Here is a 113,188-nt window from a genome sequence, read left to right on the forward strand (position 1 = left end):
AGGCCGGCGCTGCGCACGTCGTGGTGCGCGCCGGCTCACCTAGAGCAACGGCGCTACTTCAGCTTCGCAACCGGGCCCAGCACTTGATCAATCGGGCCAGCGAAGACGACAGCCAGCAGGCCGAGCAGCGCGAGAATACCGGCGATTGCGCCGAAAATCGTGCCCACGTCGGCGGAGCTCCCCTGCGCCTTCTGCTGATCCTCACCCGGCTGTGGGGTCTCCGTCGGGGCTTCCGCCTCGCCTGCAGCAACCGTGACCGGCAAGGAAACCTCGGTACCTGCGTCGGTGGTGATCGTCAGCGTCTGTTCGCCGCTCAACTCTGCCGGAATGTCCAGCGTAAGCTCCGCGCGGCCCTGCTCGCCGTACCCAGCATCCGCTTCGCCGGTCGCAGAATCGATGTCTGCGGTAGCGGTGGCCTCGCCGAGCTTCACGGTCGCCTGCTTCGCCATCGGCTCGCCCTCGGAAGAGTAGTTCAGGGAGCTGAGCTTGATCGTCGCCGTCGTCCCGGCCTTCAGCCCCTCAGCGGGAAGGACGACGCCGACGTCCTTCTGCCCCTCGCGCACGCCGATCCCATCGGTCTTGAGGTAGTCGACGAACGCCGCCAAATCGTTGTACCCAACGTTGAGCACGTCACGCACCTCTGCGGGGTCAACGAAGCCATCGCCGCCGCCGAAGAGGAAGGAGGAACCAGCCACCCGGTAGTCCTTGTCTTCCTCGAGCGTTTCACCGTTGATACTCACCGAGGTGATGCGCTCGCCGCGCGCAGCCTCCGGGTTGTAGGTGTACGACACGTTGTCAGACAGGCCCATGTCCAGGCGCGGGCGGCCGGACTTCGCGGCGTCCTCTTCGGTCTGCCACTGGTTTTCCAGCGCATGCTTAATTGCATTGCCGGAAAGGGTTGCCACGGAAATGTCGTTGCCGAAGGGCTGCACGTCGAAAGCCTGCTGGTAGGTCACCTCACCTGCGGGCAAGTCGGCGCGCACGCCACCTGCGTTCATGATGCCGAGGTCAATCTTTTCCTCCAGCGCAGCGTCCAGGGCGACAAGTGCGGACTGCGCGAGCATGTTGTTTGCGGTCGACTCGGTGCCACGGTTAGAGCCGGTCTTCTCCCCGGGGTTGGAGCCGCGCAGGTACGTCTGTTCCACCTTCGCCACGACCTGCTTGCCCAGTTCCCCGGCCTTTTCCTGCGCCTTACCCACGAGCTCTTCCACCGCGGCATCCGGGGTGATGTCGAGGGTGACCAGCGACTCGGCATCGTACTGGTCGACCTTGAGCTCTTCGATTTCGCCCGTCGCCTTGTTATAGGTAAAGCCCAGGTCAGAGACGACCTTGCCGTACTCCCACGACTGGGCATTCGGCACGTCCGCCTCAGTATTAACCACATTGACGTGGCTGTCACCGCCGAACATGAAGTCCACGTACTCAGGATCAAGCTTCGGCGCGCCGGTTTCCACCGGATCGTGGATCAACGCGATGACCACATCGGCCTCGCCTGCCTCCTTGAGCTTCTTCGCCTCCTTGTTCACTTCCTCCGAGGAGTCCGTGATGTCGAGGCCCTTCACGTGCTCCGGGCTGGACTTACTCTTGGTCAGGTTAGAGGTGGTGCCGACAAGTGCCACCTTGACGCCGTCGATCTCCACGATGCGGTACGGCTGGACCTCGCGCGTACCATCTGCCTTGTAGATGTTCGCGCCAAGCTGCACGTTCTTGGTGCCCGGTACAATGCGGCCCACCAGATCCTCATAGCCCTTGTCAAACTCGTGGTTGCCCACCGCGGAACCGCTGGTTCCGATGGCGTTGAGGAACTCCATCGTGTACTCGTCGTCAGAAATCGCCGAGACGAAGGCGGAGCCACCCTGATTGTCACCTGACGAGGTGACCAGCTGATGTTCATTCTCGCTGCGCAGGTAGTTGATGATGCCCGCGATATTCGCCGCACCCATCTCATCGCCAGCCTGCGGAGTGACCTCGCCGGTGTCGCGATCGGTAGTCAAGTTCGCTTCCAGACGCCCGTGGAAGTCGGTGATGTTGGCAATGTTGATCTGCACCTTCTCCTCATCCGCTGCCAGCGCGGGCACGGCGGTAACGACGAGGGCGGTGGAGGTGGTAGCAGCCACCAAGGCACCGAGGCGACGGTAAGAAAACACGGGAAACTCCTCTACTCAAGACATACGAATCTTTACGTGTTTTCTAGCCCAAAATCACCAAGCACGCAGCGCAACGTTCACAGGGTGCGCAGACTTTCCTTGGCATTCAAGACGGTGGTTGCCAAAAGTTCATCCCCAGTTCACCGGCGGCAGGGCCCTCGCCCGCTTTACGACGTCACGCGGTAGATATCAAAGACGCCTTCCACGTTGCGCAACTGGTTCATCAAGGCACCGAGTTGCTTCGTGTCAGAAACCTCGATGGTGAAACGCACGTTCGCTATCTGGTCATCGGAAGCCTGGGATGAGAGCGCCAGGATCGGCAGCTTCTGATCCGTCAACACGCCGGTCAGCTCAGCGAGCAGACCGTGCCGGTCGAGCGCTTCGGCTTGCAGGGTGGCAAGCGAGGCACCGCCGGCGCTGGTGTTGTCGGCCCACGCGACGTCGATAAGCCGCTCCGGCTCCTCGCCGAGCTTGGCCGCATTGGTGCAGTCGGCGCGGTGCACGGAGACTCCGCCGCCACGGGTAACGAAGCCGAAGATCTCATCTCCCGGCACCGGCTGGCAGCACTTTGCGAGTTTGGCCATCACATCGGGGCTCCCCTGCACCAGCACCCCGCTCGCCGAGGAGCGAGACTCCTTGCGCACCAACTCCGACATGGGCGCGCGGTCCGTGAGCGCATCGACCGCGTCTTCCTCGTCCCCGAACAGGTCGACCAGCATCTTGCCTACGTGCTGGGCAGAGACATGCCCCGCTCCGATCGCTGTGTAGAGCGCGTCGACGTCCGGGTAGTGCAAACGCTGCGCAACCTGGCGCATCGACTGCGCGGTAAACAGCCGGTGCATCGGCAGTCCACCGCGCTGCACCTCTGCAGCCAGCGCATCGCGCCCCGCCTCCAGATGCTCCTCGCGGCGCTCCTTGGCAAACCATTGCCGGATCTTCGCCTTTGCACGCGGAGAAACCACGAACTCCTGCCAATCGCGCGAAGGCCCGGCGTTTTGATCCTTCGAGGTGAAAATCTCGACCCGATCGCCGGACTTCAGCTCGGACTCCAGCGCGACAAGTTTTCCGTTCACCTTGGCCCCGATGCAGCGGTGGCCCACCTCAGTGTGGACGGAGTAGGCAAAATCTACCGGCGTGGAGCCTGCCGGCAGATTGATCACGTCGCCTTTCGGCGTAAAGGCGAAGATTTGCTGGCTCGTAAGGTCGTAGCGCAGCGAATCCAAGAACTCGTCCGGGTCGGCGGCTTCCTTCTGCCAGTCCAGAAGCTGGCGCATCCACGCCATCTCGTCGACCTCGTTTTGGTTGCCCTTGTGCGAGCCCTTGGTCTCCTTGTAGCGCCAGTGCGCCGCCACCCCGAACTCGGCGTTGTAGTGCATGTCGTGCGTGCGCACCTGCACCTCGAGCGGGCGGCCGGTGTCCGTCATCACGGTGGTGTGCAGCGACTGATACACCCCGAAACGCGGATTCGAGATGTAGTCCTTGAAACGCCCCGGCATCGCCGAGTACAACGCGTGAACCACGCCGACCGCCGCGTAGCAGTCGTGGACGTTGTCCACCAACACGCGGATGCCCACCAGATCGAAGATCTCGTTGAACTCGTGGCCGCGCACCACCATTTTCTGGTAAATCGACCAGTAGTGCTTTGGCCGCCCCATCACCTCGGCCTCAATGCCGTTCGCTTTGAGCTCTGCGCCGATCTCTTTGGTCAGCTCTTTCAGGGCCCGGTCGCGGGAGGGGGCGCGGTCGGCGACCAGTCGTACGATCTCCTCGTACTTCTTCGGGTACAAAATGGCGAAAGCGAGATCCTCCAGCTCCCACTTCACCGATGCCATGCCCAGCCGGTGCGCCAGCGGCGCAATGACCTCAAGCGTCTCCCGTGCCTTCTTCGCCTGCTTCTCCGGCGGGAGGAAGCGCATGGTGCGCATGTTGTGCAGCCGATCCCCGACCTTGATCACCAGCACGCGGGGATCCTTTGCCATCGCCACAATCATCTTGCGGATGGTTTCCGCCTCTGCGGCGTGCCCCATTTCGACCTTGTCCAGCTTGGTCACCCCGTCAACCAACCTGGCAACTTCCGGGCCGAAATCGTGCGTCAGCTGCTCCAGGGAATAGTCGGTGTCTTCTACGGTGTCGTGCAACAACGCCGCGACCACCGTGGTGGTGTCCATACCAATTTCCGCACAGATCGTGGCCACGGCCAGCGGGTGCGTAATGTAGGGATCCCCCGACTTACGCATGACCCCCTCGTGCAGACCTTCCGCCTTCTCATAGGCGCGGTTGAGCAGCTCTACGCTCGCCTTCGGATGGTACTGCCGGTGAATCGACAGCAGCGGATCCAGCACCGGGTTGATCTTTGGCTTGCCGCCACCTGTCAGTGAACGTGCAAGGCGTGCTGACACGCTGCGCACGGTCTGCCCCGATCGTTTGGGTGATTTCTCGTGCGTCAACGCGATCCTCCATCAGAGAGCGGATGGGAACTTATTGCAACGATACTAGCTGTTGACCCGGTGACCGTCATCCAGCACGACGAGTGGCGCACCGCTGAGCTTCTCGCGGCCGCCCAGGCCGTCCACCTCAAGCACGACCACGTATCCCACGACCTCGCCGCCAGCGTGCTCGATCAGATTCGTGGCAGCGACGAGCGTGCCGCCAGTAGCCAACACGTCGTCGACAAGCACGACCTTCTTGCCCGCTAGGTCGACACCGTCTGCGGGAATCTGCAACGCTGCGGTGCTGTACTCGGTCTCGTATTCCTGCGTAATCACCGGCGGTGGCAGCTTGCCTTGCTTGCGAATTGCCAAGATGCCGAGTCCCATGTCGAACGCGACGGCGGAACCGAGCAGGAAACCACGCGCGTCGAGGCCGCCGATCAGGTCAGCTCCGAGATCCTGGCTCGCCTCAGCCATCTCGCGGATGACCACGTGAAGCGCGTCCGGGTCGGCGAGCACCGGCGTGAGATCCTCAAAAAGGACGCCTTCGGAGGGGAAATCCGGCACGCGACGGACCTTGTGTGCCAACGCTTCCTGCGCGGAAGAATACGGGGATTGATGTGTAGCCATGTAAACGAAACCTTCTCGTAAGTTCAACGTTCCTGCGTTCGGTGAGCGATCACTTCGTCTCGCCCGCCTCCGGCGCGGTCGAGGCATCCGGAATTGCATCCTTAGACAACATACGCCAGCGGTCCATGTTCCAGCTGATACCGTTCATCCCAGCATATGGCACAACATTGGCCACGCCGCGGTGCACGGCGTACGTGCGCGGCTGCGTTGCCAGAGGAAGAGACGGCAGCTGCTCCCAAAGCGCCTTTTCCTGCGCGCGTAGGCTGCCCACGTCCGCTCCCCTGTTTGCCGCGGCTGGGTATTCCTTCATCGGGTCTATGGGGCGCAGCAGCACGTCGACGCTGCCCTCGGTGACCGAAGGAACGCCTTGCTCGTCAAGCACTTCGCGCGGCAGATCTTCAAGGGTCTTGCCGGATTCCGTCGCGTCGACGATGGTGATGCCGGCAGGTTCGCAGGACCTTCGCATCGACTCCACCATCGCAGCATGCCGTGCGTTTGGATAAGGGTAGGCCACGCGCACCTCCGTCCCGGCGAGCGCCGAGGCCGCTGCGATGTCGACGTCCAGGTACGGGGACGCCACGTCAACGACGCGGCCGTACAGCGGATCGTCTTGCTGCAGCACGTGCACCGGCGCGACTGGGACTTCTACCCCCGCGTGTTCGCTGGAAACCTGCGCCACGGCACGCGGATCCACGCATCGCGACAAGGCACGGCGCTGCTCGGGTAAAGCCCATAGTCCCGCGTCGGGGAAGGTAAGCGACTCAGTCAGCTCGCCCGCGACCGTGGTGACATCAATCCGGTTATTCTCTGCATTGACGTCAAACCATTCGGGGTGCGGATCATCCAACTCCGCGACCTTGAGTGCATCGTGGCGGTAAAGCTCCCCGCTGTCAGTCGAGCCCGGCCACACCACCAGATGGTCTACCTGCGGCTGATCGCCGTAGTAGTGCTCGTTGGCGACGAGGTTGACCTCCCCGTCCTCGCCGAAGCTTTCGATAACGTAGGGGCCGAAGGACACCTGCAGCTCCGGGTCGAACTCGGCGAAGTCGAAGCCCTCGCGCCAGATCTTCGCGATCGGTGCCATCCGGGTGGGATCCAAGGAATGCAGCGCGTCTACGAGCTCCTCCTCGCTCATGCCAGCCTTCTTCGCCACGGCGTGCGCGGGAAGGACCGTGCCGGCGTCGAAAAGCCCGCGCCACCGGTCGCCGCGGCCTTCTTTGAACACCACGGTGAACGTCTTTGCGCCGGGGTTGCACTGCATCGACTCGGTGTCGTCGAAAAGCGGCAGGTGGGCGCCAAATAGTTCAGGTAGCTGGCCCGCGCTGAAGGTGAGCAGGTAATCCGCGCAGGTGACCGGGGTGCCATCGGAGAAGACGGCCTCGTCGGACAGCGTGTAGGTGACCCGCCGCTGCGCCCCCGGCAGCGCCTGCGCCTTCACCAGGTCAACGTTGGGGATCATCTCGCCGCCCGGGCCCGGTACAAACACGCCCGGGTACAGGCGCCCCGACAGGCGCTGGGCCTGGGATGACGCTCCCTCGAGCGTAGCGGCATTCGTGGTCAACAGCGGTCCGGTGACCTGGTATCCGAAGTGCTCCTCGTCAAGCTTGCCGTCCTCATCGCCCAAGGAGCTACACCCGGCCAAGGTGAGCGCGCCCGTTGCCAGCACTGCCGCGAATGCGCGTCGATTCCGCACAGCCATCTGCTCTTCTCCGTCTCTCGCAGAAACCGAACCCCGCAATTAGCGCCCCGGCCTCCACGTCGCAGCGCTGGAAGACTCCCCACGCGGCTGTTCCGGTGCCGCGCTCTGGGCGGGTGCCCGTCCAGTCTGCTGGCTGACAGAAGCCACGGTGCGCTTGCCCTCGACTGCCTCCGAGTCCTCTTCCGGCGCGGTGTTCTCGCCGCTGCGGAAGGCGGCAACCGCGTCGTTGTGACGGCGGATCGACGGCTTGCGCTCCACGAAGGTCACGAGCAGAGAGGTAGCGAGGAAGAGCGAGGAAACCACGCCCTCGATCACACCAATGAGCTGAATGACCGCCAGGTCACGCAGCGTACCGACGCCGAGCATCCACACCGCGACCACCATCAACGCGATGATCGGCAGGGCAGAAATCACCGAGGTAGAAATCGAGCGCATCACCGTTTGGTTCACGGCCAGGTTGGCCTGCTCCGCGTACGTGGAGCGGCGCGAGTCCAGAATCCCGGCCGTGTTCTCCTTCACCTTGTCAAACACGATTACTGTGTCGTAGAGGGAGAAGGTCAGCACGGTCAGCAGGCCGATAATCATTGCCGGCGTGATCTCCAGCCCGAACAGGGCGTAGAAGCCCATGATCAGAATCGCGTCGACCACTAGCGCCAGCAGTGCAGCGGCGGCCATTTGACGCTGCAGACGCAGTGCCACGTACACCGCAGCCGCAAGAATGAAGACGAGCATTGCCAGCAGCATGCGCTGCGTAATGGTGTCGCCCCAAGACTCGGAAACCGTCGAGTCGCCGATGGCATCCGCAGAGACTTCACCGTCAGCGTCCTTCGGGTGGTGCTGCTCGAAGATGGCCTGTCGCGCCTGGTCGATCTGTTCCTGCGAGAGGTGTTCAGAGTTGATTTCCAGCGTGCGCGCGTCACCCGCGCCCACGATCTGCGTCAGCTCAGGGGTCACGCCGGTAGCGTCGACGAAGGTCTCTTCGACCTCTTCGGCAACGAGCTCGCCGGCAGGCATCGACATTTTCGTGCCGCCCTCGAAGTCGATACCGAGGTTGAAGCCGCGGCCCAGCATCGCGACCACAGCAATCGCGATCAGGCCTGCGGTGATGGAGTACCAAAGCTTGCGGCGGCCGACGAAATCGATCACGCCGTAGCCAGTGTGGAGCCGCTCCGAGCGGTGCTCAGAAGTGCCTGTGAGCGTAGTGTCCGTCATGATTTACTTCTCCTCAGCTTCGACAGTGCTTGCGGGCAATTGCTTCTCGACGTCTGCGGCCTCGGCCCGCACCGTCGCCCCGGTTGCGAAGGCCTTGGTCATCCCGTTCACGCCGGGCTTGGCCCAGAACTTGCTCCGCGAGGCCAGCACCATCAGCGGTGCCGTGACCAGGAAAGTGACAAGCAAGTCGAAGATCGTGGTCAGCCCCATCGTAAACGCGAAGCCCTTCACGTCGCCCACCGCAAGGAAGTAGATAATCACCGCGCCGATGAGCGTGACCATGTTGCCGGTCACGACCGTCTCCTTCGCGCGGTCCCAGCCGGAAGCCGTAGCAGAACGGAAGGTTTTGCCCTTCCGCACCTCGTCCTTGATGCGCTCGTAGATCACCACGAAGGAGTCGGCCGTGGTACCGATACCGATGATCAGACCAGCCACGCCCGACAGGTCGAGCGAGTAGCCGATCCAGCGACCCAGCAGCACAAGCGCGCCGTAGACCAAGATCCCCGCTACGGCCAGCGTGGTGAGCGAGATCAGGCCGTAGAGGCGGTAGTAGGCAAAGACGAACAGGGCGACCAGCGCAAGTCCCACCAGGCCGGCGTACAGGCCGGCCTGCAGTGAGGCCAGGCCCAGTGACGGCGGCACGGTCAATGCCGTACCACCAGGCTCGCCGTTTTCGCCGGCGAAGGACAGCGGCAGCGCGCCGTACCGCAGGTTGTTCGCCAAGCCCTCGGCCTCTTCCTGGGTGAAGTCGCCGGTGATGGCCGTGGCCGAACCCACCGGGGTTGCGCCTTGGATCACAGGGGCAGAAATGACCTGGGAGTCAAGCGTGATGGCGATCTGCTTGCCAATCATTTCGCTGGTCAGCGCAGCCCACGTAGAGGACCCGTTCACGTCGCCGTTCTGGTTGAAGGCGAAACTGATCTCCATCTGCGAGGACTGCGGGTTGTAACCGCCGGAAATCGGACGCGCCGTGTCGATCTGCTCACCGGTCAGGCGCGGGCCCGACTCATCAGTCACGCCTTGCAGCAGCGGCACTGCATCGAGCAGCAGCGGCTGACCCGAGTTTGCATCGCACGCCACCAGCGGGCGGTCCTCTTGATCCGTACCAGCCAGGGGATCGACGTCCTGGCTCCCACAGACTCCCGAAAGCATGATCATCGACGCGAACTGCTGCGTCGGATCCTCCGACTGGCGAGATTCGCGCAGTACCTCAGTCGCCGCTTGCCGACGCTCTGCTGCCTCCACCGGGCCTTCCGGCTCCGGCAGCGGCTCGGCGTCGACCTTCGGTCCCTTGGGGTTCGGCTTCGGCTCCTCGCCCTCTTGCCCGGGCTGGTTTGCCTGCGTGGCCTGGTCGAGCACGCCCTGCGCCTCATCCTTGGTCATCACACCGTACTTAACCCAGTCGTTGGCCGTGCCCAGAAGCGTTGTGGTCAGCGCGGCAGCATCCGGCTGCGGCGGGTCCATCACCGGGCGGAACAGCAGCTGCGAGGTCTGCCCGATATTGCGAACCTCGGAGGTGTCGTCGCCGGCGGCGGTAATCACGATCGTGTTGCCGTCCACCACGACGGTCGCGCCCGAGACACCCATACCGTTGACGCGGTTTTCCAGGATACGACGGGCGTCGTCCAGCTGCTCGCGAGTCGGCTCCTCACCCTGCGGCACCAGCGTCACACGGGTGCCGCCCTGCAGATCGATGCCGAGCTTCGGTGTCGCTGACTTATCGCCGGTGAAAAAGACTAATGCGTATACGCCAATGACGATGAGGAGGAACAACGCCAGCGCCTTGCCTGGCCACGTTCGCTTCGACCTCAGATCGCCGGAACGCCGAGTGTGTGACGACACTTAAGCTGACTCCTTATGCATCCGAAAAATGGTTCTCTGCCCCGCACGCCTGGTACCCACCTGCGGGGTCTAATTGCGCGACAACCGACGCCAAAGGGGGCACGGCGCGTGCACAACGCATCCATGTTACGGCATGGTGCGCGCATTTTCGTTCTTGCCCACCGTAACGCCTGAAAAATCAGGAAGACCGATTAGCGCTCGGGCTCGCCTTCAGCCGAGGTCGGTTCCGCAGCGGTTGCCTGGGTGGAAGGTGCGTCAAGGCGCTTCATCACACCGGCAGTCTCCATGGTGACCACAACGCCGGGAGCAAGCTCAACGCGGAGGTTCTCGCCGTTGTGCTCCACCACTGTGGCGTGGAAGCCGGCAACGTTGACCACCTTGTCGCCAGGGACAATCGAGGCTTGCATCTCTTGCACCTGGCGCTGACGCTTCTTCTGTCCACGCATCATCAGCATGGAAGGCAGCAAGAAAATGAGCAGGACAACAATGATCATCAGGAAATCCATGGGCACCATTGTTGCACAGCGCTCGAAGCGTGCCCCGATTCCCTACATCAGGTTCAGCTGCCCTGGGGCCTCCGGCGGCGGCGTCATGCCAAGGTGCTGCCACGCCGCGGCGGTGGCTACGCGCCCGCGGCCCGTACGCGCCATCAACCCAGCCCGTACCAGATACGGCTCGCAGACCTCCTCCACCGTGGAGGGTTCCTCCCCTACCGCGATGGCGAGCGTGTTGACCCCGACGGGCCCGCCGCCGTGCCCGCGAATAAGCGAATCCAGCACCGCCCGATCGAGCCGGTCGAGACCCCGCTCATCAACGTCAAACACGGACAGCGCGGACTGCGCAGCAGCGAGGTCGACGTGTCCGTCACCGTTCACGTCGGCCCAGTCGCGCACCCTGCGCAAGAGGCGGTTGGCGATACGCGGTGTGCCGCGAGAACGCGAGGCGATCTCGACGGCCGCATCATCATCAATGTCCACGTTGAGGATCGTGGCTGCGCGGCTCACCACCCGCGTGAGGTCCTCGACCTCGTAAAACTCCATTTGCGCGGTAAAACCAAAGCGGTCACGCAGAGGACCGGTGAGCATGCCTGCGCGCGTGGTCGCGCCGACCAAGGTAAAAGGTGGGATCTCCAAAGGAATCGAGGTCGCCCCCGGTCCTTTGCCCACGATCACATCGATGCGGAAGTCCTCCATCGCCATGTACAGCATTTCTTCCGCAGGGCGCGCAATGCGGTGAATCTCGTCAATAAAGAGGACGTCGCCCTCCATCAAATTCGACAACATCGCCGCCAAGTCGCCGGCGCGCTCCAGCGCCGGGCCCGAGGTCATCCGCAACGACGTGCCCAATTCCTGCGCAATGATCATTGCCATCGTGGTCTTGCCCAGGCCGGGAGGACCAGACAGCAAGATGTGGTCGGGTGTGACCTCGCGTTGGCGCGCCCCGGCGAGCACCAGGCTCAGCTGCTGCCTGACTTTCGGCTGTCCGATGAATTCCTCAATCGACTTCGGGCGCAGCGACTTCTCGGCATCGCGCTCCTCGGGCTGCGAGGTGGCGTCGATAAGCGAATTGCTCGGGCGCGACATGCCCTCCGGGAGGCTGAATTCAGTCTTTTCCACATCCGACATAGGCGTTTACTTCTTCCCCAGCTCGGTGAGCGCGGCGCGCAACAGGGCCGACGTTTGCGCCTCCGGATGAGCCTCAACCACCCGATCCACAGTGGGCCGCGCGCTGCGCTCCGGGAATCCAAGGCCGATCAGCGCTTCGACCACCTGCTCAGTGGCCAGCGAGGACTTCGCTGCAGGGGCCGGTGCCTCCTCCGCCGTCGTGGTAAAGCCTGCCATCTTGTCCTTGAGCTCAAGCACGATGCGCTCGGCCATCTTCTTGCCCACCCCGGGGATTGTTTGAATCCGCTTCGCATCCTGCTCAGTGATCAGGCCCGCGAGCTCGCTCGCGCCAAACACGGACAACGCGGCAAGGGCGAGCTTTGGGCCGAGCCCGGTGACGCTTTGCAGGCGGTGGAACATCTCCCGGGCCTCGTCGTCGGAAAAACCGTAGAGCGTCACACCGTCATCTTTGACGACCATCGAAGTCAGTACGCGGCGCTGCTCACCGCGAGTCAGCGTGGCCAGCGTCGGCGGGCTGGCCAGGAAGCGGTACCCCACACCCGCACACTCAATAACCGCGTGGTCGAGGCCGATCGCGATGACCTCGCCGTTGAGTGAATCAATCATGCCTTCTCCTTCACTTCCCTACCTGCGCACCCTGCGTCTGCCGCTGGAGCTCCGCTGCGCGCTGTGCCTGCGCACTGCGTGCAAGGAGTGGCGCACGCCAGCAGTGACACACCGCAATGGCCAAAGCATCCGCTGCATCGGCCGGTTTCGGCGGCTCCGAAAGACCAAGAATACGTGTGATCATGGCCGTCATCTGCTTCTTGTCAGCCCGCCCATTGCCGGAAATCGCCTTCTTCACCTCCGAAGGGGTGTACATATGTACCGCAATATCGCGCTCGGCGGCAGCGAGGACCAATACCCCGACGGCGTGCGCGGTATGCATCACCGTGGACACATTACCGCGCTCAAAAATACGTTCCATCGCGACAACATCTGGACGATACTCGTCCATCCAGTCCCCCACGGCGCGCGACAGCCGCACTAACCGCTCGCCCAGTTCCACATCCGAAGGCGTGCGCACCACCCCGACCGAGATAGGAAAGATCTGCCTACCGCGCCCGGCCTGCACCACGGACAGGCCGCACCGGGTTAGCCCCGGGTCGATCCCCATCACGCGCAGCCCCTCAAGGTGCATGCCTACCTCCTGAACACCAACAACCTACTAACACACATGTTCTACCACAGCTCGCACCCAAGCGCGAAGCCCCGCCGTACGTACCGCGATATCCACGCGGCCTACGGCGGGGCTTAAAGTGCGAAGCGCTATTCGTCGTCCAGCTGTGCCGCGACCTCGTCGGAGATGCTCATATTGGAGTAGACATTCTGCACGTCGTCCGAGTCCTCGAGCGCGTCGATGAGGTTGAGCGTCTTCTTCGCTGCGCTGAGATCTGCGTCGACCTCAATGTCGGCACGGAAGTCCTGCTCGGCACCTTCGACCTCGATGTCGGCCTCCTTGAGCGCGTCGCGTACGGCCTGCACATCGGTGGGCTCGCAAACGACCTCGAACTCCTCGCCCAAGTCGTTGACTTCTTCGGCGCCAGCCTCGAGCACGGCCATGAGGATGTCGTCTTCGGTCAGCTCCCCCTTCTTCACAGTGACGATGCCGGTGCGCTTGAACATGTAGGACACCGAACCAGAGTCGCCCATGTTGCCGCCGTTTTTGGTCATCGCGGTGCGGACCTCGGTGGCCGCGCGGTTGCGGTTGTCGGTCAAGCACTCAATCAGCAGTGCAATGCCGTTGGGACCGTAGCCCTCGTACATGACGGTCTCCCAGTTCGCGCCGCCAGCCTCTTCGCCAGAGCCGCGCTTGCGAGCACGCTCGATGTTGTCGCCCGGCACGGAGGCCTTCTTGGCCTTCTTAATCATGTCGTCGAGCGTTGGATTACCCGCAGGGTCACCGCCGCCGGTGCGGGCAGCGACCTCAATATCCTTAATCAGCTTCGCCCACAGCTTTGAACGCTTTGCATCGTTCGCAGCCTTCTTGTGCTTGGTTGTAGCCCACTTTGAGTGGCCCGACATATGGCACCCCTTTTCGTCGCTGGAGGATGAACTCGGTCGATTATACGTGCCCCCTCCCTTGCGCCGTGCTTTGGCCGGGGACGAGCGCCTACTTTTCTGGCACTGCAGTCGCGCCCTCGCGCAGGTTACGCGTCAGACCTTCCTGCACCACCATCGCGACGAGGTTGCCAGCGCGGTCAAAAATACGGCCGTGCGTCAGTGCGCGCCCTGCGTGGGCCGAGGGCGAAATCTGGTCGTAGAGCAACCAGTCGTCCGCACGGAAGGGGCGCAGGAACCAGACCGCGTGGTCGAGCGAGGCCAGCTGCACCTTGTGCCCCGGGTGCGCCGCGAGCGAAGAGTGCAAGAGCGTCATGTCGGACATATAGGTCAGCGTGCAGGCGTGGAAGGTGTCCTCGTCCGGCAGCCGCCGCTTTGAGCGAAACCAGACCACTTGCTGGCTCTTGGTGTACTGATTCGGCGCGTAGCGCTCCTGCGGGACGACACGAATGTCCCATTCGTTGAAATCGTGCTTCGATCCGGGGCCGAGCTTCAGCGGGCTCGATTCTTCCCCCAGCTCCTCGGGTGCGGGAACGGTGCGCATCTCATCGGAGTGCTCCAGACCCTCGTCGTCGGTGCGGTGGAAACTCGCCTGCATGGAGAAGATGACTTCTCCCTCTTGGACGGCTTCGACGGTGCGGGTGGCGAAGCTGCGGCCGTCCCGCGGTCGGCCGACCCGGTAGATCGTATCCGCATTCGCATCCCCGGGACGCAAGAAGTAGCCGTGCAGCGAGTGCACATGCTTGTCATCGGCGATCGTGCGCGTCGCCGCTACGAGCGCCTGCCCGGCGACGTGTCCACCAAAGGTGCGGACAAAGTTCTCTGAGTGCATAGCCGCGCCGCGGTAGATGTTCTTATCAATGCGCTCCAGATCCAGAATCCGCTGAATATAGGTCGGCTGGGACGCAGAGGTAGGCAAATCGTGGTGCATGCCACCTCACCCTACGCGGTAGTGCCACCCGTGTTCACTTCAACTCCAACTCTTCCAGGGCCGCATACTCTGGCAGCGCCGCCGTCCCACCAAGTCGCAGCAGGCGCACCAGCGGCCGCAAGCGCAGATCCCGCGTATCGGAAACGGCCTCGTTATAGAAGCGCAGCGCCAAAAACACTCGTGTCTGCGCATCCTGCAGCTCCCTTCGCACCTCCGGCGCAGACAGCTCCTGCAACTGGGATGACAGCTCGGCGGCAAAGGCACGTTCCAGGTCAAGACGGGTACCTATATCTCGGGCAGTAAGTCGAACCTCCTCGAGTGCCCGCGCGCGCTCGCGCAGTTGCGGCACAACGGCGGCCACGACCGCCGCGCGCCGATCGAGTGATGCCTGCAGCGCTTCACGGGAGCGGTCCAAGCGCATATGCAAACGATCGAGCCGTTGCGCAGTGAAATATGCCCACGCGGCGACAACCGTCATCGCAACTGCAAGGAGTACCCAGACCAGTGTCATCGTGCGTCTGCCCCCACGACCGTCTCGTAGACCGTGACAATCTGGTCGGCCACCCGCTCCCAATCAAACTCGAGGGCACGCGCACTGCCCCGCGAAACCAACGACTCACGCGCTTTGGCGTCCGCAACGAGTCGACGCAAGGTGTGCGCAAGCGCGACGTGGTTTCCCACCGGTACGAGGACACCAGCCGGCTCAGCTGCATCGGCGTCGCAGACTCGCGCGAAAGCCTCGAGGTCACTGGCGACGACCGCGCACCCTGCAGCCATAGCTTCGACCAACACGATGCCGAAGGATTCGCCCGCGGTATTCGGCGCGACATAGATGTCTGCCCTTCCCAAGATCCGGGCCTTTTCCTCGTCGCTCACCGCACCGACAACGTCCACTCCCTCGGGTGTGGTGCGGTGGTGACCCGAGCCGATGACCGTGAACCGCACGTCGGCGTCGAGAAGCTGCACCGCGCGCAAGAAGATATCGAAGCCCTTGCGGGGCTCATCAAGACGGCCGAGGAAAACAATCTCGACGGGTGCTCCCGGGCTTCGCGGGACCCGCGCGCGCCAAAACTGCGCGGTGTCGACGCCGTTGGGGATCACAATCGGGTCGGTGCCGACTTGTTCCACCTGCCAGCGGCGCGCAAGCTCGCTGACGGCAATGCCCGCATGGATCTTCTCCAGGTTCGCGCGCAGCAGCGGCAAGGCCGCGCGCAATGCATACGAGTGAGTCGCCGAGGTGTGGTACGTCGCCACGACCGGAACGCTCGCCAGCGCGGTCGCCACCATGGAGTAGCTTGGCGAGTTCGGCTCATGCACGTGCAGCACATCAAACGAACCCTCAGCGAGAAACGCCCGGGTCGTGCGTCGCACCTGCGGCCCGAATGCCACGCGCGCGACGGAGCCGTTGTAGCGCACCGGGACAGCAGGCCCACCGCGGGTCACCCACTCTGGCAGGGCCGTGCTTGCCGACGCCGGGCCGAGCACCCTCACCTCGTGACCCCGGGCCCGCAACACCCGGGCAAGATCAAGCACGTGCGCCTGCACCCCGCCTGGCCGGTCGAATGAATACGGGCAGACCATGCCGATGCGCATCTAGTCGGTGCCTCCTTGCGCCTCTGCTCTCGCCCCGCGCCTGCGTGGGTGCGCGGCCGCTTGCCACCGCGCATCGGCGGGCCAGATGGGCTGGAGCGCGTGCCAGTCCTGAGGATGTCTTGAAATGCCCGCGGCGAAGCCATCGGCAACGCGTTGCGCGGTTGCTGCAAGCGTGGTGACCTGCACCGGTTCGGACACCGAAAAACCCCAGCGCGGCCCCCGCGATGTGGGAGACGGAAACCAGGAGTGCGCCACCGTAAGCTGCGCACCTGTTTCCAGCGCCAACTTGGCGGGCCCGGCCGGCATCGTGGTCGTCTCGCCGAAGAAGCGGACCTTCACCCCGCGGCCGGCAAGGTCGCGCTCTCCCATCAGGCAGACAATGCCGCCGGCTGTAAGTACCTCTTTCAGCCGCGTGAAGGGTGGCGTCGGGGCGCCGGTGAGTGGGAGGACTTCGAAGCCGAGCCCTTCGCGAAATTCCACGAAGGCGTCATACAAGGCCTCGGGCTTGACCCGCTCAGCAACGGTGGTAAACCCGCCGTAGTGGTGTGCAAGCCACATTCCCGCCATATCCCAGTTGCCACTGTGCGGGAGGGTGAGAATCAAGCCTCTCCCCTTGTCTAAGGCGGCGTCGATATGCGCACGGCCCTCCACCCCGGCATCGAGCTCACGCAAGAGGCCTGGCGCACCGGCAAGCTGAGGCAGTCGAAACACCTCGTGCCAATAGCGCGCGTAGGATCGTGTCGCCTCGCGCACGAGCGCGCGAGTCACACCGGCTGGGCCGACGACGCGGGTGAGGTTGCGGCGCAGCATTTCCATCCCTGCACCCTCTCGGGACAGCCTATCCGCGCCACGTGCGAACACGGACGCGGTCCACGCTTCGGGCATGGTGCCCACGAGCTTCCAACCCGCCAAGTAACCCGCGGTAGCGAGGTCGATGCGCGCCATTTACGCCCCCGGCGGCGGCGCAAGTCGTTCGTCGGACTGGGGGTCGCGTGCCGCGAACACGAGCCGCTGCACCACGGTGATCACCGACCCGACAAGCAGGAGCCAAATCGACACCACGATGGCGCCGCCGACACCGCAACCTTCGAGCACGAGCCCGACGACCGCGAGGATGAGGCGTTCTGGGCGCTCAATCAGCCCGCCGACAATGCGTAGACCGCCAGCCTCACCGCGAGCCTTGACGTAACTGATCACCTGCGACAGCACAAGCACGGCGAGACACGCGGCGACGTGTGCTGGACGCGTCTCGTCCACGTAAACCATCCACAGCGCGATGGCGGCGAATAGCGCGCCGTCGGTAATGCGGTCGCAGCTGGCGTCCAGCGTGGCCCCGAAAGCCGTGCCTCCGCCGGAAAGACGCGCCATCGTGCCGTCGACCATGTCGAAGGCGGCGAAGAAGATGCTCAGCACAGCGGCCCACACCAGGTGGTCCGTTGGGATGAGCACAGCCGCGGCGAGCGCGGTTGCCGCGGTACCTACCAACGTGGTCACATTCGGTGTCAGCCCCATGCGCAACAACGTTTTCGCCACTGGTTTGACCACAACGGAGGCGGGCTTGCGCCCGTGCACGCTAAGCATCGTTTCCTCCTTCTTCGTCCGTGGCCTTCCCCGGCCAGGCGTCGGCAAGCAGTTGGCGGGTTTCGCGCAGTAGCTGCGGTAGCACTTTGGTCCCGCCAATGACTGTCATGAAGTTTGAGTCACCCGCCCAGCGCGGCACAACGTGGAGGTGTAGGTGGTCGCCGACGGAGCCGCCAGCTGCCTTCCCCAGGTTTAAGCCGACGTTGATTGCCTCGGGCGTCGACACCGTCTTCAGCGTTCGAACGGCGCGCTTGGCAAAGACCATGAGCTCCGCAGTCTCTGCGTCCGTCAGCGCCTCCAGCTCTGCCACCTTGCGGTAAGGCACAACCATCAGGTGTCCCGCGTTGTACGGGTACAGGTTGAGCAGGGCGTAGACCGTCTCGCCGCGGGCGATGATCAGACCATCTTCGTCGCTGCCCTTGGGAATGTCCACGAACGGATCCGAACTCCGCTTCGGCGCTGTGGCGATGTAGTTGGACCGGTACGGTGCCCAGAGGCGCTGCAGCCGGTCCCGATCACCCGCCCCGCAGTCGACGTAGTCTCCTGCGTTGTCGGCGTTAGTTCCCACGGCGGGCCGCAATGGCTTCCTCGCTCGGTTGCTCATTGCGCTTGGCTTCGACCCACTCGATGATCAGCGCCACAGCCTCATCGACGGGCACGCCATTGACCTGGGTGCCGTCCAGGAAGCGGAAGCTCACCGCGTCCGCCTCCACGTCACGCGCGCCGGCGACGAGCATGAACGGCACCTTGCCGGTAGTGTGCGTGCGGATCTTCTTCTGCATGCGGTCGTCCGAGTGATCCACCTCAGCGCGAATACCGGCCTCACGCAGCTTCGCTACCACTGCGTCGAGGTGCGGAGCGAACTCGTCGGCGACCGGAATGCCCATCACCTGATGCGGCGCGAGCCACGCCGGGAACGCACCCGCGTAGTGCTCCAGCAGCACGCCGAAGAAGCGCTCGATCGAGCCGAACAGTGCGCGGTGGATCATCACCGGGCGGGTCTTTGACCCGTCCGGAGCGGTGTACTCCAGGTTGAAGCGCTCCGGCAGGTTGAAATCCAGCTGCACCGTGGACATCTGCCACGTGCGCCCGATTGCGTCGCGGGCCTGCACGGAAATCTTCGGGCCATAGAACGCCGCGCCGGCCGGGTCGGGAACAAGCTCCAGGCCGGACTTTTCAGCCACGGACTGCAGGATGTTGGTGGAGCGCTCCCAAATTTCGTCGTCGCCGATGTACTTCTCTGGATCCTTGGTGGACAGCTCCAGGTAGAAGTCGTCCAACCCGTAGTCCTGCAGCAAGGAGATGATGAACTCGAGCACGCTGGTGAGCTCTTCTTCCAGCTGGTCCTCGGTGCAGTAAATGTGCGCATCGTCCTGCGTAAACCCGCGCGCACGGGTCAGGCCGTGCACCACGCCGGACTTTTCGTAGCGGTAGACGGTGCCAAACTCGAACAGCCGCAGCGGCAGTTCGCGGTAGGAACGCCCGCGCGAATCGAAGATCAGGTTGTGCATCGGGCAGTTCATCGGCTTGACGTAGTAGTCGACGGCTTGCTTGGTCACGTTGCCGTCTTCGTCAACCTCTCCGTCGAGCTGCATCGGCGGGAACATGCCGTCCGCGTACCAGTCCAGGTGGCCCGACTTTTGGAAGAGCTCGCCCTTGGTCACGTGCGGGGTGTTGACAAAGGAGTACCCCGCCTTAAGATGGCGCTGCCGGGAGTGCTCCTCCATCACCATACGGACGATGCCGCCATCCGGGTGGAAGACCGGCAGACCCGAGCCGACCTCATCCGGGAAGGAGAACAGGTCCATCTCGTTGCCCAGTCGGCGGTGGTCACGCTTCTCCGCCTCCGCGAGCATGGTGAGGTATTCGTCGAGTTTCTCCTTGGACTCCCATGCCGTGCCGTAGACACGCTGCAGGCCGGCGTTGTTTTGGTCACCGCGCCAGTAGGCAGCAGAGGAACGCGTAAGCGCGAACGCCGGGATGTACTTCGTCGTGGGCACGTGCGGGCCGCGGCACAGGTCGAACCACTCCACGTCACCCGTACGCGGGTTGACGTTGTCGTAGTAGGTCAGCTCGCCGGCGCCGATCTCGGTTGCTTCGTCCGAGTTCGGGTCCACGTTGCCTTTGTCTTGGATCAGCTCAAGCTTGTACGGCTCGTCCGCGAGCTTTTCCGACGCCACCTCGGCGGATTCGAAGACGCCGCGGGCGAACTTCTGGCCCTGCTTAATGATCTTCTTCATCCGGCGCTCGAGCTTTTTCAAGTCCTCCGGAGTGAAGGGCTCTGCGACGTCAAAGTCGTAGTAGAACCCGCCATCAATCGCCGGACCGATGCCCAGCTTGGTGCCCGGGAACTCCGCCTGTACCGCCTGCGCCAGGACGTGCGCGCAGGAGTGACGGATGACCGATCGCCCCAGCTCAGTATTCGCAGCAACCGGGTGAAACGTCGCGGTTGCCTCCGGTACATGCGAGAGGTCTACCAGCTCGCCCGCTTCGTTTTGCACAACGACGATGGCGTTCTCGCCGCGGTTGGGTAGGTTCAGCTCGCGCATTGCCGCACCCACAGGGGTGCCTGCGGGCACCTCAAAGGGCTCGAACTCTTGCACGTTGACATCGGCTACATCGGTGGCCATTGGCGCTCCTTTGCGCATCTTTGGGGTCCGCCGTACCTGGGCGCACCCCTTCAAGTTCACAGTTCGTCATGCACCGGGCGCACAGACCCGGCACGTCGTTGCACATCCTACCCCGCCGGTGCGTGCGATCGCGGGTCGGCGGGGGCTCGGGGCGTCGAAAAGCGTGCTAGCTCTCGAGCAGCGACTGCCCCCAGTATTCGCTCTCTCCCACCCCGGGCACGATGTAGTAGACCGCCGAACCGATATGAGTAATCCACTCGTTGAGACGATCCACCTCGTCGAGGTGCTTGAGCATCGGAGTAAAGCTCGCATCCGGGTCGCGCTGATACGCCATAAACACCAGGCCAGCGTTGGACAACTGGCCTGAGCCAGGCTCGGGCGGCAAGTTGTAGTTGTAGGGACGGCGCAGAATCTGCGTACCCGCGTCGCGGGCGCGCGCCATGTGCGAGTTGGGGTCGATGACCGGAAGGCCGTACTCATCGCGTGCGGCAAAATCAGGGTCCGCGAACTCGCCACCGCCAGTTAACGGCGCGCCCGTATCCAGGGTGCGGCCGACGACCTCCTCGCGGGAGCGTCGATCCAAAAGCTCCCACTCGTCGAGGTTCATCGCGATGCGACGCACCACCAACGACGTGCCTCCCGCGAAAGGCCCCTCAGGGATCCAGACCTGCTCGTCAAACTCCTCCTCGCTATGCGGGTTGACCGTCCCGTCCACCTGGCCGAACAGGTTGCGCGGGGTCTCGCCCTCCGGCGTGGCCCCGTGCGCGTTGACAAAGCCCTGCTGTACCCAGGCCGTCTCGACGTAGTCCACGCCAGCACGCGTCATGTGCCGCATCGCCCACGCGCCCATCACCGGATCATCGCAGCAGATCTGCAGCACCAGGTCGGTCTGGCCCCACTTGGGATCGAGCCGATCGCGACTCATCGCCGGAATATCATGCAGCCACTCCGGTGTGTCCAGTTTCGCCGCATGAAAGAGCCCTTCGCCAAACCCGCAAGTCAAGGAAAGATTCGCGGGCCATGCGGTCATTTCCGGCTCGAGGCTGCCAAGCGGATTCTGTCCATGTGCGAGCCGCCGCGCGTCCTCGGTCCACAGCCGCATGAGACGCGCGACCGCCTTCGCGTCGGCCCCATCCTTCAGGTTGAAGCCGATGAGGTTCAGACTCGCCTGCGCCGGCGTCGCTACGCCCGCCTGGTGCTTGCCGTGAAAGCTCACGGTCGCCTCCCGCAGCGGAAGTGGCGCGGGCTCCGGTTCATCAGCGCAAGCGGCGAGCATGCTTAACGACGCCACGCCCGCCCCACCTGCCAAAAATCCCCGTCGCGAAACCGCCATGGTGAAAGCTCACTGCTCCTTTACTCGTGCGCGCTGTGATCCATCTCTTCGTGGTTCATCTCTTCATGGTTCATACTGGCGTGGCCGGAAAGTTGACCATCCTCGCCGTAATCCTCGCCGCCGGGAAGCATGGAGCGCACAGCGACGCCCGCCACCTCGATGCTCTCGCCGTCGGAAGTTTCAAAAATGACGTCAACGACGTCGCCGGCGGGGATCTCCGGGGCGTAGCCCATGACCATCAGGTGGTCGCCGCCCGGAGCAAGCTCGACGGTACCTCCGGCGGGGACGGTCAGTCCGCCTTCTTTCTTGCGCATGGTGCCGTCAACGGTTTCGTGAATCTCGTATGTGGCCTCGCCCAGCGAAGTCGTGAAGCCGGTGATGGTGATGTCCTCATCCGCAGTGTTGTGGATGGTGCCGAAGACGGCAGTCATCTCTGTGCCGTCTTCTGCGTCGGCGGCGGCTTTCGCGCGCACCGTGGCGTTCTCCAGCTTCAGCTCACCTTCGCCCAGCAGTTCACCTTCAACAGAGTCTGCGGCCGCGGACTCCTCAGCTGCGCCCGAGGATGCTGCGGCGGATGCCTCAGCAGTCGTCGCTTCGGTCTGCGTGGAGTCCTGCTCGTTCGCAGGGCTGCACGCGCCTAACGCCAGGGCGGTCGCTGCAGCAAGTGCAATAGCGGAGGGACGGGAGATATTCATGCGATGCTCTTTTCTCTCAGACGAACTCACGCCGAGTTCGTATCTTTGGTGTACCTACTTCTTGCGACGCCCAACGACTACGATTCCTGCGCCGATGACGGCGATGACTGCGACGATGATGCCGATAATGACACCGGCGTTCATACCCACGCCCTGCCCTTCCGAATCGCCCGACGAAGCATCGGCTACATCGTCAGCTGTGGCTTCCTGCTCTCCAGAGGCCGGCTCATAGCTAAAGGTAGTCCGACCTTTTGTTGAGTGCCCATCAGAGGAAATGATCTGAAAACCAACCTGATATTCACCCGGTTCGGCGGATCCCTCGACCTCGGCCGGCACATCGACCGTCACGAAGCGGTCATCAATCTCAGGCTCCGCGGTAAACAGAATTTCGCCATCACTGATCCGAGAGAGAGCAACGGTATTAAAACCCTCTTTCGGCTGCCCAGAGAACTCGAGGGTAATCGAGTCCGGAAACACCGTGACCACAGCTTCGTTCTCAGGACTGCCACCGATCACTGAATCGTGAGCACTTGCCATTGGAGCTCCCAACGCGGCAAGTCCGGCGATCGCGCCAGCGGTTGCCAATGCGCACTGTTTTTGCAGTGTGTGCTGGGAAAGGCGTTGCAACAAGGGGCTCTCCTTTTCTTGGTCGCGCGGAACTGTGTGGCCCACGGTCCCGCTTAGCAGAGTAGTCGGTCCACGGACACCAAAAGTTCCCGGCCCACCAACTTTGGTTTGACGCCCCCTTTAACCTCCCGAAGCATGAAGGCAAAAGAAAAACAGCCGCCAGACATCTGGCGGCTGTCACTGCCGTGGTCCTAGCTGGGATCGAACCAGCGACCTTTCCGGTGTGAACGGAACGCTCTTCCACTGAGCCATAGGACCGAACGAGTAAGTACTCTACAACGCCCACATCGAATTTCACGAATCCGCAGGACACAGGCCATGTTTGGGGTAACACGCCCCCCGTCCGAAGCACGCGCAGGGGCAAACTACAGGACTGTAACTCAAATGCTGGATCCAGCGATGCAAAGCCTTTCGATTTACGCATGTGACCTCACGATTTGGACTCTGGTTGGCAACAGGTTAATGTTTTATCTCGCACAATGCAGTGCATGCGGATGTAGCGCAGTTGGTAGCGCATCACCTTGCCAAGGTGAGGGTCGCGAGTTCGAGTCTCGTCATCCGCTCCAATCCCCCTGAAGGGATGAGCGCGATTAGCTCAGCGGTAGAGCACTACCTCGACACGGTAGGGGTCACTGGTTCGATCCCAGTATCGCGCACAGAGTCCACTATGGGCTCACTGGTAAACCTCGTGTTTACTTTGCGGATGTAGCGCAGTTGGTAGCGCATCACCTTGCCAAGGTGAGGGTCGCGAGTTCGAGTCTCGTCATCCGCTCCAAGTACATATGGGTACTTTTGGAGGATAGCTCCACGGTGGATTGGTCGAGTGGTTAGGCAACGGTCTGCAAAACCGTGTACACGGGTTCGATTCCCGTATCCACCTCCAAGCTGGAAACAGCCTGCGCGATTAGCTCAGCGGTAGAGCACTACCTCGACACGGTAGGGGTCACTGGTTCGATCCCAGTATCGCGCACAGAGTCCACTATGGGCTCACTGGTAAACCTCGTGTTTACTTTGCGGATGTAGCGCAGTTGGTAGCGCATCACCTTGCCAAGGTGAGGGTCGCGAGTTCGAGTCTCGTCATCCGCTCCACGAGTGACTATGCCCCCGGTCTTTCCCGGGGGCATAGTTGTTTTCTCGGTGGTTGGAGGGGTTAAACGAGGGGCCCCGAGAACGAGCCTCGCCTCCAATCCGAGCCTCCCGCCTACTCGCCAGGTGTCTGGCTTTCCAGCTGTTCGAGAAACAGCCGCGCGACCGTGAACTCCAGCGGCTCCTCCCGCGGATCGGAGTAGGTCTTCTCCCCTGCCCGGCGCGCCAGTTGCTCGCGCGCCAGCGAGACGATGGCCTCCAATCCTCCGGACGAAACCTGCATCGGGTTCTTCGTTGTCTGCACCAGTTTGGGGTCGATACCCATATCTGCTGCAATCGCGCGGAACAGCGCCTTGTCTTGGTTCATCTCTGCCCCTCGGGTCACCCGGGGATGGATACGCAGCGCGAGGTCGACTGCCTCGTGAGTCTGCCACACCTGGATGTGGCGCTCGGGCTCTGCGATGAGGCGCTCATAGAAGTCTGGGATGAAGCGCTCTCGGGTGAAGTTCGCTTGAATCCCCTGACGCACCTGGATATCCCATTGCTGGAGGAAGTCTTCTGCGTCGGCGGCGATGGCTTTCCCGCCCAGGAACAGCGCATCCGCGCCCGCGCCGGTGATCAATGCCCCGTCGATACCGCACTCTTGCCGATGCTTGTCGACGGCCACCAAGATGGCACCAGAGAGCACTTCCCATGGCTCGGCGGACTCGAGCCGCTCGACGGTTTCAGCAAGCAGCCGCTCCAGTGCATCACCGCGTGGGGCAATCACGTGGTGCTCGAAGCCAAGTGCGCGTGCTACTTCGCGTGCCACGCGGGTTTCCTCTGCAGCCTGTGGCGAGGACTCATGGCTAAACGTCACTGCGAGGACGTCGGTGCGCAGCCGGGCGAGCGCCGACGCGATGAGGATCGAGTCGACTCCGCCTGAGAGCATGAGCACAGGGCGTCCCGGCCAGCGATCCAGCACCGCTGTCAGGCGCGCGTCGAGGTAATCGACGATGGCGTGCTTCGCTGGCGCATATTCGGTGATGTCGTACGTACCTGGCTCGATGTTGCGTTGATCGGCGACGTATTCGCAACCCTTATCCGTTATGGCCATGTTTCGTCCTTTCTTCAAGCACCGCAATTCGCTGCTGCAGCTCTCGTATCTGCTTTCGCCGAGTCTTTACCACCACCGGCTCGGCGTGTGTATGGCGGTAGACCGCCACGTGCACCATCCAGGAAAACGCGCCCAGGATGACCCCGGCGGTGAGGATCAAGCCGAATCTCTCGAGCGTACCCACATTCTCCAGCCCGGCGAGTGAAATATTGAAGGACAACACGCCGATAACTGCGAGGAATACGGACAGGATCTCAATGCTCCGCAACAGGCTATTTCGCGACTCAGCTTCGATCTTCTCCGACATGCGTTCTACCTCAGTGCTCACGTGCGCTAGCTCCTCGTCGACGCGGCCCTGGATCGAGTTTTGGACCTGGCGCTCCGTTGCAATCATCATCCGGTAGGAGACGAATTCTCCGTGCAGTACGGTCGCGTCGGCGGGCAGGTTCTTGATAGCCATCTGTACCGAGTGCAAGGCTTCTGCGTAAAAGTCGTCGCGGGTGCGAACTGTGTGTCCGGAAAACAGGTCGGAGCGTGGTGCGGCTTCAATGGCGGCCATGCGCCGGTAGCCTTCTGCCCGCCGGTAGTGCGCAACAAAGTCATTCGGCGAGTGGTACCGCAAGATCGCCTCCGAGAAGGCAAGAATCTGCTCCCCGTACTCGGTATCTGGGTACAGCCACAGCCCGTGCAGCATCAGGTGCTTGATCTTGAGTGGCACGGATTCAAGTTGCGAGGCCGTCAATTCCTTATCGCCGTGCGATACCCCTACAGCGTCGAACACGTGTTGCGAGTCGATTCTGCGCCCCGAAAGCAACCGGGCGAAAGTCAGAAAGACCTGGTTGAGGTTGACGGTCACCGAGAGGTCGTGAAAGCGCAAGGGTGCATCGTTGGCCATGTCGAGCACGCGCCGGATGCCGTCGTGGTCGAAGTTGAAGCGGTGCAGTTGCAGCTCGATGAGGATGAGCGCGAACTCCGCCGTGCGAGATTGCTTTGCCCACTCCGGTAGCAGCCGCAGCCACTCCTCGTTGTGCTGGCCGAGACACAGCTCGCGTGCTCTCCACGTCGCATCGGTCACCGCATTGAACATCGCTTCAAAGGCGTCGAGCTCACGGTAGACGGTGTGTCCAAACACCTCGTGCGCAAGCTCGCAGACGAGTTGTTTCCAGCCAACACCTGTCGTGTCGGAGCTAAACAGGGCGGCGAAAAGCCGGTCCGGGCTTTCGCCGCCCACCCATACCCGCTGCGCTTCCTCTACGAGCGGTAGCCGATCGACCACGTGTGTTTCCTCCAAATGTCCCTGCAGTCGGATGTGTACGCTTGACGCCATGGTAGACGCGCGCACGACTGTTGACCCAACACAACTGCTAGGTCCTGTGCTCCCCCCTTCAGTCCCCCAGCTGCGATTACTGGCCGTGATGACTGCCTCCGGCGCGGCGACAATCGACGGCACCTCTCGCTCACTCGGCAACAGCATCGACTCGGAGCTTCTCAACCTGCTGCGCGTGTGGTCGGATGCGGTGTTGGTAGGTGGCGGCACCGCGCGTGCCGAGAACTATTTTGGGGTTAAGTGCACCGACGAAGACAAGGCGAAGCGTCGAGCGCGCGGACAAGCCGAAGTTCCGCCGCTGGCGATCATTACCAACAGCTTCGACTTCGATGTCAACACCCAGCTCTTCTACGACACGGAGGTGTCCCCGCTCTTCCTCGCCCCGCAGCAACGCGTCGATGACCCAGCGCTCGAGGAGCGTCGGGAAGCACTTCGCGCAGCTGGCGGCCGCATCCTTTCCACTGGTGACGGATCCGCGCACGCAATTCTCGGTGCCCTGCGTGCGAAGGGTTTCAACCGCATTGCCTGCGAAGGCGGGCCCGGGCTCTACGGCATGCTGCTTTCCGCCGGTCTTGGCGACATTTTGCACCTGACTATCGATCCGACGTTGCAAGGCAACGTGGAAAGGCCGCTTTTCGGCGGCGGTGGGGACTACACCGTGTCACTGCACGTCGAAGATGTGCGGGTGAGCGAAGATTCGATGATGTTCGTGCGCTACCGCATGCCGGGCGCCGCCGCTTCCCGTGAGGAGTAAAGGATTCGGTACGGTTGTGCGCGTGACGTACGCGCAAAGGACGCGCCCTGACTGGGCGCAACGCTTAGATACTTACTGGACTGCACCCGCCCCATTCGTGGCGGAAGGTTCGCGCACGCTTTCCACGCCCGCCGCCCGCACGGCGCGCGCCGCGGCCTGGCCACTGGCGATTCTGCTGATCATCCACCGCGTGTTCGTGCTCGCAAGGCAAGGCTCGCCAACGGACGATTTCACCACCGTGTGGGCTGCAGCCCGCAGGTTTGTGGAACGCGTGCCTGTCTACAACGAGGTCTACCACTACGTCGACCCGCACTACCTGTACAACCCCGGCGCCACCTTGTTGCTTGCCCCGCTCGGGTTCGCAGCGGACCCGAACGCTGTGCGCCCGCTGTTCATCCTCGCAAACGCACTCGCCATCATCGCTGCGCTCGCCTGGTGCACCACATTGGCGGGGCGCAGCCTCCGTGGCCCGGTGTTTCCCGTCGCGCTCGCGCTCGCCTTCGCCACCGAAGCGGTGACGAACACCTTGGTGTTCTCCAATATCAACGGCATCCTGCTGCTCGCGCTCACCGCTTTTCTCGCCAGCTACCGCGCACGCCGCAACATCGCGGCCGGCGTGGTGCTGGGACTTGCCATCTTGATCAAGCCGATGTTCGCGCCCCTGCTTGTGCTGCCGCTCATGCAACTGCGCTGGCGCACCCTGCTCGCGGGCATCGCCGTACCGATCCTGCTCAATGCAATCGCCTGGCCGCTCACCCCGGGCGCGGGCGACTACTTTGGCAAACTCGTCCCTTATCTCGGCACCACCCGCGACTACGCCAACTCATCACTGGCCGGTTTCGCTGTCTACTTCGGTATGCCGGGATGGCTGCACGCCGTGTGCTTCGTCCTCTTCGCCGCTGCCGTAGCAATCGCAGTGCTCGGCTTGGCTCGCTGGCGCTTTTCCGACGAGTGGCTCTGGCTCACCTGTTCCACAGCGGTCCTGCTCGCCGGCGTTTGCCTGCTCAGTTCTTTGGGTCAGGCGTACTACACCATGATGCTCTTCCCGGCGGCCTTTACCGCACTCAACCGTACTAGCCCCTTCCACATCGGCACGGTGTGGCTGGGGCTCATCCTGTGCGTGAGCCCGCTGCGCTTCGATGTCGAGGTCATGGGGCTGGGCGGACGCTGGCTTGGTACCTTCTTGCCCACGGCTGGGTGGGCCATATTCATCGTGGCGGTGGCCGCGTGGGTAGTCTCGGTGCAAATGCACACGTCGGCTAAGGAGGACCATCATGGCTAAAGACACCCCCGATTTTTCCTCGCTGTCCCCGCAGGAGTGGAAGGAAAGGCTCACTCCCGAGGAGTACCACGTGCTGCGCGAGGCCGGGACCGAGCCCCCGGGCGTGGGCGAATACACCGACACCACGACGGAGGGGGTCTACCGCTGTCGCGCCTGCAACGCCGAGTTGTTCCGCTCCTCCTCCAAATTCGACGCGCACTGCGGCTGGCCGGCCTTTTTCACCCCGCTGGCCGGCGACGCCGTCATCGAGCGCGAGGATCGCTCCCTCGGCATGGTGCGCACCGAGGTGTTGTGCGCCAATTGCCACTCGCACCTCGGCCACGTTTTCGCCGGCGAGGGCTTCGACACCCCGACCGATCTGCGCTACTGCATCAACTCAATCTCGCTGACCCTCGAAAAGCGCTAGCTTCTCGCTTGTCGACGTCGCGTGGCCTGCCCCGCGACGTCGACAAGCATGCTGCGGCTAGGGCAGGATCTCGATAATCTCGCTGATATCGTTCACGCGGCGGCCCGTCTGGAACGGGATCTCTTCGCGCACGTGCAGGCGGGCCTCGGTGTAGCGCATGGTGTGCATAAGCTGCTCGATGCGCTCAAGCGTCGGCGCCTCAAAAGCGAGCATCCACTCGTAATCACCGAGCGTGAACGCCTCGACCGTGTTCGCACGGACATCGGCAAAGTCACGAGCGGCCTTGCCGTGGTTGGCCAAAATGCTGCGGCGCTCCTGCGGGTCCAACAGGTACCACTCGTAGGAACGAACGAAGGGGTAGACGGTAATCCACGCCTCCGGCTCCTCACCCATGATGAAGCTGGGCAGGTGGGACTTGTTAAATTCCGCCGGACGGTGCAAGCCGTTGCCAATCCACGAGACCTCAAGCAGCTGGCCAAGTGTGGTCGTGCGACGGAAATCTGCGAGCGCCTTCTGCAGCTCCTCGAAGTGCTCTGCATGCCACCACACCATGAAGTCGGCGTCGGCGCGGATCCCGGTGTTGTCGTAAATGCCGCGCACCACGACCTTGCCCTCAGCCTCAAGGTCCGCGAAAAACTGCTGCGCTTCCTTGGTCAGCTCTTCACGTTCCGAGCCCAGCGCACCCGGGATTGCGCGGAAAACCGCGAACTGCAGGTAACGCTGCACCGCATTCAGTGCGTCGAAATCAAGCTTGGCCATACGTTTCTTCTCCCTTCCTGTGGCCCGGGATAGGCCACCTCAAACGAAAGTCGTATGTCAGTCTACGCGGTGCACGCCACGGCGCGCCTCCCACCCGATGCCCCACATGGCGTTTACCTTAAAGCCTGTGATGAATTCGGACACCCCCTCCCAGCCGGGCAACGGTACGCGCGACACCCACAGCGAGCAGGCCAGCCTGCCCGCGGACTTCTCCGCAGCGGTGGAGTCCATGCACGCGGCGAAGTTGCGCCCAGAAATCACCCTGGGCACTATCCGCCCGCCACAGCGCCCCGCACCATACAGCCACGCCGTGGGGCTTGAGGTAGAGCGCCCGCAGGAGACGAAGGCCGGCGAGGCAATTCCCGTCGATTCCGATGGCGATGCGTTCGGCCGACTCATCCTTTTGCACTCCCCCGACGCGGAGGAGGCCTGGGAGGGCTCCATGCGTCTGGTGGCCTACATCCAGGCAGACATGGACGATGCTGTCGCCTCCGACCCGCTGCTTCCCGACGTCGCGTGGCAGTGGCTCAACGAATCGCTCGATGAGACCGGGGCCGGTTTTACCAACTTGGGCGGCACTGTAACCTCCACCGCGTCGGTGCGTTTCGGGGAGATCGGCGGGCCGCCGCGTGCCTACCAACTGGAAATGCGTGCGTCGTGGACCGCAGAAGGCATCGACCTTGCAGCGCACGTCGAAGCCTTTGCGAAAGTGCTCGCACACGTCGCCGGCTTGCCTCCTGAAGGTGTGACCGCGCTGGGAAGCCGCTAAAGTCTTTTCAGGTGTCACACCAACCGCAATACGAACTCGTCGACGACCCTGCAGGGTTTCTTCGCGCCGCCGCGCGTCTTGCCGCTGGACGCGGCCCATTCGCGGTAGACACTGAGCGTGCTTCGAGCTTCCGCTACGGCGATCGCGCGTTTCTCGTCCAGGTGTACCGCCCGGGGGCGGGTGCCTACCTCATCGCGCCCGAGGGCTACCGCGCTGAGTTTCGCTCTGCGTTCGCGCCGGTGCTCAACCACGGCACGTGGATCCTACACGCAGCCGGCGAAGACCTTCCCTCGTTGGCTGAACTCGGGCTGCACGCCGGCGCGTTATTCGATACCGAACTCGCCGGACGCATTGTGGGCTATACACGTACCAATCTCGGCGCGATGGTCGAGCAGCTGGTCGGCGTCCACTTGGAAAAAGGGCACGGCCGCGAAGACTGGTCGACGGTCCCGCTGCCGAAGGAATGGCAAGACTACGCCGCCCTAGACGTGCTCTACCTCCACGACCTCGCCGACGCGCTGACCTGCATTCTGGCCGAAAACGACAAGCTCGACATCGCGGAGCAGGAGTTCACCCATATTTTGCGGACCCGCTCCCAGGCCCCGGAACAGGGCACCTGGCGCGATGTGAAAGGGATTTCCCGCATCACCTCCCGGGAGTCGCTCCAGATTGCGCGTGCGCTGTGGGAGCACCGAGAAGACATTGCTCGGAGCCAAGATCGCTCCCCCAACCGCCTGCTCCCCAACAAGGTGCTCGTGGATATCGCCACGAACCGTCCCCGCAACGCTGCTGAAATTCGCGCTATTCCCGGGTTTCCCCGTCGTCGGCACGGCGCAGCGGAGCGCTGTGCCGCTATCCTCCACGACGCGCGTGGTGCCGATCCTTCAACCTGGCCACGCCCGCAGCGGCATGGCCCCTCGGCCACGCCCTCGAACTCGACGTTGAAGAAGCACTATCCGCAAGCGTGGGAGTGTATCAGCGCGGCTCGCTCCGAAATCGAATCGCTTGCGACAGAGCTCGACCTCAGCACCTCGACGCTTGTGAATGCGAGGCGTCTTCGCTCCGTGCTGTGGGGTGCGATGCACGCAGAGAACGCGTGGAGCATCGACCAGGCGTACGCAGCGCTCGAGACTGCCGGCGCGAGGCCGTGGCAGTGTGAGCTGGTCGCACCGATTATTGTCGCCGCCAACGCGCACGAGGTGCCTACTCCCCCGGCTCGCACGTAACAGCGATGTAAGGTTAGCGGTCCGCCAGCTCCAGTGCCCACTGGCGCACCTGGTCCGTGGCGCTTGCCGCATCAAGCCCGTACTCTGCGAGCACCTCGTCTCGCGAGGCGTGCTGTGGGAACACGGAAGGGAAAGCGAGCTGCCGCAAAGGGGTATCTACCCCCGCCGCATGCAGCGCCTCGGCGACCGCCGAGCCGACCCCGCCGCGCAGCAGGCCATCCTCGTAGACCACAACCAAGTCGGCGTCGGCAGCCTTGTCCACGAGCTCTGCGGCAACGGGGATGACCCACCGCGGGTCCACCACCGTCAGTTCAATGCCCTCTTCAGCGAGCTGTGCAGCAGCCTCACAGGCCGGGGCGGCAAAGGTGCCGATGGCGACCATGAGGACGTTCAGACGAGATTCCTCCGCGTCCGCCCCTTCCGAGTGCTCCGGGCGGCGCAACACGTCCACATTGCCACGGCGCTCAATGGCGGGGATGTCTTTGCCCACCTTCCCTTTGGGGAAACGCACGATCGTGGGGCCGTCGTCGACGGCGAGTGCCTCCCCGAACTCCTCGCGCAGTCGCTCCGGGTCGCGGGGTGCCGCGATACGGATGCCCGGCACGATCGAGGCAACCGCGAGGTCCCAGACACCGTTGTGGCTGGCTCCATCCGAACCGGTCACGCCTGCCCGATCAAGCACCACGGTCACCGGCAAATGCAGAAGGCCGGCGTCCATGAGCAGCTGGTCGAAGGCGCGGTTGAGGAAGGTGGAGTACACCGCGACCACCGGGTGCATCCCACCGAGCGCGAGCCCGGCGGCAGAGGTGATTGCATGTTGTTCCGCGATACCAACGTCGAAGAATCGGTCCGGGAATTGCTCCGCGAAAGGCTGCAGTCCGGTCGGTCCCGCCATCGCGGCCGTGATAGCCACGATGTCGTCTCGCTCGTGACCGGCGCGGAGAAGCTCCTCGGTAAACACGTTCGTCCAGCCCGGGGCCGACTTGGCTAACGACGCGCCAGTGACCGGATCGATCACACCGGTCGAGTGCATTTGATCCGCCTGGTCGTTGACGGCGGGGGCAAACCCATGCCCCTTCTCCGTCACCACATGGACAATCAGCGGGCCCTCGTAATTGTGTGCATACTTCAGCGCACTAACCAGCGCCTTCACATCGTGGCCCTCCACGGGGCCGACATATTTCATGCCCAAATCCGAAAACATTTCGGTGGGCAGTACCTGGTATTTCACGCCCTCCTTGAGGGCGTGTAGTGCATCGAAGGTGCGCTCGCCGACCCAGCCCATGGATTTCAGCGTCTTCTTGCCGTTTTCCATCACCTCGTCGTACCCCGGCTGCATACGCAGCGCTGCCAGTTGGCCGCGGAGTTTGGTCAGGTTGTTGGCAAAGCCGCCGATCGTCGGGGAATAGGAGCGCCCGTTGTCGTTGACCACAATGACGACGTTGCGCTCGCCTGCGGCAATGTTATTGAGCGCCTCCCAGCACATGCCACCAGTAAGCGCACCATCACCGACGACGGCCACCACTTTGTCAGCGCTGAGACCGGACAATTCCTTCGCTTTCGACAGCCCGTCTGCGTACGACAACGACGCGCTCGCGTGCGAGGACTCGGTCCAGTCATGCTCGGATTCAGCGCGTGCGGTGTAGCCCGACAGCCCACCCTTCTTGCGCAGGGTATCGAACTGGTTCGCGCGACCGGTGAGGATTTTGTGCACGTAGGACTGGTGCGAGGTGTCAAAGATAATGGGATCAGTTGGAGAATCGAAGACGTAGTGCAATGCCAGCGTGAGCTCGACCACGCCCAGATTGGGCCCCAGGTGGCCCCCGGTTGCGGATACTTTGGAGATCAACAGCTGACGAATCTCTGCCGCAAGCGCACGCAGTTGCTCCTGCGAAAGCGACTTAATGTCCGCCGGCGATGTGAGTCCCTCGAGCATTCCCACTGTCCTCAAGCTCTCCTTCTCTCGCCCTACAGTCTTTCCCGCCACAGGACGCACCACCTGATGCAACCTGCCTGCATTTCACGCCATCTTACACCGTGGCGGGCCCGCACCCGTAGCCTTACTGGTCGGCCGGTCGGAGCAGACACATCGTTTCAAAGTGGTGGGTGTTGGGGAAGGCGTCGACAAGCATGAGGCGCTCGACCACAAAACCTTCGGCACCCCAGCTCGCCAGATCCCGCGCCAGCGTCGCCGGGTCGCACCCGACGTGGATGACGCGCTCCGGCCCCGCATGGGCAACCGCGCGCACTACCTCGGCCCCAGCGCCCGAGCGCGGCGGGTCGAGCACGACTATCCCCGGTGTAGGCAGGCTGGCAACCGCTTCCTCGACTCGTGCGTTGGTCACGTGGAGGTCGATGTCGTCAAGGCCCGGCTGCGGCGAGGACGTCGCAGCGGCCGAATAATCAACCGTTTCCACCCGCCCGCCGGCGACTGCGCGGCTGAGGGCAGGTGCGAACATCCCCACCCCTCCGTAAAGGTCCCAAGCCACGGGCCGCGCATACTGCGCGCTCCCCCAGTCGGCAACCACATCTGCGTACGCCTGCGGTGCTGCAAGATGCGCTTGCCAGAAGGCCGTCGCGGGAAAGTGCAGTGTGCGACCGTCCACCTGTTCCTCAACGATTCCGCTGCCCTCGAGGACGGCATCGACGGACTCTGCGCGTCGACCCCGTTGCACCCGGCGAGTTTCGACAACGTGGCGCGCGCCTGCGCCGTCGCGCACGGCGATGACCTCAGCACCGGGGGTAAACTTCCGTGCCTGCGCCCCCACGATGCCCTCTAAGAGCCCAGGGACGACCTGCGAACAGGTGGCGTCGGCGACCACATCGTTCGAGCGCAACTTGCGGAGCCCTGCACGCCCCGCACCGTCCACTCCGAGGCGCACGCGGGTACGCCATCCGCGGCTGGGCGCAAGCGCACGGGCCTCGAGCTCGGCGTTGAGGTCGATCGCTCGCAGCACGGGCGAGCGGCCCGCCAACGCCTGCAGTTGGCCGCGCAGCACCTCAGTTTTGAGTTCCAGCTGATACGCCGGGTCGATAAAACTCAAGTCGCAGCAGCCGGCCCCGAGCGCCGCCGCCTCGCACGTCGGATCAACACGGTGGGGCGAGGCTTGGCGCACTTCAATCAAGTCGGCGCGGGCCCACCGCTTCTTCACTTTGGTGAGTGCAACGAGCACGGTTTCTCCGGGCAGCGCTCCGCGCACAAACACGACGCGACCATCAGGCGCCTCCCCGATGGCCTCGCCGCCGTGCGCCAGCGCGCGGGTGGTCACCTCAATGTGTTCGCCCGGTGCGATGGCGGTATCAGTCATGCGGTGTGTGCTTACTTGTCTTTATTGAACTCGTTGTTTTGCGCAATGATCTGTTTCAGCGCATCGCTGAGCGCGTTGGGATTGCCGGCCTGCGGGGCGCTGCCGTTTGCCCCCGCCTGCCCTTGCTGCGCGCGCTGCTGTACTGCCTGCTGCACCTGCTGTGCCAGCTGCTTCGGCAGGGTCACCGGCAGCGAGTTGCCAGCCAGAATCGGGTCGTTGCCGCGGTAGACGAAGGACCGGGCCACGACCTCACGGCCAAGCTTGGCCATGTCTTCTTCACGCCCGCTCGGCGCGGCAAGCGTGACGCGGTAAAGCCAGCGCGGGCCTTCCACGCCGATGATGCGGATAACGCCGTTCGTGCCGGTGCCGACGATCTCTTTGCCCCACGGCCCCTGTTCAAAGCGCACGGGCATGTCCTCGTTGCGCATGCCCTCGGCGATCTCCTCTGCGGATTCCTCCCACAGACCGCCCGAACGGGGCGCGGCGAATGCCACCGGGGTAATGCGGCCGTGCCGGGTCACGATGTGCACCATCTTCGGGCCCTGCTCGCCCATCTCCACCTGCACTTGGGCTTCCTTGGGGAAAGGAATCTTGATTGAGCCGAGGTTCAGCGTCGCATTGGAGAAATCGGTGAAGTCGAAGTCCTCGATATTGACGTTGTCCCCGTCAAAGGGGCCCGTGCTGCCGTTGATCGCGTCATAGTTGTCAAGCGGGGTGGTGCCGGCGGCCTGCTCGAGCGGCGCGGCGGAAGCGACAGGCGCAGTCTGCTCAGCAGTGTCCTGTTCCGGCGCGATGCCCTGGTCTTTCTGCTCCTCCTGCGACGCAGTCGGCTGTTCCTGGGCAGCGTTTTCCTGCTTCTTCTTTTTGCCAAACGGCCACAATGCCATGGTGGTGTGTCCTCCTCGCGCCGGCCGGCGCTTCATGTCGTTTGTTGGTACGTCTATCCCTGTATTCGCCACTGTAGGTGGCAGCTCATGCGCTTTCGACCTTAGCGTGCAGCACACGGGCCTCGTGTGTCAGCCGCGTGTCAGCCGTGTTTGGTGTCACGCTGGCCTAGTTGGTCCCGGTCGAGCCGTAGCCGCCCGCACCGCGCTCCGTGTCGTCGAGCTCGTCGACCTCGACAAAGTCGACCAATTCCACCCGCTGTACGACGAGCTGGGCGATGCGCATGCCTCGCTCGATCGTGAACGGTGCTTCACGGTCTGTGTTCACCATGCACACCTTCAGCTCGCCACGGTACTGGGCGTCGATCGTGCCCGGGGTATTGACAATGCTCAGGCCGTGCTTGGCGGCGAGCCCTGAGCGCGGGTGAATTAATCCCACCGTGCCCAGTGGCAGTGCAAGCGCGACACCGGTGCCCACCAACGCGCGCTGCCCTGGTTCGAGCGTCAGTGTCTCTGCGGCATACAGGTCGGCTCCTGCGTCTCCGATGTGGGCTCGCTTTGGCATTGGCAGCTCTGGATCCAAGCGCTTCAGCGGGATCGGGCCAAGTGACGACTTCGGCGCATGGGTGTGATGTGCACTCGCGTGGTTCGTGGCATCCATGGTGGCCCACATTACGGCAATGCCGCTGACTCAACTAAAGTTGCATGCGTGTCTGAGAACCCGCGCATTTCCAACGAGTCTGCACCACATGATTCCCCTGCCGTGCCGGCCGGGACGAAAGTGCTCTATCGCGAGCGCCAGTGGGTGCCCTGGTATTGGTGGGCAGCGGGTGCCTTCCTCACGTTTTTGCTGGCCGCGCAGTTCGGTCTGAACCGCAACGTCTGGTGGTTCATCATCCCGCTCATCCTTATCGGCGGGCTGATCGGCTGGTACTTGACCTGGCTGTCGCGCACTACCGTTGCCGTGGAGCAGGACCCCGATGGCTCGCGGTGGCTGCGCGTCAACGACGCGAACCTGCCCGCATCGGTGGTCTCGCGATCAATGGAAGTCCCGCAGTCAGCGCGCCAGAATGCGCTGGGCCGCCAGCTCGACCCGGCCGCGTACTTGGTTTCTCACGCCTGGGTGCCGGAACACGCACTGCTCGTCCTCGACGATCCGGAGGACCCCACTCCTTACTGGCTGATTTCCTCGAAGGACCCGGAAGCCCTTCTTGCGGCATTCGTGCCGCACCAGCGCGACGCCTAAAACCCGTTCCTGCGCATTTCGCGGCGCGACAACGCTCGAATAGGCACGGACGGCCGTAGATTCTTCCCTTCAAGGCACTGAACTGGTAATACATATCACCAAGACCGGCCATTGCATTATGACCGGTACCTGCTAGAAAAGGGGACTAAAGATGTCCACAATAGATCAGCTCCTTGCGCCTGGCGCGGTCGAGCTCAACGCGCGCGCAGGAGATTGGCGAGAGGCAATTCGTCTCGCCGGGGCACTGCTCGAGCGATCCGGCAACGCCACAGAAGCCTACACGGATGCGATGGTGCATTCCGTGGAAGACAACGGGCCCTACATTGTGGTCGCCCCGGGCTTCGCTTTTGCGCATGCCCGCCCGTCGGAGGCGGTGAGACACACGGCCCTTTCCTGGGTGAGGCTCACCGAGCCTGTGGAATTCGGCCACAAGTCGAATGACCCAGTCACCCTCGTCGTGGCCCTGGCTGCCCGCGACGCATCGGAACACCTTGCGGCCATGAAGGAACTGGCGGGGCTACTCGGCTGCTCCGCCACCCGCAGTGCCTTAGACAGCGCCTCCACGGAGGCGGAGTTACGTCAGGTCCTCGACTCCGCGGGGACGAAGCAAAGGGCCGCCACACCGAGCGCCGCTGCAGCAGCGCAGCCCACACCGGCCGAAACGCGCAGCGACTCCGTGCCCTCAAAGGGCAAGATCCTCACTGTCTGCGGCAATGGTTTGGGCACCTCGCTGTTTCTTAAAAACACCCTTGAACAGGTACTCGATGCCTGGGGCTGGGGCTCGTACCTCGATGTCGAAGCCACGGACACCATTTCCGCAAAGGGCCGCGCCAAAGAGGCTGACTTCCTGCTCACTTCGGGAGAGATCGCGGCCACGCTTGGCGACGTCGGCGTGCCCGTCCATGTCATCGAAGACTTCACCAACACCTCCGAAATTGATGGGGCTCTGCGCGAGCTCTACGACGTGTAAGGCGGCCAACTATGGATTTCCTCCTCTCCATCGCAAACTTTCTCGTCAACGAGATTCTCTCGGTCCCGGCGTTTCTGATCGGTATCATCACTGCGGTCGGCCTCGCTGCTATGGGCCGCGGCGTCGGCCAGGTCCTTGGCGGCGCGATCAAGGCGACGCTGGGCTTCTTGCTCATCGGGGCGGGTGCCGGCCTCGTCGTGTCATCGCTTGAGCCCCTCGGCACCATGATTGCTGGGGCCACCGGTGCGCAGGGCGTAGTACCTACCAACGAAGCCATCGTCGGTATTGCACAGGAGCAGTTCGGGGGCCAGGTGGCCTGGATCATGATCCTGGGCTTCGTTGTCTCGCTGCTGCTCGCGCGTTTTACGCCGATGAGCTACGTCTTCCTCACTGGTCACCACGTCCTGTTCATGGCCACGATGCTCACCATGGTGTTGGCCCCCGCAGGCTACTCCTCCTGGGTGGTCGTCCTCTTCGGTGCCGTGCTGCTGGGCATTCTGATGGTTTCCCTACCGGCGATTGCGCATCCGTGGACCCGCCGCATCACCGGCGATGACTCCATCGCGATTGGCCACTTCGGCACCGCTGGCTACCTCGCAGCGGGCGCAGTCGGCAAAGCAGTGGGCGGCACGGGCAAGAGGATGTCCCCGTCGACAGAAGAACTCAAACTGCCTGAGGGCCTCCGCTTTTTGCGCGATTCCATGGTGGCAACCGCATTGTCGATGGCGCTGATGTACATCGTTTTGGCCTTGCTGTTCATCGCTCGTGCTGGCACCGACGAAGCCTTCACCGCGTTCGAGGGCGGCGCGACCAGCGTCGGCAACTACCTCATGCAGTCCTTTACTCAGGGCCTGCAGTTCGGCGTTGCCGTTGCAGTCATTCTCTTCGGCGTGCGCACCATTCTTGGAGAGCTCGTCCCAGCGTTCCAGGGCATTGCTGCCAAGGTCGTGCCCGGTGCCATCCCGGCATTGGATGCGCCGATCGTCTTCCCCTACGCGCAGAATGCCGTCTTGGTGGGCTTCATTTCTTCCTTCGTCGGTGGCCTCATCGGCCTCGCTGTGCTCTCACTGTGGCTCAACCCCGCCTTCGGCGTTGCGCTGATTCTTCCTGGCCTGGTTCCGCACTTCTTTACTGGTGGTGCCGCGGGCGTCTACGGCAATGCCACGGGCGGTCGCCGCGGTGCGATTCTCGGTGCCTTCGCCAACGGCCTGCTGATTACGTTCCTGCCGGCCTTCCTCCTCGGCGTGCTCGGTTCCTTCGGCTCCGCGAACACTACCTTCGGCGATGCCGACTTCGGCTGGTTTGGTCTGCTGTTGGGCTGGTCGATTCGTGCCGACGGTGCAGTGGGCCTCATCCTTGTCGCTCTGTGTGGTGCCGCAGTGTTTGCCCTCGGCTGGGTCTCGCAGCGCAAGCTTGTCGACGCCCACTGGGACCCCACCCCATGGCGCCCAACTCCCGGTGAAGGCGCAGCAGCCGCTGCCAACCCCGACGTCACGCCGCTCGCTGCTGGCCAGACCGCCGCGTCGAAGAAGTACCCCAAGGTGCTGCCGCCTGAGGGCGCACCAGTTCCGCCAGCGCGGATCTCCTAGTTACTCGCAGTCGAGGCAGAACTTCGAGCCGTCGTCTGCGGTGTACGCCAGGCGCTTCTTCTTCTGCACCAGGAAGCAAGAGGCGCAGGTAAATTCGTCATCCTGACGCGGCTTGACCTCGACGTTGAGCTCCTCGCCGGACAGATCCTGCGGCGGAATCTCCACGGGCTCGACGATCTCGCCCTCATCGTCCATGCTGCTGCCGGCGACCTCCGCGGCCTTCAGGCCTTCCAGCGAGTCGGTCGCGATATCATCGTCTTCAAGACGGCGGCGCGGTGCATCGTAATCCGTGGCCATAGCAAGCACTCCCTAGCTCAAACATCGTTGGTATTCAGCGTCGTATCAGCACGCGTTTGAGCGGAATACTAAATCATTGCTCTGCGTCTGTCACTTTCAGCCCACACGCTGCAGCTTTCTCCGGTTTTGCGCCGCCGAACACGGCGCGCTACCTGGCCCCAAGGTCCCGGTCGGCCCCCGCCTCATGCAGCAGCTCGGCGAGTTCCCGCGCGATCCCGGGGGCGCACGCGGTGACGAGCGCGCCGTCACCGCCACGGTCGCTCACACCCGGGTGCGACACGACTGCCCCAGCCTCGGCGGCGATCACGGCCCCGGCTGCGTAATCCCACGGGTGGGTGCCGTGCTCGTAATAGGCATCCACACTGCCCTCGGCCACGCGGCACAAGTCCAGTGCCGCCGAGCCCATGCGCCGGATGTCGCGCACGACGGGTAAGACTGTGTGCAGAATCTCGGCCTGTTTCGCGCGCCATTCGGCGTCGTAGGCAAACCCGGTCGCGAGCAGCGTGGTGGCCAGCTGCGATTTGCGGGAGGCTCGGAGGGGGTACACGTTGCCGTCGGCAAGCAGGCTGGCACCCTCCCCCACAGCCGCGCGGTAGACCACACCGCGTGCCACATCGGCAACCGCCCCTGCCACGAGCTCACCGTTGACGGCGACGCCCACCGAAACCGCGTACGCGGGGATCCCGTAGATGAAATTCACGGTGCCGTCGATCGGGTCGATGACCCACTCCACTCCGGTGCGAGTGGGGACTGCGGAGCCCTCCTCGCCCACGATGCCGTCGTCAGGACGCAGCTCGGCAAGGCGCTGTGCCACGCGCGCCTCGCACCCCTTGTCCACCGCAGTGACCGGGTCAACCTCCGAAGACTTCGTCTCCGACACCATTGCCACGGAACCATGCTTGGTCAGAAAGGCGCGCTGATGCGCGACGAACTCCGCGGCATCGGTGACAAGCTCCACGCACATGTCGCGCAGCTCGATCGGGTTAGGCAGGTTGGCAGGTACAATATCCATGCTTTCCATCGTGCCCGCACCAAGCCGCGGTCGCATCCCAGGTGCTCGGCCGCGAGCTTTTGTAAGGTTGAATGCATGAGCGAAACGACAGCAACTCACGAGCCTTCAGCCTCCCCAAATTTAGGCTTCGGCGTCGATGTCGGCGGTTCCGGAATCAAAGGCGCAGTCGTCGACCTGCACACCGGCGAATTTGTCGGCGAACGCAAAAAGATTGCCACGCCGAAACCCGCCACCCCAGAGGCGGTAGCTAAGACCGTAGCGACGATCGTGCGCGAACATGACTGGCAAGGCCCGGTCGGCATCACGCTCCCGTCGGTAATCAAACAGCAGGTTGCCACCACCGCCGCCAACATCGACCCATCGTGGGTCGGCACACAGGTCCATGACCTGTTCACACAGGCGCTCGGCCGCGAAGAGATCGCGGTGCTTAACGACGCTGACGCGGCCGGTGTCGCCGAAGTCGCCTTCGGGGAGCCGCAGGCGCGCGAAGGCGCGGTCATCTTCCTCACTCTCGGCACAGGCATTGGTTCGGCGCTGTTTATCGACGGCACCTTATTCCCCAACACCGAGCTAGGCCACCTCCTGCTCGACGGCAAGGAGGCCGAGCACCTCGCATCTTCGGCCGCCAAAGACCGCGAGGACTTGAGCTACAAGAAGTGGGCGAAGCGCGTCGATTCCGTCCTGCACGAGTATGCCCGCCTTCTGAACCCGGCGACCTTTATCGTCGGCGGCGGCATCTCCCGCAAAGCCGAAAAGTGGGTGCCCTTGCTCACAGTGGACATCCCGGTCATTCCGGCGAAGCTGCGAAACCGTGCGGGCATCGTCGGTGCTGCAATGGCCGCGCACACGCACCTTGCCCCTTAAGGCCCCTTAAGCCCCAACCGCCAAGCGCAGGCTTTCATGTACGGTGGGCACCGGACAAGAGCCACTGTCCTACAAGCGTGGTTGCAAAATCGCAGCGCAATGCGACGTTGTGAACGTAAAAGCCGAGACTCGCGGCGGGGCTTGGAATAGATTCAGCGCCCAGCCTGTTAAGATGGGCGTTCTACAAATCGAACCATTGCGCAACCAGACAAGATGTGCATCACACCTTGTCCGCAGCGCACGCGCGGTCTTGCGAAGGCATGACTCCCACCCGGGTGTGGGAGTGCCCCCGCTTTACGCAAGCCCGCGGTGAGATGGTGGCAGTGGACAACGACCAAAACGGCGAAAGGGCGTACGTGGTAGCCAGCGAAGCTTCAGGCAATAACAGCGTCGACGATGCAGCACAGGCATCTTCCGACGGCGGAGCAGGCAACGGGTCGGGCGACGCCGCGGCATCGACTGCAAAGAAAACTGCGAAAAAGACAGCCAAGAAGACCGCGCGCAAGAAGGCGACGAAAAAGACCGCGAAGAAGACCGCAAAGAAGACTGCGCGCAAGAAGGCGACGAAAAAGACCGCTCGTAAGTCTGCCAAGAAGTCCGCACGCAAGAAAGCGACGGCGGCGCACGCTGAGCAGTCCAAGGTCGATGAGGAAGAGCTGCGCACCGACGCGCTGCTCGACGACGTAGATGACCCCGAGGACCGCGACGATGAGGACTACGACCCGGATCTCGCGGACGACGCGGACTTTGATGACGAACTCGCCGAAGACATCGATGACGACCTCGATGAAGGCCTCGACGATGAAGACGATGAGGACGACGAAGACGACCGTGACGAAGAGGACGATGACGACGACGAAGAGGAAGAAGATTCCTCTTCTGTCTGGGACATCGAGGAGTCTGCGGCGCTGCGCCAGGCTCGCAAAGATGCCCAGCTGACTGCATCTGCCGACTCCGTACGCGCGTACCTCAAGCAGATCGGTAAGGTCGCACTGCTCGATGCAGAGCAAGAGGTCTCGCTGGCGAAGCGCATCGAGGCCGGCCTCTATGCGCAGCACCGCCTCGACGAGATGCAGCGCGCAGCAGCCGAGGGCGACAAGGACGCCAAGCTCACCCCTGCTGTCAAGCGCGACTTCCGCGCCGTCGCCCGCGACGGCCGCAAGGCGAAGAATCACCTGCTGGAGGCCAACTTGCGTCTGGTGGTGTCGCTGGCGAAGCGATACACCGGCCGCGGTATGGCGTTCTTGGACCTCATCCAGGAAGGCAACCTCGGTTTGATCCGCGCCGTGGAGAAGTTCGACTACTCCAAGGGCTACAAGTTCTCCACCTACGCCACCTGGTGGATTCGCCAAGCAATCACCCGCGCAATGGCGGACCAGGCGCGCACCATTCGTATCCCGGTGCACATGGTCGAGGTCATCAACAAGCTCGGCCGAATCCAGCGCGAACTGCTGCAGGACCTGGGCCGCGAGCCGACGCCGCTGGAGCTGGCCAAGGAGATGGACATCACCGAGGAGAAGGTGATGGAGATCCAGCAGTACGCGCGCGAGCCGATCTCTCTGGACCAGACCATCGGCGACGAGGGCGACAGCCAGCTCGGTGACTTCATCGAGGACTCCGAGGCCGTGGTCGCAGTCGACGCAGTGTCCTTTACCTTGCTGCAGGACCAGCTCCAGGACGTGCTGCACACGCTCTCCGAGCGCGAGGCCGGCGTGGTGCGCCTGCGTTTCGGCCTCACCGACGGTATGCCGCGCACTTTAGACGAGATCGGCCAGGTCTACGGGGTGACGCGCGAGCGTATCCGCCAGATCGAGTCCAAGACGATGTCGAAGCTGCGCCACCCGTCGCGCTCGCAGGTTCTGCGCGATTACCTAGACTAGGTACCCTCCAAGTACGCCAACGCCGGTGTACTCAGGAACACCTCGTTTCCTGAGTACACCGGCGTTTTTCGTGCGACCTACCAGCCGCGCAGGTAGTCGATGCGCTGCCTCAGCTGCTCGGCGCTGCACAACGCCGTCGGCGGTCCCCCGCATGCCTTCCGCACCTCGGTGTGGATCGCACCGTGCGGGCGGCCAGTTTTGCCCGCGACAATCGAAACGCGGTCATTGAGTTCTTTGCGCAGCCGCGGGATTTCATCCGCTGCGTTAGCCGCAGCTCCCGGCGCGGCGGGGGCCGTCTTCTTCGGCTGCGGTTCCCCGAGTATCTTCGCGCGCTCCGCGGCCTCGCGCTCGGCAGCCTTGCGGGCCTTCTCCTCGGCCTCGCGCGCGTCGAGCTGGTCACTCTGTCGCTTGCGGAGCAGGGTCTTTACCTGTTCTGCATCCAGGAGGCCCGGCAGCCCGAGGAAGTCTTGTTCCTCCGCGGAGCCGGCCGCGGTGCCGGTGCCGTAGGTTGAGCCGTCGAAAATGAGCGAATCGAGCTCTGCCGAAGCTCCGATGGACTCGTAGCTGGGGGCCTCGTCCGGCTCGTTTTGCTGGCGATTAGCCTGCTCGATGAGCTCATCGGACCAGCCCTGCTCTCTGTGCGGCTTGCCGAGCACGTGGTCGCGTTGCACCTCCATGTTCTCGGCAAGCCCGAGCAGCACCGGCACGGAGGGCAAGAAGACGGAGGCCGACTCGCCTGGCATGCGCGAGCGGACGAAACGGCCGATGGCCTGGGCGAAAAAGAGCGGCGTCGAGGCGGAGGTGGCGTAGACACCGACAGAAAGGCGCGGCACGTCGACGCCCTCCGAGACCATGCGGACTGCCACCATCCACTCGTCCTTTGAGGCCGAGAACTCCTCGATGCGGTCGGAGGCGCCGGGCTCGTCGGAAAGCACGACCGTGACCGGCGTGTTGGACAGCTCCTGCAGGATCTTTGCGTAGGCGCGGGCGGTCGTCTTGTTGGTCGCGATGACCAGACCGCCGGCATCCGGCATGTTGCCGCGGATCTTCATCAGGCGAGTGTGCGCGGCCTGCAGCACGAGCTTAATCCAGTCACCCTTCGGGTCCAGTGCGGTCTTCCACGCGCGCGTCGTTTGCTCGGCGTTGAGTGGTTCGCCGAGGCGCGCGGAATATTCTTCGCCTGCGGAGTCGCGCCATTCCGTCTCGCCACTGTAGGCGAGGAAGACCACTGGGCGCACCACGCCGTCTTTGAGTGCGTGGGCATAGCCGTAGGTGTAGTCGGCCTCCGAAACGAGGTGGCCCTCGCCGTCCTCGTTGTAGCGCACGAACGGGATCTGCGAGTCATCGGAGCGAAAGGGCGTACCGGTGAGCGCGAGCCTGTGCTCCACATCGTTGTAGGCCTCGTAGACGCCGTCGCCCCAGCTCTTCGAGTCGCCCGCGTGGTGGATCTCGTCCAGGATGACCATACTACGGCGCGCCGAGGCCACCGCGTGGTGCTTGAAGGGGTGCATGCCCACCTGTGCGTAGGTGACCACGATACCGTCGTAGGCAGCGTTGACCGCCGAAGAATTTGTAAAGTTCGGATCAAGCGACAGCCCGAAGCGCTTCGCGGCATCCGACCACTGGTGCTTCAGGTGCTCGGTGGGCACGACAACGATGAGGCGCTGGACAGTCTTGTCGCCTAATAAGCGACTGGCCAAAGTCAACGCAAAGGTCGTTTTACCTGCGCCCGGCGTTGCCACGGCGAGGAAGTCACGCGGTTTGGTACGGAGAAACGAATCAAGGGCCTCTTGCTGCCATTTGCGGAGCTGAGGCCCTGTACTCGGAGCGGTCACTTGCGACGCAGCCCCTTGTAGATTCGCTCGCAGTCCGGGCACACAGGCGAGCCGGGCTTGGCCTGCTTCTTGACGGGGAACTTCGCCCCGCACAGCGCGACGACCAGTTTGCCGGACATGGCGGAGTCGACGATTTGGTCTTTCTTTACGTAGTGGAAGAACTTCGGGGTGCCGTCGTCGGTGGTTGACGAGGTGTCCTCGCGAAGATCGGGGCGCTCAAGAGTCTTCGTCGTCGTATTCACGTCCTCCATCATGCCCCAAAGGGGGCCAGTTGTGGCAAAGGGGCGCTAACCTTTGGCCTATGAGCGGAACTCAGGACCATCTCCATGACACCTCCTCGGGCGAGCCCGACCCACATGTCATCGACGCGCCGCTCGATCACGACCCAGCTCCGCGCAAGCACCGCTTTCGCCGACGTTCCCGGCGGGCGCTGATTACCGACGCCACGCGCACCCCAGAGCAAAACCGGCAGTCGCGCGAGAAGCAATACCTGTTCTGGCAGGGGATCCGCCTGCCGCTTATCGCGCTTTCGATCGGCTCGGCGATTGCCGGCAACTGGTGGTTGGCCGCAATCATCTTCGGCATTTCCATTCCCCTTCCCTGGGTCTCGGTCATGATCGCCAACGGCCAGGGCGAGGTGCGCGACAAACGCGAGCGCAACGTGTACAAACCCGCGGTTGCGCGCGAGCAGGCCCGCCAAGCCACCCTCGAGGCGCGCGCCCGCGCACAGCTGGGCAGGAGCACCTCGCAGGCGCGGCAGGTGGGCCCGACTATCATCGACGCGGACAATGACTCAAACGAGAAGGAGTAGCACGATGGGCGCCACCTCCGACCTTCGACAGGCTGCGCGCGAGCTTGCTGCAGCGCTGCACGACGCTGGGTGCACCGCAGACGGTATCGCTGCGCATCTGGGCCCGGCGGCTACTGCGGCGCTGTACCGGGGTGAGCCGGGCGTGGTGCTCGAGGCATGCAGGAATTCCGGGGATTCCGAGCTTTCGCAACTTATCCGCGTGTTCTTGGTGCGTGTGCCGTCGCCACGCGCCGAGTTGGACGCATTGCTCACTCCCGAGCTCGTGCAACTGTGCATCGACGCCGGCGTGTTCTCCTCCGCCGAGCCCGCGGGCAGCTTCGCGGTCGCGCTCGACATTCGCCCGCACGTGCTGGCGGGTGCTGAACGCTTCGTCATCTCTGACCTCGACGCCTCGATGACCGCTTACGTTCCCGGCCCCGATCACGTGCTCGGGGTTGGAGCGGCTTCGCTGTCGCTGCTGCAAGCGACGCCCACCACCCCTGTCGAGCGCGTCCTCGACCTCGGCACTGGCTCCGGCGTCCAGGCACTGGCACAGGCAACGTGCGCCAAGCAGGTAGTTGCCACCGATGTGCACCCGCGGGCTCTCACGCTTGCCGACGCCACCTTCACCGCCAATCATGTCGACAACGTTGAGCTGCGCGAGGGGCCGTGGTTTGCGCCGGTTGTCGGTGAGCGTTTCGACCGCATTGTGGCGAACCCGCCGTTTGTGGTGGGGCCGGCGGAAGTTGGGCACGTCTACCGCGACTCGGGCCTGGATCTCGACGGGGCGAGCGAGCTGGTCGCTCGCGAGGCCGCAAACCACCTCACAGAGGGTGGCACCGCCTGCATCCTGGGCGCGTGGGCGCACGTCCGGGGTCAGAGCTGGCGCCAGCGGGTGGCATCGTGGCTGCCCGCCCAGGGTGTGTCGGCGTGGGTGCTGCAGCGCGACGAGGTGGACCCAGGTCAATACGTGTCCACCTGGTTGCGCGACGAATCGATCGACGTCCGCTCCCCGGAAGGCATCGCGCGAACCCAGCGCTGGCTGGAGTACTTCCGTGCGCATGAGGTTGAGTCGATCGGATTCGGCTGGATCTTCTTACGCGTCATCGGCGACCGCCCGTCCGAAATTACCGCGGAGGAGCTTGCCCACCCCTTCGAGGACCCACTTGGCCCCGAGGTCGAGGAGTATTTCTTACGCGCGGCGTGGCTGCGAGATGCCGACGCGGATGCTGTACTCGACGCCACCTACATGGTGCGCCCCTCAGTTGCGCTGGAAGAGGTCAGTCTCGCCGATACCGAAACGGGCATGGGCTTTGCGGCGGAGGTCACCCGCATCACGCGCACAGAGGGACCGCGCTTTAGCCACGAGATCGACACCGCCGTGCGCTCCCTGCTTTCCGGGCTTCACCCGCACGGTTTGCCTTTGCGTGACGTGGTTGGGTTGCTCGCGGCGTCGCAAAGCATTGGCGATGTCGGCGAGCTGGAGCAGTCCGTGGTGCGCATTGTGGTCGATCTGGTGCGGCACGGCCTTGTCCTGCCCGCGGAGCTCGTGGCGGAATAGTGAAGAAAGGACGTAGACAATGAAAGCAGTACTCACTCGAGTCACCCGTGCAAGCGTCACCGTCGATGGTGAGGTGGTCGGCGCAATCGATTGCCCCGAAACAGGCGGAATCCTCGCGCTGGTAGGTGTGGGGCGCGAGGACGACCCCCAGGCGTGGGAGACCGTCGCGCGCAAAATTGCCGAACTGCGCATCCTCGAGGGGGAACGCTCCGTCCACGATGCCGGCGCGCCGGTCCTGCTGGTCAGCCAGTTCACGCTGATGGGGCGCACCGCGAAGGGACGGCGTCCCTCGTGGTCTGATGCTGCACCGGGCGAGGTCGCCGAGCCGGTGATCGCGAAGATCGCGGAGGCGCTGCGCGAACGCGGGATCACCGTGGAGGAAGGGCGTTTCGGGGCGATGATGGACGTCGAAAGCGTCAACAGCGGCCCCTTCACGGTGCTCGTTGAGGCCTAATGCGGGGCCGCACCGCAACAGTTCCTGCCTGCCACCCACGTTCTAGGGGTGAATCCCCTGGGGCAATCCTGTCAGTGGCGCGAATCGGCGGGGCCTTGAATAATATCTACTCAAGCCGGAACAATCGGGCGCGTTGCTCCGTTTGACGTATAAGACTGAACCTTTTGTGGGTTCGGATGGTTCGAAACCTCAAGGAGGCAGCTCTTCATGACTCAGCCGGACCACTCTCGCGAGGCGGCAAACGAAGACAATGTGGACCGCGGAAGTCGTCGCAACCAGACGAATGACAATCCGTCGGCAGATCTCGTCCGTGTCTACCTCAACGGTATCGGCAAGACCGCGCTGTTGAACGCGGAAGAAGAAGTCGAGCTGGCGCAGAGGATTGAAGTCGGGCTCTACGCCCAACACCTCCTGGACGACCCCGAGGTGAAGCTGACACGCGCGAAGAAGCGTGACCTGAAAATTCTGGCCAAAGAAGGCCGCAAGGCACGCTCCCACCTGCTCGAGGCCAACCTGCGACTGGTGGTTTCGCTGGCCAAGCGCTACACGGGTCGCGGCATGCCGTTGCTGGACCTCATCCAGGAAGGCAACCTGGGCCTGATCCGCGCCATGGAGAAATTCGACTACGCCAAGGGCTTCAAGTTCTCCACCTACGCCACGTGGTGGATCCGCCAGGCCATTACCCGCGGGATGGCTGACCAGTCGCGCACCATCCGCCTCCCAGTGCACCTGGTCGAGCAGGTCAACAAGCTTTCCCGCATCCGCCGCGAGATGTACCAGTCGCTCGGCCGCGAGCCCACCAACGACGAGTTGTCGGAGGAATCCGGCATCGAAGAGTCGAAGATCGAAATGCTGCTGCGCCAATCGCGTGACCCGGTGAGTCTCGATATGCCTGTCGGCGCTGACGAGGAAGCCCCGTTGGGCGATTTCATCGAGGACGCGGAGGCCACCGACGCGGAAGACGCGGTGGTTTCTACGCTGCGCCACGACGATATCCAGGACATCATCAACGGACTCGAGGAGCGCGAGCAGGACGTGATCCGGATGCGCTACGGTTTGACCGATGGCGTGCCACGCACGCTGGATCAGATCGGGCGCCAATTTGGCCTCTCGCGCGAGCGCGTACGCCAGATTGAGCGCGAAGTGATGGCGAAGCTGCGCGTCGGCGACCGCGCCGAGCGCCTGCGCGATTACGCCTAATACAAGGGGAGAACACATGCGTGATTTGGTCGACACGACCGAAATGTATCTGCGTACGGTCTACGAGCTCGAAGAGGAAGGCATCACGCCATTGCGCGCCCGCATCGCCGAGCGCCTCGAGCAGTCGGGTCCCACGGTGTCGCAGACCGTAGCGCGAATCGAGCGCGATGGCTTCCTCGTTGTACAGCCGGACCGCTCGCTGACCCTCACACCGGCCGGGCGCGAGCGCGCGACTGCGGTGATGCGCAAGCACCGACTCGCCGAGCTTTTGCTTACCGACGTCCTGCAGCTCGATCCTTCCCACGTCCACGACGAGGCCTGCCGCTGGGAGCACGTCATGAGCGAGGAGGTCGAGCGACGCGTCGTCGCTGTGCTGGACAATCCCACCCGCTCCCCTTTCGGCAATCCTATTCCTGCCTTGGAAAAGCTGGGAGCGACCCCGAGCTCGGAAACCGCATACGGTAAGCGCGCCGCCGACCTTGAGCTTGCCGAGCCCACGCAGGCGGTCGTGGTGCAGATCAGCGAGATTCTCCAGCAGCTATCCGCCACCGTCTCGCCCGCGCTCGATGTCGCCCGCCTCGTCGGCGACACGGTGACGCTTGAGCGGGAAGAAGACGAATCACTGACGCTCACCACCTCGCAGGGCGAGGCGTTCACGCTGAGCCCTGAACTCTCGCACGCCCTGCGAGTGCGTGTGAGTGAATAGTCCACACCGGGAAGAGAGAGTTCACGTTCATGAAGCTTGTTGTCACCGGCGGTGCCGGCTACGTCGGCAGCGTGTGCGCCGCCGTGCTCGTTGAGTCCGGCCACGACGTGATCGTGGTCGACGACTTCAGTACCGGTAACCGCAGCGCGGTGCCCGCCGGTGCCACGCTCGTGGAGGGCCGCATCAACGACGTCATTGACGAGGTGCTCAAGCCGGGCGATATCGACGGCGTGCTGCACTTCGCCGCCCGCTCGCTCGTTGGCGAATCCGTGGAGGTGCCGGACGAGTACTGGCGCGACAACTTTGAGGTCACCCTGTTCCTCCTCAACGCGATGCGCCGCCACGGCGTGCGTTCGCTCGTCTTCTCCTCCACCGCAGCAACGTATGGCGAGCCAGACACTGTCCCGATTACCGAGGACGCGGCAACCCGCCCAACGAACCCGTACGGGGCAACTAAGCTCGCCATCGACTACGCAATTTCCTCCTACTGCCAGGCCTACGGCATCGGCGCGACGAGCCTTCGCTACTTCAACGTCGCTGGCGCGTACGGCAACTATGGCGAGCTACACCGCACCGAAACACACCTGATCCCCATCGTCCTGCAGGTCGCACTCGGCCAGCGCGACGCGATCAAAATGTTCGGCGACGACTGGCCCACCGCCGACGGCACCTGCGTGCGCGACTACATTCACGTCCGCGACCTCGCCGACGCCCACGTGCTCGCGCTGAACGCGAACACGCCCGGCACCCACTCCATCTACAACCTCGGCTCCGGCGACGGCTACTCCGTGCGCCAGGTCGTTGAGATGTGCCGGGAGGTCACCGGCCACGCCATCCCCGCAGAGGTGGCTCCCCGCCGCGCCGGCGACCCGGCGGTGCTCATCGCGTCCTCTGAGAAAATCAAACGCGAGTTGGGGTGGAACCCGACGCGGACAGATCTGCGCCGTATCGTCGAAGACGCCTGGGCGTTTACCACTTCCCACAACGAGCGCTAAGCCGCGCAGTTATCTTCAAGTTCCTCCCAGAGCAGACGGCAGCCCGCGACAGCAGTATCGAGCATGCCCTCCCACTCGCCGATCGCCATGAGCTGGCGCTGTATCGCGGACAGCGAGTGCCCGGGGACCTCGTCTTGCGCGGCGCGCAGCGCAGCGAACGCCCAGGGCTCCAGCCCGCTTTCTACTGCGGCGATCGCCCACAGGCTCAAGGCATTCGCGCGGATCACGCCGGTGAAGTTGCGGGCGATACTCAACAAGAGCCGGGCCGCGGTTTCTGGATTTTCCACGATGTCCACGATAAGGCTGTCGCGCAGGTGACTGTGTGACAACAGCGCCGCGAGGAGCTGTACGTCCTCATCGCTTGCGAAGCAGTCTGCGAGCGTGACCGGTTTGGCGCCGGTGCCTGCGGGGAACGCCCCGGCCTGCTCCGCGCTACCTCCCCGATGCGGGTTCAGCATCTCGCAACCACGCTCAGCCGCGTCGAAGAGCGCATCTGGGCGGGTGAAGCGGTGCTCGGTGAGTTCACGCCCCTGGGCATACGCCGCTTCGTAGAGTGCTTCGCAACGCCTCGTGTCCGCTGCCGATGCCGACTCGAAATGCAGCGCGATCTCTTCGCGGTTGAGTTCCGGGAGCAGCCCGTTTTGCAAGAGTCCACGCATCGTCGGCGCACCGACGACGGAGGGGACGGTACCGGTGTAGTACTCCGGCGGGGCGTCCGGCTCGATGGTGTTGGTGTTGGCCGCGGAGGCGCCGGCGGCGTCGAAAAGCAGGGTGTACGGCGTGCCCGAAGCGATCTCCGAGACGTGCCAGCACGCGGCGATACCGGGGACGCGCTCGCTGCCCGAATGCTCGAGGAAGTAGGCGGCCTCGAGCGCGAGGCGAGAGTTGGGGATCCTGGTGACGATGATGGCCAGATGGATGTCTTGACCGGCGAGCTCGAGGGCGCGCAGCGCGTACTCGAGCTGCTCGCCGCTGCCGAGGTCTGCGCGGACGATCGGCCCGAGAGCGAACGCGGAAGGGTCCGGTCCGCTGCGCTCCAGGCCGATAAGCACGAGCGATTCTTGCGGGTAGAAGCCCAAGGCGCCGGGAACGCATGCGATGAGCTCGCCGGGGCCGTAGGAACGGTCATTGATGGGACGGTGTGCGTTGGTATGTGATTCAGTCATGCATTATTGGACGCAGAAACTGCCGTGCCGGTTCCCTCGGCGTGCGAATTCGTCATAAAGCAGTCTCCAGGCGCTAAACTTGTTGCCACTTCTGCGCGGCCGGGTTTCCCCAGGCGTACACAGCCTTGGGCGCAGCCCTGGAATAGGCGGACCCGCGGGGCTGTTGTGGTAACTAATACGAACACTGTTACGAAGTAGCTGTCACGCAAGCCGGGGACGCTCGCGCATGACACGAGTTAGAGGAGGAAGCACATGTCTGACACGTCTCGCATGTACGAACTTGAATACCCGTCGCCCTCGGTCGGCGGCAACGATGCCTCCGGCCCGGCGTTGATTATTGCGATGCAGGGCTACGCCGACGCCGGCCACGCCGTGGAGGGCGCAGCCGAGCACCTCAAGGCGGCGCTGGAGTCCCGCACGCTGGCGACGTTTAGCAACGACGAGCTTGTTGATTACCGCTCGCGGCGCCCCGCGGTGACCATTTCGCAGCACGAGATCACAGATATCGATGACTTGCAGCTGGATCTGCGCGTCTTACGCGATACGGCGGGGACGTCTTTCCTCCTACTGTCTGGGCCGGAGCCTGACCTGAAGTGGGAGGCGTTTAGCAAGGCGGTGGGCGATCTTGTGCAGCGCTTCGACGTCTCGAAGACGATTTGCCTCTACGCTGCGCCAATGGGCGCGCCGCACACCCGCCCCCTGGTGGTCTCCGCGCACGGCAACAACGCCGAGCTCGTGGGCCGCATGTACACCTTCGACGGGATGGTCACCGTGCCTGGCGCGGCCTCCATCCTCATTGAACGCGAGCTGCACAAGCGCGGTAAGCCGGTGGCGGGCTTCACGGCGCACGTGCCGCACTACGTTGCCTCTTCGCCCTACCCGCACGCCACGTTCCAGCTGTTGCAGTCCATCGAGGACGCGACGAAGCTGCAGTTCCCACTGCGTGCCATCGAAAGCGATATCAGCCGGGTAACCAAGCAGCTCACCGAGCAGATGGAGGGCTCAGCTGAGATTGCGCACGTGGTGCACGCCCTGGAGGAGCACTACGACAAGGAGATGAGCGAGTACCGCGAGCGCCACCCGCAGGCGATGATGCCGGGCGAGGCGCAGGTGCCCAGCGGTGAGGAAATCAGCGAGGCGTTTGAGAACTACCTCACCGCCATCGAGGACCGCGACCGCGTGCTGGGCCAGGACGAGCAGCAGCTGAGCCTGCCTTTCGGCGACGATGAGAACAATCTGCTCATGGAGCACTTCCTCATCGACCCGGACGATCAGGACCCGCCGGCGGACGAGGAGTAGCCCGAATCGCTCGACTACGGTGGGTGGCGTGACTTTATCTGACATGCTCGCCGATCTCACCGATGTGCCCGCCCCGCTTATCGACGAAGCGGTGTGGGATTCCTTCACCGCCTGGACTGCATCCCGCGGGATCTCGCTATACCCCGCGCAGGAGGAAGCCTCGCTGGCACTGTTGGCGGGAGACAACGTCATTCTGGCTACCCCAACGGGCTCCGGAAAGTCGATGGTGGCCAACGCGGCCCACTTCATCGCGCTGGCGCGGGGGCAGCGCACCTTCTACACCGCGCCAATTAAGGCGTTGGTGAGCGAAAAGTTCTTCTCCCTGTGCGAGATTTTCGGGGCGGAAAACGTCGGCATGATGACCGGCGACGCGACCGTCAACGGTTCCGCCCCGATCATCGCAGCCACTGCCGAGATCGTGGCCAACATTGCGCTGCGCGAGGGCGCGAACGCGCGGATCGACCAGGTGGTGATGGACGAGTTCCACTACTACTCCGAGCCGGACCGCGGGTGGGCGTGGCAAGTACCGCTGCTCGAGCTGCCAAAGGCGCAGTTTTTGCTCATGTCGGCGACTCTCGGCGACACGGCGTGGCTGGAAAAAGACCTCACCGAACGCACAGGCCGCGAAACCACCTACGTGGGTGGCTCGCAGCGGCCGGTCCCGCTCGATTTCCACTACGTGTTCACTCCGATCCACGAGACGATCGAGCAGCTGCTTGCCGACGGCAAAGCCCCCATCTACGTCGTCCACTTCTCGCAGCGCGAGGCCACCGAGCGTGCGCAAGCGCTGACCAGTATGAAGATCATTACCGATGAGGAGAAGCAACGCATCGCCGCCGAGATCGGCGATTTCCGCTTCACCACCACCTTCGGCAAGACGCTGTCGAAACTGGTGCGCCGCGGCATCGGCATCCACCACGCAGGCATGCTGCCGAAGTACCGCCGCTTGGTCGAGCGTCTTTCGCAAACCGGCCTGCTGAAGGTCATTTGCGGCACCGACACGCTGGGCGTGGGTATCAACGTGCCCATCCGCACCGTGGTGATGACTGGTTTGGCTAAGTACGACGGCACGCGCCAGCGCGTCTTGAAATCGCGCGAATTCCACCAGATCGCGGGACGGGCAGGCCGCGCCGGCTTTGACACCGAAGGCACCGTCGTCGTCCAGGCCCCCGAACACGAGATTGAAAACGTCAAGTTGCGTCGCAAGGCCGGCGACGACCCGAAGAAGCGCAAGAAGCTGCGCAAGAAAGCCGCCCGCGAGGGCGAGGTCTCGTGGTCCGAGAACACGTTTAACCGGCTCACGACTGCGGAGCCGGAGGAGCTGACGAGCCAGTTTTCCGTGTCCAACTCAATGCTGCTCAACGTCGTGGCCCGCCCGGGCGACGGCTACGAGCACATGCGCCACCTTTTGCGCACCAACCACGACACCCGCGCGAAGCAGAACCGCGACATCCTCACCGCCGTGGACCTTTTCCGCGGCCTGATCAACGCGGGCGTGGTCGAGCGCACCCCGGACTCGCCGGCATACCGCCCCTACACCCTGACCACGGAGCTGGACCGCGACTTCGCGCTCAACCAGCCACTGTCCCCCTTCGCACTTGCCTTTTTAACCATCCTCGACCCAGAGTCGGACACCTACGCCCTCGACGTGATTTCCACCTTCGAGGCCATCCTGGACGATCCGCGTCAGCTGCTCCAGGCCCAGCAATCCGCGGCCCGCGGCGAGGAGATCGCGGCGCTGAAGGCCGACGGGGTCGACTACACCGAGAGAATGGCGCTCATCGAGGACGTCACCTACCCCAAACCACTGGCCGAGGAACTCGACGAAGCCTTTGACACCTTCTGCCAGGGCAACCCCTGGGCCAAGGAGTTCGAGCTTTCGCCGAAGTCCGTGGTGCGCGACATGATCGAGCACGCCATGACCTTCTCCGACCTCATCGCCACCTACGGGCTCGCGCGCAGCGAGGGCGTGGTGCTGCGCTACCTCACCGACGCCTGGCGCACCCTGTCACACTCGGTACCCGAGGCGCACTTGACCGAGGAGCTCGAGGACATCATTGTCTGGCTTGGCGAGCTCATCCGCCAAGTGGATTCTTCGCTTATCGACGAGTGGGCCCACATGGCCGACGAAGACTCCCCCATCGACCAGGCCACCTTGGACCGGGAGCTCGCCTTCGGCGTCGAGGACCCCAACGCGCTTACCGCTAATCGACGCGCGTTTACCATCATGGTGCGCAACTACTTCTTCCGCCTCGCCCAGCTTTTCGCCTACGAAGAGGAAGAGAAGCTCGAGGAGATGTTTGCCTACCTCGAACCCGACGAACGCCCAGACTTCCCCGCCGGCATGGACGACTACTTCGACGAGTACGACGATGTGGATACCGGGCCACACGCGCGCGGCCCAGAGTACTTCCGACTCGGCGAGACCACCGGGAGGCAGTGGCACGTCACCCAGATTCTCAAGGATCCGGAGGGCGACAACGCCTTCCAATTCCACGGTGTCGTGGACCTTGATGCCTCCGATGCGGCGGGTGAGGTAAGGCTTGCACGTCTGGAACTCCGGGCGGATTAGCCCGTTTGGGGGTAGTGGGGCGTCGAAAAGCATGCCCCATATCTGTGTATAGACAGGTACCTGAGCTGTGCCAACCGCGCTATTATGCGCATAAAACCCAAATCTTCAAACTTTATGCGCTTCCGGAGAATCACGTAGCGAACGATACGTGAGCGTTCGCGGGCCTGCGGTACATTGTTGTTCGCAACACAATCCGCAGATTCGTGAGGAGAAACACAAGTGACTCGTGCGATCGTCATCGGCGCAGGCATGACCGGACTTTCCACCGCATGGTTCTTGCAAGAATACGGCTACGAGGTGGAAGTCCTCGACAAAATCGGCGTCGCAGGAGGCTCCTCCTGGGGCAACGCCGGCTGGCTGGCCCCCGGCAAAACCATTCCGCTGTCCAACTCCAGCCTCTGGGCTTACGGCCCCACCGCGCTGTTCGACCGCAACGCGGCGCTCTCAGTGCCGATGCGCATCGACCCGAAGCTCTGGGCCTTCTGCGCACAGTTCATGGCGCACGCCACCCAGCGCGCCTGGGACAAGACCATGGCAGGGCTGACCCCGGCCGACCTGGCTTCGCTCGCGGCCTTCGACGAGCTCGAAGAAGGCGGCGTGGCCTCCAAGTCCTACCGCGCGCCTTACATCATCGGCTTTGAATCGGAGAGCCAGGCCAAGGGCTTCCTCAAGGAGGTCGACGGCGCCGTCCGCCACGGCCAGGAAATCCCCTTCCACCCCGTCACCCTGGACGAGGCACGCGAGCACGCCCCCATGCTCACCGACAACGTAAAGGCCATCTACAAGATGGACGGCCAGCGCTTCATCGAGCCCGGTCCGTACTGCCAGGCCATCGCCGACTCCTTTACATCTCGCGGCGGCACCATCACCACCGGCGTAGAAGTCACCAAGGTCACCTCCACCCGCAAGCCGGCAGTGCAGCTGTCCACCGGCGAGTGGAAGCCCGCCGACGTCGTCGTAGTCGCCACCGGCGCATGGATGCCGGACCTCGCGCGCGAGCTCGGCGTCACCACCATGGTGCAGGCCGGCCGTGGCTACTCCTTCAGCGTCGAGACCGAGAAGACCCCCGAGTGCCCGGTCTACCTGCCGGAACAGAAGATCGCCTGCACTCCTTACCAGGGACGCCTCCGCGTCGCGGGCACCATGGAATTCCGCGGACCCGACGAAGCCTTCCAGCCCGGGCGCGTTGCCTCGATGATCCACGCCACCGCACCGATGTTCCGCGGCATCAACTGGGACGACCGCCAGGACGAGTGGGTCGGCTCCCGCCCCGTCACCCCGGACGGTCTGCCGCTGGTCGGCGCGACCAAGGCCCCGAACGTCTACACCAACGGCGGCCACGGCATGTGGGGCATTATCCTTGGCCCGCTCTCCGGCAAGATGCTGGCAAAGCAGATCGCCACCGGCGAGATCGACCACACCATCGCCCCCTTCGACCCGCTGCGCAGCCCCTTCGCTGGGCTGTAACCCGTCTGCCCGCTTGCGCCTTTACGCCCAGGCGGGCCTTTTCACGCCCATGTCACCGTTTCAAGGAGCACCCCATGGCTAATTCTGTCAACGACTTCGACGCCTTCGATGCCGCCATCGAGGCCGCCGCCGCACAGGCCCACGCCTGGATCGCGGAAACCGCCGAAGAAGACGCAAACGACTCCCAGACCCAGCAACTCGCCGCCCTGCTTCGCGACGACGACGGCGTCCGCTTCACCATGGACTTCGTCGACCGCGTCATGCGCCCCGAAGACGACCGCGTCGCCGCGCGTGCCTTGCGCTCGATCACTTCGGGTATCGACGCCTCCTTCCTCGGGCAAATCAACGGCCTTCTCGTCGGGCTCGGCGCGTTCGTCGGCCCAATCCTGCCGAAGGTGGTCATTCCCGCCGCTCGCGCCCGCCTGCGCCAGCTCGTCGGTCACCTCGTCCTCGACGCAGAATCCGACGCGCTCAACGGGCTGCTCGATCGCGCCGCGGAGCGCGGGGAGGAGCTCAACCTCAACCTGCTTGGCGAGGCCGTCCTCGGCGAAGGCGAAGCCACCGACCGCGCCGAGCGCACGGGCGCGCTGATCCGCAATCCGCGCGTGACCTACGTATCCGTCAAGGCCTCCTCGATGGTCGCGCAGCTCAACCCTTGGGACTTCGACGGCAGCGTCGAGCGCGTCAAAGACCGCATCCGCCCGCTATACCGCGCTGCACGCGACCGCAGCCCGCGCGTCTTTCTCAACATGGACATGGAGGAATACCACGACCTGCACCTGACCATTGCCGTGTTTACTCAGCTGCTCGCGGAGGAAGAGTTCCGCGACTACGAGGGCGGCATCGTCCTGCAGGCCTACCTACCGGACACCCTCGCCGCGCTCGAGGAGCTGGCCGAGTTTGCCACACAACGTGTCGCAGCAGGCGGCGCAAAGATCAAGATCCGTCTGGTCAAGGGCGCAAACTTGTCCATGGAGCGCGCGCACGCGGAGCTGCAAGGCTGGCCGCAGGCACCGTACCCAACCAAACAGGACGTCGACGCGAACTACTACCGCCTCCTCGACACCATCTTGCGACCAGAGTTCGCCGACGCCATCTCCATCGGTGTGGCCACCCATAACCTGTTTACGGCTGCCTTCGCCAAGGAACTCGCAGCCGAGCGCGGCGTCAGCCAGATGATCGACTCCGAAATGCTCCAAGGCATGTCCCCGGCCCAGCAAACGACGGTGCGCCGCGCCTACGGCAGGCAAATCCTCTACACACCGGTCGTGCACAAGGAAGATTTCGACGTCGCAGTCTCCTACCTCGTGCGCCGCCTCGAGGAAAACGCCGCACCGCAGAACTTCCTGTACGCACTGTTCGCCCCCGACGAGCCCGGCCATGCGCACGGCGAGCTGACCCCACTTAAAGCACAGGAGCAGGTCTTCCGCAACGCGGTCGCCACCCGCCACGAGGTGCCCGCCGGGCCGCGCCACACCCAGGACCGCGCGCAGGAGTCCGCCCGCGCCACCGCGAGCGCGAGCGCACACGCCGGCCGCTTCCTCAACGAACCGGATACCAACCCCGCGCTGCGCGCCAACCGCGAATGGGCCATCGAGCACTTGACCAGCCCACCGGCGCTTAATCTTGGCGAGGAAGTGCACGATACGGCCCGGGTGGATGAGGCGGTGCGTGTGGGCGTCGAGAAGCAAAAGCACTGGGGCGCACTCAGCGCCGACGAGCGGGCAACCGTACTCGAAGCCGTCGGCGACGTCATCGCCGCGCGCCGCGGCGACTTCATTGCCACCGCCGCCAACGAGGCCGGCAAAACGGTCGACCAAACCGACCCCGAAATTTCGGAGGCCATCGACTTCTGCGCCTACTACGCAGACTCCGCGCGACGCCTCGCCGACATCCGCGGGCGCTTCGAGCCCAACCGACTCACCGTGGTCGTGCCGCCATGGAACTTCCCGGTTGCCATCCCAACCGGCGGCATCATGGCGGCGCTGGCGGCGGGTTCGGCGGTCATCGTGAAGCCGGCGCCGCAGGTCACTGCCTGCGCGAAACTTATCGTCGACTGCATCCACGAAGCCTTCGCGGCGCACAACATCGACCCGAACACCGTGCAGTACCTGCGCGCCGACGAAGCCGAGGCCGGCAAGCGCCTCATCACCCACGAGGACGTCGATGCGATCATCCTCACCGGCGCATCCGACACCGCGCAGCTGTTCACCTCCTGGAAGCCGCAGCTCAACGTGATGGCTGAGACCTCCGGCAAAAACGCGCTGATCATCACGCCGTCGGCGGATCCGGACCTGGCAATCGCCGACCTCTACCAGTCCGCGTTCGGGCATTCCGGCCAGAAGTGCTCCGCCGCCTCCCTCGTCATCTTCGTTGGCGCCGCCGGCGATTCGGAGCGCCTGCGCAATCAGCTTCTCGACGCCACCAGCACCCTCAAAGTCGGCCCCGGCACCGACATCACCACGTCGATGAACGGACTCATCGAAGCGCCAGGCGAGAAACTGCGCCGCGGACTCACCCAGCTCGAGCCCGGCGAAACCTGGCTACTCGAGCCGAAACAGCTCGACGACGAGGGCCGCTACTGGTCCCCCGGCATCCGCGACGGCGTGCAACCCGGCTCCTGGTTCCACCTCAACGAGTGCTTCGGCCCGGTGCTCGGTATCATGCACGCCCGCGACCTCGACGAGGCCATCGAGTGGCAAAACTCCACCGGCTACGGACTCACCGCCGGCCTGCACACCCTCGACGGCGACGAGATCAACTACTGGCTCGAGCGCGTCGAAGCGGGCAACGTCTACGTCAACCGCGGGATTACCGGTGCGATCGTGCAGCGCCAGCCCTTCGGCGGGTGGAAGAAGTCTTCGGTCGGCCCGGGCGCGAAGGCGGGCGGGCCGAACTACGTTGCGCAGATGGGTACGTGGCACGACGTCGACGTGCCCTCGCCGGGTGTAAGCGTGGCACCGCATGTCGCCGAGGTGCTCCGCGGGTTCGCAGACCACGTCTCCGAGGAGGATTTCGGGTGGCTCTCCCGCGCCGCCGAGTACGACGAGTTGGCGTGGCAGCGCGAGTTTGGCCGCGAGCACGACTACGCGGGTCTGCGCTCCGAGGCGAACATCTACCGCTACCGCCCGCTGCTCGAGCCGCTCGTGTTGTATGTGGGCGAGGGCTTTGCGCTTCGCGACGTCTATCGCCAGCTCCTCGCCGCCGCCCGCACCGGCACGCAACTGCGCGTCATCGCGCCGGACTCGGTCGCTCCTGAGCTGCGCGACGCCGGCGTGCACGTCGACGGGTCGGCGGTAACCGGCACCCCGTCACGGGTGCGTGTCATTGGCGCCGCCCCCGAGTCGCTCTACGGCGATATCGCGACCGCGGTACTTGACTGGCCTGTGCTTGCCGACGGCCGCCGCGAGCTCCTGCCCTACCTCCACGAACAAGCAATCTCTGCCACCCTGCACCGCTTCGGCGTGCTGCGTGACCCTGCGGGCTTACGCAACAACTAGTTCCGGGCATGCCTGTGCGCGCGCCGGGTTCACTGGCGCGCGGGTGTTGGCGTGTGTGTTTAGTCGGGTGGTTTGCGATGCTCGGCCCGGGCTCTGTGGTCGGTGCCGGTGGCGGTCACGTTCCCGTAGGGTGAGACATACACGATCTGCCCGTCGCGCCGTTCGGTGTGCCCGCGGGTACCGCGTGCGGCCTGGGAGTTGTGGTACTTGCACAACCACCCCAGGTTCTCCGGTGTGGTGTGCCCGCCGTGTTGGTGTTCGACCATGTGGTGCGCATCGCACTCGGACGCGGGACGTGTGCAGCCCTTCCACGTGCAGGTGGTGGAGTCCGCCAGCATGACTTCGCGGTGCTTCGGGTGTGCAAAACGCGCGTGATACGCGTTGACCGGACCATCCATCACCCCAACCAGGATGATCGAGCCCAACTCTTCGAGCTGCATGCGCACAAACTCCTCACCGGTGACGATCACCCCATTATCGAAGTGGACACGCACGTCATCGCCTTCGCCGGCCATGATGCGCAGGTAATCCCCCAAATCCAGGTTCGCGGTCACCCGCACCACATAGTCTGCCTTTGCGCAGCCGCCTGCAAGCCAGGCGGGCACGTCATGCTTGGCGGCGTCATACACGCCTTGCACGTCTGCTGCCGGCCCAGTCAGCCGCAGGGTGGCCAGTCCGTCGCCGTGGTGGGTCACCCTCGCCCGCGGAACACGCGGCTCCGGTGTTTGCAGCTCAGCTTTCAAGTCGGCGGCGACATGGCGGATGCGCACTAGATCCCCTGCCGTGTTGCATAACTGCTCGATGTAGCGCCAGCGCTTAGTGGCATCGCGCAGCGCGCGGGAAGACCTCACGATGTAGGCCAACGTCTCCAACCGGTGGCCGTTGATGCGTGCGCCTTCTTCGGCGCGCGCCTGGTATTTCGTGTGCGAGGTCGGCCCACACAATACGGAAGCGGTGGCGTGTAGTTGTGTGGCGCGGTCTTTTTGGATGCCGTGTGCCTGTAGCTGCGCAGGCGTGTATCCGGCCGCAGCGTGAACGAAGTCGAAACCGCAACGGTCGAACATGGCGAGTGCATCCAAATCTGTCATGCACCCGAGAATAAACCACGCTTACCTGCGCAAACAAGCAATTGTGAGAATGAACCCAATATCAATCCGAAACGGAACCAACGAGCCGGAACATGCGTCTAACAAGGGTTAGGGAAAAGCACGACGCCCTGCTCACCCCGAGCAGGGCGTCGAAAAGCGGGCGGCTAGCGCGCGTCCTCGATCTCGATGGTCTGAGCAATCGCCTGGACCACACCGGCGATCTTCACCGCTTCCCAGACCTGCTCCTTGGTCAGGCCCTCCTCGCGGACGGTGTTTGCGTGCGCGACGGCGCAGTGCTCACAGCCGTTAATGGTGGACACCGCGAGCGACCACAGCTCGAAGTCGACCTTCTCCACGCCGGGCTTGGAGATGATGTTCATGCGGAGGCCGAACTTCACCTGCGCGTAGTCGTCGCCAAGCCAGCCCTTGGCACGGTAGGCGACATTGTTCATCGCCATGACGGTGGCGGCACCGAATGCGGCGTCGATGGCTTCCTCGGAGAGATGCTCCTTGGCCTCGTCGGTGATCTCGGAGATCACGGTTGCGTTGCGGGTTGCCGCCGCGGTGGCGACGAGCGTGCCCCACAGCTGCTGCTCGCTCAACTCGGTGGAGCGGGTCAGGGTGCCGATGTTGAGCTTCTGGTCCTTTGCGTATTCCGGCAGGGCGCTGCGCAGATTGTCGATAGACATATGTTTCAAGCCTTTCTTTGTTGCTAGCTAAAAATGTGCCGCCCCGCCGCTCCAGCGTTGCGGAGCGCAGGGCGGCACGGGAACGTAAATCAGAGCGTTACTTCAGGGACTCCTGAACCACGGCCATCTTGTCAATGTTCTTGGTCGGGTCGTTCTTCTGCCAGTCGCAGGCGCAAACTTCCTCGGACTGCAGGGCGTCGAGCACGCGCAGCACCTCGTCGACGTTACGGCCGACAGCGTCCGGGGTCACGGAGACAAACTGGACGATGCCGTCCGGGTCAATAATGAAAGTGGCGCGGTCGCACACACCGTCAGCGTTCTCGACGCCGAGTGCGCGGATCAGGTCGTGGCGCACGTCTGCGAACATCGGGAACGGGATATCCAGCAGGTCCTCGTGGGTAGCACGCCAGTTGAAGTGGGAGAACTCGTTGTCGGTGGAGCCGCCGAGCACCTGGGTGTCGCGGTCCTCGAACTCCTCGTTGAGCTTGCCAAACGCAGCGATCTCGGTCGGGCACACGAAGGTGAAGTCCTTCGGGTAGAAGAAGACGATCTTCCACTTGCCCTCGTACTTATCCAGGGAGACCTGCTCGAAGTAGTCGTCCGGGGTTGCGGCGTTTGCTTCCTTGAGGTTGCCGCCCTTCAGCGCGGTGAGGTTGAACTCCGGGAAGCGCTCTCCAACAGTCATGATCGGCATAGTGATTCCTCCATTTAAGAATGTTGCCGGGTACGTATTTGCTGCGAGGCGGTTTTCGCCTTCGCACCCCAGTATGCCACAGCGCACACCTTTGATCAACAACAAAACCTATTGACATCGTCTACGCTAATAGGCATGAGCAATAAGGAATATAGACCCACGCTCGCGCAGCTGCGCACCTTCGTCACCATCGCAGAGCACAAGCATTTCGGCACTGCGGCGAACAAGCTGAACATTTCGCAGCCCTCGCTCTCACAGGCACTTGCAGCACTGGAAAGTGGCCTCGGCATCCAGCTCATCGAGCGCTCAACGCGCAAGGTCATCGTCACCGCGTCAGGCAAGGAGCTCCTCCCCTTCGCGAAGGCCACCCTCGAAGCTGCCGACGCCTTCGTCGCCCACGCCAAGGGCGCCCACGGCGTACTGCACGGGCCACTGACCATCGGTGTCATCCCCACCGTCGCGCCCTATTTGCTGCCCGGCCTGCTGCCGCTGCTCAAGCAGGAGTTTGCTGAGCTGCGTCCGCGCATCGTCGAGGAGCAAACCGAGCACCTGCTGGCACAGCTTCGCGACGGCCGCGTGGACGTAGCCATCCTCGCCCTGCCTACCGACACCGCAGGCATTGCCGAAGTACCGCTGTATGACGAGGAATTCATCCTGGCCACTGGTGCCAACAGCGCGCACGCGGGGAGCCGAAAGCTCAAGCTTAAGGCGCTCGGCGACCTTGAGCTCCTGCTGCTTGACGACGGCCACTGCCTCCGGGATCAAGTCATCGACCTGTGCAAACGCGCCGACGTGCCACACGCCTCCTCTGCGCACTCCGACACTCGCGCCGCGTCGCTGACGACGATTATCCAGCTGGTCATCGCTGGTTTCGGCGCCACGCTCGTCCCGCGTTCAGCGGTGGCTACCGAATGCGACCGCCCAGGCCTTGGGCTCGCGACGTTCGCCCCAGGTGTGGACGCACATCGCACGGTCGGGCTTGCGTACCGCGCCTCGTCGACGCGCGGTGAGGAGTTCGCAGCCCTGGGCGCGTGCATCACGCAGGCGTACGAGGCCGCAGCCGAACGCAGCACTGCCATCCTGGAGAAGTAGCCCGAACGACTACACTGTCTTTCTAATCTATGAAGGAATCTGCTGCAGCACACGAGGCGCACGAGACTGCGCCGACGAAAGACGAACTCTACCGACGCCTCGACGAGGTCCCGCTCAGCGAGACGCGCCGCTTCCGACGCCGACTCGCAAAAGCCAAGGCACCGCGAGCGCTCGCCGCGATTGGCGAGGACATTGCGCGGGCGCAGCGTGTCGTCGAGAAGCGAGATGCGCTCGTGCCGGCCATCGAATACCCCGAGCAGCTGCCGGTGTCTGCGCGCCGCGAAGACATTATGGAGCTGATCCGCGACAACCAAGTGGTCATCATCGCGGGCGAGACCGGCTCCGGTAAGACCACGCAGATCCCGAAGATGCTGCTCGAGCTCGGCCGAGGCCGCAGGGGGCTGATCGGGCATACGCAGCCGCGCCGTATCGCCGCGCGCAGTGTCGCCGAGCGCATTGCCGACGAGCTCGGCCAAGAGATCGGCGATTCCGTCGGTTACGCCATTCGCTTCGACGACAAGGTCTCGGCGCACACTGCCGTCAAGCTCATGACCGACGGTATCTTGCTGGCAGAGATGCAGCGTGACCGCTTCCTCAACGCGTACGACACCATCATCATCGACGAGGCGCACGAACGCTCGCTCAACATTGACTTTTTGCTCGGTTACCTGAAACGGTTGCTGCCGAAGCGCCCGGATTTGAAGGTCATCATCACCTCGGCCACGATCGACCCGGAGCGTTTCGCCGCGCACTTCCGCGACGCCGAGGGCGAGCCCGCCCCGATCATCGAGGTCTCCGGTCGCACCTACCCGGTGGAAATCCGCTACCGCCCGCTCGTCGAGCAGGTGGGCGGCAAGGAAGTCGACATCGACATGATCGACGGCGTCGTCGCGGCCTGCGCCGAGCTCATGCGCGAAGGCAAGGGCGACATCCTCTGCTTCTTCGCCTCGGAACGTGACATTCGTGACTGCATGGAGGCCATCGAAAAGCAGCACTGGCGCGGTGTGGAGGTCACTCCCCTGTTCGGTCGGCTGTCGAACGCGGAGCAGCACCGCGTGTTCTCACCCCGCCCGGGGCGCCGCATCGTGCTCGCGACCAACATCGCGGAAACCTCGTTGACTGTGCCGGGGATCCACTACGTCGTGGACACCGGGCTTGCGCGCATCTCGCGCTACTCCACGCGCACGAAGGTGCAGCGCCTGCCGATTGAGGAGGTCTCGCAGGCCAGCGCCAACCAGCGCTCGGGCCGCTCGGGCCGCGTCGCCGACGGCGTGGCGATCCGCCTGTACTCGGAAGAAAACTTCGCGGCGCGGCCGGAGTTTACTGACCCGGAGATTCTGCGCACGAACCTCGCCAGCGTGATTTTGCAAATGATCTCGCTGCGACTCGGCGATATCGCAGAGTTCCCCTTCATCCAGCCGCCGGACCACAAGGCAGTGCGCGACGGGCTCCTACTACTTCACGAGCTCGGCGCGATCACGGACAAGGAGCGCGGCGGAGCGCCGGTGCTCACCGACATCGGGCACGACCTCGCCCGCATCCCGGTCGACCCGCGCATGGCGCGCATGCTCGTCGAGGCCAATACACTGGGCGTGCTTGACGACGTCTCCGTGATCGTCGCCAGCATGACCATCCAAGATGTCCGCGAGCGCCCCCTGGAGTACCAGGCCCAGGCCGACCAGGCGCACGCTCGCTTCAAGGACAAGACCTCCGACTTCCTCTCCGCGTTGAAGCTGTGGGATTACATCCACGATTCGCGCGATGAGCTTTCCGGCAACGCGTTTAGAAAGCGCATGAAGCGGGAATTCCTGCACTACATGCGGATCCGCGAGTGGTACGACCTGGTGCGCCAGCTGCGCGAGGTGTCGAAGCAGCTGGGTTGGTCGCTGCCCAGCCACGTTGCCAGCGAGCGGGACGCAGACTCGATACACAAGTCACTGTTGACCGGCTTGCTGTCAAACATTGGCGCCCGCGACGGCAACTCCAAAGAATTCCAGGGTACGCGCGGGACCCGCTTTATGGTTTTCCCGGGTTCGAGCTTGAGCAAGAAACCGCCGGAATTTCTCATGGCCGCTGAACTCGTCGAGACCTCGCGGCTCTGGGCGCGCGACGTGGCCAAAATTGAGCCTGAGTGGGTTGAGCGCGCCGCGAAAGACCTGCTCAAGCACAGCTACTCGGAGCCGGTGTGGTCGCGGAAGCGCTCGTCGGCCATGGTGCATCAAAAGTCGATGCTCTACGGCGTGGCCATCGTGCGGGACCGTCTGGTGCCCTACCACCGCATCGATCCGGAGGCCGCGCGCGCGATGTTTATTCGCCACGCGCTGCTTGCCGGTGAGTGGAACCGCCACCACCGCTTCATCGAGCACAACGAAGCACTCCTCGACGAGGCCTCGCACGTCGAAGATAAAGTCCGCCGCCGCGGACTCGTGGTGGACGAGGACACACTGTTCGACTTCTACGACGCTAGACTGCCCGAATCAGTCACCACCGCCCGCCACTTCGACTCCTGGTGGAAGAAGCAGCGGCGCGCTGACGCGCACTTTTTGGATTTCGATCCCGATGCCTTGCTTGACGACGCAGGCACCGACACCTCGGCAACCGCCTTCCCCGACACGCTTCGCCGCGGCTCGATCGAGTACACCCTGCGCTACAAGTTCGAGCCAGGCGACCCCTTCGACGGAATCACTGTCGAAGTGCCCGTGCCGCTGCTCGCCGGATTCGATGACACCGGCTTCGACTGGCTGGTGCCAGGCCTGCGCGAAGAGCTGCTCACCGAGCTTATCCGCACCCTGCCGAAGGGCATCCGCACCTCCGTGGTGCCTGCGCCCGACTTCGCGCAACGCGCCCTGCCCCTGCTCGATACGCAGGAGCCTTCGCTTGTCGACGCCTTCGCTACCGCTCTCCAACGCCTCGGCGCGAGCGGGGTCAACGGCTCGGACTTCAACCCACACCGCCTCCCGGCGCACCTGCGGGTCACCTTTGCTGCGATTGATCGGCGCGGCGACATCGTGGACCACGACAAGGACGTCGAGGCGCTCAAGCGTCGACAGGCGGGCAAGATCTCGTCCTCTGTGTCGAAGGCGGGGAGGGCCTCGGAGTCGAAAGCGGTGCAGAGCTGGACTGCCGACTCGCTTGGCGAGGTCCCCGAAACGGTGCAGACCACCATCGACGGCAACGAGGTTGACGCCTATCCCGCGCTTGAGGCAACTCGCGAGGGCGTGCGAGTGAAGGTCTTCCCCACCAAGGCCGCGGCCGACGCTTCCATGATGACAGCCACACTGACCCTGCTGCTGCGCAACATCTCGGTGTCCCCGCAGCAAATGACGAAGGGGCTGCCGCTACGGCAAAAAGTTGCGGTTGACCAGTACCCGCACGGCGGCGCGGCTGGCCTTGTCGAGGACGCGCGCGTGGCCGCTATTCGCGATCTCATGGTCACACACGGCGGGCCGGTTCGCACGCCGGAGGAGTTCGACTCCCTGGTTGCGCGTATCAAGCCGGAAGTCCCAGGCGCGGTGCGCCGCATGGTCGTCGGTGTCGCCCCCGGCTTAGTTGCGTATGCAAACATGGCCAGCGAACTTGCCCAGTGGGAGGGCCCGGCCATCGACGACATGCAGTCCCAGCTCGCGTTCTTCCTGCCGAAAAACGCACTGACCATCCACGGGCTTATTCACCTTCAGCACCTGCCGCGCTATATCGAGGCGATGAGGCTGCGTCTTGAGGACATGCGGGTCGATCCGGATCGCGATGCGGACCGGCAGGCGGTGATCGACACAGCGAAGGCGTATCTTCAGGCGAAGCGCAAGACCCTCCCAGCGGGCAGGGAGAAAACGCGTGCATATAAGGATGTGCTGTGGCGTATCGAAGAGCTCCGCGTCAGCATCTTCGCGCAGCGACTGGGCACGCCGAAGCCGGTAAGTGCTCGCCGAATCGAGAAGATGGTGGATAAGCTGCGCTAAGTCTTTAGAAGTCGTCCTTGTCTCGGCGACGCATGAGCCGGATCTCCGATTCGAAGTCGTCCGCGCTCTCGAAGGACTTGTAGACAGAGGCGAAGCGCAGATACGCAACTTCGTCGAGCGCACGCAAGGGCTCTAGGACTGCCAGGCCAATCTCGTTAGCGGGGACTTGTGAGCTGCCGTGCGAGCGCACCGTTTCTTCGACCTGCTGCGCAAGCCTCTTCAGCGCGTCATCCGAGACGTCGCGCCCCTGGCACGCCCGGCGTACGCCGACGATAAGTTTGTCACGGTCAAAGGGCTCGCTGAGGCCGTTGCGCTTCACCACGGTCAACACCGCTTTTTCAACCGTGGTAAAACGGCCCCCGCACGCTGTGCACTCGCGGCGACGCCTGATTGCCGCGCCGGCATCAATCATGCGGGAGTCGGTCACGCGGGAATGTTCGTGGTGACAGAACGGGCAATACATCGCGGGGTCCCTCCGGTGCGTTGGCTCTTTGCTAGGCCCGGCACAACACGGCCGGGTACTGGCTTACGCTACTCGGTTCTCTCCCGGACTTCACCGCGCGCCGCATTGGCGTGTCATTGCTCCGTGTAGAAGGCGAATTCAGCTTCGGTGGGAGTGGAGTATCCCGACTGCTCCGGTGAGAAAACGCCTCCGATCGCGGAGCCCACGATCAGCGCAATCCCGAGCCCTATTCCCACCAGTAAACTTTCGCGCTTTTCGCGGCGGGATTCGAATAGTATTTCATCAGTCTCGTCACCGCCTGACCTCGTCGCACGCGAAGCGCCAACTGGAGTTGTCGAAATATTGAGCGTTCGAACATTCGCGGTATGGCGAGACGCCCCTTCACGGGCAGATAGATCCCACTCAGCCACGGGATAACCCCGGTAGGCAGCAGTCTTCTCGCCAGTAGCTACGGTGTAGGCGCGATTAGACATCATCGTCATGGTTATTCTCCTTTGTGCGTTTTCTTCATTCTAAAAACCCGCCGAACACACCCGAACGGGCAAGCGCGCATATGTTCGACATTAGGTTACATGTTCGATTTATAGCACTCGGTCCACACACTGTCTACCCCTATGCGCGAATCTCGAACACTCTTGCCCGGTCTGGTAAGTTGAGGGGTGCGCATGACGCGCCACTATTTCCCACCACAAAGGAGCCCCCATGGCACGCAAGAAGCCCGAAAACAAGAACTTGGACATGAGCGTTTTATCGGATCGCCAGCGCAGGATTTTGGAAGTCATCCAAGACGCGGTGGTGTTACGCGGCTATCCGCCCAGCATTCGAGAAATTGGTGACGCTGCGGGGCTACAGTCAACCTCCTCCGTCGCTTATCAGCTCAAGGAGTTGGAAAAGAAGGGGTTTCTGCGAAGGGACCCGAACAAGCCGCGCGCCGTAGATCTTCGCCACCTGCCAAGCGCCCAGGAGAAGAAGGCACCCACCCAGGACGCGCCCGAGGACGCGTCCAACGCGCGTTACATCCCCGTCGTTGGGCAGATTGCCGCCGGCTCCCCCATTCTCGCGGAGGAAAACGTCACGAGCTACTATCCGCTCCCCGAGGAGCTCTTGGGAGACGGCGACCTTTTCATGCTGCAGGTCGTTGGCGACTCCATGCGTGACGCGGGCATTCTTTCCGGCGACTGGGTCGTTGTGCGCTCCCAACCAGTTGCTGAAGAAGGCGAATTTGTGGCTGCGCTGCTTGACGGCGAAGCAACGGTGAAGGAGTTTCACAAGGACTCCACCGGGGTATGGCTTTTGCCGCACAATGATGCGTACTCACCCATCGACGGCACCCACGCTGAGATCATGGGCCGCGTCGTCTCGGTCTTCCGCACGTTGTAAATCCCCCACTATGGGGGCGGGTACCCACAACCCCGTGTGGGATTGACTGCCCCCAAAGCGGGGAAACGGAAGCAAAAGGGTGTAACCGGGCACAGATTTTTGCAACAATACGGTGAACGTGTTGGTTTTGCTTACTGTGTCAAAGGAGCGTCGTGTACGCAGAAGAACGTCGGCGACAGATCGCCTCGCTGACCGCGGTTGAGGGTCGAGTCAATGTCACAGAACTTGCGGGAAAGTTCGGGGTCACGGCGGAGACAATCCGCCGTGACCTCGCCGTGCTCGACACCGAGGGGCTCGTCCACCGCGTGCACGGAGGGGCCGTGGCTAGCCAGTCGTTCCTCACTACTGAGTTTCCGCTTGACGCCCGCTACCGTACCGCGTCTGCAGCAAAACTTGCCATCGCCCGCGCTGCGCTGAACTTTGTGCCCGACAAGCCCGGAGGTTCAATCTTTCTCGACTCGGGCACGACCATCAACGGGCTCGCCTCACTCAAGGCCAAGCACCCGCCCGCCCGTGAGTGCCACATTGTCACAAACTCGCTGCCAACCGCACTCGACCTCTCGAGCGCCGACGTACAGGACGTGCAGCTGCTCGGCGGAAACGTTCGCGCAATCACCCAGGCGGTGGTTGGCGATATTGCTCTGCGCACGCTCGCGATCTTGCGCGCCGACGTCGCATTCATCGGCACGAACGCGCTCACCATTGACCACGGACTATCTACCGCAGACGCGCAGGAGGCTGCAGTGAAGCAGGCTATGGTGACGAATGCGCGAAAGGTGGTAGTCATGTGCGACTCCTCCAAGCTGGGCAACGACTACCTCGTCAGCTTTGGCTCGACAGATGATATCGACGTGCTCATCACCGACAACGACGCACCCGCCTCCTTTGTCGAGGAGATTGAACGCAACGGAGTGCAAGTCATCCTGACAGAGGAAGAGGAGTAACCCCCACACACAAATGTGGGTTTGTGTCCGATTCCTTGAATTTATCCACACGATCGGGCATACTTGGTGGTGGCACGTCGTGCTCGTCCGGTTGATTTACCGCAGCTTAGGGGCACTGCAGTGCTCTACCCACGGCCGCATGCACTCACGGTGCCTTGACTGTGAACCGGGGGTAGGAAACAACGGACAACGACAGTACGGAGTACCCCGTGATTATCACGTTGACACCAAACCCCAGTATTGACGCCACCTTGTCCGTCGACCAGGTCGTCCGCGGCGAAGTCGTCCGCGCGCACACCGCAAGTAGAGAAGCGGGAGGCAAAGGCATCAACGTCTCCCACGCCGTCGCCAAGGCAGGCGGGGAAACGCTTGCGCTGGCACCGTGCGGTGGCGACGACCCATTTCTGCACGCGGTACGTCGGGCCGGCATACCGTTTGCACCGATCGAGGTCGACGGCTTCGTGCGCACGAACACTGCGCTTACGGAGGCCGACGGTACTACCACCAAGATCAACGAGCTTGGCCCCGAAATGTCCGCAGGTCGGCGGGTGGACGTCGAGAAGCACTTGCTCAAGCACGCGCACGCGGCCGACGCTGCAGTGTTGGCCGGATCCCTGCCGCCAGGTGCCCCGCATGATTGGTACGCAGAGCTTTGCGCCCAATTGCGCGGCACAGTACCGCTGATTGCTGTAGACACGTCGGACGCCCCGCTGCGGGCGTTGGGTGCACGCCTCGAGGAGGCGGCGCCCACCATCATGAAGCCGAACGCCTTCGAGCTCGCGCAGCTTACCGACGGCGACGGGCACGCCCTCGAAGCAGACGCCGCACAAGGCAACTACGGGCCGATTCTTCAGGCAGCCCGCCAACTCGTCGCCCGCGGTGTCGCCGAAGTGCTGGTGACTCTCGGCGGGGCAGGCGCTTGTCTGGTAACTGCCGAAGGAGCATGGGCCGCAGCCGCGCCCAAGGTGACCGTGCGCTCGACCGTCGGCGCGGGCGACAGCTCGCTGGCCGGCTACGTCATGGCGCGCGTCGACGGCAAGTCTTTCGCCGAGTGCCTGCAGCAGGCCGTCGCGTATGGCTCCGCGGCAGCCTCCCTGCCCGGCACCGGTATCCCCTCCCCGTCGGATGTTGATTGCGCGCGCGTTGACGTTGTCGCGCTCGATGACCCCGCCCCATCCCCTCGCGTGTAAGTGGAAGGACACACACTATGAACGCACCACTAATTACGCCTGATCTTGTCAGGCTCGATGTTGATTTCGGTGGCCAGCCAAAAGAGGTCATCACGAACCTCGCTGAGCTCATGGCCACCGCAGGGCGCGCCTCTGACGCCGCAGAAGTAGCCGCAGCGGCGAGCGCGCGCGAAGAGAAAGCCGGCACAGGAGTCAACGGCCGGGTCGCTATCCCCCACTGCCGCGTCGCAGCGGTCAGTGAACCGACGCTCGCCTTCGCCCGCCTGTCCGCGCCGGTGGATTTTTCCGGTCCCGACGGCGACGCCGAGTTGGTCTTCCTCATCGGCGCCCCGGAGTCTGGCGGTAAAGCGCACCTGAAGATCCTGTCCAAGCTCGCCCGCGCGCTGGTTCGCGGGGACTTTGTAGAAACGCTGCGCGCAGCCACGACGGAGCAGGAAATCGTCGACGCCGTGCTGGCTGTCGTGAACGCCGAACCCAAGAAAAAGAAGGCCGCGCCCGCTGCTGCCGCTCCAGCGGCGAGCGAGAAGAAGCCAGAAGTCATCCGGATCGCTGCGGTCACCTCCTGCGCCACCGGTATCGCACACACCTATATGGCTGCCGACGCGTTGACCCAGGCCGCGCAAAAGCGTGACAACGTCGAGCTCATCGTCGAGCCCCAGGGATCCTCGGGCGGAGACCCGCTCGAGCAGTCCTTCATCGACAGCGCCGACGCGGTCATTTTCGCCCACGACGTCGCCGTTCGCGACAAGGGGCGCTTCGCGGGCAAGCCGGTCGTCGACACCCCGGTCAAGCGCGGGGTCAACAGCCCGGATGCACTCATTGACGAGGCTATCGCCGCAGCCAAGGACCCCAACGCCAAGCATGTCGCAGCTGCCTCTGAATCGGCTGGCGAGGACTCCGCCGCGTCCAGTGACGGCCAGCCCTGGCCAAAGCGCCTGCAGCAGGCAATCATGACCGGCGTGTCCTACATGGTGCCCTTCGTGGCTGCCGGCGGCCTCCTGTTGGCCCTCGGATTCCTCTTCGGTGGCTACGACATGGCCAACGGCTGGGAGGCGATCGTGCTCCAGCACTCGCCGACTAACCTGCCGGGCCATGAAGTGCTTGTCGACGGCACCTCCATGACCTTCGAACGCTCCGGGTGGGCCCTCTACCTCGGTGCCGTGCTCTTCGCCACTGGGCAGATGGGCATGGATTTCGTGGTCGCCGCGCTCTCCGGCTACATCGCTTACGGCCTGGCGGGCCGCCCCGGTATCGCACCGGGTTTCATCGGTGGCGCAATCTCTGTGATGGTCGGCGCGGGCTTCATCGGTGGCCTGGTCACCGGCCTACTCGCCGGCGTCATCGCCTACTGGATCCAGACCTGGCGCGTCCCGCGCTGGCTGGGCTCGCTGATGCCGGTGGTGATCATTCCGCTTTTGACCTCGCTGGTCGTCGGCCTGATCATGTTCCTCCTGCTCGGCCGGCCGCTCGAGTCTCTCATGCTCGGGCTTACCGATTGGCTTGAATCGATGAGCGGATCCTCTGCGGTCCTGCTGGGCATCATCATCGGCCTGATGATGTGCTTCGACCTGGGTGGTCCGGTGAACAAGGCTGCCTACCTCTTCGGTACCGCCGGACTGTCGGCAGGCACGGACGCAAGCTTTGAAATCATGGCGGCGGTGATGATCGCCGGCATGGTGCCTCCGATTGCGTTGTCGATTGCCACCTTCCTGCGCAAGCAGTTGTTCACCCCGGCCGAGCAGGAAAACGGAAAATCCGCGTGGCTTTTGGGCCTGTCCTTCGTCTCCGAAGGCGCGATCCCGTTTGCCGCCGCAGACCCCTTCCGCGTCATCCCGGCGATGATGCTTGGCGGCGCAACCGCAGGCGCGGTCTCCATGGGCCTGGGCGTTGGCTGCCAGGCACCGCACGGCGGCGTCTTTGTCATCTTCGCCTACGAGCCGTGGTGGGGCATGTTCATCGCGCTGGCTGCGGGTGTCGCGGTAGCAACAGTGGCCGTGATCGCTATCAAGCGCTTCTGGCCGAACGAAGAAATTCAGAAGGCTGCCGCGGCCAAAGCGCACGCGGAAAACCACGCCACGGAAACGGTGGCGGCTTAAGCACACACGCGCCTAGACTGGCACGTAACACCAAAAGAAAGGATTCTCACTATGGCTTCCAAGACTGTCAAGGTCGGCTCTACGGTTGGGCTGCACGCCCGCCCCGCAACCATCATCGCCGATGCAGCCGGCGAGTTCGACGAAGAGATTATCCTCACCCTCGTCGGCGGCGACGAGGACGATGAGACTGACGCCGCCTCCTCGCTGATGATCATGGCGATGGGCGCCGAGTTCGGCGACGAGGTCACCGTCGAGTCCGAAAACGCCGCAGCAGTTGACAAGATTGCGGCGCTGATTGAGCAGAACCTCGACGAGGAGTAACCCTTTACAGCACGCCTTCAGCCCCCGCTACCGTGATGCACGGTGGCGGGGGCTGAAAGCGTTGTGACCTACCGGTACTGCCCCTCCCCGATCGTTTCGTATGCCCAGCGCATCAGCGGGTAGATCACGATGATGCCGACCGCGCCGATGGCGATCCCTTCCAGGGTGACCTGGCCGACGGTGAAGGACAGGTTGCCGATACCAACAATCAGCGCCACCGCAGCCGCAGTCAGGTTCACCGGGTTTGTGAAGTCGACCTGATTGTCCTGCCAGATGCGCACGCCCAGCATGCCAATGAGCCCGTAGAGCACAAGGCATGCGCCACCGAGCACGCCCGCAGGGATGGTGAAGATCACCGCGCCGAACTTCGGAACGAATGCCAGCGCGATGGCGAACAGTGATGCCACCCAGTACGCGGCGGTGGAGTACACCTTGGTCGCCGCCATCACGCCGATGTTCTCGGCGTAGGTGGTCGTACCGGAGCCGCCGAAGGTGCCGGCGAGTGTGGTGGCGATGCCGTCGCCAATGAGTGCTTTACCCTGCAGCGGGTCGAGGTCGCGATGCGTCATCTCGGAGACGGCTTTGACGTGGCCGACGTTTTCCGCGATGAGCACCACCAGCACCGGCAGCGTGACCAAGATGGCGGAGAGGTGGAACTGCGGGGTGTGGAACTCCGGCAGTCCGACCCACGGGGCTGCGCCGATGGTGGCGAGCGCATCGTCGGCAAGCCCGCCCGTGGCCGCCGCGAAGGCCCAGCCGACGACGACTCCGATGAGGATGCTCAGGCGCGACGCCATGCCTCGGGTAGCGACGGTCACCAGCACGATTGTGGCCAGCGTGACGCCTGCGACTGCGGGCTGCGTCTCGACGTTGCTCACCGCGGTCGGTGCGAGGTTAAACCCGATAAGTGCGACGATGGCGCCGGTGACGGCAGGCGGCATGACCGCGTCAATCACGCGCTTGCCCGCCACGTGCACCACGACACCGACCACAATGAGCAGCACACCGGTAACCAGCACGCCGCCGAGCTGAGCGCCAATACCGTACTGCGATGAAGCGGAAAGCGGCGCGATGAAGGCAAAGGATGAGCCCAAGTAGCTGGGGAGTCGGTTGCGGGTGATCAGCAGGAAGATGATCGTGCCGAGCCCGGAGAAGAGCAGCGTCGTGTTGACCGGAAAACCGGTCAGCGTCGGCACGAGCAGCGTCGCGCCAAACATGGCGACAACGTGCTGCATGCCGATGCCGACGGTGCGCGACCAGCTCAGGCGTTCGTCGGGGGCGACAACGGCACCGGGTTTGACGGTGCGGCCGTCGCCGTGGAGGGACCAACCAAGTGTCTTTTTCACACCTGGGAGTCTAGGGCGCGCGCCCAGCCGCCACACAATTGTGTGCGGCGGTTACGCGCTAGTTGCCCACGACGAATTCCGCGTACTGCTCCGCGAGCACGTGCGGCAGGCGAACGTCGATGCGCGTGCCTTCTTCCTCGTAGGCCTCACTGCGCACGGTGCCGGCCTCGTGGACCTGGGAAACCACATCGCCCCGGGTATAGGGCACGAGCAGCTCAACGTGTGCATCGAGCGTGTTGAGGAACTGCTCGACCTTCGCCTCGAGCGCGGGTATGCCTTCGCCCGTCAGCGCGGAGACAAACACGACGTCGCGGCCGGAGTTATCAAAGGCGTGGCGCAGCTCTGCGAGCACGAGCGGGTCGGCCTCGTCAATCTTGTTCACCACCACGATTTCTGGCGGGATTTCCTCGCCCGAGTCGCGGGTAATCTCCGCGAGCACCTCGTTGACCGCCTCGATCTGCTTGAGCGGGAAGGGGTCGGAGCCATCCACGACGTGCAGCACGAGATCAGCATTGGTGACCTCCTCCAGCGTGGACTTGAAGGCTTCCACGAGCTGGGTCGGTAGGTGTCGGACGAAGCCGACGGTGTCGGTGAGGACGACCGTGCGGCCGTCGGCAAGCTGGGCCCGACGCGTCGCGGGGTCGAGGGTGGCAAAGAGCGCATCCTCGACGAGCACGCCGGCGTCAGTCATCGCGTTGATCAGCGAGGACTTGCCCGCGTTGGTGTAGCCCGCGATGGCGATTTTCGGCGTGGTCGAGCGTTGGCGGCGCGCGCGTTTGACCTCGCGTACCGTTTTCATCCCTTTGAGCTCGTGGCGTAGGCGCGCCATGTCTGCGCGCAGCCGGCGGCGGTCCGCCTCGATCCGGGTCTCGCCAGGGCCACGCAGCCCCACGCCGCCGTTGGAACCGGCACGGCCGCCGGCCTGGCGCGAGAGGTTGCCGCCCCAACCGCGGGTGCGCGAGAAGAGGTATTCCATCTGTGCGAGCGACACCTGCGCTTTACCCTCGTTGCTTTTGGCGTGCTGGGCGAAGATGTCCAGGATCAACATCGTGCGGTCGATCACCTTCACGCGTAACGCCTCCTCCAGCGCCACGATCTGCGAGGGGGAAAGCTCGCCGTCGAAGACGACGGTATCGGCCCCGGAGGCTTCCACGACCTCGCGCAGCTCGGCAACCTTGCCGGCGCCGATGTAGGTGCCCGGGTCCGGCTTGTCGCGCTTTTGGTAGAGCATGTCGATGACTTCAGCGCCGGCGGTTTCGGTCAACGCCGCCAGCTCGCGCATGTTTGCCTCCATCTCCGCGGTCGTACCCTCGAGCCATGCGCCGACCAGGATGACTTGCTCGAGGCGTAGCTTGCGGTACTCCACCTCGTAGGCCTCTTCGGCCTCGTCGGTGCGGATCTCGGTGCGCTGTCCCACGCGCCTTAATGCATTACGCGCCTCCAGGTCGAGGGAGCCGATTGTCGGTTCTCCCCCGCCGGATTCCGTTCGCTGTGCGGGCTGCGGCGCGTTGTGCCGGAATGCTTCGGCCAGCAGCGCATCGCGCGCCGCGTCCTGCGGATCGTGTTCGGGATGGGTATTTACAGTTGAGGTCATTGAGTCCTTTGTTCTCACCAGCATGCTTTCTCGCTATCCTACGTGCATTGTCTACCAGCCGGGCTTCACGCTCGACATACGGAGGCATGCCCCGCGCGTTTCCGCCCGGCCGTCGGCACGGACTAGGCTTGTTGCCTATGAGCGAATCTGTGAGCACGCACTCTGACACGCACGCTGATCTGGCCGCCATCGGCCTTGGTTTTGCCAAGTGGCAGGACGCGGTTGAACGCGCCATCGCCACTGACCACCTTGCTGTCACCGGCGAGGTCCGCGGTGGGCAGCTGATTCAGTACAGCGACCCTTCTGGCGCCCAGCTCAACATTCTTGCGGTGGAGCCCTTCGCCACGTTCGCCGGCTTTGATTCTGTCACGCGCGCGTACGCACACATCACGCCGCTGAACGACGTGGTGTCCTTGGCCGACATCGTCGACCCTCGCGGCAACACCATCGCCTCGATCACCGTCAACCTGGCGCAAGGACCGCTGGTGGTAGATGAGGCCACGTTGCAGTGGCAGGAGCTTGGTTTAAGCGCGCTCGTGCTCGCACATGAGCGCTACGCCTCCACGGAGGCATACCTGGCGAATAACCCAGGTGCCACCCTCGGCGCGGTCACCTCCCCGGGTGCCGAGGCCGTTGCATCCGGCGCAGCGAGCGCACCAGATGCCGCGGCTGAGTTTTCCGCCCGCGTCTTAGAGGCAGAGTACCGCACCTCCGAGCTGACCGGCCAGCGCTTCATCCACGCCACCGTCGACGGCGCATTCCCCTTCGACATCTGCCTGCCAGACGGCGACCTGCCGCAACGAGACTCCGTGATCGCGGGCAGCGCGGTGCTCGCCGGCTCGATTCCCGCCCCTGGTGCGGGTGGTTGCGGGTGCGGCGGCGGTTCCTGCGGGTGCGGCGGCCACTAGACCGCACACATCGATAAGACATTCGCGCTACGATGGCGCGAAATCGACACTCGGTATGCTCTCAGGAGGTGACGGCTAAGCGATGGACCCCTCGCGCAAGGACTTGATCCAAGCACTATACGGGGCATTGGTGCTCGCGGTAGCACTCCTGCTGGTGGTCTTCTTCCGCCTGCCTGGCCTCATCATCGCAGTGCTGTTGGTGATGCTCGGTGTCGCCGTCCACCGCCGCTACAACACCAACCCAGAGGTGGCCTCGCTGAAGGCCTCGCTGCGCATCACCCGCGACGACATGGCCGAGATCCTGCAAAGCTACGAGGACCTTAAGCAAGGTACCTCCACCCAAGCCGTCGCCGACCGCACGTTGCACTACCCAGCGCTGGCCAACGGCGACGTCTCCCACCACGCCATCAGCGAGTTTTTGCTGCGTAGCTCGTCTGCCCGCCGTTTCATCGCCCGCATCGACGGCTACCTCGAATCCCCCGACATCGACCGCTACCAATTGGAGCGGCTCATCGCTGTCGCGGACGAACGCGCCCTGGAACTCGCCGAATCCTGGGACGACGCCCGGCGCGCCGCCCGCCAGCTCGGGCCTTAATCCAGTGGTGCGGCAAGCTGGCCGCGCGCCACGATGCGCGAAGGCCCGGTCATCACGGCAGTGCCCTGATCCGTGAGCTCGATTTCAACTGCGCCCCCCGGCACATGCACCGTCACCTTGCCGGAATTCGCACCGCTGGCGCGCAAGGCCGCGGTGCCTGCGGCAACGGTCCCGGTCCCGCAGGAGCGGGTCTCGCCCACGCCACGCTCCCACACGCGCATCGAGCACTGACCGTCGTGGGCGGCGGTGAGGATCTCGACGTTGACCCCATTGGGAAAGACATCCGGGTCAAACGACGGGGCGGACAGCTCCATCTGCGCAAGCGCCTCTGCAGTCAGCCCCGGAACCACCGCTGCGAGGTGTGGGTTGCCCACGTCGACAGCGATGCCTTCGAAGGTGGTCTCCCCTACCTTCGCCCAGGACTCGCCGAAGACGTTGACTTTGCCCATCCCAACACGCACGCGGGCGTGCACGGCGTCCGCCTCCTCGACGGTGATGTGTTTGACCCCGGCGCGGGTGTGCACGTCGAACTCGTTGGCCTCCTCAAGCCCTTCGGCTTTGAGCACGTGGGAAAACGCGCGGATGCCGTTGCCGCACATCTCGGCGATCGAGCCGTCAGCGTTGCGGTAATCCATAAACCACTCCCCGCCCGTGCGCACCACGCGCAACAGCCCGTCGCCACCGATGCCGGCGCGGCGATCGCACAACCAGGCCACCTGCGCAGGCTCCAGTGTGAGCTGATCGTCGACGTCGATGAGTACGACGAAGTCGTTTTCCGTGGCATGGGCTTTAATGAAGTGCAGCGGGGTTGTCATGCCTGCGAGTCTATCGCGGGCGTCTCAAGTGCCGCCAAAGCTTGCGCGAGCGTGCCCCCCGCAGTCGCGTCGAGCCAGGCGATGCGGGGATCGCGGTTGAACCAGGAGCGCTGCCGGCGCACGTAACGACGCGTGCCGGTGATCGTTTGCTCCTCCGCCTCCTCGCGCGTGAGCGTGCCCGCAAGCATGTCCAACACCTGGGCGTAGCCGATGGCGCGGCCTGCAGTGGAGTTGCGTGTCAGTCCCTCGCCTACCAGCGCTTCGACTTCCTCGATCAGCCCGGAGGCAAACATCCGCTCGGCGCGCAGTGCGATCCGTGGGTTGAGCCACTCGGCGTTCGTGCGCAGGCCCAGCATGCGCGTGCCCCAACGCGGCGGTGCGTTCTTCGGCGGCTGGGAGGCCCGGAAGGGTTTGCCGGTCAGCTCGATGACTTCGAGCGCGCGGACGGTTCGCCGCGGGTCCTTATCTTCAATGATGCGCGCTGCCTCAGGGTCGATGTCGGCTAGCTCAGCGTGCAGCGCGTCCGTGCCGATTGCTTGCCGACGCTTTTCGTATTTCTTTCTCACCGCCGGGTCGGTTGGCGGGAACGTCCAGGCGTCGATAAGCGATTGCACGTAGAGCATGGAACCGCCAACGAGGATGGGGACCTTGCCGCGGGCTAAAAGTTCCTCCACAGTGTCGACGGCCAGTGCCTGATACTCGGCGACGGAGGCCGTCTTTGTCACCGGCCAGATATCCAACAGGTGGTGCGGAACGCCGCCGCGCTCTTCCGGCGCAAGCTTGGCGGTGCCGATGTTCATGCCCTTATACAGCTGCATGGAATCGACGTTGACCACCTCGCCGCCGAAACGCTTCGCCAGCGCGATGCCGAGGTCGGACTTACCGGAGGCCGTCGGGCCGACGACAGCGATCGGGCGGATCTCTTGTGTGCTCAAGAGGCGACCTCCCACACCCCGACATAACGGCCCACCCCGAGAGAATCCTCGGCGTAGCACAGCTCGCGCCGCTGTGTCTCGAGTTCCGCCAGCTCCTCCCACAGGCGTGGCTCGAGTACGCCCCGGGCTTCCAGCTGACTCGGCAGCTCGGCCTTCCCCGCAATGAAGTCCTGCAATTGCGCGTGCAGCTCGGGCGCGCCGGGCACAAGCGCGAGCGGGGCACGGGCAGTGAGTCCCGCTGACCCATCCACCACGACCACGGTCAACACCTCTGGGTCCGGCGTAGCGATCCGCTCGCGGACCTCGCGCACCGCTGCGTCCAAAGGATGCAGCGCGTAGCGGGCAATAAGCTCCGGGAGGTAGTTGCCCGCGTCCAGTTGGACCTGCGGCGCACCCCACGCCGCAAAAGACCCGGTCAGCTCGGTGTAGTCGCGCGACTCGAGCGGGCAGACGATGTCGACAGCGCGGCTGTCCACGCGATCCAACGCTTCATCCGCGGCCGCCCGAATGCATTGCAGCACCTTGCGCGAGGGTGCATGGGCGGGCGAAAGCGCGCCCACCAGGGCCGGCGAACCGGGCATCAGCAGAATCGAGGCGCGAGTAGTCACGCACACCACTCTAGTGGCCCCGGCTTAAAAGCCCCGCGCGTGGTGCGAGTGAGTTCACAGGTTTTTGGCGCACATCCCGCGTGCCCCCTGTAAAGTCTGTTGAAGCACCCGCCGCGTGCAAGGGCCTGATTCCGTATGGATCCAAGCGCCCGCTGCACGCGCACGGGTGGCACCGGCAGCCGCGTCGCGCGGCACTTTGAACGTAGGGAAAGGACCTGCAATGACCACCTCGGACCAGACACCGGAGACCACGCCTCAGCCAGCCGCGAAGCCGCAGGCAACGCCGACACCTGGCGCGAAGCCCTCGCCGGCAGCGATGCCGCACCGCGCGCCGAAGCCGGGCCCGCTGCCCGGTCCGCGGCCAGGCTCGGCGAACCCCCAGGCCACTACCCCGTCCCCGGTGCCACACCCGGCTCCCGTTGCCCCCGCATCCGATCCTGCAAAGTTCGGCCGCATCGATGAATCCGGTGCCGTATTTGTCACCCGCGGAGGTACGGAGCGCCAGATCGGCTCCTGGCAGGCGGGCACCCCTGAGGAGGGCCTGGCGCACTACGGGCAGCGTTTCGACGACCTGGTTACCGAGGTGGAGTTGATTGAGTCTCGCCTCGCCGCCCACCCGGATGACGCCGCGCAGCTGCGCCAGCGTGCGGAGGAGCTCAAGGCGTCGCTGGATGAGCAGGCCGTGATCGGCGATCTCGACGCGGTCGACGCCCGCCTGGATGCGGTGATTGCCGCCTCCGATGTCGCCGGCAAGCAGGCCAAGGAGGCCAAGGCGCAGCGCCGTGCCGACGCGATTGAGCGCAAGGAGGCGCTCGCCGCCGAGGCAGAAGAGCTGGCGGCACACTCCACCGAGTGGAAGGCTGCGGGCGACCGCATCCGCGCCATTTTGGAGGAGTGGCGCACCATCCGCGGCATCGACCACGCAACCGACGACCAGCTGTGGAAGCGCTACTCGCGCGCCCGCGATGCGTTTAACCGTCGCCGCGGCTCCCACTTCGCTGAGCTAGATCGTCACCGCGCAGCGGCCAAGCGTGCGAAAGAGGAGCTCGTGGTGCGCGCCGAGGCGCTGCAAGACTCCACCGATTGGAACGAGACCGCCCGCGCCTACCGCGACCTGATGAAGGAGTGGAAGGCCGCCGGCCGCGCCCCGCGTGAAGCCGACGACAAGTTGTGGGCGAAGTTCCGCGCAGCCCAAGACAAGTTCTTCGGGGCCCGCGACGCCGTCAACGCCGAACGCGACCGCGAATTTGCCGCAAACGCCGAGGCCAAAGACGCGCTCATCGCGCAGTACGAGCCGCTGATTGACCCGGCTAAGGGCCTCGGCGGGGCGAAGGCAAAGCTGCGCGAGCTGCAGGATAAGTGGGATGAGATTGGCTACGTACCACGCGGCAAGATCCGCGAGTACGAGGACAAGATCGGCGCGCTCGAGCAGCGTGTCGCCGAGGCGGAAGAATCGCGCTGGCGCAAGGCCGACCCGGCCGCGCAGGCGACCGCAAACCAATTCCAGGTCAAGGCTGACGACTTGAAGAAGCAGGCGGAGGCCGCCGAGGCGGCGGGCAAGGCCGACAAAGCGGCCGAGCTGCGGGAGCAGGCTGCGCAGTGGCAGGAGTTCGCCGACGTGGCGACCAAGGCGGTCAACGACAACTAGTGCTCACCCCGCAGCTCTTCGCGCCCCGCGCCAGTCACCGCGACGCCGACGAGCGCGCGGACGCTGTCACCGGGGCGTACGCCTTTTCCGCCACCCTGGCTATCCAGGACATCACTGGGCTGCCAACCTCGGGGGTCAGCGCGTCCCACGTGCGCACGCGTCTTGCGCCCTCGACGGAATCCGCGGCCTACCTTTTCGCGCTCACCGACGCTCACGCACCGCGCCCCGTGACCGAACTCGGCTACCCGGAGCTGTTCGAAGGGGACCTCGATCACGTTGTCGCCTGGGTCTTCGTCTCGCTGCCACTGCTCGAAGACCGCGGCGTGATCGAGGCCAACATCACCCTCGACGCAGCAATCGCGCCCCTGCCCGGCGAGCCCATTCCGCCTCAACCATGGCAGGCCGCACTCACGCTTCTCGACGCCCTGTCGTCCCACTTCGGGCGCCCTACCCGCCACATCTGGGTTCCCCACGCACCGGACGAGCACCAGCCACCGGCGCTGCAAGCATTCGGCTACACAGCCGCCTTCCGCGAAGATCAGGCAACCTTCCCCCTCGACGTCTACACCGCACTGCCGGACGTTTCCCGTTTCCCCGCCGACAGCTTCGAGGTTGTGGAAGGCCCCGGCTTCAATTCCACGCGCCCCGGGATTCCCGGCGAGGTGGAGCAGTTTGCCCACCTGTTGACTTCCGCGTCGAAAGGATACCCGCGCGGAGATTTAGCGCTTGACACCATCGAGTGGGACCTCGCACGCATCGTCGAGGCCGGGCAGCGCCTCGGCGACCGGGGCGGACACCAGCTCACCGGGCTGGCCTACGTCGACGGCCGCATCGTGGGCCTGTGCGAGCTCGTGCGCTATAGCGCCGACGATACAAAGGTCTGCGAACTGGGCCTGATTTATGTGCTCCCCGAGCACCGTGAACAGGGCCTTGCCGCAGGCATGATCCGCGCAACGCTCACGCGCGCCCACGAGGTGTGGGACGAGCTCGAGACGGTGTATTGCTCCTACCCCGCCGACTCTGCGGCGGCAAACGCGCTCCTTGCAACGCTTGGTGCCGAGCGGGTCTCGTCGACGACCGCCTGGCACAAGTGCTAACTACGATTCACTGCGCCTGCTGTGCCCGTTGTGCCCGCTGTGCCCCCTGTGGCGTTCGGCGGCGCGGGCGCGGCGATCGTCGATAAGCAGCGGGTTGTCGTGGTGCGACTGCGCGTGCGCGGTGGCATCTTGCTGCGCCCTAGCCACTGCATCGGTGCCGTCGATACGCGCGCGCTGCTCGCCAACCTCTCGCAGCGCCTCATCGCGGCGCGTGACCACCGGGATGAATGCGAAGGTGGCCACCAGCACCGCAACCGCGGCAAGATACATGCCCGGGCCGTGGCCAAGCCCCTGCTCGAAGGAGGCGCTAGTGCGGCGTAGCCAGATGGCGAGCAGCGAGGTAAACAGCGAGATAGTCGTGAGCATCCACGCTGGGACGGCGACGGCAAAACGGCGAGTGAGCAGCGCAAGTGTTGTCAGCACGCCGAGTCCCGCGCAGGACAGCCAAGCAAAGACGTATTCCGTCACTTTCGCCTGCGCGTCGACGGACGCTGCGGTGTGCCCGACGAATTGCCAGCCGCTCACCCCGGCGGCAAAGGGCAGGCTCATTGCAATGAGGTAGACCACCACACAAGCAGCGAGCACCCAGTAACCGACGCCGACGGGGATATGGCTCCCCGCCTGCTTCTCCGCCTGCGCGGCGCGGGCGGCCGCGGCAGGAGCCCCCGCGCTTGCCCGCGTTTTGTCGGCGATGCGGTTATCTTCCGGGTGTGGTGCCTGCGCCATCGTGTCCTCCCGTGTGTGCGATCTGTACGTTTCCGCTCTACTCTAGCCTTGTGTCAGCCCGTGCTAGCAGCACGCGCCGCCGGGTGATACCGCGGGCGAGACCGGCTGACCAATTGTGGGCAGGCCCAGGCCCACGCCTACTGGCGCGGTCGTCGGCACCTCGCCTGCGGCCGAATTATCGCCGGCCTTCGTGCGTCGGTGTGCAAGCACCCCGCCATCCGCGATGAGGAAGTGCGGCTTGGAGTCGGTGATGCGCACGTGCACGACATCACCAGGCCGGACTTCGCCGTCGATGCTGCCCTCGGGTGTGAAGTGGACGAGGCGACCGTCGCGAGCGCGCCCCGACATGCGGTGGGTACGGTCGTTCTTGCGCCCGCCCTCTGCCTGCACGAGCAGCTCCTGCTCGGTGCCGACCAGCTTGGCGTTTTCTTCAGCGCTGATGCGCTCCTGCAGCGCGATGAGGCGCTCGAAGCGTTCCTGCACGACGTCCTTGGGCACCTGTTTTTCCATCTCCGCGGCCGGAGTCCCGGGGCGCGGCGAGTACTGGAAGGTAAACGCTGAGGTAAAACGCGCCTTTTCCACCACGTCGAGCGTGTCCTGGAAGTCTTCCTCCGTCTCCCCCGGGAAACCGACGATGATATCCGTGGTCAGCGAGGCGTGCGGTAGCTTCTCGCGCACCTCGTCCAAGATGCCGAGGAACTTCTTCGTACGGTAGGAGCGCCGCATGTCTTTGAGCACTTTGTCCGACCCGGACTGCAGCGGCATGTGCAGTTGCGGGCACACGTTCGGGGTCTCCGCCATCGCGTCGATCACGTCGGACGTAAACTCCGCAGGGTGCGGGGAGGTAAAGCGCACCCGTTCCAGGCCCTCAATCTCGCCGCAGGCGCGCAAAAGTTTGGAGAAGGCCGAACGGTCGCGTGCTAAGTCTTCGTCCACAAAGTTCACACCGTAGGCATTGACGTTTTGCCCCAGCAGCGTGATTTCCGAAACACCCTGGTCGACCAGTGCCTGCACCTCCGCCAGGATGTCGCCGGGGCGACGGTCGACTTCTTTGCCGCGCAGGCTCGGCACGATACAGAACGTGCACGTGTTGTTGCAGCCAACAGACACCGACACCCAGCCCGCGTAGGAGGACTCACGCTTCGCCGGCAGCACGGATGGAAAGACCTCAAGCGACTCGACGATCTCCACCTGTGCTTCCTCTTCCACACGCGCGCGGTCGAGCAGCGCCGGCAGCGCGGACAGGTTGTGCGTGCCAAATACCGCATCCACCCACGGAGCCTTCTCAAGCACCGTGTCCCGATCTTTCTGCGCCAAGCAGCCACCGACGGCGATCTGCATGCCCGGGTGCTGCTCCTTCGTCTTCTTCAGCTGGCCGAGCGTGCCGTAGAGGCGCTTGTCGGCGTTTTCCCGAACCGCGCAGGTGTTGAAGACCACCAGGTCCGCCTCCGCCTCCGCGTCCGCGGCAACGTAGCCGGCTTCCTCCAGCATGCCGGAAAGGCGCTCGGAGTCGTGCACGTTCATCTGGCACCCGAAGGTGCGTACCTCGTAGGTTCGCGCCGTATTGCCCGTGGTGATGTCCTTGGTATGGGAGTTGTTCTGCTGCGTCACGGCCCACAGTCTATCCCCGCGCGCATGATCCACCCAACCGCCCGCATGCGCGCACCGGACAGCGATCCAACAGGAAAAATTGCGCCAACGTTACCCACGGTTTGGGGGAAATTTACACAAACTTTCACAAGTCGGTGGCGTGCGTCACGTTCTTGGAGTACTTGTTATGCCTATGACACAGGAAACTGAACCCATGATCCGCATGGAGGGCGTGCAGAAGTACTTCGGAGACTTCCACGCGCTGACAGACATCAATCTGACCGTGCCTAAAGGCGAGGTCGTCGTCGTGCTTGGCCCTTCTGGCTCTGGCAAGTCCACCCTGTGTCGCACGATCAACCGCCTCGAAACCATCGAGGATGGCACGATCCACATCGACGGCAAGCTTTTGCCCGCCGAGGGCAAGGAGCTGGCAAAACTGCGCGCCGACGTCGGCATGGTGTTCCAACAGTTCAACTTGTTTCCGCACCTGACCATCCGCGACAACGTCACGCTTGGCCCGATGAAGGTACGCAAGATGAGCAAGGCGGACGCGCAGAAGCGCGCGGCGGAACTCCTCGACCGCGTCGGCATCGGCAACCAAGCTGAGAAGTACCCGGCGCAGCTTTCCGGCGGTCAGCAGCAGCGCGTCGCCATCGCGCGTGCACTGGCAATGGAGCCGAAGGTCATGCTTTTCGACGAGCCAACCTCCGCCCTCGACCCCGAAATGGTCGGAGAAGTCCTCGATGTGATGGGCGAACTCGCCGCAACCGGTATGACGATGGTGGTGGTCACCCACGAGATGGGCTTTGCCCGCAAGGTGGCCGACCGCATCCTGTTCATGGCCGACGGCGAGATCGTTGAAGACACCGACCCGGAGTCCTTCTTCACCAACCCACAGTCCGAGCGTGCGAAGGATTTCTTGGCAAAGATTCTTTCGCACTAACGCGACCCACCCCTCCCCCTTCCCATTCCTATCAACACCCCATTTTCACTTTCCAAGGAGAACACTCATGAACCGCGCACTACGCACCCTGACCACCACCGCCGTCGCCGCGCTGGCGGCCACCACCCTGGTTGCCTGCGGCGGCTCCGAGGGCGAGGCAGGCGGCGACGGCCTGCTCGCCCAGATCGAGGCCGGCAACGTCACCCTCGGTACCAAGTACGACCAGCCGGGCCTTGGCCTGCGCGAGGCGGACGGCACGATGTCCGGCCTCGACGTCGAGGTACTGACCTACGTGGTCAACTCCATCGCGGACGAAAACGGCTGGGAGCACCCGGAAATCACCTGGCGCGAGACCCCGTCTGCCCAGCGCGAAACCCTGATCCAAAACGGTGAGGTTGCCGCAATCGGCGCTACCTACACCATCAACGAGTCGCGCTCTGAGGCGGTCAGCTTCGGCGGCCCGTACCTGCTGACCCACCAGAGCCTGCTGGTACGCAAGGACGCGAACGACATCACCGGTCTCGAGGACCTCGACGGGCGCATCCTCTGCTCCGTTACCGGCTCCACCCCGGCGCAGAAGGTCAAGGACGCGCTGCCGGGCGTCCAGCTGCAGGAGTACGACACCTACTCTTCTTGTGTCGAGGCCCTGCGCAACGGCAACGTTGACGCGTTGACCACCGACGCCACCATCCTCGGCGGTTACGCCGCCCAGTCTCCCGGCGACTTCGAGGTCGTCGAGCTGGAGAAGGATGGCGAACCGTTCACCAACGAGAACTACGGCATCGGCGTGCAGAAGGACGACACCGCCGCGGTCGACGCGATCAATACGGCGCTTGAGGCGATGTACTCCGACGGTTCCTTCCAGAACTTCTGCGATGCAAACCTCGAGGGCGGCGAAGGCGTTAACGAGGCAACCCCGGGCGATCTTTCCTTCCTCGAAAACTAAGACACGCCCACCCACCCAGCGTGCTTGTCGGCGGCGTCGATAAGCGCGCACATCTTGTAGGAGTACACCATGGACGCCTTATGGGCCGACCTCTTGCCGAAGCTCTGGCCGGCGTTTTTCACCACGATCAGGCTGACCGTCTACTCGGCGATCGGCGCGATGATCCTCGGCACGATACTGACCGCAATGCGGGTCTCGCCCGTTGGCGTACTGCGTGGCCTTGCCACCACCTACATTGAGACGGTGCGCAACACCCCGCTGACCCTGGTGGTCCTGTTCTGCTCCTTCGGGCTGTATCAAAACCTCGGGCTCACACTCGCCAGCCGGGATTCCTCGACGTTTATTGTGGACCAGAATTTCCGGCTCGCCGTGCTCGGCTTCATCCTCTACACCAGTTGCTTTGTGGCGGAATCGCTCCGTAGTGGCATCAACACCGTCCACTTCGGGCAGGCAGAAGCGGCCCGCTCCCTGGGCTTGAATTTCGGGCAGATTTTCTCCTTGATCATCTTCCCGCAAGCCATTCGCGCGGCGATCGTGCCGCTGGGCAACACCTTGATTGCGCTGACCAAGAACACGACGATTGCCTCCGTCATCGGCGTGGCCGAGGCCTCGCTGCTGATGAAGTCCACGATCGAATTCCACGCGAACGAGCTGTTTGTTATCTTCGGCGTCTTCGCCGCCGGATTCCTCATCCTCACCCTGCCAATGGGCCTTGTCCTTGGCTGGCTGTCTGACCGATTGGCGGTGAAGCGCTAATGTCTGTCCGCGCAACTGTTCTTTACGATGCTCCCGGCCCCAAGGCCATCCGGCGCAACCGGATCTACACCGTGCTCACACTCGTCGCGCTCGCGGCCGTGGCGTGGTGGGTCATTGCCACCCTCGCCGGCAACGGCCAGTTCACCGCTGCGAAGTGGACGCCCTTTATCCAGGGGAATACGTGGACGACCTACATCATCCCGGGCCTGCTTGGCACGCTCAAGGCTGCGGCGCTGTCGATCCTCTTCGCCATTGTCTTCGGCGTGATCTTCGGTCTCGGCCGGCTTGCCCAGTCCAAGCCCGTGCGCTGGATCTGCGGCATCATCATCGAGTTCTTCCGCGCGATCCCCGTGCTGATGCTCATGATCTTCCTCTACCAGTTCTTCGCGGTATTCAAGATCGTGCCGCCGAAGGGGCTCGCCTTCTGGGCCGTGGTGGTTGCGCTGACGCTCTACAACGGCGCAGTCATCGCAGAGATCCTCCGCGCAGGCATCAAGTCGTTACCGAAAGGCCAGACGGAAGCGGCGCAGGCGCTTGGCTTGTCGCACTGGCAGACCATGTGGCAGATCCTTCTGCCCCAGTCTGTGGCGGCGATGCTCCCCGCGCTGATCTCCCAGATGGTCATCGCGCTGAAGGACTCGGCGCTTGGCTACCAGATCGGCTACATCGAAGTAGTCCGCTCCGGCACCCAGGTCGCTTCGGCCAACCAGAACTACATACCTTCGCTCATCGTGGTGGGCATCATCATGATCGCGATCAACTTCCTGCTCACCCGCCTGGCGTCTCGAGTGGAGCGGCAGCTGCGTGCTGGCCGAGCCCGCCGCAACCCCTTCGCCCGTGTGCCCGAGCAGGCCGACCAAGGCCTGGATACGAAGGACAACGTGAACGTGGACTGGCACGATCCGAACTACGTACGGATCGATAACCCGGACCGTTAGTCTTCCCGGAGCTCGTCGAGCCGCGCCTCAAGGACCTCTCTGCCGATGGCCAGCGCCATGCCCTCCGGGAAGCCGCGGCGCGCCATCGCGCCCACCACCCGCCGCAGGAGCTTGTTGTACTCGCCGCGGTCTGCGGGTACGCGCTTGACCTGGCGAGCTTTCTTTTGCGCGACCTCGCGCGCCGTGTGCTCCTCGTCTTCCTCGCTCAGCTGCGCAAGTGCATCCGCACGATCCGCGCGGCCTACGCCCTTTTGCGCAAGCTCGCGGTCGAGCGCGCGCGAGGATTTGCCCCGCCGCTTCGCCCGCTGGCGGACCCACTCGTGGGCAAAGTTGGCGTCGTTGATCAGCCCGTTGCGTTCAAGCTCGTCGAGGACTTCCTCAATTACTTGCGGCGCAAACTCCGCACGCACCAAGCGACCGCGCAGTTCTTCGCGTGAGCGGGCGCGCTGGTCGAGGAGGCCGAGGGCACGTTTACGCACCGGGGCGAGCGCCTCTTCGCGGGTGCGGTCAAAGAGCTCGCCATGACGCTCACCGCGCTCGTAGGCGGCAAGGGCTTGTTGTAGCTTTTCCAGCTTCTCCGGGTCTGGTTGCGCCACTACTTCGCGTCCGCCGTCGCGGCCTCGTCATCGTCGAAGTCGATATTCGGCACCATGTCCACCGGATCATCGGAAAGCTCGTTATCGTCCTTCGCGTTCGCGTACGCGCCGACGCCGAGCGCACGGAAGATCTTGTCCTCGATCTCGTTGGCCAGATCTGGGTTGTCTTTGAGGAAGTTGCGGGCCTTCTCCTTGCCCTGGCCAAGCTGATCGCCTTCGTAGGTAAACCAAGACCCGGACTTCTTCACAATGCCGTTATCCACTCCCAGGTCAATGATGGAGGACTCGCGGGAGATGCCTTCGCCATACATGATGTCGAACTCCGCGATCTTGAACGGCGGGGAGACCTTGTTCTTCACCACCTTCATCTTCGTGCGGTTACCAATGGAATCCTGCCCATCCTTCAGCGTCTGGATGCGCCGCACATCGCAGCGCACGGAGGCGTAGAACTTCAGCGCCTTACCGCCCGTGGTGGTCTCCGGCGAGCCGAACATCACGCCGATCTTCTCGCGCAGCTGGTTAATAAAGATGGCGGTCGTGCCGGAGTTGTACAGCGCGCCTGTCATCTTGCGCAACGCCTGCGACATCAGGCGTGCCTGCAGGCCGACGTGGGAGTCACCCATCTCGCCCTCGATCTCCGCCTTCGGCGTCAGCGCGGCCACGGAGTCGATCACGATAATGTCGATCGCGCCGGAGCGGACCAGCATGTCTGCGATCTCGAGTGCTTGCTCGCCAGTATCAGGCTGCGACACCAAAAGGTTGTCGGTGTCCACGCCCAGCTTCTTTGCGTATTCCGGGTCGAGCGCGTGCTCGGCGTCGATAAACGCGGCGATGCCACCGGCACGCTGCGCGGAAGCAATCGCATGCAACGCGACCGTCGTCTTACCCGAAGACTCCGGGCCGTAGATCTCTACGACGCGACCCCGCGGCCACCCACCGATGCCGAGCGCCACGTCAATCGCGGTGTTGCCCGAGGAGATGGACTGGATCGGCGGGCGATTGTCATCGCCCAGGCGCATAATGGCACCCTTGCCAAAATCCTTCTCGATCATCGCCATTGCGGCATCGAGCGCATTTTGACGGTCATTGCCGCTTCCAGCAGCTTTCTTCTTCGCAGCCATATTTTTCGCTCCTTACACTTTCTTTTGAGTCTTCACCTGCGGCACGCATACCGCGTTCCCTCTATTAGACGCACCAACCTAGGTGTGCGGTTCCCTTAAGCCGCGAAGTTTCCCGGCGCTCGAAGGAACTGACGAATACACTAGATGCCCGCGCGAACACCCCCAGATCATACACGCATACATGTTCGACTGTACGCGCGACTCCCCGACGTTTTCGCGCGCCTAGGTGCCCGGTCTATCCACACCGAGCCTGCGCGCTTCCGGGATGTCGAAGGCGTCGCAAAGCCGCGCCCACGCCTCTTTCGGGTCGACCCCGTTTTCGATCATCTCGGCGGCGGTTTCGCCCTCCCCCGTGAGTACTTGCGACTGAATGATCCACCCGGCCCGGTCAGGGCCAAATTCATCGTCGACTAATTGCCGAAATTCCGTCAAACGCATGCCGTCTAACCTACACGCCGCACCGCAGGCACTACCGAGCCGCTGGAAGCGGGGGTGGAGTGCAAAGATTGAACACCATTCAGTAATGTCAGTCACATGAGTACGCAACCTTCCTCCAGTGCCGCACCAAGCAAAAAGGCGGGCACCCGTTCTAGCTCTCCAGTCGACATCGCATACATCGCAGTATTCGCCGCGATCATCTGTGTGCTCGGCTTCGTCTCCATCCCGGTTGGCGCTGCCGGCGTCCCGATCGTGCTGCAAAACGCCGCTGCCATCCTCGCCGGCCTCGTACTCGGCGCGCGCCGCGGGCCTGCCGCCGTCGCGGTGTTCCTTTTGGTCGGCCTCGCCCTTCCGGTACTCGCCGGCGGGCGCACCACCGTCTACGCACTCGGCTCGCCGACGGTGGGCTACCTCGTCGGCTACCTCATCTCGGCCGCGGTTGCCGGCGCCCTCGCCTACGCAGGTCTGCGTGGTACCAAGGCAACCCGCGTCGGCATGTTCATTCTCGCCGGCTACCTCGGGTTGTTCCTGCAATACCTGTTCGGCGTGTTCGGCCTGATGTTCCGCGCCGACATGACCTTTGGCGCCGCATGGGCCGCCCAGGTGCCCTTCCTGTTGCCCGATGCCGGCAAGGTTGCGCTGATGATCGCCATCGCGCTCGCCGTCCACGCCGCCTTCCCGGACATGCGGCGTCGCTAATGCCCACCATCGAATTCCGCGGTGCCACCGTCGCCTACGACGGCCGCACCGTGCTTGCCCCGCTTGATCTCACGCTCACGGAACGGCGCATCGGCATTATTGGCTCCAATGGATCCGGCAAATCGACCACCGTGCGCCTGATGAACGGACTGATCGAGCCCACCGAGGGCGAAGTGCTTGTCGACGCCCTCTCGCCCACCACCGACGGCAAAACCGTGCGCAAGCGCGTCGGGTTCGTCTTCTCTGACGCTGAATCGCAAATCGTGATGCCTCGCGTCGCCGACGACGTGGCCTTTTCGCTGCGCCGCTTCAAGCTGCCGCGCGCAGAGGTCCGCGCCAGAGTCGACGCGGTCCTGAAGCGCTTCGAGCTGACAGAGAAAGCGGAAAATTCGCCGCACACGCTTTCCGGCGGCGAAAAGCAACTCCTCGCGCTCGCGTCGGTATTGGTGATCGAGCCCGCGACGATCATCGCCGACGAGCCAACCACGCTGCTGGATCTGCGAAACCGTCGCCGCATCATCCGCGAGTTGAATGCGCTCGAACAGCAGGTCATTGTGGTCACCCACGATTTGGACATGCTGGCAGACTTTGATCGCGTCCTCTGCATTGACGACGGCTCGCTTGTCTACGACGGCGCGCCACAAGACGCCATCGCCTTTTACACCGATCTCATGGATACCAAGCCATGATCCGCGCGCTGCCCTTAGGCGTCTACGTCGACGGCGATACGCCGCTGCACCGCGCTGGCCCAACGCAGAAGTTTGTGGCGCTAGTAGTGTTCATCTTGGCCGTCACGCTCTTGCCTACACGGCCCTGGCACGCGCTCGCCGCCCTCGGCGTCGTCGTCGCGCTCTATGCGGTGGCCAAGATTCCGCCGAAGATCGCCGGCGAGCAAGCGCTGCCGGTCCTGCCCTTGTTGCTCTTTCTCGGCGCATTCCTGTGGTGGCAAAACGGCCTGCTGTCCGCCGCAACAACCTTTTTCTCACTGCTAGCTACCGTTGCTGCGGCGAACCTGCTCACGCTGACCACCACCGTCGAAGCGCTCCTCGACGCTCTCGACCGCAACCTCGCCCCGCTTGCGCGCTTCGGCGTGCCAGTCGAGACCATCAGCCTTACGATCGCCCTGACAATCCGGCTCATTCCACTCATGCTCGCGACCGCGAACGAGGTACTCGACGCCCGGAAGGCCCGCGGTGCCGGGTTCTCGCTCACCGCGTTCGGCATCCCTTTGGTGATCCGCTCGGTACGGCGGGCCCGCCTCATCGGCGAGGCGCTCATGGCGCGCGGCGCCGTCGACTAGCGCGGGAGCGCTCGATGTGCGAGCGCCTCGGATGACACAAGTAGCCGGGCTACACGACGAACACAGCAGCCGCAGATTGACGAAAAAGCGCCAGGGGAGCTCATCATCCCCTGGCGCTTGAAGCAACTCGGCTTAGCTTTCGCCGCGCAGCTCGCGCATCCGCTGCGCCACCGCGTCGTCGCTCACGGCGGTGCCGGACGCATCAGCCTTGGTGGTGTCGGCAGCGTCGGCACCTTCAATCGCCGGCTTCGCGCCGGAGGAAAGCTCACCGGCCATCTCCGCGCGGATCTGCTCGAGACGACCGTGGCCGGCCATCTGGATGCCTGCCTGCTCCACCTCTGCCATGCGGCCCTGGATGGAGTTCTGCGCCAGCTCCGCAGAGCCGAGCGCCTTGGCGTACCGACGCTCGATCTTGTCGCGCACCTGATCCAGGTTCGGGCCCTGCGCAGTAATCGAGTTCATCGACTGCATCGTCTCGGAGACCTTCTCCTGCATCTTCGCCTGCTCCAGCTGGCTCAGCAGCTTCGAGCGCTGCGCAACCTGCTGCTGCAGGTGCGCCGCGTTGCGCTCCACGGCCTGCTTCGCCTGCGTCGCCTGCTGCAGCGCCTGGTCGTGCAGCTGCTTGGTCTCTTCAATGCCCTCTTCGGCCGTGACCAGTTGGGCGGCAAATGCCTCCGCAGCGTTCTCGTACTCCTGCGCCTTCTGCGCGTCATTGTTCGCGCGTGCCTTGTCCGCCAGCTGCAGCGCCTGCTTGGTGTTGGCCTGCAGCTTCTCTACCTCTTCAAGGCGGCGATTGAGCTGCATCTCAATCTGGCGCTGGTTCCCAATGACTGCGGCGGCCTGCTGCGAGAGCTCCTGGTGCTGGCGCTGCGCCTCGCTGATCGCCTGCTCAATCTGCACCTTCGGATCCGCGTTCTCTTCGATCTTGTTATCGAAGAGCGCCATCAGGTAGTTCCAGAACTTTACAAATGGGTTAGCCATCGGACGTATACGGCCTTTCGTTATTGATCGATCACACTAAGTAGTCACTACTCTAGTGCGGCCTGCGCCATTATGCTTCTGCTGCTGCCGGAGAGGTGGAAGCCAATTCCTCCTGAATGGAATGTAGCGACATGTTCGCCACGACTTCCATCAACAGCTCCGCCACCGTGGTATCCAGCGCCGCGCAAATCGCGGCGAGGAGCTCAGAGGACACCTCCTTGCGGCCCCGTTCAAGCTCGGAGAGGTAGCCGGAGGACACACGCGCCTGCTTGGCCAACTCGCGCAGCGTCACGTTCTTGTCCGCGCGGTAGGCGCGAAGCGACATGCCGAGTGCTTCACGCAACAGCGGCTCGCGTGCGGGCGTGCCCGAGTTCAATGCGTCTTCCACCGCGCCGCCGAGCGCGACCGGGCGGGTCATCGGTGCTTCATGTACAAGAGTTGTCGTTGCCATCACGAGTAATAACGGATCAGCAATCCTGTTTGTTCCCACCCATGCCAGAAAAATCATCCCCCAGGGCGCGCACGCAGGCCTGCATCGCCGCATCAACGGCCGCTGTACGGATCTCTTGCCGCGTTCCCTGCAACAACGACGCACCACCCGCTGCCACAGAAAAGGTACGCGTGGGCGTTGCCACGCCAATCCACACCTCTCCGACGGGGTGACCGTCTTGCGGGTCGGGCCCGGCCACACCAGTCAGCGACACCCCGTAGTCAGCACCGCAGACGCGGCGCGCCCCCTCAGCCATTGCGCGCGCGGTCTCCGGGCTCACCGGCCCGTGCTGGGCGAGCACGCTGTGAGGCACGCCGGCGAGCGTTTCCTTCAGCTCGGTGGCGTAGGTAACCAGACCACCGCGCAGCACTGCGGAGGCGCCGGGCACAGTCGCCACGGTGGCCGCGGCAAGGCCTGCCGTAAGGGACTCACAGAAGGCGAGGGTGACGCCAGCGCTCGTCGCTAAGCGGACGAGCTCACGCTCCATCGTTGACCTTTTTCGCATCCACCAAGTACTGCACGCCGGTGACGACGGTGACCGCCACCGCGATGAGCATGACGATGAGCGTCGGGATGTCCATCCAGCCGGGGAGCGGGCACAGGTACATGCCGACGCCAACTGTCTGCAGCACGGTCTTGAGCTTGCCGCCCTTGGAGGCCGGTACGACCTGGCCGCGGCGGAGCATCCACATCCGCCACACGGTGATGCCGAGCTCGCGGACGATGATCACGACCGTGATCCACACCGGCAGCGGGCCCGCGATATTCAGCGTGACCAGCGCGGTAATCATCAGCGCCTTATCCGCGATGGGGTCGGCGATCTTGCCAAAATCGGTCACGATGTTGCGGGCACGGGCGATATCCCCGTCCAGCTTGTCCGTGATCATAAGTGCCACAAACAGACCGAAAGCCCACCACCAGTGCTGCGCGAGCACGAGCCACGCAAAGACCGGAATAAACAGGATGCGCAACGAGGTCAGCGCGTTCGGCAAGTTCCAATTGGACTGAGTGTTCACGCCAACCACCCTACCTACCAAGAGTCGGTGGCCTAGACTGCCACCCATGAAGTATTTTGCGTTTACCTACACCTACGGTCCGGACACCGAACTTGTCGACGCGACTCGGCCCGCTCACCGCGAATTTATTTCCAGCCAGCTCTCCCTCGGCCGCATTGTCGGCTCCGGCCCCTACGCCGGCGGCAAGCAGGCCTTGATCATCCTCCAGCTACCCGATACCGCGACCGTTGCCGACGCGGAGACGATCATGGACGAAGACCCGTACACGGTCAAAAGTGCGCTTGCTGAACGGGAAGTCCACGAGTGGAACCCGGTCAGCAACATTTTCTCAGGCGACTAACCGCCCCGTTTAGCGCTGCTTCGACTTGCCGCCGCGGGCGACGTGCAGGTGATCCGTCTCGCGCGAACCAGTGGCGGTGTGGTCCCCCTTGCCGGAGGTCGCCGGATCATCCACCCACTCCAGGTGGTGGCCGTGGTTGTCGACCTTGCGGCGGTTTCCGTGGTCGTCGTAATCAATGTGGTACGACGGCCCGTTGGGGTCAATGCGCCCGGCCTTGATATCGGCGCGATCCTTGATCATGGAAGCAACCGCGGTCACGGCCAGCACGCCGATGATGACGAGCAGCGAGGTCACTGTACCGATCTCCGGGACGGAAAGGCCCTCGCCACCGTTGATGAAGGACAGGTTGTTCTCGTGCAAGGCGTGCAGGAGCAGCTTGATGCCGATAAAGCCAAGCACGACCGCGAGGCCGTACGGCAGGTACACGAGCTTGTCCAGCAGGCCGTTGAGCAAGAAGTAGAGCTGGCGCAGCCCCAGCAGTGCGAATGCATTCGCGGTGAAGACCAGGAAGGACTCCTGGGTAATGCCGAAGATCGCCGGGATCGAGTCGAAGGCGAACATCACGTCGATGAAACCGATCGACAGCAGCGCGACGAACAGCGGCGTCACCGCCTTCTTACCTACCTCAGTGCGCGAAACCAGGCGGTCGCCGTGGTAGGACTTGGTCACCGGGATGACCTTGCGCAGCGTCTTTACCACCATCATGTCGTTCGGGTCGGGGTCCTCCTGGTCGGTCGCCTCGTCGTAGACCAGCTTGACGGCCGTGTAGAGCAGGAACGCGGCGAAGATGTAGAAGACATCGGACCATGCCTCGATGATCACCGCGCCGAGCAGAATGAAAGCCAGGCGGCAGATCAGCGCGATCACGATGCCGATGAGCAGCACCTTCTGCTGGTAGGCACGCGGGATCTTAAACGAGCTCATGATGAGCGCGAACACGAAGAGGTTATCCACCGACAGCGAGAGCTCGGTGATGTAGCCGGTGAAGAACTGCATGCCGTGCTCGGCGTCCCACAACCACCAGACAATGCCGCCGAAGATGGCGGCCATGGTCATGTAGAACGCGGCCCAACCGCCGGACTCCTTCATCGACGGTTCGTGCGCGTTGCGCACGTGCGACAGAAAGTCAAAGACGAAAAAGCCGAGGATCACCGCAGAGGTGATCAGCCAAATTGAAAGAGGTACGTGCATAAGTATTCCTCCGGTCAGAAGTGTCGTTCAAGTGACCGGAGGTCTCCCCCACCCCTGTAAATGAGGCGGCCCAGACCGGGGCGCGTGGTGCGCTGCCGTGCTGACGATCCGGGCACTTACGGGGTACTCCCCTCCAAGCGCGTCCAACTCTACACCACCGGGAGCACGAAGCGAGAAGACACCGTCCGCTGAGGTCTGTGGCGCCTACACAGCGAAAGGGTCATCGTTCGGGTCCAGGTGGAGACGAAGCTCGACCGCGTTTGCGATTTCACGAGCGACTGCCTCACCACACACATCAGCAACGAACGCCATCGCCATATCTGTTCCAGCTGAGACTCCAGATGATGTCCAACGGTCGCGATCGTGCACCCAACGGGCCGAGCGACGCCAGTCAATGTCGTGGCCGAAACTGGTGGCCCAGGTAAACGCTCGCTTATTGCTCGTAGCCGCATGACCTTCCAGGAGCCCTGCCGCGGCTAGCAGCGCCGAGCCGGTGCACACCGACATCACCACGTGAGCTTCGCTCGCCAGGATTTTTAGCTGGCTGAGGAAGCACTCGTCGCGCACCAACTCGCGGGTCCCCTTCCCTCCTGGGACGAACACTACATCGCTGCTGAGCGACGAATAGTCGCGGTCGGCCTCAAAGTGAACCCCTTGAGACGAGCGCACAGGCCGCCCATCAGGGGAAAGCAACGTAGTTTCCCAGCCAGCAACCTTTGAGAAGATCTCCAGTGGGCCAGCCACGTCGAGCAGCTCGAACCCGTCAAACAGAACCAACGAGATCCGCTTTGAGCTGCGCTGCTGCATCTAGAACGCGCCGCCAGTCGGGTTGTAGGTTGCCTGCACGGTGCGGGTCTCATCGTCAGCATCCGAGCCATCGCTTGCCGACGCCCCGTCGTCCTCCGCACCCGCCTCCTTCGGAGCCTCGGCGGGGTCGGCACCCTTGATCATCCAGATGATGGTCTCGAGCTCCTCTGGCTTGACCAGCACCTCGCGCGCCTTCGAGCCTTCGGAAGGCCCAACCACGCCGCGCGACTCCATCAGGTCCATCAGACGCCCGGCCTTGGCGAACCCGATGCGCAGCTTACGCTGCAGCATCGACGTGGAGCCGAGCTGCGAGGTCACCACGAGCTCGACTGCTTCGAGCAGGTCGTCGAGGTCCTTGCCGATGTCGTCGTCAATGACCTTCTTCTCCGCCTGCTTGTCTTCGGTGACTCCCTCGACGTAGTCGGGTTCGTCCTGGGACTTCGCGGCGTCGACAACTGCCTGGATCTCCTCGTCGGTAACGAAGGCACCCTGGAGGCGCTGCGGCTTTCCCGCGCCCTGCGGGATGAACAGGCCATCGCCCATACCGATGAGCTTCTCGGCACCGCCCTGATCCAGGATCACGCGTGAGTCAGTCAGCGATGAGGTAGCGAACGCCAGGCGCGAGGGCACGTTGGTCTTAATCAGACCGGTCACGACGTCCACCGACGGGCGCTGCGTAGCCAAAACGAGGTGAATACCCGCCGCGCGCGCCTTCTGCGTGATGCGGACGATGGACTCCTCGATCTCCTTCGGTGCCGTCATCATGAGGTCGGCCAACTCGTCGACAACACACACGATGAAGGGGTACGGACGCATTTCACGCTCCGAGCCTGGCGGGGCCTGGATCTCGCCGCTGCGCACCTTCCGGTTGAAATCCTTGATGTGGCGCACACGCGCCTGCTTCATGTCGAGGTACCGCTGCTCCATCTCTTCGACGAGCCACTGCAACGCGGCCGCTGCCTTCTTCGGCTGCGTGATGATCGGAGTGATCAGGTGCGGGATGCCCTCGTAAGGCGTCAGCTCGACCATCTTCGGGTCCACCAGGATCAGCCGCACGTCCTCTGGGGTCGCGCGAGTAAGCAGCGAGACCAGCATCGAGTTCACAAACGCCGACTTACCGGAACCGGTGGAACCCGCAACCAGCAGGTGCGGCATCTTCTGCACAGAGGAAGCGATGAAGTCGCCCTCGATGTCCTTGCCCAAGCCGATCAGCATCGGATCCTCGTCACCCGCGACCTTCGGCGCATCGAGCACGTCGCGGAGCCGCACCATCTCGCGGTCGCGGTTCGGCACCTCAATGCCCACTGCAGACTTGCCCGGAATTGGGGTGAGCAGGCGCACGTTGTCCGTGGCCACAGCGTAGGCCAGGTTGGACTGCAGGTTCGTAATCTTGGAGACCTTCACGCCAGGGCCGAGCTCGATTTCGTAGCGCGTCACAGTCGGCCCGCGGGAGAACCCGGTAACCTGCGCGTTGACCTTGAACTCTTCAAAGACATCAGTGATGGCTTCGATCATGCGGTCGTTGGTCTCCGTGCGCGTCTTCGGAGCCTCGCCTTCAATGAGCAAGCTTGTCGACGGCAACGTGTACTCCGTACCCCGCGCCAGCTTTCGCGCCTGCTGCGGGGCGGGTGCCGCACCGTCCGAAGCGTCGGAGGTGACTGTGGCGTCGAGTTCCGACTTCGGCGTGGAGGCAGGCACCGCGGCGGCGTCGATACCCGAGCGCGCGACGATCGCCTTGCGCACCGCATCTCGCGAGCTAGCGACCGCATCGCCTGCCGCTTCGGCCGCCTTGCCCGCTGCCTCGGCCTTACCTGCTGCAGCGGCTCCCGCGGTTGCGCCCGCGGCACCGGCCGCTGCGGCTGCGGTCCGGCCTGCACCCTTGACAGTCGCGGCTGCGGTCGTGCCCGCAGCCTCGGCGACGTCTGCGCCACGGGAAAGTACCTTCGTCTCTTCCTGCGTCTTTGGCTGCGTGCGACTGCGCGACGGTCGCTCGAGTCGCTCAGTGTGCTCGGGCGTAGCGAAAGCCTTGGTCACCGGAGCGCCAAAGTCATCGCGCCCCTCCTCGCCCGCATCACTTGCCGGAGCGACATCGCGACCGTCAGCCGGGTAGTTATCCATTGGCGTACGGGCTTTGCGCGCGCGGCGCTTCTGCGGGCGCGCCTCACGAGGCTCGCGCTCCGGTTCGCTCTCCGGTTCGCACTCCGGTCGGCGAAGGCGCGGACGGCGCCGTTCACGGCCCTCCGCGATATCCTCCAGGTCTTGGGAGACGTGCCCGTAGAGGTCGTCATCGTCTTCCTCGTCCCACTCCTCGTCGAGTGCGGCTTCGGGGTCGCGGGCCGAGTCAATCAGCTCCGTGAACCACGCGACGACCATGTCGTAGGCCTGGCGCACAGTAATACCTGTGGTTTTTAGCGCGCCGTACACAATGATGAGCGCGAGCAACGGTACTGCGACGTAGGAAGAAAACCCGGCGGCGAGCACGCCGCCGGTATACGCACCGATGATGCCACCGGCTATGCGGCGGGTTTCCCAATCGGCGGGGTTGCCAGCAAAGACGTGCACGAGCCCGAGCATTGCCACAGCGATAATGCTCAGCCCGAGCGTCACGCGCGAGCGCACCTCGCCAGGTGCGCGCACATTGAGCATGAGCGCAATAGCGACGCCTACGAGCAGCACGGGAAGGATGAGCGCGCCCGCGCCGATCACCCAATGGGTCGCCTTTGCAATCAGTTCGCCGATGGGGCCTGCGATGTCCAACCAGACGGAGGCACCGATGACTGCGGCTAAGCCAATGAGCAACAGACCCCAGGCATCCGCATGCTCGGCAAAGGTGCCGCGATACGGACGGTGCGCGGACTGCCCATCATCTTCGTCTGCCCAGTCTGCTGCGTGGGCATCTTCTACAGCGCTGTCGGTATTGTCACCGTCCGCATAACGGCTGGCTCCGGGGTGCGCACGAGTTCGTGCGCTTCTCCTCCTGCGCTCTGGTTGCACGTGCTCCTCTTCGTCTTCAAATGGATCAAAAGTCTCGTCTGCATCATCGTCATGGTTCCGACGCCCACTCCCGAGTTTCCGCGTGAGCGCGCCGAAGGCAGTGCCGACGCCGCGGGCTGCCGAGCCCAACGAGTGGCCGACCGCTCGCGTGGCCGAGCCGACGCGCTCGTCTGCGGTTTCCGCCGCAACCATCGACGACGTCGGTGGATGCGTGAGCGACACGGGGCCGCTACGGCGCGCGGACGACCCGCCGGATCGAGGGCGGGTTGAGCGTGGGGCGGAATTTTTGACAGACATGGCTGTAACTCTAATACCTCAAGTCACATTATTCACAGAGGCATCGCGGGGTGGTGCGAAGTTTTTCTCACACCACCCCGCTACAGCCCGGTCGGCCTAGCCCAAGGAAATGTCGTAGCCGGCGAGCAGCTCGCCGCCGTCGACACGCACTTGCGCGGCGGTGGTGCGCCCCGTCACCCACAGCAATAGCTCGGCAGGTGCACCGAAGACGCGGGCGACCCTGTCACCCTTGTGTGCGACTCCCGCCGATTCGCCAAGCGTTACCGGCGGAAGATCTTCCGGTGTAAGGATTACCGGAACCGGTGCCTTGCGCAGCGTGAGCTTGCCGTACCGGGCAGCCAGCTTGAGCAGCTTCGTCTGCGTCGCCAAGCTAAGCTCGCGGGGCTCGGCACCTGCCTGTGCGCGGCGGACATCCTCATGGTGAAGGAAGTGCTCCCCCTCGTTTGCTAGCGCAAAGAGCGCGCCGACGAGCCGATTGGGACCGGCGAGCCAGTCGGCGATCGTTTCCTCGTACGGCCTGCTTTTTGCAGCCTCCATTTCCCGGTCGAGCCTCTTGCTCAAGGCCGGCACGAACGCTCCCGCTATCCACGGCAGACGCTGCTCGCGCACGTAGAGGTGCGCAGCCAAATCGCGTGTGCGCCACCCCTCAAGCAGCGTGGGCGCGTCCGGCCCAAGTTCGCGCAACAGCGCAGCGAGCTTTTCCCGTTCACTAGAAGCAAAAGACATGCCTTTTACCCTAGCGCGAAAACATCGCGCTTAGCCGCGGGAGCTCGACAGCCGCTGCTCCAAAGAAACGAAGGGGCGGATAAGAGGCGCGAACATTGCCACAACTGGGTCGGTCGTGATGACCTTGCCTCCGGTGCCGCGGCCGAGCTCGACTGCCTGCTTGCCATCGGCGTAGCACTCCCCCAGCCCGCCTTTGAAGTTCATCGCACAGATGATCGTGTCCGGCTCGTAGTTACCCACGACGCGGACCCCCTGGACGCCGCTGTTGCGAAAATCCGGGTTCCCAAGCTTGATGGCGTCATAGCTCCTCCAGCTGGTGCCGTACCCGGGCTCGTAGGGGACCTCGGTGCCTTCCGGCAGCGGGCGGCCGCCCGTCCAGTCGGTCTCGTCTTCCGCCGCAGATGCGGCAGGGATGGCAGGGGCAGAAAGTACTGTGGCGGCGAGAAACGCCGCGGCAAATTTCCTAAGCGTTGTCATGCCACGACATTCTATACAACTGTCAGCGATAAGAACACCCCTCGTAGAAAAATTCCGTCTGCGCGGAATTAGTCTGGCAGTTCGCTGGATGTGCATAGACGGAGCTAGCTCCATTTGAACCAGCCAGTGCACTTGCTCGGGACACGCGTCGCCCCCTTGGCCACATCTCATGGCCAAGGGGGCGAAGGAAAAACAAGCGTAACGCTTAGAGCGATTCGCGAGTTGCCTCGATGTCCTCGTCGTCAACCGGGAGGTTCTCTGCGGCCATCGGTACGACGGTCGGCAGGATCACCGGCTCGCGCTTGTACTTCTGCTCGATGGAGCGCGAAAGCTTGCGGCGCAGCTGCTGCACCATGCGGTACGGGTCATTCTCGCCCTCCGCTGCAAGGTCACCCATGACGCTTTCGACAATCTCGACGACCTTCTTGTTGAAGTCGCGATCGTCGTCGGAGAAGCCGGTGGTGGACACGCGCGGTGCCTCGAGGAGCTGCCCCGTGGCGTCGTCGATCACGCAGGTGATCGAGACCACGCCGCCGGATGCGAGCGAGGAACGGTCCGCCAGCACGTCCGGATCCACGTCGCCCATCGTTACGCCGTCGACGTAGAGCTGGCCGACCTGGTATTGGCCGACCACCTTGATCTTGCCAGCCTGCATGTCGACGACCACGCCGTTCTGGGCAAGCGCAGTGTTCTCCGGGCGCACACCGGTGGAGATAGCAAGCTCCTTGTTCGCGCGCATGTGGCGCCACTCGCCGTGCACCGGCATCGCGTTGCGCGGACGCGCAGCGTTGTACAGCTGCAGCAGCTCACCGGCGTAGCCGTGGCCGGAGGCGTGCACGTGTGCTTCACTGTTGGTGATCACCTTCGCACCGATCTGGGCGAGGTTGTTGATCACGGCGAAGACCGCTTCCTCATTGCCCGGGATCAGCGAGGAGGACAGGATGATCGTGTCGCCGTCGCGCACCGTGATCTGGCGGTGCTCGCGACGCGACATGCGCGAGAGCGCAGCCATCGGCTCGCCCTGGGTACCGGTGGTGATGAGCACCGTCTTGTGCGGCGCCATCTTTGCGGCTTCTTCGATCGGGATGATCGTGCCCTTCGGGGCCTTCAACAGGCTCATCTTCTCCGCGATCTCCATGTTGCGCAGCATGGAGCGGCCGTTGAAGGCCACCTTGCGGTTGTTCGCCACAGCGGCGTTCACCGCCATCTGCACACGCGCCACGTTCGACGCGAAGGAGGCGATCACCACGCGCTGTTTTGCCTGCGAAACCAGACGCACCAGCGTCTCCTCGATGCCCGCCTCGGATGCAGAGATACCCGGGATGGTGGCGTTGGTGGAGTCGCACAGGAACAGGTCCACGCCCTCGTCACCAAGCCGCGCCAGCGCCGGAATATCGGTGGGCTTGCCGTCGTACGGAGTCTGGTCGACCTTCACGTCGCCGGTCATCACCACGTGCCCCGCACCCGTCTTGATGGACACGCCCAGGCACTCCGGGATGGAGTGGTTGACGTGCCAGAAACGCAGGCGGAACTGGCCGAGTGTGACCTCGGAATCCTTGTTTACCTCGTGCAGCTTCGGACGCTGACGGTGCTCCTGGGTCTTCGCCGCGATCAGCGCGTTGGTAAAGCGCGAGGAGTAAATCGGGATATCCGGGCGCAGCTTCAGCAGCCACGGTATCGCGCCGATGTGATCCTCGTGGCCGTGGGTGACAACCAGGCCCTCGATCTTGTCCAGCTTGTTCTCGATCGGGCCGAAGTCCGGCAGCACGAGGTCCACGCCCGGCTCGCCAGAGTTGGGGAAGAGCACGCCGCAGTCCACGATGAGCAAACGGCCGTTGTACTCAAAGACCGTCATGTTGCGGCCGATTTCAGAAATGCCGCCCAGTGCGTAGATACGCAGGGTGTCCTTTGCAGGCTTCGGCGGGGCCGGCAGACGCTTCGTCAGATCCGCACCCTGCATGGACTTCACCGGGTTGCGACGTCCACCGCCCGACCCACCACGGCCGCGGCGGCGCCGGTTGCGGTTGTTTCCGCCGCGGCCACCGCCGCCATTACCGCCTCCCTGGCGCTTCGCGTTGCCGCCGCCATTATTGCCGTTGTTGTTCTTGCTGTTGTTACCGCCTGCGTGACCGTTGCCGCTTCCGTTGTCGGCGTCATTGTTGGGGGTCTGCTGTGCGGGTGCCTTGAATGCGGGCTGCTGCTCAGCAGGCTCCGGCGGACCCGCTTTGCGGGTGACCTTGCGGGAGCGATTACGGGGTTCGTTCATACTTAAAGGACTCCAGCCTTTTCCATATCCTCACGGAGCACCTCGATCTGCGCGTCCGTCGCCGCGGCGACAGGCAGGCGCGGTGCCCCAACGTCAATGCCCTGCAGGCGCAGGGCTGCCTTTGCAAAAGTTGCGCCACCAAGCACGCCCTGCTGATGAGCGAGGACTGCCATGGTGTTGGCGTTGATTTCCCGCGCACGGGCGAGGTCGCCTTCCTCGAAGCTTGTGACCATCTCGCGCATCGCCCTCGGAGCCGCATGCCCCACGACCGAGATCATGCCGGTCGCACCAACGGACAGCCACGGCAGGTTCAGCGGGTCATCGCCCGAGTACCAGGCCAAGCCACTGTCCTGGATCAGCGGGGTGGCTTCCAGGAAATTCCCCTTCGCGTCCTTGACTGCCTGGATCGTGTCCAGCTTCGCCAGCTCGGCGATCGTAGCTCCCTCGATCGGGATCCCGGAGCGTCCCGGAATGTCATAGACGCAGATCGGCAGGTCGGTTGCTTCCGCGACTGCGGTGAAGTGCGCCTTCACGCCGTCTTGCGAGGGTTTGGAGTAGTACGGGGTGACCACCAGCAGTGCGTCAGCCCCGGCGTCGCGCGAGGCTTGCGCCAGCTCCACCGAGGTCTTCGTGTTGTTTGTGCCGGCGCCCGCGATCAACCTCGCACGATCCCCGACTTCCTCCTTCACTGCCTTGAGCAGTGCAAGCTTCTCTTCCACCGTGGTGGTCGGTGACTCACCAGTGGTGCCTGCAAGGACGAGCGAATCGATGCCTTGATCAACAAGGTGGGCTGCCAACTTTCGTCCCGCGGCGCAGTCGAGTGCACCGTCAGAATCAAACGGCGTGACCATTGCGACGCAGACGGTGCCAAAAACTTCTGCACCGCGGTTAGCTTTCATAGATGTGCCCATGCCCACAAACCCTACCCCCTCGACCCGCGCTGTGGTACAACAGCACGCCCCATGTGTGGGGCAGTTGCTTGTCGACGCCCCGCCCACGCCCCGCTTAAGCCACGTAGGGACTGGTGGCCATACGCGTGCCGTCGGCAAGCGTGCTGACCAAAAAGTCGTCGAAAAGCGCAGGTGCCTGCTCTTTCAGGATGTCCAGGCACGATACCGCAAGCGAGCGAATCTCCACATCGGCATGCTCCGAGGCGCGCGCGGCGATGAAACCGCGCCAGGCGCGATAGTTGCCGGTGACCACGAAGCGCGTCTCCGTCGCGTTGGGCAAAATAGCGCGGGCTGCCTGCCGAGCCTTCTTCTTGCGCAGCAGCGCATTTGGCTCGGCCGCCATGTGCTCATCGAGTGCCGACAAGAGCTCCTCGTAGACGAAGCGTGAGTCGTCCACGGCGCTGAGGAACATCCGCTTGAGCTCCTCGTCCTGAGCGATGATGCTGGGGACGACGACCTCATTGTCCGTGCTGTGCACAAACCGCTGCGACAGCTGGGAAAAGGAGAAATGCCGGTGGCGCAGCAGCTCGTTGCCTGCGGCACGCGAAAGCCCCCGGATGTAGAGGGTGGCCGTGGCGTGCTCCAAGAGCGCGTCGTGGCCCACGTCGAGAATATGGTGCAGGTACGCCTCGTTGGCTGCCGTGTGGGGGTTGGGTCGATCGAAAGTTTCGTAGCAGGCACGGCCCGAGAACTCGACGAGCGACTCCGCGTCCGTGGCTCCCTCCTCAGGCTGCCAATCCACCCCCTGCGGGGGTTGGAACTGCGTTGCGGCGATGAGCTGCACATCCAGGTGCGATGAAACAGCCATCTGCCTACAGCCCCAGGTAGGTGTCTAGGCCGATAGTCAGGCCGGGGTGATCGGCGACCTTGCGCACACCAGTGAGCACGCCGGGCACGAAAGAGTCGCGCCCGTAGGAGTCCTGGCGAATGGTCAGCGACTGGTCCAGGGTGCCGAAGATGACTTCCTCGTGTGCGACCATGCCCTGCATGCGCACGGCGTGCACCTTCACCCCGTCGACGTCGGCGCCGCGTGCGCTGTCGAGCTGCTGCTCGGTCGCATCCGGCATCGGTGCCATGCCAGCTTCCTTGCGGGACTCGGCAATCCCTTGCGCGGTCTTGACGGCGGTACCCGACGGCGCGTCGAGCTTGTTCGGGTGGTGCAGCTCCACGACCTCGGCAGACTCGAAGAAGGGAGCCGCCTGGCGGGCAAATGCCATAGTTAATACAGCAGAGATGGCAAAGTTCGGGGCGATGAGTACGCCAACCTCAGGGTGCTCGGCCAGCCACTCGCGGACCTGCGCGTAACGCTCGTCGTCAAAGCCAGTGGTGCCCACTACGCAGTGGATGCCGTTGGCAATGCAGAATTTCAAGTTCTCCATCACAGAGGACGGGGTGGTGAAGTCCACGATGACCTCGGCGCCGCGTTCCACGAGCACATCGAGGCTATCGCCGCGATCAACCTCAGCGACCAGCTCGAGGTCTTCTGCCTTGTTCACCCCGGCAACAACGGCGGTGCCGACCCTCCCCTTCGCACCGAGGACGCCGACGTTTAGTCTCTTCGCGGTCATAATGTGCTCCTCATCTTTCGTAGGTTTGCGGTACTTCACGCGTTGTTCGCAACTCTAGCCCGCCGGCACCTCTTACACCGCACCGGGCGTACGCGAGGGGAACTCGGCCCCAGCGCCATATACTTGAATGCATGACACACACGCACCACCAGGCACGCACGTTTCGTTCACTTGCCAGCATTGTCTGCGTCTGCGCCCTTGGCCTGAGCGCATGCAGCCAAGGCGAGAGCGCAAGCGATACCTCCTCCGCCGCCCCAGCTTCCTCCGAGACCAAAGAAGCAGCGACGTCCGCAACTACGACTACGGCTGAGGAAACGAGCTCGGCGGTGTCGAGTGCAACGCAGGCGTCGACAAGCGATCAGCCCCAGCGCATCGCCACCGCTTCCAACCCCTTCACAATGGAGGACGTGCGTGTCACTCAACAGCATGCGGCTGACGTGACCCTGCAGGACATTCGAGTCGGGCAGCATGAGGGTTTTGACCGAGTGGTGTTTGAATACGCGGGCACCGGCGTGCCCAGCTACCTCGCCGGCTATACCGAGACCCCGCTGCAGCAGGCCTCGGGCAACCCGGTTTCGGTACCCGGCAATGCGTATTTAGAGCTCATCGTGCAGGGCACAGCGGGCGACATGATGCGCGCCGACGAGCCAATTACCCAAAACGGATCCAAGGGGCTGAGCACCCGTACCGTGCAGGACGTCAACCTCGCCGCCATCTTCGAGGCGGATTCGCAGTTTTTCATCGGGCTTAACCGGCAGCGCGGATTCCACGTCTACACGCTGGAGAATCCGACACGGATCGTCGTCGATATCGAAGCGAACTAGCCAGCACCTCTATCTTCGCGCCGCATGCGGGCACGCGTTTTGGGTTGTACCCACGCGTGCCCGTTTTATATTTCGCAATACACCGAGCGTCATCGTCCGTTGCATGCCGCAGCGACACCCGAGTCCGGAATTGGTAACCTGTGCCACATAATCATTTGCGAGTGACCGCTATTGCTGCGTATCGTTCGCTATTATCTACAACTACCCACCAACAGATTTTCTCGCCGGCGACAATTCGCCGACTGTGAAAGGTAACGCACATGTTTGATCCGTACAGGCGGCCCACGGTGGCCGTGATCGGCGCGGGCCCCGCTGGTGCCACCGCCGCTGCCGAGTGCTCGTTTTCCGGTTTCGACACCACGCTCTTTGATAAGCGCAGCACCGTTGGCGGCCACCTCACCGCACCTGACGCAGAGCCAGTGTCGAAGCACTTCCGCTACCGCACCCCATATCTCAAGGTGACGAAGGTGGACGGCTCTGCCGCGTCCGCCGCCCGCCACCTCGCCGCTGCCGTCAACGCGGGCGGCGCGCAATTCCGCGCGAACACCACCGTGACGAAGGCGTCGTTTAACGAGGGCGAAGGACAGTGGGAAGTCACGTTCAGCGGTGCCGACGGCACTACAGGCACCGAGCGCTTCGACATTCTCATCCGCGCAACAGGTGAATCCTCCCCGTGGATTGAGGTCCCGGGCCGGCCGAACATCGCGGCAGACGAGCTCTACCTGCACCACGGAGCCGAGGTCGTCGGCCTGCCGAACGCACTATTTGTCGACGGTCCCTTCCCCACCGACCGCGCGCTGAAGCGTCACCCGCTCGCTGTCTTCGAGGCACGTGGCGACTACGCACGCCGCTACGCCCGCCAGCTGGAGATCCGCGGCCCGGGTGCGCTCACCGTCAAGCGAGACAAGTGGCTTGTCCAACCCGGTGCCGTCCGCGGCATCCGCTCCAAGCTGTCCGAATTTGACCCCGCCGCGCATCAGTTCCAGCGCGCCTCCAACTACGCGGACGAGGCACGTAAGTCCGCCCGCACCCTCGCCGACTAACGCTTACAACGCTGCTTTAAAGGAGACATCATGACTACCGTTCACCCACCCAAGAACGACGCAACGGACACCGCCGCGGCGGCCGACCCTGTTACCGACATCGCCGCGCCGCAAGCGGGCCTGCCCGAGCTGGGCCCAGACTCGATTTTGTGGAACCGTTTCGGAGATTGGCGCTCCGCTTTTGTCGCCCTTTCTGCTGGCGTGCTGCAGATCGCGCACCGCGACATCAGCCGCTCGCTGGTTCAGCAATCCAACGTGTTTGATAACGAGGTCGCTCGCCTCGTGCGCTCTGCGTTCCCGATCATCCGCGCGGTCTACGAAGGCCCCGAGGTTGGCTCGATGATCCGCGACTTCCACAAAGACATCAAGGGCACGCACCCGGATGGCTCCCGTTACCACTCGCTTAACCCCGAGGTGTACTACTGGGCGCACGCCACCTTCGCCGCGATGCCCTACCTGCTCGCGGGCAACTTCATGCCGGATATGAACCGCGCAGAAAAGGAGCAGCTCTTCCAGGAGTGCCGCACCTGGTACAGCTTCTACGGAGTCGCCGAGCCGGATGACGCGCCGAAGACCTACGACGAGTACGTCGACTACATGGACGCGATGATTGACAAGCTGGGCCCCAGCGAGACCATCGACCGCTCCCGCATCATCAACGGGCTCACCCTCGACACCCCGGACCCGTCGGTACCGAAGTGGGCATGGAAGCCGGTCGCGCCTTACGTGTCGAAGCTGCTGCTCTGGGTCGCTATCGGCATGATCCCGGACAAGCTGCGCGACAAGCTTGGCTGGGAGTGGACGAAGTCCGACGCCCGTCGCCTCAAGGCGCTGTCCACCGGCACACGCCTCGTCTTCTCGGTCCTGCCGCGCAAGGTTCGCATGGTGCCGATTGCCTCTCGCGCCTTCGAGAAGGCCGAAGCCGAGGGCGGATTCCACTACTAAACGATCCACTGCTCAACGCTTCTAGCGCCAGGCGCTCGCATGTCGCGGGTACCTGGCGCTTGTGCATGTGTTCAGCGTGGCAGTGCCGGTGGCCTGTCCCCGCCTTGCGCACCAACCCCAAATGGAGCTAGCTCCATTTGCACCTGCGCCGACCGGGAAGCGGCAGCGACGAAAAAAGCCCGGCGAGCCACTCCCACGATGCTTCACACCGCGGCAGCGCTGGCCGGGCAGGCAGGCAATTTAAAGGCAGACTATTTAAGGAACGGTGAGTCGCACCGAGGGAGCTTCGAAAGCCTGGCCGTAGAGCGACACCATTTCCATCGTGACGCCAGTCAGGGAAATCTCCTTCATCAGCATGTCGGGGATCTCCACATTCGGCACCGGGTGGCGATCCGGCACCCCGAGCTGATCAAGCACCGAGTTGATGTCGCCGCTCAAATCCACCGTCACCGGGAGGGTGCGCACATCGCGCACCGCCGGCGTCGCGGTCAGCCCCGTGGCGACCACTTTGACCGGGCCGTCGATCACTTTCGTGTCCACGTTGCCCGTGCGCAGCTGCGCTCCGCCACCGAACCCCGGGATCTTCAGCCCGAGGTTGTGTCCGACGAGACGATCGCCGGTGAGGATCAACGCACGCTTTGGCGTGCCACCAACGTTGACATAATCCAGCGTGGCGTGCACATTGCCCGTGATGGTGACCTTATCGGCGGTCACGGTTGCTGGTGCTGCCGCAGGTGCAAGCGGCCCAGCCGCCCGCGCACCTGCGCCCGGGCCCGGGGTAGGACTCGGCACCGGGCTCGTTGGGCTCGTCGGGCTCTTCGGCGTCGCCTGCGTGCTCGGGCGGGCCGGGCTCTGTGTACTCGTGGCACCGCCTGGCGGTGGAGGCACGTTGACCGAAGGCACCGGCACCTTGGGAAGCTCGGGCAGTTCAACCGGTGGCGTTGGCAGTTGCGGGAGCTGCACTGCCGGCTGCGCCACCTTGCGCTCCGATTCCTGCGCGGATACAGCCTGCGTATCGCCAAGCAGGAGACCAACGAGCGCAGTTGCCGCCGCTATCGCAACGATGGAGTTGAGCGCAGTGCCACCACCGAGGCGGGTACTACCGCCGCGCTTTTCATCGTGTGCTTCGTGGTCTGTGAACGCGTCGTCAGCAAATGGATCGTAGTCTTCTTCCTCTTCGTCCTCCTTGACGCGCCGCTTCCTCTTCGCCTTCTTCGGCGTCTCGGCAGTCTCGCCGTCCCCGCCTTCCCAGCCGAGGGCGAGCGCACCGCCAACGATGCCGAAGAGCGAGCCGATGACAAAGCCGCCAAGGTTCGAGGTCGGCAGCGCAATCACAGCCACAATGATGGCGAGCACGCCAAGGTACACCGCGGTCGCTGGCTGCAGC

The 113,188-nt window shown here is 63.8% G+C and carries 104 protein-coding genes and 7 tRNA genes (1 of these 111 cut by a window edge); 48 read left to right on the plus strand and 63 right to left on the minus strand.

Going from position 1 to position 113,188, the window contains the following annotated elements:
* Window positions 1-53: 53 nt before the first annotated feature.
* From M3G14_RS00005 to M3G14_RS00110, 22 genes are all read right to left on the minus strand, one after another.
* A complete protein-coding gene (locus M3G14_RS00005; protein WP_259923738.1) occupies window positions 54-2,147 on the minus strand; it encodes a bifunctional UDP-sugar hydrolase/5'-nucleotidase in 2,094 nt (697 codons plus the stop codon).
* Between the two features lie 167 nt (window positions 2,148-2,314).
* Entirely contained in the window at window positions 2,315-4,594 is a 2,280-nt protein-coding gene (locus M3G14_RS00010) for a bifunctional (p)ppGpp synthetase/guanosine-3',5'-bis(diphosphate) 3'-pyrophosphohydrolase (protein ID WP_259923739.1), read from the minus strand.
* 45 nt (window positions 4,595-4,639) lie between these two features.
* Window positions 4,640-5,206 carry an adenine phosphoribosyltransferase gene (locus M3G14_RS00015; protein WP_259923740.1) on the minus strand — a complete coding sequence of 189 codons (567 nt, stop codon included), beginning with the start codon at window positions 5,204-5,206 and terminating at the stop codon, window positions 4,640-4,642.
* Between the two features lie 49 nt (window positions 5,207-5,255).
* Window positions 5,256-6,905, minus strand: a complete 1,650-nt coding sequence (locus M3G14_RS00020; RefSeq protein ID WP_259923741.1) for an ABC transporter substrate-binding protein — start codon at window positions 6,903-6,905, stop codon at window positions 5,256-5,258.
* A gap of 39 nt (window positions 6,906-6,944) precedes the next feature.
* The gene (gene secF / locus M3G14_RS00025; RefSeq protein WP_259923742.1) at window positions 6,945-8,117 is read right to left on the minus strand and encodes a protein translocase subunit SecF; all 1,173 of its coding nucleotides are present in this window, start codon (window positions 8,115-8,117) and stop codon (window positions 6,945-6,947) included.
* A 3-nt stretch (window positions 8,118-8,120) separates the two neighbouring features.
* Window positions 8,121-9,959 carry a protein translocase subunit SecD gene (secD, locus tag M3G14_RS00030; protein WP_259923743.1) on the minus strand — a complete coding sequence of 613 codons (1,839 nt, stop codon included), beginning with the start codon at window positions 9,957-9,959 and terminating at the stop codon, window positions 8,121-8,123.
* Between the two features lie 191 nt (window positions 9,960-10,150).
* Window positions 10,151-10,465: a preprotein translocase subunit YajC gene (gene yajC, locus M3G14_RS00035; protein WP_259923744.1), complete on the minus strand. Its 315-nt coding sequence runs from the start codon at window positions 10,463-10,465 to the stop codon at window positions 10,151-10,153.
* Window positions 10,466-10,507: 42 nt separating this feature from the next.
* Window positions 10,508-11,584, minus strand: coding sequence for a Holliday junction branch migration DNA helicase RuvB (gene ruvB / locus M3G14_RS00040; RefSeq protein ID WP_259923745.1), 1,077 nt, complete (start codon window positions 11,582-11,584; stop codon window positions 10,508-10,510).
* 6 nt (window positions 11,585-11,590) lie between these two features.
* Window positions 11,591-12,190: a Holliday junction branch migration protein RuvA gene (ruvA, locus tag M3G14_RS00045; RefSeq protein ID WP_259923746.1), complete on the minus strand. Its 600-nt coding sequence runs from the start codon at window positions 12,188-12,190 to the stop codon at window positions 11,591-11,593.
* Window positions 12,191-12,200: 10 nt separating this feature from the next.
* The gene (gene ruvC / locus M3G14_RS00050) at window positions 12,201-12,764 is read right to left on the minus strand and encodes a crossover junction endodeoxyribonuclease RuvC (RefSeq protein WP_259923748.1); all 564 of its coding nucleotides are present in this window, start codon (window positions 12,762-12,764) and stop codon (window positions 12,201-12,203) included.
* 128 nt (window positions 12,765-12,892) lie between these two features.
* Window positions 12,893-13,648 carry a YebC/PmpR family DNA-binding transcriptional regulator gene (locus M3G14_RS00055; protein WP_259923749.1) on the minus strand — a complete coding sequence of 252 codons (756 nt, stop codon included), beginning with the start codon at window positions 13,646-13,648 and terminating at the stop codon, window positions 12,893-12,895.
* Between the two features lie 88 nt (window positions 13,649-13,736).
* Entirely contained in the window at window positions 13,737-14,615 is an 879-nt protein-coding gene (locus tag M3G14_RS00060) for an acyl-CoA thioesterase II (RefSeq protein WP_259923751.1), read from the minus strand.
* A gap of 34 nt (window positions 14,616-14,649) precedes the next feature.
* A complete protein-coding gene (locus tag M3G14_RS00065; RefSeq protein WP_311201333.1) occupies window positions 14,650-15,036 on the minus strand; it encodes a hypothetical protein in 387 nt (128 codons plus the stop codon).
* An 86-nt stretch (window positions 15,037-15,122) separates the two neighbouring features.
* Window positions 15,123-16,208: a glycosyltransferase family 4 protein gene (locus tag M3G14_RS00070; RefSeq protein ID WP_259923755.1), complete on the minus strand. Its 1,086-nt coding sequence runs from the start codon at window positions 16,206-16,208 to the stop codon at window positions 15,123-15,125.
* Window positions 16,209-17,153, minus strand: coding sequence for a phosphatidylinositol mannoside acyltransferase (locus M3G14_RS00075; protein ID WP_259923756.1), 945 nt, complete (start codon window positions 17,151-17,153; stop codon window positions 16,209-16,211). It abuts the gene before it with no gap.
* Complete coding sequence (pgsA, locus tag M3G14_RS00080; RefSeq protein WP_259923757.1) at window positions 17,154-17,789, minus strand: phosphatidylinositol phosphate synthase; 636 nt, start codon at window positions 17,787-17,789, stop codon at window positions 17,154-17,156. It abuts the gene before it with no gap.
* The gene (locus M3G14_RS00085) at window positions 17,782-18,393 is read right to left on the minus strand and encodes an HIT domain-containing protein (RefSeq protein ID WP_259923758.1); all 612 of its coding nucleotides are present in this window, start codon (window positions 18,391-18,393) and stop codon (window positions 17,782-17,784) included. Before M3G14_RS00085 ends, pgsA (M3G14_RS00080) begins: the two co-directional genes overlap by 8 nt.
* Window positions 18,347-20,419: a threonine--tRNA ligase gene (gene thrS / locus M3G14_RS00090; protein WP_259923759.1), complete on the minus strand. Its 2,073-nt coding sequence runs from the start codon at window positions 20,417-20,419 to the stop codon at window positions 18,347-18,349. Before thrS ends, M3G14_RS00085 begins: the two co-directional genes overlap by 47 nt.
* Window positions 20,420-20,585: 166 nt before the next feature.
* A complete protein-coding gene (locus M3G14_RS00095) occupies window positions 20,586-21,752 on the minus strand; it encodes a Dyp-type peroxidase (protein ID WP_259923760.1) in 1,167 nt (388 codons plus the stop codon).
* 20 nt (window positions 21,753-21,772) lie between these two features.
* Window positions 21,773-22,447: a copper chaperone PCu(A)C gene (locus M3G14_RS00100; protein WP_259923762.1), complete on the minus strand. Its 675-nt coding sequence runs from the start codon at window positions 22,445-22,447 to the stop codon at window positions 21,773-21,775.
* A gap of 54 nt (window positions 22,448-22,501) precedes the next feature.
* Window positions 22,502-23,077 (minus strand): copper resistance CopC family protein, encoded by a 576-nt coding sequence (locus tag M3G14_RS00105; protein ID WP_259923763.1) that lies wholly within the window; start codon window positions 23,075-23,077, stop codon window positions 22,502-22,504.
* 183 nt (window positions 23,078-23,260) lie between these two features.
* Window positions 23,261-23,332 (minus strand) — tRNA-Val (locus tag M3G14_RS00110).
* A gap of 232 nt (window positions 23,333-23,564) precedes the next feature.
* Between M3G14_RS00110 and M3G14_RS00115 the strand changes: the two genes are divergently transcribed.
* The 6 genes from M3G14_RS00115 to M3G14_RS00140 all read left to right on the plus strand — a co-directional run bounded on the left by M3G14_RS00115 (window position 23,565) and on the right by M3G14_RS00140 (window position 24,163).
* Window positions 23,565-23,640 (plus strand) — tRNA-Gly (locus M3G14_RS00115).
* A gap of 18 nt (window positions 23,641-23,658) precedes the next feature.
* Window positions 23,659-23,730: transfer RNA gene (locus M3G14_RS00120), tRNA-Val, on the plus strand.
* 43 nt (window positions 23,731-23,773) lie between these two features.
* Window positions 23,774-23,849: transfer RNA gene (locus M3G14_RS00125), tRNA-Gly, on the plus strand.
* Between the two features lie 34 nt (window positions 23,850-23,883).
* A tRNA-Cys gene (locus M3G14_RS00130) sits at window positions 23,884-23,957 on the plus strand.
* A 15-nt stretch (window positions 23,958-23,972) separates the two neighbouring features.
* Window positions 23,973-24,044 (plus strand) — tRNA-Val (locus M3G14_RS00135).
* A 43-nt stretch (window positions 24,045-24,087) separates the two neighbouring features.
* Window positions 24,088-24,163, plus strand: a tRNA-Gly gene (locus M3G14_RS00140).
* A gap of 112 nt (window positions 24,164-24,275) precedes the next feature.
* Here the strand turns inward: M3G14_RS00140 and M3G14_RS00145 are convergent.
* Window positions 24,276-25,256 (minus strand): asparagine synthase C-terminal domain-containing protein, encoded by a 981-nt coding sequence (locus M3G14_RS00145; protein WP_259923764.1) that lies wholly within the window; start codon window positions 25,254-25,256, stop codon window positions 24,276-24,278.
* On the minus strand, window positions 25,240-26,532 hold the full coding sequence (locus M3G14_RS00150; protein ID WP_259923765.1) for a hypothetical protein: 1,293 nt from the start codon (window positions 26,530-26,532) through the stop codon (window positions 25,240-25,242). Before M3G14_RS00150 ends, M3G14_RS00145 begins: the two co-directional genes overlap by 17 nt.
* A 49-nt stretch (window positions 26,533-26,581) precedes the next feature.
* On the opposite strand from M3G14_RS00150, the gene M3G14_RS00155 reads away from it, so the two are divergent.
* The 3 genes from M3G14_RS00155 to msrB are packed head-to-tail and all read left to right on the plus strand — an operon-like array spanning window position 26,582 to window position 29,025.
* Window positions 26,582-27,337 (plus strand): pyrimidine reductase family protein, encoded by a 756-nt coding sequence (locus M3G14_RS00155; RefSeq protein ID WP_259923766.1) that lies wholly within the window; start codon window positions 26,582-26,584, stop codon window positions 27,335-27,337.
* Window positions 27,338-27,359: 22 nt separating this feature from the next.
* Window positions 27,360-28,619 (plus strand): glycosyltransferase family 87 protein, encoded by a 1,260-nt coding sequence (locus M3G14_RS00160; protein WP_259923767.1) that lies wholly within the window; start codon window positions 27,360-27,362, stop codon window positions 28,617-28,619.
* Window positions 28,612-29,025, plus strand: coding sequence for a peptide-methionine (R)-S-oxide reductase MsrB (msrB, locus tag M3G14_RS00165; RefSeq protein ID WP_259923768.1), 414 nt, complete (start codon window positions 28,612-28,614; stop codon window positions 29,023-29,025). Before M3G14_RS00160 ends, msrB begins: the two co-directional genes overlap by 8 nt.
* Before the next feature lie 57 nt (window positions 29,026-29,082).
* On the opposite strand, the gene hemQ is transcribed toward msrB, so the two are convergent.
* Window positions 29,083-29,784 carry a hydrogen peroxide-dependent heme synthase gene (hemQ, locus tag M3G14_RS00170; protein ID WP_259923769.1) on the minus strand — a complete coding sequence of 234 codons (702 nt, stop codon included), beginning with the start codon at window positions 29,782-29,784 and terminating at the stop codon, window positions 29,083-29,085.
* A 130-nt stretch (window positions 29,785-29,914) separates the two neighbouring features.
* On the opposite strand from hemQ, the gene M3G14_RS00175 reads away from it, so the two are divergent.
* On the plus strand, window positions 29,915-30,553 hold the full coding sequence (locus tag M3G14_RS00175; protein WP_259924291.1) for a DUF3000 domain-containing protein: 639 nt from the start codon (window positions 29,915-29,917) through the stop codon (window positions 30,551-30,553).
* A gap of 11 nt (window positions 30,554-30,564) precedes the next feature.
* Entirely contained in the window at window positions 30,565-31,779 is a 1,215-nt protein-coding gene (locus tag M3G14_RS00180; RefSeq protein WP_259923770.1) for an HRDC domain-containing protein, read from the plus strand.
* A 13-nt stretch (window positions 31,780-31,792) separates the two neighbouring features.
* Here the strand turns inward: M3G14_RS00180 and dxs are convergent, their stop codons facing one another.
* From dxs to dut, 4 genes are all read right to left on the minus strand, one after another.
* A complete protein-coding gene (dxs, locus tag M3G14_RS00185; protein WP_259923772.1) occupies window positions 31,793-33,721 on the minus strand; it encodes a 1-deoxy-D-xylulose-5-phosphate synthase in 1,929 nt (642 codons plus the stop codon).
* Window positions 33,722-33,839: 118 nt separating this feature from the next.
* Window positions 33,840-35,087 (minus strand): class I SAM-dependent RNA methyltransferase, encoded by a 1,248-nt coding sequence (locus tag M3G14_RS00190; protein ID WP_259923773.1) that lies wholly within the window; start codon window positions 35,085-35,087, stop codon window positions 33,840-33,842.
* Between the two features lie 11 nt (window positions 35,088-35,098).
* Entirely contained in the window at window positions 35,099-35,974 is an 876-nt protein-coding gene (locus M3G14_RS00195; protein WP_259923774.1) for a DUF3710 domain-containing protein, read from the minus strand.
* Between the two features lie 166 nt (window positions 35,975-36,140).
* Complete coding sequence (gene dut, locus M3G14_RS00200; RefSeq protein ID WP_259923776.1) at window positions 36,141-36,632, minus strand: dUTP diphosphatase; 492 nt, start codon at window positions 36,630-36,632, stop codon at window positions 36,141-36,143.
* A 48-nt stretch (window positions 36,633-36,680) separates the two neighbouring features.
* Between dut and M3G14_RS00205 the strand changes: the two genes are divergently transcribed.
* The 3 genes from M3G14_RS00205 to M3G14_RS00215 all read left to right on the plus strand — a co-directional run bounded on the left by M3G14_RS00205 (window position 36,681) and on the right by M3G14_RS00215 (window position 39,776).
* Window positions 36,681-37,217, plus strand: a complete 537-nt coding sequence (locus M3G14_RS00205) for a DUF3093 domain-containing protein (RefSeq protein WP_259923778.1) — start codon at window positions 36,681-36,683, stop codon at window positions 37,215-37,217.
* Between the two features lie 151 nt (window positions 37,218-37,368).
* Window positions 37,369-38,187, plus strand: coding sequence for a PTS sugar transporter subunit IIA (locus tag M3G14_RS00210; protein WP_259923779.1), 819 nt, complete (start codon window positions 37,369-37,371; stop codon window positions 38,185-38,187).
* An 11-nt stretch (window positions 38,188-38,198) separates the two neighbouring features.
* Window positions 38,199-39,776 (plus strand): PTS ascorbate transporter subunit IIC, encoded by a 1,578-nt coding sequence (locus M3G14_RS00215; RefSeq protein WP_259923780.1) that lies wholly within the window; start codon window positions 38,199-38,201, stop codon window positions 39,774-39,776.
* Here the strand turns inward: M3G14_RS00215 and M3G14_RS00220 are convergent, their stop codons facing one another.
* Window positions 39,777-40,073 carry a DUF4193 domain-containing protein gene (locus M3G14_RS00220; RefSeq protein WP_259923781.1) on the minus strand — a complete coding sequence of 99 codons (297 nt, stop codon included), beginning with the start codon at window positions 40,071-40,073 and terminating at the stop codon, window positions 39,777-39,779. It abuts the gene before it with no gap.
* Window positions 40,074-40,221: 148 nt separating this feature from the next.
* Complete coding sequence (locus M3G14_RS00225; RefSeq protein WP_259923782.1) at window positions 40,222-41,085, minus strand: inositol monophosphatase family protein; 864 nt, start codon at window positions 41,083-41,085, stop codon at window positions 40,222-40,224.
* A 75-nt stretch (window positions 41,086-41,160) separates the two neighbouring features.
* On the opposite strand from M3G14_RS00225, the gene ppgK reads away from it, so the two are divergent.
* Window positions 41,161-41,949 (plus strand): polyphosphate--glucose phosphotransferase, encoded by a 789-nt coding sequence (gene ppgK / locus M3G14_RS00230; protein WP_259923783.1) that lies wholly within the window; start codon window positions 41,161-41,163, stop codon window positions 41,947-41,949.
* 260 nt (window positions 41,950-42,209) lie between these two features.
* On the plus strand, window positions 42,210-43,829 hold the full coding sequence (locus M3G14_RS00235) for an RNA polymerase sigma factor (RefSeq protein WP_396122157.1): 1,620 nt from the start codon (window positions 42,210-42,212) through the stop codon (window positions 43,827-43,829).
* Window positions 43,830-43,906: 77 nt separating this feature from the next.
* Here the strand turns inward: M3G14_RS00235 and M3G14_RS00240 are convergent, their stop codons facing one another.
* The gene (locus M3G14_RS00240) at window positions 43,907-45,664 is read right to left on the minus strand and encodes a DEAD/DEAH box helicase (RefSeq protein ID WP_259923784.1); all 1,758 of its coding nucleotides are present in this window, start codon (window positions 45,662-45,664) and stop codon (window positions 43,907-43,909) included.
* Window positions 45,661-45,915, minus strand: a complete 255-nt coding sequence (locus M3G14_RS00245) for a DUF3039 domain-containing protein (RefSeq protein ID WP_259924293.1) — start codon at window positions 45,913-45,915, stop codon at window positions 45,661-45,663. The genes M3G14_RS00240 and M3G14_RS00245 overlap by 4 nt, the downstream gene beginning before the upstream one ends.
* A 50-nt stretch (window positions 45,916-45,965) precedes the next feature.
* On the opposite strand from M3G14_RS00245, the gene M3G14_RS00250 reads away from it, so the two are divergent.
* The 6 genes from M3G14_RS00250 to galE all read left to right on the plus strand — a co-directional run bounded on the left by M3G14_RS00250 (window position 45,966) and on the right by galE (window position 51,370).
* Entirely contained in the window at window positions 45,966-46,475 is a 510-nt protein-coding gene (locus M3G14_RS00250; RefSeq protein ID WP_259923786.1) for a DUF3099 domain-containing protein, read from the plus strand.
* Between the two features lie 4 nt (window positions 46,476-46,479).
* On the plus strand, window positions 46,480-48,015 hold the full coding sequence (locus tag M3G14_RS00255) for a class I SAM-dependent methyltransferase (protein WP_259923788.1): 1,536 nt from the start codon (window positions 46,480-46,482) through the stop codon (window positions 48,013-48,015).
* A gap of 19 nt (window positions 48,016-48,034) precedes the next feature.
* The gene (gene dtd, locus M3G14_RS00260; protein WP_259923789.1) at window positions 48,035-48,469 is read left to right on the plus strand and encodes a D-aminoacyl-tRNA deacylase; all 435 of its coding nucleotides are present in this window, start codon (window positions 48,035-48,037) and stop codon (window positions 48,467-48,469) included.
* 207 nt (window positions 48,470-48,676) lie between these two features.
* Window positions 48,677-49,669: a sigma-70 family RNA polymerase sigma factor gene (locus M3G14_RS00265; RefSeq protein ID WP_259923790.1), complete on the plus strand. Its 993-nt coding sequence runs from the start codon at window positions 48,677-48,679 to the stop codon at window positions 49,667-49,669.
* 16 nt (window positions 49,670-49,685) lie between these two features.
* Window positions 49,686-50,375 (plus strand): metal-dependent transcriptional regulator, encoded by a 690-nt coding sequence (locus M3G14_RS00270; RefSeq protein WP_259923791.1) that lies wholly within the window; start codon window positions 49,686-49,688, stop codon window positions 50,373-50,375.
* 29 nt (window positions 50,376-50,404) lie between these two features.
* Window positions 50,405-51,370: a UDP-glucose 4-epimerase GalE gene (gene galE / locus M3G14_RS00275; protein WP_259923793.1), complete on the plus strand. Its 966-nt coding sequence runs from the start codon at window positions 50,405-50,407 to the stop codon at window positions 51,368-51,370.
* On the opposite strand, the gene M3G14_RS00280 is transcribed toward galE, so the two are convergent.
* The gene (locus tag M3G14_RS00280; protein WP_259923795.1) at window positions 51,367-52,536 is read right to left on the minus strand and encodes a DUF4192 domain-containing protein; all 1,170 of its coding nucleotides are present in this window, start codon (window positions 52,534-52,536) and stop codon (window positions 51,367-51,369) included. The two genes, galE and M3G14_RS00280, sit on opposite strands and share 4 nt — an antisense overlap.
* Before the next feature lie 252 nt (window positions 52,537-52,788).
* Here M3G14_RS00280 and M3G14_RS00285 point away from each other — a divergent pair, with 252 nt between their 5' ends.
* The 4 genes from M3G14_RS00285 to M3G14_RS00300 all read left to right on the plus strand — a co-directional run bounded on the left by M3G14_RS00285 (window position 52,789) and on the right by M3G14_RS00300 (window position 61,374).
* Window positions 52,789-53,835 (plus strand): PAC2 family protein, encoded by a 1,047-nt coding sequence (locus M3G14_RS00285; protein WP_259923796.1) that lies wholly within the window; start codon window positions 52,789-52,791, stop codon window positions 53,833-53,835.
* A 43-nt stretch (window positions 53,836-53,878) separates the two neighbouring features.
* Complete coding sequence (locus M3G14_RS00290) at window positions 53,879-56,407, plus strand: RNA helicase (protein ID WP_259924294.1); 2,529 nt, start codon at window positions 53,879-53,881, stop codon at window positions 56,405-56,407.
* A gap of 219 nt (window positions 56,408-56,626) precedes the next feature.
* Window positions 56,627-57,874 (plus strand): FAD-binding oxidoreductase, encoded by a 1,248-nt coding sequence (locus M3G14_RS00295; protein ID WP_259923797.1) that lies wholly within the window; start codon window positions 56,627-56,629, stop codon window positions 57,872-57,874.
* A gap of 74 nt (window positions 57,875-57,948) precedes the next feature.
* A complete protein-coding gene (locus tag M3G14_RS00300) occupies window positions 57,949-61,374 on the plus strand; it encodes a bifunctional proline dehydrogenase/L-glutamate gamma-semialdehyde dehydrogenase (RefSeq protein ID WP_259923798.1) in 3,426 nt (1,141 codons plus the stop codon).
* A gap of 59 nt (window positions 61,375-61,433) precedes the next feature.
* On the opposite strand, the gene M3G14_RS00305 is transcribed toward M3G14_RS00300, so the two are convergent.
* The 3 genes from M3G14_RS00305 to M3G14_RS00315 all read right to left on the minus strand — a co-directional run bounded on the left by M3G14_RS00305 (window position 61,434) and on the right by M3G14_RS00315 (window position 63,845).
* Window positions 61,434-62,462, minus strand: a complete 1,029-nt coding sequence (locus M3G14_RS00305) for an HNH endonuclease signature motif containing protein (protein ID WP_259923800.1) — start codon at window positions 62,460-62,462, stop codon at window positions 61,434-61,436.
* 164 nt (window positions 62,463-62,626) lie between these two features.
* A complete protein-coding gene (locus M3G14_RS00310; protein ID WP_259923802.1) occupies window positions 62,627-63,151 on the minus strand; it encodes a carboxymuconolactone decarboxylase family protein in 525 nt (174 codons plus the stop codon).
* Window positions 63,152-63,248: 97 nt separating this feature from the next.
* Window positions 63,249-63,845 carry a peroxiredoxin gene (locus tag M3G14_RS00315; RefSeq protein WP_259923803.1) on the minus strand — a complete coding sequence of 199 codons (597 nt, stop codon included), beginning with the start codon at window positions 63,843-63,845 and terminating at the stop codon, window positions 63,249-63,251.
* A 135-nt stretch (window positions 63,846-63,980) separates the two neighbouring features.
* Here M3G14_RS00315 and M3G14_RS00320 point away from each other — a divergent pair, with 135 nt between their 5' ends.
* Window positions 63,981-64,937, plus strand: coding sequence for a LysR substrate-binding domain-containing protein (locus M3G14_RS00320; protein WP_259923804.1), 957 nt, complete (start codon window positions 63,981-63,983; stop codon window positions 64,935-64,937).
* Window positions 64,938-64,966: 29 nt separating this feature from the next.
* Window positions 64,967-68,893, plus strand: a complete 3,927-nt coding sequence (hrpA, locus tag M3G14_RS00325; protein WP_259923806.1) for an ATP-dependent RNA helicase HrpA — start codon at window positions 64,967-64,969, stop codon at window positions 68,891-68,893.
* A 4-nt stretch (window positions 68,894-68,897) separates the two neighbouring features.
* Here hrpA and nrdR read toward each other — a convergent pair whose 3' ends face one another.
* Both nrdR and M3G14_RS00335 read right to left on the minus strand, forming a co-directional pair.
* Entirely contained in the window at window positions 68,898-69,356 is a 459-nt protein-coding gene (gene nrdR, locus M3G14_RS00330) for a transcriptional regulator NrdR (RefSeq protein ID WP_259923808.1), read from the minus strand.
* Between the two features lie 113 nt (window positions 69,357-69,469).
* On the minus strand, window positions 69,470-69,838 hold the full coding sequence (locus M3G14_RS00335; RefSeq protein WP_259923809.1) for a hypothetical protein: 369 nt from the start codon (window positions 69,836-69,838) through the stop codon (window positions 69,470-69,472).
* A gap of 220 nt (window positions 69,839-70,058) precedes the next feature.
* On the opposite strand from M3G14_RS00335, the gene lexA reads away from it, so the two are divergent.
* The 5 genes from lexA (at window position 70,059) to M3G14_RS00360 (ending at window position 75,287) form a co-directional block, all read left to right on the plus strand.
* Entirely contained in the window at window positions 70,059-70,736 is a 678-nt protein-coding gene (gene lexA / locus M3G14_RS00340) for a transcriptional repressor LexA (RefSeq protein WP_259923810.1), read from the plus strand.
* A gap of 152 nt (window positions 70,737-70,888) precedes the next feature.
* Window positions 70,889-71,680: a DeoR/GlpR family DNA-binding transcription regulator gene (locus M3G14_RS00345; RefSeq protein WP_259923811.1), complete on the plus strand. Its 792-nt coding sequence runs from the start codon at window positions 70,889-70,891 to the stop codon at window positions 71,678-71,680.
* Between the two features lie 209 nt (window positions 71,681-71,889).
* On the plus strand, window positions 71,890-72,870 hold the full coding sequence (locus M3G14_RS00350) for a 1-phosphofructokinase family hexose kinase (RefSeq protein WP_259923812.1): 981 nt from the start codon (window positions 71,890-71,892) through the stop codon (window positions 72,868-72,870).
* Between the two features lie 17 nt (window positions 72,871-72,887).
* Entirely contained in the window at window positions 72,888-74,966 is a 2,079-nt protein-coding gene (locus M3G14_RS00355) for a fructose-specific PTS transporter subunit EIIC (RefSeq protein ID WP_259923813.1), read from the plus strand.
* 51 nt (window positions 74,967-75,017) lie between these two features.
* Complete coding sequence (locus M3G14_RS00360) at window positions 75,018-75,287, plus strand: HPr family phosphocarrier protein (RefSeq protein ID WP_259923814.1); 270 nt, start codon at window positions 75,018-75,020, stop codon at window positions 75,285-75,287.
* Between the two features lie 68 nt (window positions 75,288-75,355).
* On the opposite strand, the gene M3G14_RS00365 is transcribed toward M3G14_RS00360, so the two are convergent.
* Together M3G14_RS00365 and hflX are read right to left on the minus strand one after the other, a co-directional pair.
* Entirely contained in the window at window positions 75,356-76,633 is a 1,278-nt protein-coding gene (locus M3G14_RS00365) for a uracil-xanthine permease family protein (RefSeq protein ID WP_259923815.1), read from the minus strand.
* 58 nt (window positions 76,634-76,691) lie between these two features.
* Complete coding sequence (gene hflX / locus M3G14_RS00370) at window positions 76,692-78,227, minus strand: GTPase HflX (RefSeq protein ID WP_259923816.1); 1,536 nt, start codon at window positions 78,225-78,227, stop codon at window positions 76,692-76,694.
* A gap of 137 nt (window positions 78,228-78,364) precedes the next feature.
* On the opposite strand from hflX, the gene M3G14_RS00375 reads away from it, so the two are divergent.
* Together M3G14_RS00375 and M3G14_RS00380 are read left to right on the plus strand one after the other, a co-directional pair.
* Window positions 78,365-79,135, plus strand: coding sequence for a hypothetical protein (locus tag M3G14_RS00375; RefSeq protein ID WP_259923817.1), 771 nt, complete (start codon window positions 78,365-78,367; stop codon window positions 79,133-79,135).
* Window positions 79,136-79,217: 82 nt separating this feature from the next.
* The gene (locus M3G14_RS00380) at window positions 79,218-79,730 is read left to right on the plus strand and encodes a hypothetical protein (RefSeq protein WP_259923818.1); all 513 of its coding nucleotides are present in this window, start codon (window positions 79,218-79,220) and stop codon (window positions 79,728-79,730) included.
* On the opposite strand, the gene dapF is transcribed toward M3G14_RS00380, so the two are convergent.
* From dapF to M3G14_RS00395, 3 genes are read right to left on the minus strand one after another with little or no spacing between them, the layout of a single operon-like run.
* Entirely contained in the window at window positions 79,727-80,545 is an 819-nt protein-coding gene (dapF, locus tag M3G14_RS00385; protein WP_259923819.1) for a diaminopimelate epimerase, read from the minus strand. The two genes, M3G14_RS00380 and dapF, sit on opposite strands and share 4 nt — an antisense overlap.
* Window positions 80,542-81,465: a tRNA (adenosine(37)-N6)-dimethylallyltransferase MiaA gene (gene miaA / locus M3G14_RS00390; protein ID WP_259924295.1), complete on the minus strand. Its 924-nt coding sequence runs from the start codon at window positions 81,463-81,465 to the stop codon at window positions 80,542-80,544. Before miaA ends, dapF begins: the two co-directional genes overlap by 4 nt.
* Before the next feature lie 11 nt (window positions 81,466-81,476).
* Window positions 81,477-82,088: a hypothetical protein gene (locus M3G14_RS00395; protein WP_259923826.1), complete on the minus strand. Its 612-nt coding sequence runs from the start codon at window positions 82,086-82,088 to the stop codon at window positions 81,477-81,479.
* A gap of 316 nt (window positions 82,089-82,404) precedes the next feature.
* On the opposite strand from M3G14_RS00395, the gene M3G14_RS00400 reads away from it, so the two are divergent.
* Both M3G14_RS00400 and M3G14_RS00405 read left to right on the plus strand, forming a co-directional pair.
* Window positions 82,405-83,736 (plus strand): DUF349 domain-containing protein, encoded by a 1,332-nt coding sequence (locus M3G14_RS00400; RefSeq protein WP_259924296.1) that lies wholly within the window; start codon window positions 82,405-82,407, stop codon window positions 83,734-83,736.
* The gene (locus M3G14_RS00405) at window positions 83,736-84,833 is read left to right on the plus strand and encodes a GNAT family N-acetyltransferase (protein ID WP_259923835.1); all 1,098 of its coding nucleotides are present in this window, start codon (window positions 83,736-83,738) and stop codon (window positions 84,831-84,833) included. Before M3G14_RS00400 ends, M3G14_RS00405 begins: the two co-directional genes overlap by 1 nt.
* Here the strand turns inward: M3G14_RS00405 and M3G14_RS00410 are convergent, their stop codons facing one another.
* On the minus strand, window positions 84,834-85,559 hold the full coding sequence (locus M3G14_RS00410) for a hypothetical protein (protein ID WP_259923836.1): 726 nt from the start codon (window positions 85,557-85,559) through the stop codon (window positions 84,834-84,836). It lies immediately after the preceding gene.
* Between the two features lie 63 nt (window positions 85,560-85,622).
* Window positions 85,623-87,170 carry a tRNA (N6-isopentenyl adenosine(37)-C2)-methylthiotransferase MiaB gene (miaB, locus tag M3G14_RS00415; RefSeq protein WP_259923838.1) on the minus strand — a complete coding sequence of 516 codons (1,548 nt, stop codon included), beginning with the start codon at window positions 87,168-87,170 and terminating at the stop codon, window positions 85,623-85,625.
* Between the two features lie 193 nt (window positions 87,171-87,363).
* On the opposite strand from miaB, the gene gluA reads away from it, so the two are divergent.
* The 4 genes from gluA to M3G14_RS00435 all read left to right on the plus strand — a co-directional run bounded on the left by gluA (window position 87,364) and on the right by M3G14_RS00435 (window position 90,732).
* On the plus strand, window positions 87,364-88,092 hold the full coding sequence (gene gluA / locus M3G14_RS00420; RefSeq protein ID WP_259924297.1) for a glutamate ABC transporter ATP-binding protein GluA: 729 nt from the start codon (window positions 87,364-87,366) through the stop codon (window positions 88,090-88,092).
* Window positions 88,093-88,159: 67 nt separating this feature from the next.
* Window positions 88,160-89,038, plus strand: coding sequence for a glutamate ABC transporter substrate-binding protein (locus M3G14_RS00425; protein ID WP_259923840.1), 879 nt, complete (start codon window positions 88,160-88,162; stop codon window positions 89,036-89,038).
* Window positions 89,039-89,107: 69 nt separating this feature from the next.
* Window positions 89,108-89,794 (plus strand): glutamate ABC transporter permease GluC, encoded by a 687-nt coding sequence (gene gluC / locus M3G14_RS00430; protein WP_259923841.1) that lies wholly within the window; start codon window positions 89,108-89,110, stop codon window positions 89,792-89,794.
* Window positions 89,794-90,732, plus strand: coding sequence for an amino acid ABC transporter permease (locus M3G14_RS00435; RefSeq protein ID WP_259923842.1), 939 nt, complete (start codon window positions 89,794-89,796; stop codon window positions 90,730-90,732). Before gluC ends, M3G14_RS00435 begins: the two co-directional genes overlap by 1 nt.
* Here the strand turns inward: M3G14_RS00435 and recX are convergent.
* The 3 genes from recX to M3G14_RS00450 all read right to left on the minus strand — a co-directional run bounded on the left by recX (window position 90,729) and on the right by M3G14_RS00450 (window position 92,887).
* On the minus strand, window positions 90,729-91,328 hold the full coding sequence (recX, locus tag M3G14_RS00440; RefSeq protein WP_259923843.1) for a recombination regulator RecX: 600 nt from the start codon (window positions 91,326-91,328) through the stop codon (window positions 90,729-90,731). The two genes, M3G14_RS00435 and recX, sit on opposite strands and share 4 nt — an antisense overlap.
* Window positions 91,328-92,449, minus strand: a complete 1,122-nt coding sequence (recA, locus tag M3G14_RS00445) for a recombinase RecA (RefSeq protein WP_259923844.1) — start codon at window positions 92,447-92,449, stop codon at window positions 91,328-91,330. Before recA ends, recX begins: the two co-directional genes overlap by 1 nt.
* Before the next feature lie 222 nt (window positions 92,450-92,671).
* Window positions 92,672-92,887 carry a DUF3046 domain-containing protein gene (locus M3G14_RS00450; protein ID WP_259923845.1) on the minus strand — a complete coding sequence of 72 codons (216 nt, stop codon included), beginning with the start codon at window positions 92,885-92,887 and terminating at the stop codon, window positions 92,672-92,674.
* A gap of 96 nt (window positions 92,888-92,983) precedes the next feature.
* Between M3G14_RS00450 and M3G14_RS00455 the strand changes: the two genes are divergently transcribed.
* Genes M3G14_RS00455 through M3G14_RS00465 form a run of 3 tightly spaced genes read left to right on the plus strand, consistent with a single transcriptional unit; the run spans window position 92,984 to window position 94,886 of the window.
* On the plus strand, window positions 92,984-93,586 hold the full coding sequence (locus tag M3G14_RS00455) for a biotin transporter BioY (RefSeq protein ID WP_259923846.1): 603 nt from the start codon (window positions 92,984-92,986) through the stop codon (window positions 93,584-93,586).
* Window positions 93,586-94,275 (plus strand): energy-coupling factor ABC transporter ATP-binding protein, encoded by a 690-nt coding sequence (locus M3G14_RS00460; RefSeq protein WP_259923847.1) that lies wholly within the window; start codon window positions 93,586-93,588, stop codon window positions 94,273-94,275. Before M3G14_RS00455 ends, M3G14_RS00460 begins: the two co-directional genes overlap by 1 nt.
* A complete protein-coding gene (locus M3G14_RS00465; RefSeq protein WP_259924298.1) occupies window positions 94,275-94,886 on the plus strand; it encodes an energy-coupling factor transporter transmembrane protein EcfT in 612 nt (203 codons plus the stop codon). The genes M3G14_RS00460 and M3G14_RS00465 overlap by 1 nt, the downstream gene beginning before the upstream one ends.
* A gap of 132 nt (window positions 94,887-95,018) precedes the next feature.
* Here M3G14_RS00465 and M3G14_RS00470 read toward each other — a convergent pair whose 3' ends face one another.
* The 4 genes from M3G14_RS00470 to pgsA (M3G14_RS00485) all read right to left on the minus strand — a co-directional run bounded on the left by M3G14_RS00470 (window position 95,019) and on the right by pgsA (M3G14_RS00485) (window position 97,421).
* Window positions 95,019-95,867: a PspA/IM30 family protein gene (locus M3G14_RS00470; RefSeq protein ID WP_259923848.1), complete on the minus strand. Its 849-nt coding sequence runs from the start codon at window positions 95,865-95,867 to the stop codon at window positions 95,019-95,021.
* A 70-nt stretch (window positions 95,868-95,937) separates the two neighbouring features.
* Window positions 95,938-96,285: a helix-turn-helix domain-containing protein gene (locus tag M3G14_RS00475; protein WP_396122160.1), complete on the minus strand. Its 348-nt coding sequence runs from the start codon at window positions 96,283-96,285 to the stop codon at window positions 95,938-95,940.
* 49 nt (window positions 96,286-96,334) lie between these two features.
* Window positions 96,335-96,844, minus strand: coding sequence for a CinA family protein (locus M3G14_RS00480; protein WP_259923849.1), 510 nt, complete (start codon window positions 96,842-96,844; stop codon window positions 96,335-96,337).
* Entirely contained in the window at window positions 96,834-97,421 is a 588-nt protein-coding gene (gene pgsA / locus M3G14_RS00485) for a CDP-diacylglycerol--glycerol-3-phosphate 3-phosphatidyltransferase (protein ID WP_396122161.1), read from the minus strand. Before pgsA (M3G14_RS00485) ends, M3G14_RS00480 begins: the two co-directional genes overlap by 11 nt.
* Between pgsA (M3G14_RS00485) and M3G14_RS00490 the strand changes: the two genes are divergently transcribed.
* Window positions 97,420-97,713, plus strand: a complete 294-nt coding sequence (locus M3G14_RS00490) for a YciI family protein (RefSeq protein ID WP_259923852.1) — start codon at window positions 97,420-97,422, stop codon at window positions 97,711-97,713. The genes pgsA (M3G14_RS00485) and M3G14_RS00490 overlap by 2 nt on opposite strands.
* 9 nt (window positions 97,714-97,722) lie before the next feature.
* Here the strand turns inward: M3G14_RS00490 and M3G14_RS00495 are convergent, their stop codons facing one another.
* The 9 genes from M3G14_RS00495 to dapB form a co-directional block, all read right to left on the minus strand.
* On the minus strand, window positions 97,723-98,904 hold the full coding sequence (locus M3G14_RS00495; RefSeq protein ID WP_259923854.1) for a TerC family protein: 1,182 nt from the start codon (window positions 98,902-98,904) through the stop codon (window positions 97,723-97,725).
* Window positions 98,905-99,108: 204 nt separating this feature from the next.
* A complete protein-coding gene (locus M3G14_RS00500; RefSeq protein WP_259923855.1) occupies window positions 99,109-99,711 on the minus strand; it encodes a DJ-1/PfpI family protein in 603 nt (200 codons plus the stop codon).
* Window positions 99,712-103,002 carry a DNA translocase FtsK gene (locus M3G14_RS00505; protein ID WP_259923859.1) on the minus strand — a complete coding sequence of 1,097 codons (3,291 nt, stop codon included), beginning with the start codon at window positions 103,000-103,002 and terminating at the stop codon, window positions 99,712-99,714.
* A gap of 96 nt (window positions 103,003-103,098) precedes the next feature.
* Window positions 103,099-103,728, minus strand: coding sequence for a TIGR03085 family metal-binding protein (locus M3G14_RS00510; RefSeq protein WP_259923861.1), 630 nt, complete (start codon window positions 103,726-103,728; stop codon window positions 103,099-103,101).
* Window positions 103,729-103,758: 30 nt separating this feature from the next.
* Complete coding sequence (locus M3G14_RS00515) at window positions 103,759-104,205, minus strand: hypothetical protein (protein WP_259923862.1); 447 nt, start codon at window positions 104,203-104,205, stop codon at window positions 103,759-103,761.
* Between the two features lie 205 nt (window positions 104,206-104,410).
* On the minus strand, window positions 104,411-106,471 hold the full coding sequence (locus M3G14_RS00520) for a ribonuclease J (RefSeq protein ID WP_311201334.1): 2,061 nt from the start codon (window positions 106,469-106,471) through the stop codon (window positions 104,411-104,413).
* 2 nt (window positions 106,472-106,473) lie between these two features.
* Window positions 106,474-107,382, minus strand: a complete 909-nt coding sequence (gene dapA / locus M3G14_RS00525; protein WP_259923865.1) for a 4-hydroxy-tetrahydrodipicolinate synthase — start codon at window positions 107,380-107,382, stop codon at window positions 106,474-106,476.
* Between the two features lie 94 nt (window positions 107,383-107,476).
* Window positions 107,477-108,229, minus strand: coding sequence for an FAD-dependent thymidylate synthase (thyX, locus tag M3G14_RS00530; protein ID WP_259923866.1), 753 nt, complete (start codon window positions 108,227-108,229; stop codon window positions 107,477-107,479).
* Window positions 108,230-108,233: 4 nt separating this feature from the next.
* On the minus strand, window positions 108,234-108,989 hold the full coding sequence (gene dapB, locus M3G14_RS00535; RefSeq protein ID WP_259923867.1) for a 4-hydroxy-tetrahydrodipicolinate reductase: 756 nt from the start codon (window positions 108,987-108,989) through the stop codon (window positions 108,234-108,236).
* A 131-nt stretch (window positions 108,990-109,120) separates the two neighbouring features.
* Between dapB and M3G14_RS00540 the strand changes: the two genes are divergently transcribed.
* The 3 genes from M3G14_RS00540 (at window position 109,121) to M3G14_RS00550 (ending at window position 111,801) form a co-directional block, all read left to right on the plus strand.
* Window positions 109,121-109,813, plus strand: coding sequence for a hypothetical protein (locus M3G14_RS00540; protein ID WP_259923868.1), 693 nt, complete (start codon window positions 109,121-109,123; stop codon window positions 109,811-109,813).
* Window positions 109,814-110,073: 260 nt separating this feature from the next.
* A complete protein-coding gene (locus M3G14_RS00545; RefSeq protein ID WP_259923869.1) occupies window positions 110,074-110,856 on the plus strand; it encodes an NAD(P)-binding protein in 783 nt (260 codons plus the stop codon).
* A 30-nt stretch (window positions 110,857-110,886) separates the two neighbouring features.
* A complete protein-coding gene (locus M3G14_RS00550) occupies window positions 110,887-111,801 on the plus strand; it encodes an oxygenase MpaB family protein (RefSeq protein ID WP_259923870.1) in 915 nt (304 codons plus the stop codon).
* A gap of 255 nt (window positions 111,802-112,056) precedes the next feature.
* Here M3G14_RS00550 and M3G14_RS00555 read toward each other — a convergent pair whose 3' ends face one another.
* Window positions 112,057-113,188, minus strand: the 3' portion of a protein-coding gene (locus M3G14_RS00555) for a DUF6114 domain-containing protein (RefSeq protein ID WP_259923871.1). 320 nt of this gene lie beyond the right edge of the window; only the last 1,132 of its 1,452 coding nucleotides appear in the window; its start codon lies beyond the right edge, outside the window — the gene reads right to left on this strand; it ends in the stop codon at window positions 112,057-112,059.

It is taken from the genome of Corynebacterium sp. p3-SID1056, from assembly GCF_025152525.1.
Classification (GTDB): domain Bacteria; phylum Actinomycetota; class Actinomycetes; order Mycobacteriales; family Mycobacteriaceae; genus Corynebacterium.

Excerpts from the sequence above, each read along its gene's own strand:
- M3G14_RS00015 (WP_259923740.1), bottom strand. The coding sequence starts at position 5,206 with ATGGCTACACATCAATCCCCGTATTCTTCCGCGCAGGAAGCGTTGGCA.
- M3G14_RS00020 (WP_259923741.1), bottom strand. The coding sequence starts at position 6,905 with ATGGCTGTGCGGAATCGACGCGCATTCGCGGCAGTGCTGGCAACGGGC.
- secF (WP_259923742.1), bottom strand. The coding sequence starts at position 8,117 with ATGACGGACACTACGCTCACAGGCACTTCTGAGCACCGCTCGGAGCGG.
- yajC (WP_259923744.1), bottom strand. The coding sequence starts at position 10,465 with ATGGATTTCCTGATGATCATTGTTGTCCTGCTCATTTTCTTGCTGCCT.
- ruvB (WP_259923745.1), bottom strand. The coding sequence starts at position 11,584 with ATGTCGGATGTGGAAAAGACTGAATTCAGCCTCCCGGAGGGCATGTCG.
- ruvA (WP_259923746.1), bottom strand. The coding sequence starts at position 12,190 with ATGATTGATTCACTCAACGGCGAGGTCATCGCGATCGGCCTCGACCAC.
- ruvC (WP_259923748.1), bottom strand. The coding sequence starts at position 12,764 with ATGCACCTTGAGGGGCTGCGCGTGATGGGGATCGACCCGGGGCTAACC.
- M3G14_RS00055 (WP_259923749.1), bottom strand. The coding sequence starts at position 13,648 with ATGTCGGGCCACTCAAAGTGGGCTACAACCAAGCACAAGAAGGCTGCG.
- M3G14_RS00060 (WP_259923751.1), bottom strand. The coding sequence starts at position 14,615 with ATGCACCACGATTTGCCTACCTCTGCGTCCCAGCCGACCTATATTCAG.
- M3G14_RS00065 (WP_311201333.1), bottom strand. The coding sequence starts at position 15,036 with ATGCGCTTGGACCGCTCCCGTGAAGCGCTGCAGGCATCACTCGATCGG.
- M3G14_RS00070 (WP_259923755.1), bottom strand. The coding sequence starts at position 16,208 with ATGCGCATCGGCATGGTCTGCCCGTATTCATTCGACCGGCCAGGCGGG.
- M3G14_RS00075 (WP_259923756.1), bottom strand. The coding sequence starts at position 17,153 with ATGGCGCGCATCGACCTCGCTACCGCGGGTTACTTGGCGGGTTGGAAG.
- pgsA (WP_259923757.1), bottom strand. The coding sequence starts at position 17,789 with ATGCTTAGCGTGCACGGGCGCAAGCCCGCCTCCGTTGTGGTCAAACCA.
- M3G14_RS00085 (WP_259923758.1), bottom strand. The coding sequence starts at position 18,393 with ATGAGCAACCGAGCGAGGAAGCCATTGCGGCCCGCCGTGGGAACTAAC.
- thrS (WP_259923759.1), bottom strand. The coding sequence starts at position 20,419 with ATGGCCACCGATGTAGCCGATGTCAACGTGCAAGAGTTCGAGCCCTTT.
- M3G14_RS00095 (WP_259923760.1), bottom strand. The coding sequence starts at position 21,752 with ATGGCGGTTTCGCGACGGGGATTTTTGGCAGGTGGGGCGGGCGTGGCG.
- M3G14_RS00100 (WP_259923762.1), bottom strand. The coding sequence starts at position 22,447 with ATGAATATCTCCCGTCCCTCCGCTATTGCACTTGCTGCAGCGACCGCC.
- M3G14_RS00145 (WP_259923764.1), bottom strand. The coding sequence starts at position 25,256 with ATGGCCATAACGGATAAGGGTTGCGAATACGTCGCCGATCAACGCAAC.
- M3G14_RS00155 (WP_259923766.1), top strand. The coding sequence starts at position 26,582 with ATGGTAGACGCGCGCACGACTGTTGACCCAACACAACTGCTAGGTCCT.
- msrB (WP_259923768.1), top strand. The coding sequence starts at position 28,612 with ATGGCTAAAGACACCCCCGATTTTTCCTCGCTGTCCCCGCAGGAGTGG.
- hemQ (WP_259923769.1), bottom strand. The coding sequence starts at position 29,784 with ATGGCCAAGCTTGATTTCGACGCACTGAATGCGGTGCAGCGTTACCTG.
- M3G14_RS00175 (WP_259924291.1), top strand. The coding sequence starts at position 29,915 with ATGAATTCGGACACCCCCTCCCAGCCGGGCAACGGTACGCGCGACACC.
- M3G14_RS00190 (WP_259923773.1), bottom strand. The coding sequence starts at position 35,087 with ATGACTGATACCGCCATCGCACCGGGCGAACACATTGAGGTGACCACC.
- M3G14_RS00195 (WP_259923774.1), bottom strand. The coding sequence starts at position 35,974 with ATGGCATTGTGGCCGTTTGGCAAAAAGAAGAAGCAGGAAAACGCTGCC.
- dut (WP_259923776.1), bottom strand. The coding sequence starts at position 36,632 with ATGGATGCCACGAACCACGCGAGTGCACATCACACCCATGCGCCGAAG.
- M3G14_RS00210 (WP_259923779.1), top strand. The coding sequence starts at position 37,369 with ATGTCCACAATAGATCAGCTCCTTGCGCCTGGCGCGGTCGAGCTCAAC.
- M3G14_RS00215 (WP_259923780.1), top strand. The coding sequence starts at position 38,199 with ATGGATTTCCTCCTCTCCATCGCAAACTTTCTCGTCAACGAGATTCTC.
- M3G14_RS00220 (WP_259923781.1), bottom strand. The coding sequence starts at position 40,073 with ATGGCCACGGATTACGATGCACCGCGCCGCCGTCTTGAAGACGATGAT.
- M3G14_RS00225 (WP_259923782.1), bottom strand. The coding sequence starts at position 41,085 with ATGGATATTGTACCTGCCAACCTGCCTAACCCGATCGAGCTGCGCGAC.
- ppgK (WP_259923783.1), top strand. The coding sequence starts at position 41,161 with ATGAGCGAAACGACAGCAACTCACGAGCCTTCAGCCTCCCCAAATTTA.
- M3G14_RS00235 (WP_396122157.1), top strand. The coding sequence starts at position 42,210 with ATGACTCCCACCCGGGTGTGGGAGTGCCCCCGCTTTACGCAAGCCCGC.
- M3G14_RS00245 (WP_259924293.1), bottom strand. The coding sequence starts at position 45,915 with ATGGAGGACGTGAATACGACGACGAAGACTCTTGAGCGCCCCGATCTT.
- M3G14_RS00250 (WP_259923786.1), top strand. The coding sequence starts at position 45,966 with ATGAGCGGAACTCAGGACCATCTCCATGACACCTCCTCGGGCGAGCCC.
- M3G14_RS00255 (WP_259923788.1), top strand. The coding sequence starts at position 46,480 with ATGGGCGCCACCTCCGACCTTCGACAGGCTGCGCGCGAGCTTGCTGCA.
- dtd (WP_259923789.1), top strand. The coding sequence starts at position 48,035 with ATGAAAGCAGTACTCACTCGAGTCACCCGTGCAAGCGTCACCGTCGAT.
- M3G14_RS00265 (WP_259923790.1), top strand. The coding sequence starts at position 48,677 with ATGACTCAGCCGGACCACTCTCGCGAGGCGGCAAACGAAGACAATGTG.
- M3G14_RS00270 (WP_259923791.1), top strand. The coding sequence starts at position 49,686 with ATGCGTGATTTGGTCGACACGACCGAAATGTATCTGCGTACGGTCTAC.
- galE (WP_259923793.1), top strand. The coding sequence starts at position 50,405 with ATGAAGCTTGTTGTCACCGGCGGTGCCGGCTACGTCGGCAGCGTGTGC.
- M3G14_RS00280 (WP_259923795.1), bottom strand. The coding sequence starts at position 52,536 with ATGACTGAATCACATACCAACGCACACCGTCCCATCAATGACCGTTCC.
- M3G14_RS00285 (WP_259923796.1), top strand. The coding sequence starts at position 52,789 with ATGTCTGACACGTCTCGCATGTACGAACTTGAATACCCGTCGCCCTCG.
- M3G14_RS00290 (WP_259924294.1), top strand. The coding sequence starts at position 53,879 with ATGCTCGCCGATCTCACCGATGTGCCCGCCCCGCTTATCGACGAAGCG.
- M3G14_RS00300 (WP_259923798.1), top strand. The coding sequence starts at position 57,949 with ATGGCTAATTCTGTCAACGACTTCGACGCCTTCGATGCCGCCATCGAG.
- M3G14_RS00305 (WP_259923800.1), bottom strand. The coding sequence starts at position 62,462 with ATGACAGATTTGGATGCACTCGCCATGTTCGACCGTTGCGGTTTCGAC.
- M3G14_RS00310 (WP_259923802.1), bottom strand. The coding sequence starts at position 63,151 with ATGTCTATCGACAATCTGCGCAGCGCCCTGCCGGAATACGCAAAGGAC.
- M3G14_RS00315 (WP_259923803.1), bottom strand. The coding sequence starts at position 63,845 with ATGCCGATCATGACTGTTGGAGAGCGCTTCCCGGAGTTCAACCTCACC.
- M3G14_RS00320 (WP_259923804.1), top strand. The coding sequence starts at position 63,981 with ATGAGCAATAAGGAATATAGACCCACGCTCGCGCAGCTGCGCACCTTC.
- hrpA (WP_259923806.1), top strand. The coding sequence starts at position 64,967 with ATGAAGGAATCTGCTGCAGCACACGAGGCGCACGAGACTGCGCCGACG.
- nrdR (WP_259923808.1), bottom strand. The coding sequence starts at position 69,356 with ATGTATTGCCCGTTCTGTCACCACGAACATTCCCGCGTGACCGACTCC.
- M3G14_RS00335 (WP_259923809.1), bottom strand. The coding sequence starts at position 69,838 with ATGACGATGATGTCTAATCGCGCCTACACCGTAGCTACTGGCGAGAAG.
- lexA (WP_259923810.1), top strand. The coding sequence starts at position 70,059 with ATGGCACGCAAGAAGCCCGAAAACAAGAACTTGGACATGAGCGTTTTA.
- M3G14_RS00355 (WP_259923813.1), top strand. The coding sequence starts at position 72,888 with ATGAACGCACCACTAATTACGCCTGATCTTGTCAGGCTCGATGTTGAT.
- M3G14_RS00360 (WP_259923814.1), top strand. The coding sequence starts at position 75,018 with ATGGCTTCCAAGACTGTCAAGGTCGGCTCTACGGTTGGGCTGCACGCC.
- hflX (WP_259923816.1), bottom strand. The coding sequence starts at position 78,227 with ATGACCTCAACTGTAAATACCCATCCCGAACACGATCCGCAGGACGCG.
- M3G14_RS00375 (WP_259923817.1), top strand. The coding sequence starts at position 78,365 with ATGAGCGAATCTGTGAGCACGCACTCTGACACGCACGCTGATCTGGCC.
- M3G14_RS00380 (WP_259923818.1), top strand. The coding sequence starts at position 79,218 with ATGGACCCCTCGCGCAAGGACTTGATCCAAGCACTATACGGGGCATTG.
- dapF (WP_259923819.1), bottom strand. The coding sequence starts at position 80,545 with ATGACAACCCCGCTGCACTTCATTAAAGCCCATGCCACGGAAAACGAC.
- M3G14_RS00400 (WP_259924296.1), top strand. The coding sequence starts at position 82,405 with ATGCCGCACCGCGCGCCGAAGCCGGGCCCGCTGCCCGGTCCGCGGCCA.
- M3G14_RS00410 (WP_259923836.1), bottom strand. The coding sequence starts at position 85,559 with ATGGCGCAGGCACCACACCCGGAAGATAACCGCATCGCCGACAAAACG.
- gluA (WP_259924297.1), top strand. The coding sequence starts at position 87,364 with ATGATCCGCATGGAGGGCGTGCAGAAGTACTTCGGAGACTTCCACGCG.
- M3G14_RS00425 (WP_259923840.1), top strand. The coding sequence starts at position 88,160 with ATGAACCGCGCACTACGCACCCTGACCACCACCGCCGTCGCCGCGCTG.
- gluC (WP_259923841.1), top strand. The coding sequence starts at position 89,108 with ATGGACGCCTTATGGGCCGACCTCTTGCCGAAGCTCTGGCCGGCGTTT.
- M3G14_RS00435 (WP_259923842.1), top strand. The coding sequence starts at position 89,794 with ATGTCTGTCCGCGCAACTGTTCTTTACGATGCTCCCGGCCCCAAGGCC.
- recA (WP_259923844.1), bottom strand. The coding sequence starts at position 92,449 with ATGGCTGCGAAGAAGAAAGCTGCTGGAAGCGGCAATGACCGTCAAAAT.
- M3G14_RS00450 (WP_259923845.1), bottom strand. The coding sequence starts at position 92,887 with ATGCGTTTGACGGAATTTCGGCAATTAGTCGACGATGAATTTGGCCCT.
- M3G14_RS00455 (WP_259923846.1), top strand. The coding sequence starts at position 92,984 with ATGAGTACGCAACCTTCCTCCAGTGCCGCACCAAGCAAAAAGGCGGGC.
- M3G14_RS00460 (WP_259923847.1), top strand. The coding sequence starts at position 93,586 with ATGCCCACCATCGAATTCCGCGGTGCCACCGTCGCCTACGACGGCCGC.
- M3G14_RS00470 (WP_259923848.1), bottom strand. The coding sequence starts at position 95,867 with ATGGCTAACCCATTTGTAAAGTTCTGGAACTACCTGATGGCGCTCTTC.
- M3G14_RS00475 (WP_396122160.1), bottom strand. The coding sequence starts at position 96,285 with ATGACCCGCCCGGTCGCGCTCGGCGGCGCGGTGGAAGACGCATTGAAC.
- M3G14_RS00480 (WP_259923849.1), bottom strand. The coding sequence starts at position 96,844 with ATGGAGCGTGAGCTCGTCCGCTTAGCGACGAGCGCTGGCGTCACCCTC.
- M3G14_RS00490 (WP_259923852.1), top strand. The coding sequence starts at position 97,420 with ATGAAGTATTTTGCGTTTACCTACACCTACGGTCCGGACACCGAACTT.
- pgsA (WP_396122161.1), bottom strand. The coding sequence starts at position 97,421 with ATGGGTGGCAGTCTAGGCCACCGACTCTTGGTAGGTAGGGTGGTTGGC.
- M3G14_RS00495 (WP_259923854.1), bottom strand. The coding sequence starts at position 98,904 with ATGCACGTACCTCTTTCAATTTGGCTGATCACCTCTGCGGTGATCCTC.
- M3G14_RS00500 (WP_259923855.1), bottom strand. The coding sequence starts at position 99,711 with ATGCAGCAGCGCAGCTCAAAGCGGATCTCGTTGGTTCTGTTTGACGGG.
- M3G14_RS00505 (WP_259923859.1), bottom strand. The coding sequence starts at position 103,002 with ATGTCTGTCAAAAATTCCGCCCCACGCTCAACCCGCCCTCGATCCGGC.
- M3G14_RS00510 (WP_259923861.1), bottom strand. The coding sequence starts at position 103,728 with ATGTCTTTTGCTTCTAGTGAACGGGAAAAGCTCGCTGCGCTGTTGCGC.
- M3G14_RS00515 (WP_259923862.1), bottom strand. The coding sequence starts at position 104,205 with ATGACAACGCTTAGGAAATTTGCCGCGGCGTTTCTCGCCGCCACAGTA.
- M3G14_RS00520 (WP_311201334.1), bottom strand. The coding sequence starts at position 106,471 with ATGAACGAACCCCGTAATCGCTCCCGCAAGGTCACCCGCAAAGCGGGT.
- dapA (WP_259923865.1), bottom strand. The coding sequence starts at position 107,382 with ATGGGCACATCTATGAAAGCTAACCGCGGTGCAGAAGTTTTTGGCACC.
- thyX (WP_259923866.1), bottom strand. The coding sequence starts at position 108,229 with ATGGCTGTTTCATCGCACCTGGATGTGCAGCTCATCGCCGCAACGCAG.
- dapB (WP_259923867.1), bottom strand. The coding sequence starts at position 108,989 with ATGACCGCGAAGAGACTAAACGTCGGCGTCCTCGGTGCGAAGGGGAGG.
- M3G14_RS00540 (WP_259923868.1), top strand. The coding sequence starts at position 109,121 with ATGACACACACGCACCACCAGGCACGCACGTTTCGTTCACTTGCCAGC.
- M3G14_RS00545 (WP_259923869.1), top strand. The coding sequence starts at position 110,074 with ATGTTTGATCCGTACAGGCGGCCCACGGTGGCCGTGATCGGCGCGGGC.
- M3G14_RS00550 (WP_259923870.1), top strand. The coding sequence starts at position 110,887 with ATGACTACCGTTCACCCACCCAAGAACGACGCAACGGACACCGCCGCG.